This window comes from Cellulophaga sp. 20_2_10 (assembly GCF_023476645.1).
In the GTDB taxonomy this organism is placed as follows: domain Bacteria; phylum Bacteroidota; class Bacteroidia; order Flavobacteriales; family Flavobacteriaceae; genus Cellulophaga.
Genome location: NZ_JAMCOJ010000002.1, coordinates 264,247 through 379,589 on the forward strand (window position 1 = coordinate 264,247; position 115,343 = coordinate 379,589).

Annotated in this window: 112 protein-coding genes, 2 tRNA genes and 1 other RNA gene (2 of these 115 only partly in view); 67 read left to right on the plus strand and 48 right to left on the minus strand. The window is 32.0% G+C overall.

What is annotated here, in order from left to right; all coding sequences use genetic code 11:
- The 38 genes from M4I21_RS05105 to M4I21_RS05290 form a co-directional block, all read left to right on the plus strand.
- A protein-coding gene (locus M4I21_RS05105) for an ankyrin repeat domain-containing protein (RefSeq protein WP_249558042.1) crosses the window boundary here: on the plus strand, window positions 1-1,080 show its 3' portion. It extends 396 nt beyond the left edge of the window; 1,080 of the gene's 1,476 nt are visible here — the last part of the coding sequence; the start codon falls outside the window, past its left edge; its stop codon occupies window positions 1,078-1,080.
- Between the two features lie 11 nt (window positions 1,081-1,091).
- Window positions 1,092-1,583 carry a DUF2271 domain-containing protein gene (locus tag M4I21_RS05110; protein WP_249558043.1) on the plus strand — a complete coding sequence of 164 codons (492 nt, stop codon included), beginning with the start codon at window positions 1,092-1,094 and terminating at the stop codon, window positions 1,581-1,583.
- A 7-nt stretch (window positions 1,584-1,590) separates the two neighbouring features.
- Window positions 1,591-3,792: a PepSY domain-containing protein gene (locus M4I21_RS05115; protein ID WP_249558044.1), complete on the plus strand. Its 2,202-nt coding sequence runs from the start codon at window positions 1,591-1,593 to the stop codon at window positions 3,790-3,792.
- A 209-nt stretch (window positions 3,793-4,001) separates the two neighbouring features.
- Entirely contained in the window at window positions 4,002-4,643 is a 642-nt protein-coding gene (locus M4I21_RS05120) for a hypothetical protein (protein ID WP_249558045.1), read from the plus strand.
- A 383-nt stretch (window positions 4,644-5,026) separates the two neighbouring features.
- Window positions 5,027-6,703, plus strand: coding sequence for a hypothetical protein (locus M4I21_RS05125; protein ID WP_249558046.1), 1,677 nt, complete (start codon window positions 5,027-5,029; stop codon window positions 6,701-6,703).
- Between the two features lie 13 nt (window positions 6,704-6,716).
- Window positions 6,717-7,190, plus strand: coding sequence for a hypothetical protein (locus M4I21_RS05130; RefSeq protein WP_249558047.1), 474 nt, complete (start codon window positions 6,717-6,719; stop codon window positions 7,188-7,190).
- Between the two features lie 197 nt (window positions 7,191-7,387).
- The gene (locus M4I21_RS05135) at window positions 7,388-7,855 is read left to right on the plus strand and encodes a DUF4274 domain-containing protein (RefSeq protein ID WP_249558048.1); all 468 of its coding nucleotides are present in this window, start codon (window positions 7,388-7,390) and stop codon (window positions 7,853-7,855) included.
- A gap of 310 nt (window positions 7,856-8,165) precedes the next feature.
- Entirely contained in the window at window positions 8,166-8,978 is an 813-nt protein-coding gene (locus tag M4I21_RS05140; protein ID WP_249558049.1) for a metallophosphoesterase, read from the plus strand.
- 215 nt (window positions 8,979-9,193) lie between these two features.
- Entirely contained in the window at window positions 9,194-10,270 is a 1,077-nt protein-coding gene (locus M4I21_RS05145) for a hypothetical protein (RefSeq protein ID WP_249558050.1), read from the plus strand.
- Window positions 10,271-10,479: 209 nt separating this feature from the next.
- A complete protein-coding gene (locus tag M4I21_RS05150) occupies window positions 10,480-11,352 on the plus strand; it encodes an SH3 domain-containing protein (RefSeq protein WP_249558051.1) in 873 nt (290 codons plus the stop codon).
- Between the two features lie 244 nt (window positions 11,353-11,596).
- Window positions 11,597-12,187 carry a hypothetical protein gene (locus tag M4I21_RS05155; protein ID WP_249558052.1) on the plus strand — a complete coding sequence of 197 codons (591 nt, stop codon included), beginning with the start codon at window positions 11,597-11,599 and terminating at the stop codon, window positions 12,185-12,187.
- A gap of 79 nt (window positions 12,188-12,266) precedes the next feature.
- The gene (locus M4I21_RS05160; protein ID WP_249558053.1) at window positions 12,267-13,100 is read left to right on the plus strand and encodes a VOC family protein; all 834 of its coding nucleotides are present in this window, start codon (window positions 12,267-12,269) and stop codon (window positions 13,098-13,100) included.
- Window positions 13,101-13,151: 51 nt separating this feature from the next.
- Window positions 13,152-13,988 carry a LytR/AlgR family response regulator transcription factor gene (locus M4I21_RS05165; protein WP_249558054.1) on the plus strand — a complete coding sequence of 279 codons (837 nt, stop codon included), beginning with the start codon at window positions 13,152-13,154 and terminating at the stop codon, window positions 13,986-13,988.
- A gap of 115 nt (window positions 13,989-14,103) precedes the next feature.
- Window positions 14,104-14,766: a CPBP family intramembrane glutamic endopeptidase gene (locus M4I21_RS05170; RefSeq protein ID WP_249558055.1), complete on the plus strand. Its 663-nt coding sequence runs from the start codon at window positions 14,104-14,106 to the stop codon at window positions 14,764-14,766.
- 469 nt (window positions 14,767-15,235) lie between these two features.
- Entirely contained in the window at window positions 15,236-15,835 is a 600-nt protein-coding gene (locus M4I21_RS05175) for a hypothetical protein (RefSeq protein ID WP_249558056.1), read from the plus strand.
- A gap of 199 nt (window positions 15,836-16,034) precedes the next feature.
- Entirely contained in the window at window positions 16,035-16,907 is an 873-nt protein-coding gene (locus tag M4I21_RS05180) for a glycerophosphodiester phosphodiesterase family protein (protein WP_249558057.1), read from the plus strand.
- 5 nt (window positions 16,908-16,912) lie between these two features.
- Entirely contained in the window at window positions 16,913-17,641 is a 729-nt protein-coding gene (locus M4I21_RS05185; RefSeq protein ID WP_283771754.1) for a tRNA-uridine aminocarboxypropyltransferase, read from the plus strand.
- A gap of 123 nt (window positions 17,642-17,764) precedes the next feature.
- Window positions 17,765-18,253: a DUF3592 domain-containing protein gene (locus M4I21_RS05190; RefSeq protein ID WP_249558059.1), complete on the plus strand. Its 489-nt coding sequence runs from the start codon at window positions 17,765-17,767 to the stop codon at window positions 18,251-18,253.
- A 163-nt stretch (window positions 18,254-18,416) separates the two neighbouring features.
- The gene (locus tag M4I21_RS05195; protein WP_249558060.1) at window positions 18,417-18,935 is read left to right on the plus strand and encodes a hypothetical protein; all 519 of its coding nucleotides are present in this window, start codon (window positions 18,417-18,419) and stop codon (window positions 18,933-18,935) included.
- 182 nt (window positions 18,936-19,117) lie between these two features.
- On the plus strand, window positions 19,118-19,981 hold the full coding sequence (locus M4I21_RS05200; RefSeq protein WP_249558061.1) for a hypothetical protein: 864 nt from the start codon (window positions 19,118-19,120) through the stop codon (window positions 19,979-19,981).
- A gap of 32 nt (window positions 19,982-20,013) precedes the next feature.
- Window positions 20,014-20,628, plus strand: a complete 615-nt coding sequence (locus M4I21_RS05205; protein ID WP_249558062.1) for a hypothetical protein — start codon at window positions 20,014-20,016, stop codon at window positions 20,626-20,628.
- Window positions 20,629-20,635: 7 nt separating this feature from the next.
- A complete protein-coding gene (locus M4I21_RS05210; protein ID WP_249558063.1) occupies window positions 20,636-21,658 on the plus strand; it encodes a hypothetical protein in 1,023 nt (340 codons plus the stop codon).
- Between the two features lie 40 nt (window positions 21,659-21,698).
- On the plus strand, window positions 21,699-22,460 hold the full coding sequence (locus tag M4I21_RS05215) for a hypothetical protein (RefSeq protein ID WP_249558064.1): 762 nt from the start codon (window positions 21,699-21,701) through the stop codon (window positions 22,458-22,460).
- Window positions 22,461-22,814: 354 nt separating this feature from the next.
- Window positions 22,815-23,219, plus strand: a complete 405-nt coding sequence (locus tag M4I21_RS05220) for a hypothetical protein (protein ID WP_249558065.1) — start codon at window positions 22,815-22,817, stop codon at window positions 23,217-23,219.
- Window positions 23,220-23,260: 41 nt separating this feature from the next.
- On the plus strand, window positions 23,261-23,953 hold the full coding sequence (locus M4I21_RS05225) for a hypothetical protein (RefSeq protein ID WP_249558066.1): 693 nt from the start codon (window positions 23,261-23,263) through the stop codon (window positions 23,951-23,953).
- 152 nt (window positions 23,954-24,105) lie between these two features.
- Window positions 24,106-24,675, plus strand: coding sequence for a hypothetical protein (locus tag M4I21_RS05230; RefSeq protein WP_249558067.1), 570 nt, complete (start codon window positions 24,106-24,108; stop codon window positions 24,673-24,675).
- Between the two features lie 190 nt (window positions 24,676-24,865).
- Entirely contained in the window at window positions 24,866-25,501 is a 636-nt protein-coding gene (locus tag M4I21_RS05235) for a hypothetical protein (RefSeq protein WP_249558068.1), read from the plus strand.
- 90 nt (window positions 25,502-25,591) lie between these two features.
- Entirely contained in the window at window positions 25,592-26,410 is an 819-nt protein-coding gene (locus M4I21_RS05240; protein WP_249558069.1) for a hypothetical protein, read from the plus strand.
- A 37-nt stretch (window positions 26,411-26,447) separates the two neighbouring features.
- A complete protein-coding gene (locus M4I21_RS05245) occupies window positions 26,448-28,373 on the plus strand; it encodes a hypothetical protein (protein WP_249558070.1) in 1,926 nt (641 codons plus the stop codon).
- 34 nt (window positions 28,374-28,407) lie between these two features.
- On the plus strand, window positions 28,408-28,779 hold the full coding sequence (locus tag M4I21_RS05250; RefSeq protein WP_249558071.1) for a hypothetical protein: 372 nt from the start codon (window positions 28,408-28,410) through the stop codon (window positions 28,777-28,779).
- A gap of 83 nt (window positions 28,780-28,862) precedes the next feature.
- Window positions 28,863-29,702 (plus strand): hypothetical protein, encoded by an 840-nt coding sequence (locus tag M4I21_RS05255; RefSeq protein WP_249558072.1) that lies wholly within the window; start codon window positions 28,863-28,865, stop codon window positions 29,700-29,702.
- Window positions 29,703-29,737: 35 nt separating this feature from the next.
- Complete coding sequence (locus M4I21_RS05260) at window positions 29,738-30,586, plus strand: hypothetical protein (protein WP_249558073.1); 849 nt, start codon at window positions 29,738-29,740, stop codon at window positions 30,584-30,586.
- A gap of 483 nt (window positions 30,587-31,069) precedes the next feature.
- Complete coding sequence (locus M4I21_RS05265) at window positions 31,070-32,062, plus strand: hypothetical protein (RefSeq protein WP_249558074.1); 993 nt, start codon at window positions 31,070-31,072, stop codon at window positions 32,060-32,062.
- Between the two features lie 264 nt (window positions 32,063-32,326).
- Window positions 32,327-32,866: a hypothetical protein gene (locus tag M4I21_RS05270; RefSeq protein WP_249558075.1), complete on the plus strand. Its 540-nt coding sequence runs from the start codon at window positions 32,327-32,329 to the stop codon at window positions 32,864-32,866.
- Window positions 32,867-32,905: 39 nt separating this feature from the next.
- The gene (locus M4I21_RS05275) at window positions 32,906-33,403 is read left to right on the plus strand and encodes a hypothetical protein (RefSeq protein WP_249558076.1); all 498 of its coding nucleotides are present in this window, start codon (window positions 32,906-32,908) and stop codon (window positions 33,401-33,403) included.
- A gap of 41 nt (window positions 33,404-33,444) precedes the next feature.
- Entirely contained in the window at window positions 33,445-33,942 is a 498-nt protein-coding gene (locus tag M4I21_RS05280) for a hypothetical protein (RefSeq protein WP_249558077.1), read from the plus strand.
- Between the two features lie 18 nt (window positions 33,943-33,960).
- Window positions 33,961-34,896: a toxin-antitoxin system YwqK family antitoxin gene (locus tag M4I21_RS05285; RefSeq protein ID WP_249558078.1), complete on the plus strand. Its 936-nt coding sequence runs from the start codon at window positions 33,961-33,963 to the stop codon at window positions 34,894-34,896.
- A 54-nt stretch (window positions 34,897-34,950) separates the two neighbouring features.
- Window positions 34,951-35,580, plus strand: a complete 630-nt coding sequence (locus M4I21_RS05290; protein ID WP_249558079.1) for a M23 family metallopeptidase — start codon at window positions 34,951-34,953, stop codon at window positions 35,578-35,580.
- Window positions 35,581-35,636: 56 nt separating this feature from the next.
- Here the strand turns inward: M4I21_RS05290 and ssrA are convergent.
- Window positions 35,637-36,032, minus strand: a transfer-messenger RNA (tmRNA) gene (gene ssrA, locus M4I21_RS05295).
- A gap of 212 nt (window positions 36,033-36,244) precedes the next feature.
- Between ssrA and M4I21_RS05300 the strand changes: the two genes are divergently transcribed.
- Window positions 36,245-37,447 carry an NAD(P)-dependent oxidoreductase gene (locus tag M4I21_RS05300; RefSeq protein ID WP_249558080.1) on the plus strand — a complete coding sequence of 401 codons (1,203 nt, stop codon included), beginning with the start codon at window positions 36,245-36,247 and terminating at the stop codon, window positions 37,445-37,447.
- A gap of 14 nt (window positions 37,448-37,461) precedes the next feature.
- Here the strand turns inward: M4I21_RS05300 and M4I21_RS05305 are convergent, their stop codons facing one another.
- The 4 genes from M4I21_RS05305 to M4I21_RS05320 are packed head-to-tail and all read right to left on the minus strand — an operon-like array spanning window position 37,462 to window position 39,538.
- Complete coding sequence (locus tag M4I21_RS05305) at window positions 37,462-38,106, minus strand: DUF1361 domain-containing protein (RefSeq protein WP_249558081.1); 645 nt, start codon at window positions 38,104-38,106, stop codon at window positions 37,462-37,464.
- Window positions 38,107-38,111: 5 nt separating this feature from the next.
- Window positions 38,112-38,567, minus strand: coding sequence for a ubiquinone biosynthesis protein COQ4 (locus M4I21_RS05310; protein ID WP_249558082.1), 456 nt, complete (start codon window positions 38,565-38,567; stop codon window positions 38,112-38,114).
- Window positions 38,568-38,621: 54 nt separating this feature from the next.
- A complete protein-coding gene (locus M4I21_RS05315; RefSeq protein WP_249558083.1) occupies window positions 38,622-38,912 on the minus strand; it encodes a winged helix-turn-helix domain-containing protein in 291 nt (96 codons plus the stop codon).
- A gap of 2 nt (window positions 38,913-38,914) precedes the next feature.
- Window positions 38,915-39,538 carry a hypothetical protein gene (locus M4I21_RS05320; RefSeq protein WP_249558084.1) on the minus strand — a complete coding sequence of 208 codons (624 nt, stop codon included), beginning with the start codon at window positions 39,536-39,538 and terminating at the stop codon, window positions 38,915-38,917.
- A gap of 81 nt (window positions 39,539-39,619) precedes the next feature.
- Between M4I21_RS05320 and M4I21_RS05325 the strand changes: the two genes are divergently transcribed.
- Window positions 39,620-39,973, plus strand: a complete 354-nt coding sequence (locus tag M4I21_RS05325) for a DUF1801 domain-containing protein (RefSeq protein ID WP_249558085.1) — start codon at window positions 39,620-39,622, stop codon at window positions 39,971-39,973.
- Between the two features lie 75 nt (window positions 39,974-40,048).
- Here the strand turns inward: M4I21_RS05325 and M4I21_RS05330 are convergent, their stop codons facing one another.
- Together M4I21_RS05330 and kdsA are read right to left on the minus strand one after the other, a co-directional pair.
- Complete coding sequence (locus tag M4I21_RS05330; RefSeq protein WP_249558086.1) at window positions 40,049-41,965, minus strand: TlpA family protein disulfide reductase; 1,917 nt, start codon at window positions 41,963-41,965, stop codon at window positions 40,049-40,051.
- Window positions 41,966-42,186: 221 nt separating this feature from the next.
- Window positions 42,187-43,008, minus strand: a complete 822-nt coding sequence (kdsA, locus tag M4I21_RS05335; RefSeq protein ID WP_249558087.1) for a 3-deoxy-8-phosphooctulonate synthase — start codon at window positions 43,006-43,008, stop codon at window positions 42,187-42,189.
- A gap of 171 nt (window positions 43,009-43,179) precedes the next feature.
- Here kdsA and typA point away from each other — a divergent pair, with 171 nt between their 5' ends.
- Together typA and M4I21_RS05345 are read left to right on the plus strand one after the other, a co-directional pair.
- Window positions 43,180-44,979, plus strand: a complete 1,800-nt coding sequence (gene typA / locus M4I21_RS05340) for a translational GTPase TypA (RefSeq protein ID WP_249558088.1) — start codon at window positions 43,180-43,182, stop codon at window positions 44,977-44,979.
- 121 nt (window positions 44,980-45,100) lie between these two features.
- Window positions 45,101-46,003, plus strand: coding sequence for a hypothetical protein (locus M4I21_RS05345; protein WP_249558089.1), 903 nt, complete (start codon window positions 45,101-45,103; stop codon window positions 46,001-46,003).
- An 85-nt stretch (window positions 46,004-46,088) separates the two neighbouring features.
- Here the strand turns inward: M4I21_RS05345 and ppgK are convergent, their stop codons facing one another.
- The 11 genes from ppgK to M4I21_RS05400 form a co-directional block, all read right to left on the minus strand.
- Entirely contained in the window at window positions 46,089-46,826 is a 738-nt protein-coding gene (ppgK, locus tag M4I21_RS05350; RefSeq protein WP_249558090.1) for a polyphosphate--glucose phosphotransferase, read from the minus strand.
- A 93-nt stretch (window positions 46,827-46,919) separates the two neighbouring features.
- Window positions 46,920-47,411 (minus strand): hypothetical protein, encoded by a 492-nt coding sequence (locus tag M4I21_RS05355; RefSeq protein ID WP_249558091.1) that lies wholly within the window; start codon window positions 47,409-47,411, stop codon window positions 46,920-46,922.
- 108 nt (window positions 47,412-47,519) lie between these two features.
- Window positions 47,520-47,894 (minus strand): hypothetical protein, encoded by a 375-nt coding sequence (locus tag M4I21_RS05360; protein ID WP_249558092.1) that lies wholly within the window; start codon window positions 47,892-47,894, stop codon window positions 47,520-47,522.
- 53 nt (window positions 47,895-47,947) lie between these two features.
- Entirely contained in the window at window positions 47,948-49,408 is a 1,461-nt protein-coding gene (locus M4I21_RS05365) for a potassium/proton antiporter (protein WP_249558093.1), read from the minus strand.
- Window positions 49,409-49,516: 108 nt separating this feature from the next.
- Window positions 49,517-50,809 (minus strand): APC family permease, encoded by a 1,293-nt coding sequence (locus M4I21_RS05370; protein WP_249558094.1) that lies wholly within the window; start codon window positions 50,807-50,809, stop codon window positions 49,517-49,519.
- 57 nt (window positions 50,810-50,866) lie between these two features.
- On the minus strand, window positions 50,867-51,334 hold the full coding sequence (locus M4I21_RS05375) for a hypothetical protein (protein WP_249558095.1): 468 nt from the start codon (window positions 51,332-51,334) through the stop codon (window positions 50,867-50,869).
- Between the two features lie 119 nt (window positions 51,335-51,453).
- Complete coding sequence (locus M4I21_RS05380; RefSeq protein WP_249558096.1) at window positions 51,454-51,930, minus strand: hypothetical protein; 477 nt, start codon at window positions 51,928-51,930, stop codon at window positions 51,454-51,456.
- Window positions 51,931-52,086: 156 nt separating this feature from the next.
- A complete protein-coding gene (locus M4I21_RS05385) occupies window positions 52,087-52,413 on the minus strand; it encodes a DMT family transporter (RefSeq protein ID WP_249558097.1) in 327 nt (108 codons plus the stop codon).
- Window positions 52,414-52,480: 67 nt separating this feature from the next.
- Window positions 52,481-53,044, minus strand: a complete 564-nt coding sequence (locus M4I21_RS05390; RefSeq protein WP_249558098.1) for a Crp/Fnr family transcriptional regulator — start codon at window positions 53,042-53,044, stop codon at window positions 52,481-52,483.
- Window positions 53,045-53,085: 41 nt separating this feature from the next.
- Entirely contained in the window at window positions 53,086-53,472 is a 387-nt protein-coding gene (locus M4I21_RS05395) for an acyl-CoA thioesterase (protein WP_249558099.1), read from the minus strand.
- Window positions 53,473-53,552: 80 nt separating this feature from the next.
- Window positions 53,553-53,912, minus strand: coding sequence for a hypothetical protein (locus M4I21_RS05400; protein ID WP_249558100.1), 360 nt, complete (start codon window positions 53,910-53,912; stop codon window positions 53,553-53,555).
- 613 nt (window positions 53,913-54,525) lie between these two features.
- On the opposite strand from M4I21_RS05400, the gene M4I21_RS05405 reads away from it, so the two are divergent.
- Entirely contained in the window at window positions 54,526-54,954 is a 429-nt protein-coding gene (locus M4I21_RS05405) for an FKBP-type peptidyl-prolyl cis-trans isomerase (RefSeq protein WP_249558101.1), read from the plus strand.
- Between the two features lie 97 nt (window positions 54,955-55,051).
- Here M4I21_RS05405 and M4I21_RS05410 read toward each other — a convergent pair whose 3' ends face one another.
- From M4I21_RS05410 to M4I21_RS05425, 4 genes are all read right to left on the minus strand, one after another.
- Window positions 55,052-55,771 carry a hypothetical protein gene (locus M4I21_RS05410; protein ID WP_249558102.1) on the minus strand — a complete coding sequence of 240 codons (720 nt, stop codon included), beginning with the start codon at window positions 55,769-55,771 and terminating at the stop codon, window positions 55,052-55,054.
- Entirely contained in the window at window positions 55,764-55,943 is a 180-nt protein-coding gene (locus tag M4I21_RS05415) for a hypothetical protein (RefSeq protein ID WP_249558103.1), read from the minus strand. Before M4I21_RS05415 ends, M4I21_RS05410 begins: the two co-directional genes overlap by 8 nt.
- A 16-nt stretch (window positions 55,944-55,959) precedes the next feature.
- Window positions 55,960-56,835, minus strand: coding sequence for a cation diffusion facilitator family transporter (locus M4I21_RS05420; RefSeq protein WP_249558104.1), 876 nt, complete (start codon window positions 56,833-56,835; stop codon window positions 55,960-55,962).
- 185 nt (window positions 56,836-57,020) lie between these two features.
- The gene (locus M4I21_RS05425; RefSeq protein ID WP_249558105.1) at window positions 57,021-57,704 is read right to left on the minus strand and encodes a cell division ATP-binding protein FtsE; all 684 of its coding nucleotides are present in this window, start codon (window positions 57,702-57,704) and stop codon (window positions 57,021-57,023) included.
- A gap of 176 nt (window positions 57,705-57,880) precedes the next feature.
- On the opposite strand from M4I21_RS05425, the gene M4I21_RS05430 reads away from it, so the two are divergent.
- The 3 genes from M4I21_RS05430 to M4I21_RS05440 all read left to right on the plus strand — a co-directional run bounded on the left by M4I21_RS05430 (window position 57,881) and on the right by M4I21_RS05440 (window position 64,417).
- Window positions 57,881-60,904 carry a tetratricopeptide repeat protein gene (locus M4I21_RS05430; protein ID WP_249558106.1) on the plus strand — a complete coding sequence of 1,008 codons (3,024 nt, stop codon included), beginning with the start codon at window positions 57,881-57,883 and terminating at the stop codon, window positions 60,902-60,904.
- A gap of 15 nt (window positions 60,905-60,919) precedes the next feature.
- On the plus strand, window positions 60,920-62,689 hold the full coding sequence (locus tag M4I21_RS05435) for a porin family protein (RefSeq protein WP_249558107.1): 1,770 nt from the start codon (window positions 60,920-60,922) through the stop codon (window positions 62,687-62,689).
- Between the two features lie 108 nt (window positions 62,690-62,797).
- Complete coding sequence (locus tag M4I21_RS05440; protein ID WP_249558108.1) at window positions 62,798-64,417, plus strand: amidohydrolase; 1,620 nt, start codon at window positions 62,798-62,800, stop codon at window positions 64,415-64,417.
- 91 nt (window positions 64,418-64,508) lie between these two features.
- Here the strand turns inward: M4I21_RS05440 and M4I21_RS05445 are convergent, their stop codons facing one another.
- Window positions 64,509-65,036 (minus strand): DUF2911 domain-containing protein, encoded by a 528-nt coding sequence (locus M4I21_RS05445; RefSeq protein WP_249558109.1) that lies wholly within the window; start codon window positions 65,034-65,036, stop codon window positions 64,509-64,511.
- 243 nt (window positions 65,037-65,279) lie between these two features.
- On the opposite strand from M4I21_RS05445, the gene asnB reads away from it, so the two are divergent.
- From asnB to M4I21_RS05460, 3 genes are all read left to right on the plus strand, one after another.
- The gene (asnB, locus tag M4I21_RS05450; protein WP_249558110.1) at window positions 65,280-66,953 is read left to right on the plus strand and encodes an asparagine synthase B; all 1,674 of its coding nucleotides are present in this window, start codon (window positions 65,280-65,282) and stop codon (window positions 66,951-66,953) included.
- A 321-nt stretch (window positions 66,954-67,274) separates the two neighbouring features.
- Window positions 67,275-69,221: a DNA topoisomerase (ATP-hydrolyzing) subunit B gene (gyrB, locus tag M4I21_RS05455; RefSeq protein WP_249558111.1), complete on the plus strand. Its 1,947-nt coding sequence runs from the start codon at window positions 67,275-67,277 to the stop codon at window positions 69,219-69,221.
- Window positions 69,222-69,293: 72 nt separating this feature from the next.
- Window positions 69,294-70,295: a DUF6588 family protein gene (locus M4I21_RS05460; protein ID WP_249558112.1), complete on the plus strand. Its 1,002-nt coding sequence runs from the start codon at window positions 69,294-69,296 to the stop codon at window positions 70,293-70,295.
- A gap of 77 nt (window positions 70,296-70,372) precedes the next feature.
- Here the strand turns inward: M4I21_RS05460 and M4I21_RS05465 are convergent, their stop codons facing one another.
- Entirely contained in the window at window positions 70,373-70,774 is a 402-nt protein-coding gene (locus M4I21_RS05465; RefSeq protein ID WP_249558113.1) for a hypothetical protein, read from the minus strand.
- 256 nt (window positions 70,775-71,030) lie between these two features.
- On the opposite strand from M4I21_RS05465, the gene M4I21_RS05470 reads away from it, so the two are divergent.
- On the plus strand, window positions 71,031-71,957 hold the full coding sequence (locus M4I21_RS05470) for a malate dehydrogenase (RefSeq protein ID WP_249558114.1): 927 nt from the start codon (window positions 71,031-71,033) through the stop codon (window positions 71,955-71,957).
- 144 nt (window positions 71,958-72,101) lie between these two features.
- Window positions 72,102-75,095, plus strand: a complete 2,994-nt coding sequence (gene secDF, locus M4I21_RS05475; RefSeq protein ID WP_249558115.1) for a protein translocase subunit SecDF — start codon at window positions 72,102-72,104, stop codon at window positions 75,093-75,095.
- A 57-nt stretch (window positions 75,096-75,152) separates the two neighbouring features.
- Here the strand turns inward: secDF and M4I21_RS05480 are convergent, their stop codons facing one another.
- The 7 genes from M4I21_RS05480 to folE form a co-directional block, all read right to left on the minus strand.
- Entirely contained in the window at window positions 75,153-76,394 is a 1,242-nt protein-coding gene (locus M4I21_RS05480; RefSeq protein ID WP_249558116.1) for an ATP-binding cassette domain-containing protein, read from the minus strand.
- Window positions 76,395-76,402: 8 nt separating this feature from the next.
- Window positions 76,403-76,921: a GNAT family N-acetyltransferase gene (locus tag M4I21_RS05485; protein ID WP_249558117.1), complete on the minus strand. Its 519-nt coding sequence runs from the start codon at window positions 76,919-76,921 to the stop codon at window positions 76,403-76,405.
- A gap of 7 nt (window positions 76,922-76,928) precedes the next feature.
- On the minus strand, window positions 76,929-77,420 hold the full coding sequence (locus M4I21_RS05490; RefSeq protein WP_249558118.1) for a DUF192 domain-containing protein: 492 nt from the start codon (window positions 77,418-77,420) through the stop codon (window positions 76,929-76,931).
- 1 nt (window position 77,421) lies between these two features.
- Window positions 77,422-78,378, minus strand: a complete 957-nt coding sequence (lgt, locus tag M4I21_RS05495; RefSeq protein WP_249558119.1) for a prolipoprotein diacylglyceryl transferase — start codon at window positions 78,376-78,378, stop codon at window positions 77,422-77,424.
- A gap of 102 nt (window positions 78,379-78,480) precedes the next feature.
- A complete protein-coding gene (gene yidD, locus M4I21_RS05500) occupies window positions 78,481-78,705 on the minus strand; it encodes a membrane protein insertion efficiency factor YidD (RefSeq protein WP_249558120.1) in 225 nt (74 codons plus the stop codon).
- A gap of 11 nt (window positions 78,706-78,716) precedes the next feature.
- Window positions 78,717-80,201 (minus strand): cysteine--tRNA ligase, encoded by a 1,485-nt coding sequence (cysS, locus tag M4I21_RS05505; protein ID WP_249558121.1) that lies wholly within the window; start codon window positions 80,199-80,201, stop codon window positions 78,717-78,719.
- Between the two features lie 15 nt (window positions 80,202-80,216).
- Entirely contained in the window at window positions 80,217-80,897 is a 681-nt protein-coding gene (gene folE, locus M4I21_RS05510; protein WP_249558122.1) for a GTP cyclohydrolase I FolE, read from the minus strand.
- A gap of 135 nt (window positions 80,898-81,032) precedes the next feature.
- On the opposite strand from folE, the gene M4I21_RS05515 reads away from it, so the two are divergent.
- Complete coding sequence (locus M4I21_RS05515) at window positions 81,033-82,832, plus strand: T9SS type B sorting domain-containing protein (protein ID WP_249558123.1); 1,800 nt, start codon at window positions 81,033-81,035, stop codon at window positions 82,830-82,832.
- Window positions 82,833-82,959: 127 nt separating this feature from the next.
- Complete coding sequence (locus M4I21_RS05520; RefSeq protein WP_249558124.1) at window positions 82,960-84,342, plus strand: T9SS type B sorting domain-containing protein; 1,383 nt, start codon at window positions 82,960-82,962, stop codon at window positions 84,340-84,342.
- Between the two features lie 92 nt (window positions 84,343-84,434).
- On the opposite strand, the gene M4I21_RS05525 is transcribed toward M4I21_RS05520, so the two are convergent.
- Window positions 84,435-85,934: an OmpP1/FadL family transporter gene (locus M4I21_RS05525; protein WP_249558125.1), complete on the minus strand. Its 1,500-nt coding sequence runs from the start codon at window positions 85,932-85,934 to the stop codon at window positions 84,435-84,437.
- 41 nt (window positions 85,935-85,975) lie between these two features.
- Window positions 85,976-87,199 carry a hypothetical protein gene (locus tag M4I21_RS05530; RefSeq protein WP_249558126.1) on the minus strand — a complete coding sequence of 408 codons (1,224 nt, stop codon included), beginning with the start codon at window positions 87,197-87,199 and terminating at the stop codon, window positions 85,976-85,978.
- 98 nt (window positions 87,200-87,297) lie between these two features.
- Here M4I21_RS05530 and proS point away from each other — a divergent pair, with 98 nt between their 5' ends.
- The 4 genes from proS (at window position 87,298) to rpsT (ending at window position 89,378) form a co-directional block, all read left to right on the plus strand.
- Window positions 87,298-88,776, plus strand: a complete 1,479-nt coding sequence (gene proS / locus M4I21_RS05535; protein WP_249558127.1) for a proline--tRNA ligase — start codon at window positions 87,298-87,300, stop codon at window positions 88,774-88,776.
- An 80-nt stretch (window positions 88,777-88,856) separates the two neighbouring features.
- Window positions 88,857-88,928: transfer RNA gene (locus M4I21_RS05540), tRNA-Glu, on the plus strand.
- An 80-nt stretch (window positions 88,929-89,008) separates the two neighbouring features.
- Window positions 89,009-89,080: transfer RNA gene (locus M4I21_RS05545), tRNA-Glu, on the plus strand.
- Between the two features lie 46 nt (window positions 89,081-89,126).
- On the plus strand, window positions 89,127-89,378 hold the full coding sequence (gene rpsT, locus M4I21_RS05550) for a 30S ribosomal protein S20 (RefSeq protein WP_072303029.1): 252 nt from the start codon (window positions 89,127-89,129) through the stop codon (window positions 89,376-89,378).
- Window positions 89,379-90,860: 1,482 nt separating this feature from the next.
- Here rpsT and M4I21_RS05555 read toward each other — a convergent pair.
- Entirely contained in the window at window positions 90,861-91,502 is a 642-nt protein-coding gene (locus tag M4I21_RS05555; protein WP_249558128.1) for a hypothetical protein, read from the minus strand.
- Window positions 91,503-91,626: 124 nt separating this feature from the next.
- Window positions 91,627-93,303: a transcription termination factor Rho gene (rho, locus tag M4I21_RS05560; RefSeq protein ID WP_249558129.1), complete on the minus strand. Its 1,677-nt coding sequence runs from the start codon at window positions 93,301-93,303 to the stop codon at window positions 91,627-91,629.
- 195 nt (window positions 93,304-93,498) lie between these two features.
- On the opposite strand from rho, the gene M4I21_RS05565 reads away from it, so the two are divergent.
- On the plus strand, window positions 93,499-93,909 hold the full coding sequence (locus M4I21_RS05565; RefSeq protein ID WP_249558283.1) for a DUF4293 domain-containing protein: 411 nt from the start codon (window positions 93,499-93,501) through the stop codon (window positions 93,907-93,909).
- 60 nt (window positions 93,910-93,969) lie between these two features.
- On the opposite strand, the gene M4I21_RS05570 is transcribed toward M4I21_RS05565, so the two are convergent.
- The 3 genes from M4I21_RS05570 to M4I21_RS05580 form a co-directional block, all read right to left on the minus strand.
- Entirely contained in the window at window positions 93,970-94,179 is a 210-nt protein-coding gene (locus M4I21_RS05570) for a hypothetical protein (protein ID WP_249558130.1), read from the minus strand.
- 85 nt (window positions 94,180-94,264) lie between these two features.
- Window positions 94,265-95,098: a helix-turn-helix domain-containing protein gene (locus M4I21_RS05575; protein ID WP_249558131.1), complete on the minus strand. Its 834-nt coding sequence runs from the start codon at window positions 95,096-95,098 to the stop codon at window positions 94,265-94,267.
- A gap of 171 nt (window positions 95,099-95,269) precedes the next feature.
- Window positions 95,270-95,764: a metallophosphoesterase family protein gene (locus M4I21_RS05580; RefSeq protein ID WP_249558132.1), complete on the minus strand. Its 495-nt coding sequence runs from the start codon at window positions 95,762-95,764 to the stop codon at window positions 95,270-95,272.
- A gap of 127 nt (window positions 95,765-95,891) precedes the next feature.
- On the opposite strand from M4I21_RS05580, the gene truA reads away from it, so the two are divergent.
- On the plus strand, window positions 95,892-96,647 hold the full coding sequence (truA, locus tag M4I21_RS05585) for a tRNA pseudouridine(38-40) synthase TruA (RefSeq protein ID WP_249558133.1): 756 nt from the start codon (window positions 95,892-95,894) through the stop codon (window positions 96,645-96,647).
- A complete protein-coding gene (locus M4I21_RS05590; protein WP_249558134.1) occupies window positions 96,640-98,418 on the plus strand; it encodes an ABC transporter ATP-binding protein in 1,779 nt (592 codons plus the stop codon). Before truA ends, M4I21_RS05590 begins: the two co-directional genes overlap by 8 nt.
- Before the next feature lies 1 nt (window position 98,419).
- Here M4I21_RS05590 and M4I21_RS05595 read toward each other — a convergent pair whose 3' ends face one another.
- From M4I21_RS05595 to folP, 3 genes are read right to left on the minus strand one after another with little or no spacing between them, the layout of a single operon-like run.
- Window positions 98,420-99,199 carry a DUF3667 domain-containing protein gene (locus tag M4I21_RS05595; protein ID WP_249558135.1) on the minus strand — a complete coding sequence of 260 codons (780 nt, stop codon included), beginning with the start codon at window positions 99,197-99,199 and terminating at the stop codon, window positions 98,420-98,422.
- A 1-nt stretch (window position 99,200) separates the two neighbouring features.
- On the minus strand, window positions 99,201-99,989 hold the full coding sequence (locus M4I21_RS05600; RefSeq protein WP_249558136.1) for a diadenylate cyclase: 789 nt from the start codon (window positions 99,987-99,989) through the stop codon (window positions 99,201-99,203).
- A 51-nt stretch (window positions 99,990-100,040) separates the two neighbouring features.
- Complete coding sequence (gene folP / locus M4I21_RS05605; protein ID WP_249558137.1) at window positions 100,041-100,871, minus strand: dihydropteroate synthase; 831 nt, start codon at window positions 100,869-100,871, stop codon at window positions 100,041-100,043.
- A gap of 116 nt (window positions 100,872-100,987) precedes the next feature.
- Here folP and M4I21_RS05610 point away from each other — a divergent pair, with 116 nt between their 5' ends.
- From M4I21_RS05610 to M4I21_RS05640, 7 genes are all read left to right on the plus strand, one after another.
- On the plus strand, window positions 100,988-101,524 hold the full coding sequence (locus M4I21_RS05610; protein ID WP_249558138.1) for a DUF1599 domain-containing protein: 537 nt from the start codon (window positions 100,988-100,990) through the stop codon (window positions 101,522-101,524).
- A gap of 72 nt (window positions 101,525-101,596) precedes the next feature.
- Window positions 101,597-102,691 (plus strand): BT_3928 family protein, encoded by a 1,095-nt coding sequence (locus M4I21_RS05615; RefSeq protein WP_249558139.1) that lies wholly within the window; start codon window positions 101,597-101,599, stop codon window positions 102,689-102,691.
- A 1-nt stretch (window position 102,692) separates the two neighbouring features.
- Entirely contained in the window at window positions 102,693-103,124 is a 432-nt protein-coding gene (locus M4I21_RS05620) for a PH domain-containing protein (protein WP_249558140.1), read from the plus strand.
- A gap of 2 nt (window positions 103,125-103,126) precedes the next feature.
- Window positions 103,127-103,636: a GyrI-like domain-containing protein gene (locus M4I21_RS05625; RefSeq protein WP_249558141.1), complete on the plus strand. Its 510-nt coding sequence runs from the start codon at window positions 103,127-103,129 to the stop codon at window positions 103,634-103,636.
- Window positions 103,637-103,772: 136 nt separating this feature from the next.
- Window positions 103,773-104,522: a triose-phosphate isomerase gene (gene tpiA, locus M4I21_RS05630; RefSeq protein WP_249558142.1), complete on the plus strand. Its 750-nt coding sequence runs from the start codon at window positions 103,773-103,775 to the stop codon at window positions 104,520-104,522.
- Window positions 104,523-104,571: 49 nt separating this feature from the next.
- On the plus strand, window positions 104,572-105,408 hold the full coding sequence (gene prmA, locus M4I21_RS05635; RefSeq protein WP_249558143.1) for a 50S ribosomal protein L11 methyltransferase: 837 nt from the start codon (window positions 104,572-104,574) through the stop codon (window positions 105,406-105,408).
- Between the two features lie 22 nt (window positions 105,409-105,430).
- On the plus strand, window positions 105,431-105,706 hold the full coding sequence (locus tag M4I21_RS05640; RefSeq protein WP_249558144.1) for an ATP-dependent Clp protease adaptor ClpS: 276 nt from the start codon (window positions 105,431-105,433) through the stop codon (window positions 105,704-105,706).
- On the opposite strand, the gene M4I21_RS05645 is transcribed toward M4I21_RS05640, so the two are convergent.
- The 7 genes from M4I21_RS05645 to M4I21_RS05675 all read right to left on the minus strand — a co-directional run.
- The gene (locus M4I21_RS05645; RefSeq protein ID WP_249558145.1) at window positions 105,703-107,763 is read right to left on the minus strand and encodes an FN3 associated domain-containing protein; all 2,061 of its coding nucleotides are present in this window, start codon (window positions 107,761-107,763) and stop codon (window positions 105,703-105,705) included. The genes M4I21_RS05640 and M4I21_RS05645 overlap by 4 nt on opposite strands.
- Window positions 107,763-108,569: an FN3 associated domain-containing protein gene (locus M4I21_RS05650; protein WP_249558146.1), complete on the minus strand. Its 807-nt coding sequence runs from the start codon at window positions 108,567-108,569 to the stop codon at window positions 107,763-107,765. The genes M4I21_RS05645 and M4I21_RS05650 overlap by 1 nt, the downstream gene beginning before the upstream one ends.
- Before the next feature lie 18 nt (window positions 108,570-108,587).
- On the minus strand, window positions 108,588-109,625 hold the full coding sequence (locus M4I21_RS05655; protein ID WP_249558147.1) for an NHL repeat-containing protein: 1,038 nt from the start codon (window positions 109,623-109,625) through the stop codon (window positions 108,588-108,590).
- 30 nt (window positions 109,626-109,655) lie between these two features.
- Window positions 109,656-111,149: a DUF1501 domain-containing protein gene (locus tag M4I21_RS05660; RefSeq protein WP_249558148.1), complete on the minus strand. Its 1,494-nt coding sequence runs from the start codon at window positions 111,147-111,149 to the stop codon at window positions 109,656-109,658.
- A 2-nt stretch (window positions 111,150-111,151) separates the two neighbouring features.
- Window positions 111,152-113,515, minus strand: a complete 2,364-nt coding sequence (locus tag M4I21_RS05665; RefSeq protein WP_249558149.1) for a PSD1 and planctomycete cytochrome C domain-containing protein — start codon at window positions 113,513-113,515, stop codon at window positions 111,152-111,154.
- A 155-nt stretch (window positions 113,516-113,670) separates the two neighbouring features.
- Window positions 113,671-114,384 carry a LytR/AlgR family response regulator transcription factor gene (locus tag M4I21_RS05670; RefSeq protein ID WP_249558284.1) on the minus strand — a complete coding sequence of 238 codons (714 nt, stop codon included), beginning with the start codon at window positions 114,382-114,384 and terminating at the stop codon, window positions 113,671-113,673.
- On the minus strand, window positions 114,384-115,343 hold the 3' portion of the coding sequence (locus M4I21_RS05675; RefSeq protein ID WP_249558150.1) for a sensor histidine kinase. Its footprint extends 126 nt past the window's final position; 960 of the gene's 1,086 nt are visible here — the last part of the coding sequence; the start codon falls outside the window, past its right edge; its stop codon occupies window positions 114,384-114,386. The genes M4I21_RS05670 and M4I21_RS05675 overlap by 1 nt, the downstream gene beginning before the upstream one ends.

The following is a 115,343-nucleotide window of genomic DNA, read 5'->3' on the forward strand; positions in this document are numbered from 1 at the left end:
GGTGGCGGACAAACAAATCCTGAACTGTACAACTTACTTATAGAAAATGGCGCTTCTATTAACGAGACGAGTCCTAAAGGGACTAACGCTTTACACCAATTAATTGGGAAGGCAAAAAGTTTAAAAGAACTAGATTACTTTATTAAAAAAGGACTAGATCTTAAAAGTACAGACAAAGCTGGTCTTAACGTAGTAGACTATGCTGCTCGTGTAGGTAACAAGACTATTATAGAAGAATTGGTTAAAAAAGGAGTTTCGTATAAGGACACTAATTTAGATGGTAGCAATGCTATTTTAGTTGCATCGCAAGGTGGTAGAGGTGGAGGTAATAGCCTAGAATTCTTCAAGTATTTAGAAGGTTTAGGTATTGCAGCTAATACTACAAATAACGATGGTGTTAACCCAATTCATAATTTAGCATACAGTGGCAAAGACAAAGCGTTGTTTCAGTATTTTATAGATAAAGGAGTTTCTATCTCTAAGGCAGATAATAAAGGGAATACGCCTTTAATGAATGCTGCTGGCCGTAACAGTTTAGAAATTGTTGAGTTTTTAGAAGCTGCAAATGTATCTGCTAAAAACAAAGAAGGTAAAACTGCTTTAATGAATGCAGTACGTGGTAACAGTAAAGATGTGGTTGTATTTTTAATAGACAAAGGAGCAGCTATTAATACAGTAGATGCTAGTGGTAATAGCCTTGCATACTATTTATTAGAATCTTACTCTAAAAGAAGTGAAAAACCATTTACAGAAAAATGGGAACTACTTACAGAAAAAGGCTTAGATATTGCTCGTGTACAGAGCGAGGGGAATACACTTTTACATTTGGCGGTAACTAAAAACAATACAGATTTATTAGCTAAAATTGCTGCTTATAAAATAGATGTTAATGCTAAAAACGCAAACGGACTTACTGCTTTGCACCTTGCTGCTATGACGTCTAACAATGTAGATAACATAAAGCAATTAATTGCATTAGGAGCAAAAACAGCTATTGGAACAGATTTTGAAGAAACTGTTTACGACTTAGCTTTAGAAAATGAGCTTTTAGATAAAAACGAAATTGAATTTTTAAAATAATAAATAGCGTTATGAAACTTAAATTGGTAACAATTACAATTGCATTAGTTGGCTTATTTACATTGGCAGCCTTTACAACGGCCCCAAAAACGAGTCAGTACAAATGTATGATTCAGTTAAAAAATTACGAAGGCGAAGGTGCTTACGTAGTGGTTTCTTTATTAGATGCAAAAGGGACGTATGTAGAGACTTTAAATGTGTTGGGTGATGATCCAGAGTGGTACCACGATTTAACAAAATGGTGGGGTTATTTTGAAAAGAAAAATAGTAAGATTGATGCTATTACTGGCGCAACAATAAGCGGTGGAGAACGTGCTATAAAAGTTATTAAAATTGATGACGATAAGCTTAATAAAGGCTATAAAATACGTTTTGAAACTGCTGTAGAAGATCAAAAATATGTTGCAGACGATGTAACCTTTGAGCTAACATCAGAAAGTGTAAATAGTAAAGTAGACGGTACAGGATATATCCGTTACATACGTATGTTGCCTCAGAAATAATTAATCTATGACATTATCAGTTTGGAGATACAGTCACCTTGTGTTGGCTGTATCTTCTTCTATTTTTATTTTATTAGCTGCTTTAACAGGTACTGTTTTAGCACTAGAACCAATTAGTAATCGGGTACAGCCCTACACTACGGGCGACTTAAACCAGGTTACTGTTGCAGAATTTACAAGTACGCTACAGCAAAAATATGCTGAGGTAATTTCTGTAGAAATAGATAAGAACAGCTGGGTTACGGCATCTGTAATAGACAAAGATGGTGTAGATAAAATAATATACGTAGATCCAAAAACAGGAGATAGTTTAGGCACTCCAAAAGAGTCTAACCCCATTTTTAAGTTTGCAACCACATTACACCGTTCCTTATTTTTAAAAGGTATAGGTAGGTTTTTTGTAGGTTTATCTTCATTTTTATTGTGCTTAATAAGCATTAGCGGAATTTTTCTAATTCTAAAAAAAAAAGGTGGTGTTAAAGGCTTTTTTAAACCTATAGTTAAAGAAAACTTTAATCCATATTACCATACCCTTTTTGGTAGATGGTTGCTTATTCCTATTTTAATACTAACGCTAACAGGTGTGTATTTGTCTTTAGAGCAGTTTTCTGTACTACCATCGGCAAAAATTGTACACCAAGAAGATACCTTGTTTGCAGAGGAACCCATAATAAGCCTATCAGAATTTAGAGTTTTTAAAGATACCAAGTTATCAGAGGTTCGTAAAATAGAATTCCCATTTGCACCTTTTCCAGAAAGTTACTTTTTACTGCAATTAACAGACAAAGAGTATCTAGTAAACCAATTTAATGGTGATATTGTTAGCCAGGTAAATTATCCTTTTTACGTTGTACTAAGCTACTATAGTATGTTGTTTCATACAGGGCAGGGCAGTATAATATGGAGTATAGTTTTGTTGTTGGCCTCTATTGGTATTTTGTTTTTTATGTATTCCGGCTTTAGCATTACACTGCAACGCAGAAAATCTAGAATTAAGAACAAGTATAAAAAGGACGACTGCGATTATGTTATTCTTATAGGGTCTGAAAACGGAAACACTTTTCATTTTGCCAATGCCTTATACTCGGAATTACTACGTTTGGGAAAAAAAGCATATTTGGCAGAGTTAAACAGCTACAAGAGTTACAAAAATATGCAGCATTTGGTGATCATGACATCTACCTATGGTACAGGAGAAGCGCCAACAAATGCTAAAAAGTTTAAAGCACTATTAAACACAAACCAGCAAGGTGCAAAGTTTAACTACTCTGTAGTTGGTTTTGGCTCTTTAGCATACCCAGACTATTGTAAGTTTGCTTATGATGTAGATACTATGTTGCAAGCGCACCCAAATAACAACCGTTTGGCAGATGTATTTACCATAAACAACCAAAGTTTAGAATCTTTTAACCAGTGGTTGTTGGCGTGGAGCAAACAAGAGAATTTAAACATAAGTTTACCAAAAGCCATTGGCAGCAAAAAGAAACGTAAGACCTATGATTTTACCGTAACCAAGCATACCAAGGCAGAAAATAACCCAGATGATACTTTTTGTATATACCTAAAACCCGTAAACAAAGTAAAGTTTACCTCCGGAGATTTACTCTCTATTTTAGGCGAAAAAGACGAAAGAGAACGTTTATATTCTATTGGTAAATGGACAAAAAACGAGCTTGTTATAAGCGTTAAATGTCACCAAAAAGGGAATGTGTCTAACAGGTTGCAAAACCTAGCTGTGGGCGACAAAATAGGCTGTGGTATAGTAAAAAACAAAGCATTTCATTTGCCTAAAAAAGCAAAAGAGGCCGTATTAATAGCTACTGGTACAGGTATTGGTCCTTATCTAGGGATGATACGCCAAAACACAGCACACAAAAAATTACACTTGTATTGGGGTGGGCGTACAGGAGCATCTTTTGAGCTGTACAAAAACCAATTAGAAGAACAGCAACAGGCAGGCAACTTAACGTCTTTACATTTGGCACTGTCTAGAGAACAAGCAGAAAAAGTATACGTGCAAAACCTGTTAGCGGCAAACGGTAAAGAAGTTGCCCAACTTATAAAAGACAAAGGTTATATTTTAATTTGTGGCTCTATAGGTATGCAAAAAGAAGTTACTACGGTGTTAGACACTATTTGTAAAAACCACCTAAAAAAGCCGCTGAGTTACTACCAAAACAAAGGCCGTATTTTAATGGACTGCTACTAAAAACAAACTAAAACCCGCAACTCTATGTTACGGGTTTTTTTATGCTATTTATACTCTTTTTTTACCTAATTACACATTTCCGTAATTGCACTACAGAAAATATTTTTATATTGTAGGAAAATGTAATTATTGCGTTTATATCTCCAATATGGCTGAATAAACGCAATTGATTGCGGTTACTAACTAGTTAGAGCAAATATGACAAAACAATGCAAAATAACAGCTATCATATAATTTTTGAAAGAAGTTATTATTTACCGACTAATGATTTCGGACAAAGAAATAATAAGCATCCTACTTGGGGTTTTGAGCCACTAGAAAATTCCAATCTGAAATTTGGCGGAGTATTGAAAAATGGAATAAACCATCTGATTTCTTTTGATAAAAATTTCCTTGTTAACGGAATAGAACTTAAAGGTCGAATATTCGGACTCAACTTTGAAGATTTTTTCAATGCACAAATAAATGGTCCTTATCTATTTTATAAACATTCAGAAAATGGAGAAATTGAAAGGTTAAATGAAAACATTCCTATAGAATTCGAATATTGTAATCAACCTCTTAAGGAAACGAATATAAAACTTGCTCTGACTCCTCTTTCTTTTAAAAATCAAGAATGGGAAGGGAATTGTAATAAAATTGGAGGAAAACCTATCTGGATTCAAGAACCTGAAAATATATGCTGTCCAAAATGTAATAATAAAATGACTTTTATATTTCAACTAGATAGTGGACTCCCGGATTTGAATCCAATTAATGGCAATGAAATAATGTTTGGTAATGACGGAATTTGTTTCGCTTTTTGGTGTAATCAACATAAAATTAGCGGATATTTATGGCAATGCACTTAAATAAATATTGACTCTAACAAAGAACTGTGGTGAAAAATAAGTAAAAACCGCCTAAAAAAGCCGCTGAGTTACTACCAAAACAAAGGCCGTATTTTAATGAACTGCTACTAAAAACAAACTAAAACCCGTAACTGTATGTTACGGTTTTTTTTTTTATGCTATTTATACTCTTTTCTAACCCAATTTCACATTTTCGTAATTTCACTACAGAAAATATCTCTATATTGTAGGAAATTAAACACTAACAATGGCCAAACGCAATTATTTATCTATGTTGAGTTATTTAAATGTAATGATTTGGGTTTACTAACTGGTTATTAAAAATGTAAAACGATGATTAATCATTTAAATCAAAAATTATGAGAAAACAAAGCTTTCGGTTTTTGACACTGACCCTGATAGGGGTATTATTGTATGCTTGTCAAAAAGATTATGAGATTTTACCTTTAAATGAGGTAAACACAACCCAAATCCAATCACAGGGAATGATGAAATTAGGGAAACAACTAGAAAATCCCTATTCTATTGAAAATATGAGTAAAGCATTAGACAATTTAAGAAAATCTAATGTTAGTTTTAAAAGTAGAACTAATGAATTTGAAATTACCACTACACATCTGTACATAAAATTTAAACCTAAAAATGAAGCAGAATTATCTATTTTAAAAAAGGACTCAACGCTTGTTCTTTATGATTATCCTTTGGATTATGAAATAGAACAAACAGGAGACTTTTATCATGACTCAGAAGTAACCACCAACCAACCAACATACCAATATTGTTCAGTTGAGTTGGGTAAAAAGCTTCCAAGTGATATCGAAAATGAAATACTAGCTGAACTTTTTATTCCAGATGAAGATAGTGATGAACTAGATGATACTAATGCAAAGACAATTAAGTTTCAAATTATAGATGACCTTGTTACGGAGGCTTTACATATTACAAATAACTTAAAAGATTTTAAATCCCAAAGTGAAAATTTTCTTTCAGCAAGAAGAAGTAAATGGAGGCCCGCTGGTACTATTAATGTTTATGATAATGTTCTGAGAAGATATTCTCCTGTTGTTGGTATTGAAGTGAGAGCTAGAAGATGGTTTACAACTCACAAAGGAACTACAAACACACAGGGTCGATATTCATGTAATGGTCGTTTTAGGAGAGATGCAAATTATAGCATTAAATGGGAAAGATATCATTATAGCATAAGATCTGGAACTTTTGGACAAGCAAAATTTGATGGACCAAAAAGAAGAGGTGACTGGGATGTGAATATAGGAGGAGCAAATACGTCTAATACAGTATTGGACAGGCAACAATATTATGCGCTAATTCATCAAGCAGCATATGACTATTATTATAGAAATATATTTGGTTTAAGTAGCCCTCCAAGAAATAGTTTGTTAAAACCTCAAGCAAAAATTTCAGCTAGTCAAACTCAAAGACAACATGATAAAACTAGTCATGCGGCATCTTATGCCCGAACATTTGGTATTTTCCCTACTATTTATATCCGTGATTGGAATGAACCTTCTGATAATGTGTATGGCACAACAATTCATGAATTAGCTCATACAGCACATTGGGATATGGATAGAAGTGCTTTTAGGCAACTGGTAAAAGATGCTTATAAAATACCAGTACTATACCCTTCCATAAATAATTCCACTGAAGCTGTTATCGAAAGTTGGCCAACTGGTGTAGAATGGGTATTCACTACTCACAGGTATAGAACTTACCTAAGCAATCCTAGCTTTAATTATCCTACATATCCTTCTAATCTTTTTAATTATCAAGACAGAAAAATTGAGGGATTTACAAGTAAAGCAAATGATTTAATCTATACTTCGATTATTATTGATTTAATGGATAATGACAACCAAAGAATTACAAGAGGAAATGGTCGACCAACCGATAGAGTTTCTGGCTATACAATTGGGCAAATAGAAAGAGCTTTACGTGGATCTAGGTCTTGGAATCAATTTAGAGATAGAGTAAAAAATATAAACTCATCCAATACAGATAATAATCAGATAGATGAACTTTTTGCTAATTGGTATTAAAAATTTATTAAAAATGAATACAAGAAATTACTTTAAACTAAGCTTAATAATTAGCATGCTAATTTTAATAGTTAGTTGTGATAGAAATAATGATAATAAATTTACTAGAAACTATATTTTAGAAAATGGAACAGAACACAAAATAGAATTAAGGTTTTATAAATTAGGTGTTCAAATTTTTGATTTTGAAAATCAAAATGTATTGAATGATACAGGAGCTGTTTTTTCCCAAAGTGTAATCGAAGATTCTTTTGCTCCAGCAGAAGCATCAGGCGCTTTTCAGGGTGCAGACTCGTTAATTATTGTTTTTAATAATACGCGAAAAAGCAAAATTATTTGGGATGGAGACAATACAACATTAGAAGGAATAAGTAAAAATCTTTTCTCAGATGAAGTATATATTATTGAAAATAATGAAAATTATAGATATGTATTTATTGAACAAGATTATAATAACGCAATTGATTGTAATGGTAATTGTGACTAAAGACTTTTGTAAATATGATGTGTAAAACATAGCTAATAAGAGTTAAATCGAAAGATTTGAGCGTATTTGTAACGTCTGATTTTCCTTTGGGAAATCCTCGCATACAAACCAGCAACTATTCTTATACATAAACGTTGTATTTAATTCTGAAAATAAAATAATCCAATAAATAAGTGATAGTTCGTCCACATAAAATAATGTTGATTAAGAAAAACTTTTTTGAGTTTTCCTTTAATGACGATGTTGATAATGATAAAGAAACCATTCCGGATTTTGAGAAGTTCAAGTCTTTAAATGCGGCTGAGCAGTATTATTTGGCGGACATCTACAACTGGGACGATGGACCAATTGTTATGCAATGGATTATAGACAGTCCAAAATGTGACAAAGGAACTGCTTGTAAGATTTTCTGGAGTACTGAGCCGGATTATTATTATGATTTTACGGCTGAAACTATCGATGAATATGAAAAAGGGGTGTGGAGTTTACTTCAAAGCATATTAAAAAGATTCAAGGAAAATGATTTCGCTAAAAGTCGATTTAAGTTTATCCCGGCCGAAGAAGGTTATAAAACGGACTGGCCAACTAAATTTGATATTTGGGAGATTCCGGCCGAATTGAAAAGTTGTGTACATGGGAAAAAACCGTTTGGATTTGGTTTGTGAAGAGACAAACTTTACGGAAAGCACTAAGAAGAACAAAGTACTGTGGTAAAAAAGCCGCTGAGTTACTACCAAAACAAAGGCCGTATTTTAATGGACTGCTACTAAAAATATACTAAAACCCGTAACTGTATGTTACGGGTTTTTCTATGCTATTTATACTCTTTTTTTACTCAATTACACATTTCTGTAATTGCACTACAGAAAATATTTTTATATTGTAGGAAAATGTGATTATTGCGCTTATATCTCCAATATGGTTAAATAAACGCAATTAATTGCGGTTACTAACTAGTTGCCAGTAATTTAAAAAATGACAAAACTAAACAGAAGAAAATTTATTAAAAGAGGAATTTTAGCATCAATTGGATTAATTCTTTTAGATTCACTTTGGTTTGAGAAATATGTCATTGACTGGAATTACTTTGATATCTCAAAATCGAAAAAAGACAAAATAAAAATAATTCAAATTTCGGATTTACATTTTGACAAACTAAGATATTTTCATAAGTCCATTGCTAATAAAATAAATTCAATTAAACCTGACTTAATATTTATAACTGGAGATTCGGTTGACAAAACTGAAAAAATAGATTCGCTGAATGAATTTTTACAATTGATAGATAATTCTATAAAAAAATATGCGATTACAGGAAATTGGGAATATTGGGGGAAAGTAGATTTAACAAAACTTAAAAACACTTATTCTAAAAATAATTGTGAATTATTAATAAACGAAAATAGAACTATTTCAATTAAAAATCGTGAAATATCAATAATTGGAATTGACGATTTAGTTGGTGGAAATGCTAATTTTGGAAAAGCAGTTGAGAACCTAAAACATACTGAAACGAATATTGTTTTATCGCATTGTCCAGAATATAGAGATACAATTACGAGAGAAAAAGAAAGTGTAAATATTAATTTAGTTCTTTCTGGTCATACTCACGGAGGGCAAATTACATTTTTAGGAATAGTTCCTTTTAAACCTCAAGGAAGTGGAAAATATTTAAAAGGTTGGTATAGAGAATCTGAACCGAAAATGTATATATCAAAAGGAATTGGAACAAGTATTTTACCCATCCGATTTGGAGCAAGAGCAGAAATGGTAGAAATGGAAATATAAAAAAACTACTGGCAACAATGTATATAAAAAATAGGGCTTTTGTGCTAACTCCAAAGTTTTGTGTTTATTTACAAAGTCCGCTAAATATAAAATTTGGCCTTTAAGAGAAAAAATAAAAGCAAAATATTTATATTTAGCTAAGTAATAAACCGAAACGAAAGTACTTTTTAACTGCCCTATGTTTCTTATGCTAACCGTTAGCAACAAGCTAAAAAATGAAACTCATCTATAAAATCATATTAGGAATCTTTGTCTGCTTTATCATCACTCTATATTGGCTTAGTAATATCACAGAAGGAGAATATTACAGGCATCATAGTCCTGATGGTCAATACAGCATCTATGCATCTAAAGCTAAATATTTTAATTTCCCCTTCTCAAGTTTTGGAGATGTAAGGGGTAAAGTACATTTGTATGATGAACTAGAAAACAAATTAATTAGTTCTTCTTCTATTGATATGATTTCATATGTGGATGGTGATTTTTTTTGGAATGAAGATGAGTTATATATGAAAGCTAAAACTTATATTAAATTACCTAGAAAAATAAATACTAAAATTATTGATGCATATGAAAAATCAGTTCCTGTAAAATATAATTGGAATCTTTATATGTGCGGAAATGAATACGTAGTAAATAAAGAACGGAATAGACTGACTGTTAGTGATAAAAACGGAGAGATACTATTACAAAACATTCAATATATTTCCCAAATAGGAAATAGCTTTCAAGTTCTAAATAATAGAACTGAAATTGAATATTATGATGCAGGATTAAACAAACTAAAAAATGCACCAGACATTAAAATTAAATGTTATGAAGTTTGTGGAAACGTTACAACTTATGGTCTTAAAATCGAAGAAAAAAACAATTATTTTGTAATTAAAAAGGCTGTTGGCTTTACAAACTATAATTTTAATAATTATACAGCAATTGATTCAATAAGTAAAACAAAAGTAAAAGACATCTACTTTTTAAATAAAAAACGTGAATTCACTTACGATGAAAACATTATAAAACAAGATATTGTTATTATAAATTTTAAAACCTATTTTGGTATTTGGAGTGAAAAATATGGAATAGAATATTTTGACACTATTGATTTAAAAAATAATCCAATAAAGGTTATGAGAAATGAACTATATGGATATTATAATATGACATCAACCTCTTATTTAAAATTAGAATCATTTAAGTACAATCTAGCAAGATTTGAAAAAAAAGACACTAGCGGTAAAAAAAGAAATGGTTATGTTACTAGAGAAGGAAATTATTTCTATGATTACAGATAGCCAGTTGCCAACAGTTTATAAAAAAACATAGGCCGTTTGTGCTAAACCGAAAGGTCTGTGAGTATTAATGAAGTCCGCTAAATATAAAATTTGGCGTTTATAGAAGAAAAAATTAAAAGCAAAATATTTATATTTAGCTAAGTAATAAACCGAAACGATAGTGCTTATTTATTGCCCTACTTTTCATATACTAAACGTTGGCAGTAATTATGAAACAACTACTAATTATAATAGTATTTTTAAATTTCAACTTTCTTCTTGGTCAAGAGACTTTATACGTGTCTGCTAAAAATGGTCTAATCGTAAGAAGTGGGCCAAATAAAACATATAAACAGGTCGGAAAACTTTCCTATGCTGAAAAAATAATTTATTATCAAAACACACATCGTTCTGACGAAATTATTGACAATGGAACTATTATAAAAGGAGAATGGTATCATATAAGTGGGAATGATGTGCATTCAAATAAAAAAATAGATGGTTATGTCTTTAACGGATTTCTGACTTCTAAAACCTTAAAAAAAAGAAAAAAATATTATGAATTTAAACCTGATACAATATCAGATATAACCTTAAAACATTTTGATGCAGAAAATGTATACAAGTTAGATTCTCAGAAAATAGTTACTGGGAATTATAAGCCTAAAAATGGAAAAATAATTGAACCTGATTCAGAAAAAGATTGGGGAGATAGACTTATACTTCTAAATAATAAAAATGAAATCTTATTCAAATCTTTTGGAGCTGGAGATGTATATTTATTTGAACCTCATTTTTATAAAAATAACCGAACAAATAAAATTGTAATAGTTTGCCAATTAGCCTATGAATATTGTTTTGGAGGAGAAGCTTTTATTTATGAAAATGGTGAAATATCATATATAGGGTTGTTAGATGTCGATAGTGATAATGACGAAAAATGTTTAATTGATATAATAGAAATTCAAGAAGTTGATGATGAAATAATATTTTCATTTAACTCAGGAAACATTCTATTAGAGCCAGGCTCCGAAGATATTTTAATTAAAAGCAAAGGAGTCAACTATATTTACTCTAATAAAGAATTAATTCTAAAAAGATAAACTACTGCCAACAATGTATAAAAAAAAATAGGGCTTTTGTGTTAACTCCAAAGTTTATTACTTTTTACCAAGTCCGCCAAATCTTTTGAGTTGGCTTTAGAACAAAAAAAGATAAAACAAAATAAATCCCGAAGCCTCGGGATGGCTAAGTGCTTAATTGAAAGTTTACTACTTTTAATTTCCGCACTAACCATAGCCTAAACGTTGGCAACACAAAAAACATTACAAAACCTATCAACTAGAAATGAAAAATGAAAAAATGCCAGCAGTAGTATACAGAATACTTTTTTTGATAGGAGTAGCTTTATTTCTTACGGGGCAAATTATTTTATCCAAAGGAAATGATTATGTGTATGCTCAAGAACCTATTGATTTTGCACATTGGTTTTTGTTAGTAGGTGTTGTTTTGTTAATTCCTCAAGTCGTTTTTTTTCCTAAAAAGATCTATAGCCTAATTGGAATTCCTTTAACCTTAATTGGGATTACTTGTATTATAGGAATGTGTGTATTAGACTTTATTTGGTGGAGCTTTCCAAACCAAGAAACTCGTAATGAATTTACTAAACATATTTCGCAAGTTCCATCAATTTGGAAAACCTTTATGACTATAGGGCCTAGCTCTAAAATATTTAATCTTGGATTATTAATTTTAAGTCTTAATTATCTTAAAAAAGGTAAAGTAGGTATCGTTATTATTTTAGTGGCTAACCTTATTTTATGGCATATAATTCCATTACCTTTTCGACTAATTTTTGGATATGCTTTAACTCTAATTGGTTTTAGTATAATTTTTATACAAAGTACTAAAAAAGATGTGCTAGATCGCGGTGTATAAAACATAGCAATTAAACGCAAGTAGCAAAGTTTATGCTTTTCTTCTATTTTTACGTATTAACCGGTACCACACATTTAAAATGAACAGATTCAACTACATTTTAATTTTAGTTTTGATATTTAGTGTATTGTCTTGTAAAGATGAAAAAACTGATAAAAACTCAACTAAAATAATAGAAAATATTTCTACAGATTTACAGCTAGACCATTTTAATTTTTGGGTAGAGAATCCAACGAAAGCAAAAGAACGATTAATCCAAATTGGATTTACTTCTGTTCCCGATTCACTTTCGCAAATTCATAAAGGACAGGGAACAGCAGGGAGATATTTCAATTTTTTAAATGTTTACCTCGAGTTAATTTTTGTGTATGACCAGAAAGAATTAGAAGAAAATAATGAAAAGAATAAAGATTTAGATTTTACAAAAAGAGCAAACTTTAAAAAAAATGGAGCTTCACCTTTTAGTATAGCCCTTAAAGTCAAGGACTATAATATCGAAAAAATCCCTTTCGAAAAGGTTAGATACCATCAAGAATGGATGGATGAAAATTCTAGTATATACTCAGCTAAAAACTCTAAGAAGCACATAGAAGAACCTTCAATATTCGTTATTTATCCCGAAATAGAATCGGACACATTCCAAACTTTAGCTGACTTAATAAATATTCCTGATGAGTACGCCTTTGCGAGGGAATTTTATAAGCATCCAAACGGCGCCCAAAAGGTTAGCAAAATTATAATTACGTCTAGCAATCTAAATTTAAATACAGAAACAATTAAAGCCGTAAACGGAATTGAAAATTTGACTGTTAAAAGTGGAAAAGAACATGTAATGGAAGTTCATTTTGATAATGATATTCAAAAAAAGTCGTTCGATTTAAGACCAGAATTACCATTGATTATATATTTGTGATCTAAAAGTATGCTATTGCAAACATTGCCTTACAAAAAGAGTTTCTAATTTATGAGTATCACACAACAAAAAAAGAATACCATAAAAAAAGTATGGCATACATTTATTAATAGCGCTGCCTGGCGTTGGCTTCAGAAAATAATGATATTAATTATTTTTTCTTTGGTCATAAACCATTTAGCGGCTCGCGATAGTTTTCCTGATAGTGATTCTTATAGATTCCCCATTGAAGGCTTTTTAGCATCTATTGTTTTATGTATACTTATTGGCGTTATAACCGAAGTTAATTTTCTGCATTACAAGAAGAAGCATTTCTCTAAAAAAGTTGAAATGGCAACTATTTTGTGGTTTTTGGCTTCAACTCTAGGATATATTACTATCATGTATATCCCTGTAAATTTTATTTTGAGCATTGTTGCAGGTGAAAATATTGAGTTCTATTATCTGTTAATTGGTTTGCTAATCACCTTGCTGTTAAGCTTTATTCTTATAGGGTTGTCATATGCCCAAGACGTATATAGTTTATATACGTTATCTATAAAAGATGCTGTTGTAACTGTAGAAAGTGGCGCAAAAACCACAAAGCTAGCTTATGAGAATATTGCTTGCTTTTATAGTGAAAACAAAATTGTATTTGCTGTTAAAAATGACGGTACAACTATGAGTACCGATTTTGTATTGAATGAACTTGAAGAAAAAATAAACAGTCAATTGTTCTATAGGGCAAACAGGCAAATTATTGTTCACAAAGATGCAGTAGAGGAATTAGAAAAAATTGAAAATGGTAAATTACGTATTCGATTAAAATCTTCAATCGATAATGATGCTATTACAGAAATTAATATCAGTAGGTACAAGCGAAAGGAGTTTATGAATTGGTTTCAATAAAAAACCACCGACTATTCAGTTACTAATTTACGACCATTCAGTAATAACATACCTAATTAAAAGGAGTTTCAGCGTTTTTGTTCAGTAATTCGTTTAGAATTTAAAATCAAAAATAATGAACAAGATTACCTTAAGACAAGCCTTAATTCCATTAATTACCGTTGCAGTTATCTGCTTTTTATGGTTTGGACCAATTAATTTAAGTTATATAGAAAACATCATTGTTTCTATAGTAATTATCTTATCAACTTATATAGAATACAAAGAAAAACCATTTTTAGCTCTAGGATTTAGAAGTGAAAAATTCACATTCAAAAATATCTTAGTACTAGCGCCTTTAGTAGCACTTGGCCTTTTTATTTTTTATGTCTTTTTATTGGTGCCTGGAATAACAAAACTCACCGGAGTTCCTATAGATTATTCAAGTTTTAAAGAATTAGAAGGAAATTTTTCTGCTTGCTTAATTGCCTTATTAGTGGTGTGGGCTACTGCTGGGTTTGGAGAAGAAATTATATTTCGTGGTTATTTTATGAGACAATTTGTAAAATTCTTTGGAGAAAGCAAAGTCAGTATTATTTTTAATATTGTCTTGTTAGCTTGTTTTTTCGGTTTTATGCATGGTTACCAAGGAATTACTGGGCAAATTGTTGCTGGTGCCGTCGGAGGGCTTATAGCTCTTATATTCTACTTACGTAAGTACGATTTATGGTTTGTAATTGCTGTACATGGTTTTTTTGATACCATTTCTTTAATTTGTATTTACTTTGGCTTGGCGTAACTATAGCAAGTACTAACGCTTAGCCCCTTAAATTTACTCAATAAAATATACAACACTTTTTTAATGACCAGGGCTATCTATTAATTGTAATTCTATACGTATGCAGAAACAAATAATAGAAACTTTAAACACACTCTGGAATAACAAAAGAGGAAGAACAAAATAGGAAAGCGAATAAGGTATTACCAAAGCAAGACCTTTGTAGTAATGGATTATTACTAGTAAAAAACATAAACCCGCAACTGTATGTTGCGGGTATTTTTATGCTATTTGTGCTTTGTAATGTTGCAATTACACATTTATATATTTGTACTACAGAAAATATTTATATATTGTAAGAAAATTTAACACTAATAGTTGTTATTTGCATGTACTAGACATTGAAGAAACATACTGATATGATCTTGTGCAAAGTAGAAATTTAAAAAGCTAATTATTAACAAATATAGATTTAAAAACAATTAAAAGAATGAGGAAAATAGTATCAATTTTAGTCTTATTTATTACATTGAGTAGTGTTGCTCAAATTAAAGCGAAGGTGCAGAAAGTAAATGGATTTGAAGTTTATTTATTAGCTGAGCCAGTAAGAGAATATGAAGCTGTAAAAGGAGGCGGAAAAGGAATACAATGGAGTTCTGCTATTACTGGTGGTCTAATAAACGAAAGTATCGCTACAAAGGTGAGTAAGTATATTAAGAAGTTGGCGAAACAATATAAAGATGAAAATATAAAATTTGATGCAGTTGTTTATACCAACGGAAAACAAATGACAGCGATAAAGTTTACGGACGAGAAAACACCTGAAAATAGTGGAATTGCAGTAGTTCAAAAAATCAATGGAATTCCCTTCTTTGTAATGAGCGAACCTGTAAAAGAATATGAATTTGTAAAAACACTTGGTGCAGGAATTAAATGGAAATCTGCTATAACTGGAGGTTTAATTAACAATAGTATTGAGGAAGATTTAATGAAGTTTGCCAAAAAGGCGGAAAATAAATTTAAGAAAAAAAAGATTTCTGCAATAATTTATGATCGTGGAAAAAAAGCAAATACGATAAAATTTAATTAAAAGAATTACAAACTTAAGACGTTTGTAATTTATTGCTAGTTTTAACCTAGATACAAATCCCGAAGCGTAGTGAATTTCACTCCATCGCTTCGGGATTTTATTCATTTTTTCACTAAATTGTGACCTTAAAATATGCAACAAATAGTAAACAAGCATTCTGTTACAGACAGAGAATTTAATACTATTCAAAAAATTATATATGAAGAAACTAGTAATTCCTATTCTATTAATTTTATTTCTTTTAATTGGGTGTAAAGAAAAGAATAAACAGGAGATAACGTTAGAACCTTACCTAAGTTATTCTGAGAATCAAGAATTATTAGTTAGTGCCCATCGTGGAGGAAAAGGTTATGTTGGCTATCCAGAAAATAGTTTAGAAACTATGCAGTACATTAAAAAGTACATACCTAATGCGTTGTTTGAAATTGATGTAGCTAAAAGCAAAGATGGAGTTTTATTATTAATGCATGATGATGCGCTCGAGAGAACATCTACAGGCTTTGGTAGGGTAGACCAAAACAATTGGGAAATGTTATCTCAACTTAAACTAAAAGATAATTTTGACTCTATTGTTGATTTTAAAATCCCATTGTTTAAGGATGTATTGGATTGGGCAAAAAAAGATAATGCTATTCTTACAGTAGACATTAAACGAAGTGTTGATCCTGAAGAGGTGTTGCATTTTATAGAAGAAAACGATGCGCTAAAACAATCGGTTATTATTACCTATTCAATGGAAACAGCTCAAAAACTATATAAATTAAATCCTAAGGTAGTACTATCTGTTAGTATTAGAAATATGGAAGAGTTTAACAGAGCTGCTAATTCTGGTATCCCGTGGAAAAATATGGTTGCCTTTACAGGAACAAAATTGTCAGATCCTTCATTATATAACAAATTACATAAAAAAGGAGTTATGTGTATGTTGGGTACTCTAGGCAACTTAGACAAAAAAGCCGCTGCAAAAAATGATCTTCTTTATACAGAATGGGCTAAACTTGGAATAGATATTTTTGCCACTGATAGACCGTTGGAGGTACAAAAAGCTGTAACAGATAAAAAAAATAGATAAGCAATTTGCAAGCAGAAATAAAAGAACCAAGAATACAGTGTTATAAATGCATGAACCCTACAAGCACTTGTATTTGTAAACACCTTACCCCTCTACAAACCAATACTCGTTTTGTTATTCTTATGCACCCTAAGGAGTATAAAAAAGAAAAAAACGGAACGGGATTAATGACTAAGCTTCAACTTAAAAATTCTGAAATTATAGTTGGTGTAGATTTTACCAATAATACGCGTGTAAATGAAATACTGGCGGCAGAAAATAGCGCTTCTTTTTTACTGTATCCTGGTAAAGATAGTTTTAACTTATCTACAAGAAAAAGTGTTGAGATGAATTCGGTTTTGGGGAGTAATTCACATATTTTTATTTTGGATGGTACGTGGCCTTGTGCCCGTAAAATGCTAAAACTAAGTAAAAACTTGCAAGAGCTAAAACGAGTGAGTTTTGATAACAAAATTAAATCAAAATTTATTATTAAACAGCAGCCAGAATCTCTTTGTCTTAGTACAATAGAATCTGTTTACACCGTTTTAAATTTACTTAAACAAGGCGGTTTAGAAGAATGTAATACTGATGGTTTTCTTGTGCCTTTTGAAAAAATGATAGCATATCAACTAGATTATATGCTAAATCCAAGTAATAAAAACTATGACTTAACTGGTAATAGTGAAATTAGTATTAAAAATATGTATAAGAAAAGTACTGAGCGCAATATTATTTTTGAAGGAGAGGCTTAGTTGTGTTTTTGTACATGTTAGTTAGTGCAAATACTAAGCTGCAAATGTAGTTTTTATTTACATTATGTTTTTTACCTTCTAGGTAACAGTAATAAAATACAAATTTTAAGGGGTATATAAAAAATGGAACTATTACGTAAAAAAAAATATACAAGACCTTTACTTATTACTTTTATCTTTTTTCTATACTACAAGCCCGTTGTTTGTTTTATTATTGTTGGCGCTTTAATTTTAATAGTAACTTTTTACTATTGGAATTTTCTTTCGGGTATACGTAGAAATGGTATTCGTGGTGTTGGGAAAATAATGTACGAATCTAGCTCTCGTGGACCTAAGGCACCAACTATTGAATTTACGTCTAAAAACGGAATTAAGGTTTGTAAAAAACCATACTATTACCTACCTGCCGACCTAAATAAAATAAGTACATATAAACAGAATATAGGCAAGGAGGTTGATATATTTTATGACCGACAAAACCCTGAAAAGTTTGTGCTTGAAAAAGAAGGAAGTTTTAATATTTTAGGTTTATTGCTTATAGTATTAGTTGGACTAACATTTTTAATAGTTGGTATTTGTAGTGTTTTAGGGATAGTTATAAGTAACTTTTAAAAGTAAAAGGCGTCAGTAAATACTGGTTTTTTGGGTTCTACATTACGGTTACCTAAAAGTAGTATCATTATTTGGTTTTTTAGATGAATTAAGTTTATCTTGTAGGAAAAATAAACATCTAATTTATGCTATACTTGTCTTATCTAATACTGGTTCTACGCATTTGAGAAAATCGATCTACATAATAGTTATAATTCTACTGTCTAATTGTAGTACTCTTAAGCAAAGCAATATACTGAGTAAAATAAATAAACAGGTTGATAAAACAAATTCTGCGAAATTAAAAACTCAATTTCAGGATTTAAAAGTACTTTACCCAAACAAAAAGGGTTCTGTTGTAATTGGAACGATTAATAAAAAAACTAAAAAAGTTAGTATTAAGACTGATGAATATGCTGAATCTGATAAGACAGTGATTTACCTAAATAATAGGAAACCAATTTTAATAAGGAAAGAGAAAAGAACCACGCACACAACCTACCTTACCAATGGAGATATAGAAAATGATAATTTGTATTCTAAGGCTGATTTTTATGTTGTAGACTGGCAAAATAGTGTGTTTAAAAAAGTAGTTGTAGCCGGATTTAAAGAAGTAAATGAAACTATTAATAAAGCCGAAATTGAAGAGTTTTTACTTTTATTGCAAGAAAGGATAGAAACGCTTGATAAGTATTCTTTTTAATAACGATTTTAAAGCATTGGAAAAAATTACTTGTTTTCCCTTATTATTAATGGGTATAGTTGTAATGGTCATTTTTAGATTTACTATTGGTGTCTTTTATCTAAAAATTTCAACTAACTAAAAGCACTACAAAAATTGTTTTATATTGTAAGAAAATTATTGGGTATTTAATGTTAAAATATATGCAGGTAATAGAATACAATAAAAAAAGATTAGTTGAAGATGTAAAAATAAATTTTAAAGAAGTAATTAAAAAGTACCACTTTTCGGTTAATCAAAGTCTAGCAAAAAAAATAGACCATTCTGGTAAAACGTGTGTGTATTTAGAAAACAGTTCATTAATTATCTGCTTAAATTTTAATGATTCTTATTCATTTATAAACATTACTCCTATATTTTATTTTAAGGAAAAGCCAGACTTTATAGAAATTAAAGAAAAGCAAGCTCAGTCTTTTTTAAAAATTAATGATAATAGCTTAACAAAATGGATTTCTGATTATAATGATGCTAATAATAGTGCATATAAGGAAGGTATTTATGAAATGAAATTAACCAATGATATGTTAATACATCATTACGATGAATTGCTGAATGGTACTATGAATAAAAATGAATATTTGAGATTTAGTCATAAACCAAAAAAATGGCTTATTCTTTATTTTACGACTAGGTTATTAACAGCGGCTTCTTTTATTGTAGCAATATCTGCAGGTAAAGAAAAGCTTTTTAGCGCATACGAAGATTTATTAATTAAGTTAATTGTTATTTTATTGTTTTTAAGTGGAATATCATATTACGTTTATATAGTGATGTTAAAAAAAGTTGTTGAGGATAAATTTTACGATAAAAAAACAATAGAGTATCTAGAGCCTGTTGGCTATATAAATGCCATTGTATTTGCTTCATTTTTTGCATACATTTTTAATGATTCTAATAGTTTAAATAGTACTGCAATTTTAATTATTTTAGGAGTGTTTTCTCTTTATGTTTTTTGCATTTTTAAATTGTCACAAATTAGAAAGTATTATTCTACATCTGTAAAATAAGTTTTGGGTTTTACTAAATTAACCAATCAACTATGAACTATAAGGACTATAAAAGTATTGCTAAAAAGGTATCTAAAGAAGTACTTTTTGACGGCATATTAAATAGAGAACTATGTAAAGATGAGCATAGAGCTTTTATGGAGGAGATAAACAAAAGAGGTGTACAAGATGAGTTGTCTACAACTATAAGCGATAACAATGCAAGAAAGGGTAGTGTAATGGACTCAGCAAAAGATTTGTCACAACAAGATTTGTTTAATATAATTCTCTACAACATAGATAACTTTACAGAAGAAGAGTTAATTGTTTTTAAAAATGAAGCCAACCAAAGAGGTTTACAAGAAGAACTGTCTGTGCTTTTAAAAGAAAAAGCAAAAAGTGATAAAGAGTTTCAGGATAAAGCTGCAAATAGTTCTGATAACATTGTAGATTTATTAAATACTTTTCAGGAACATATGTTTGAAGTTTCACCTGGTTTAAAAGAGAAAGTAGAAAAAGCCGAGAAGAAATCTTCGGCAAACAGAATTATTGGTGCAGTTTTGTTACTTATAGGTGTTTTACTGATATACAAAACAGGAGGTAATACAATTTCTTTTGGTGTTACTGTTTTAGGCGTGTTTTTTATTGTTATAGGAATTTTAAAGTAGTTCATACATGAAAAAATGCATTCTCCTTGTTTTTGTTCTTGTGTTTTGTTTATCAAACAATAGCATACCAAAGGAAAATAGATACGAGTCCGAATTTACTTTTATAATAGGGCCAGATGCTAATAATCAGCAAATAAAAAAACGATTAGAGTTTTATTCATCTTATTCAAGAATAATAACTCATGTCCATATATCTGAGGATAGATTAATAATTAAATTTGAGAATTTTGTTTCGCCTAAAAAGGTAAATTTTTTATTAGAGACAGCTGGTTTAGCTCAAATAAGAGCAGCTAATTCGTCTCCTATACCTATAAAAGAGAGTTGTAATATCCGTGTAACGGGGAATGTGTATGTAGATGTAAATTCTCTTGCATATTCTGATAGATCTAAATTAACAATGTTCTTTAAAGACCCACAAGTTTTAGAAGATTTTAGTGCTCTAAATATTGGAGAAAACTTAGCTCTTGCAATAGGAGATGTAGAAATATCTAAGGCTAAAATACGAGAACCAATAAAACAGGGTAGTTTAAGTTATTCTTTTATTCAAGAAAAAGATTTTAATGCCTGTATAATTGGAGCAATAATAAATAGCCCCTATACTACTAAACCGAGTATGGAGTTAGTAGAGCATAAATTAAATTTTAATAATGAAAGTATTTCTAAAGAATTAATTCAAAAATATAATAAGATAAAGGGGAACGAGGAGCTTATTAAACATATAGAATTTTTAGTAAAAAAGTCTGCTAGTACACGACCAGATTTATCGTCTAAAAATGTAGCAGAATATTTTCCAGATATTGAAGCCTTATCAGATATACGATCTCTTTTTAGAATAATTTATACCAATGATATAGGCTATTTCTTAACAAAATCTAAGTGTACAACTTATTCAGATTTTGAAGCTCTAATAGATAAGATAAGTCTAGAAATAAAGACTTATGGTAATTTTTATGATAAGGGAGCTGATTTGAGAAAAAAACGCTTTATCGCAAATGTTTATAAAATATCTAAAGAATATTTTAAAGAGTAATTTTTATTAAACCTGTTACAATTTTAAAAGCTACGAGAAAATGGATTTAAATGAAATTAAAAAGAACTATGAAAGGTTTACTGATGATCATCTTATTTTAATAGCAACAAAGGAAATTGAATCATTAAGAGAAGATGTTGTACCAATATTAGAAACAGAGCTTAAAAAGAGAAATATATGTATAGAAGAAGGAAAAGCTAAAATCACAAAAAAAAGGAGTACGCCTAAAGCAGAACCGCCTTTAGAGGAAGATTTACCAATGGAAGACATAGTTTCCTTAAAGAACTCTTTTGAAATTCCTAATATACAGGTATCAGGAAAGAAATACTATTTAAGTACATCTTTGTTATTTATAATTTCAATTGTATGTTCTATAGCATTAACTTTTTCTTTTAAATCATTTTTTGGTGGTGGTACAAAGTTAATTTTGCTAACTATAATCGTATCGGTTTTATTAAAAATAATATTTGGAAAAATAGGATTAGGTAAACTAGCAGATATCTACCCTAATAAGTTTATTTTGTTAAAATACCCCAATTCTAATTTTGGAATATTGAGAGTTTTAGTTTTGTTTGGAGTGCTACTAGGGCTTTTGCCTAAAATTGAGGTAAATAATAAAAGCTTAAAGAAGTTTTATAAAAAAGACGAATTAACTAATAAAGGTTTTTATATAGAATTTAGTAATAGTTTTAATGGAAAAGTAAACACACAAAGAGTTTTTTTAGAGTTACTCTCTGAAAACGATAAAATGCAAATTATTAAGATTTTAAACATAATAACAGCAAAAAATACAAGTGCTTAATTATTTACCTTATCATTAAAAAGAAAGAAATACTACTTATATCCCTTAGAATGTTTTCATTCTATTGCGTAGGTAAAAAAAACAAAAACAGAAGATATTAAAGCTACAGAAGTTACTTTCAATAAAGAAGAATAGGCTAATAAAAAAGTAGAACCATCTAAATTATCCGCTCTAGAAATTAAATAAAAAGCAAATGTATTTTCTATAAAAAGAGTAGGTGCAGTTGTCGCAGATAGTTTATTTGCATACGAACTAAATTATAAAAACGATACGCTAGCAATTTTAAAAGGAAAAGTTGAAGATTCTGGCATAAAAGGAGTGTGGGTAAACGCAGAAAACAAAAAAGAGTATCCTTTGCTTATAACAAAAGCAGCTAAAAAAGTAACTCCGTTACCAGCAGATTTACTGGGGGAGTATTATAATGATATGTGTAATTTAACTATTACGTTTACAAAGTCTAAAGGAGAGTATTACTATAACTACAAGTCTAAAGAACGAAACTTAAAAGGGAAACTTAATTTTTATAGAGAGGATGGTTTATACATAAATTTATCAGAGATTGAATATGCTGAGGATTATTTTGATGTTGGTTTGGCAGAGGAAGATCCTGAAACCGAAAAGAAATATGCAGAATTAAAAAAAATAGGCAAGCGCAAACTTGGTGTAGAGTGCTATTATAGTCCAGGGGAATTAACAATTCAGAATTACGGTAATTCAATGAATTATTATGTGAAGTTAAATGATTGCGGAGAAAAGTAAATTCATTTTAAAAAGAAGTAGTATACCATTAAACACAAATAATGAAACAGTTATTAATTACCTTACTTTTAGTTTTACCATTAAGTTGTTCTTTTGTAAAACAGCAAAATCAAGCAGAAGATACAAGAGAATGGAATAGGTTTGAACTTACAGGTCTAGTTAAAACTCTAAAACAAAAAACATATGAGGCTGATTTTACCAGTAGAAAAATTAAAGAGGATCAACTTAGTTTATTAAAGACCGTAATTGTTAGTTTTGATAGTATTGGAAGATATACTAAATCTATTACTTTAAACGCAGAAAATAACAGAACTAGTAGCACAACAACTAAGTATGCAAAAGGTAAAAATTATGAATCTTTTCATTATAACAAAGACAATGTTTTACGCAACAAAAGCAAAGTAAAGTATGTGTCTGATTCATTAATTTTAGAGGAATCTTTTGCTACTAATGGCGAGTTATTATTTTCTATTAGAGTTAAAAAGAGAAATGATAGATTTTCTAAAGTAACTCTTGTAAACGGGGATAAAATAGATTCACATTTTTATTATTATACAGCTGATAAATTTATAAATAAGATAGTAACCGTAAATAAAAATAAGGACACTATATCTAATATAAAATACAAGTATGTAGCGTTTGATAAAAATGGAAATTGGATTAAAAGGTTGTCTAAAAATTCTTTTAATAAAAATGATACAGGTAAACTAGAAGTAAGGGAAATAAGCTATTAAAAATAACTAATAGGATTGTTTTAAATATACAATATACGCTAACGAATATAAACTGCAACTTTGGCAATTAAATTTCTACTACTAGTATTGTTAACCCTAAAAACAATTATTTTAGAAGATTTTTTTATTAAAGATAAATAACAGTAAATAGTATGACAAATTTAACATTAAACTTAAACGCAAAATTACAACCAATGCACCGTCACGACTTGGAAGATGCATTACAAGAAATACTAGAAACATTAGATTTTAAGGCCGAAACTACTGGTGGTGGTACGATGCAAGCACCAAACGGAGAAATAGAATCTTGTGATATTGAATTAAGTATTTCTGATAGTTCTGAAGAGAACATTAATAAAATTATTGAAGCAGCAGAGGCTATGTTATCGCCTATTGGGTCAAAGTTAATTATATACCCAGAAGATGAAAGTAAAGATGTTGTAAGGATCCCTTTTGGCTCTCAAGAAGGATTAGGACTGTATTTAAATAGTAATGATTTAGATGATGAAGTTTATAAAAACTGTGATGTAAATTATATTTATGAAGAAATAGAGCGTTTACTGGGCGATTTTAAAACAGGACATATTGCTAGTTATTGGGAAGGTGAAGAAACTTCTCTTTATTTGTATGGTGAAAGTTTTGATGAAATGCATACGCGCATTAAACCCTTACTAGATAGTTACCCATTGTGCCAAAAGTGCAGAGTGGTTAAAATTGCATAAGAATTAGGCTTAGCACTACCTTTTTTATATTTTTTTAAGATTACCTTTTAAATATATAGTATACCCTAACGAATATAAACTGTTGCTTCAGTTGTTAGTTTACTATTGCTATTATTGGTATTAATATAAAATGCGACTATAAGCTTGCTTATGTTTCTTATACCAAACATTGTCTAATAAAAAACAACAAATGAAGAAGACCATCTTATTTACTTTAGTCATATTATCTAATTGGATGTATGGTCAAAGGCAGCATAAATTTGCTAAAGATATTGACTTTGATGCTATTAAGGACACCATATATTTGGATGTAATTAATTTTAAAATTGTCTGTAAACTATCTAGCATTAATTTTAAGAAAGTAGAAAGTATACCAATAGAGGGAATAAATGTAATGAGTGGTATAAGCGATTCTAAAAATGGTTTTAAGTTTGAAAATCATTGGATGCGTGCCGGATATTCTAATCAATTTAGGTACAATAAAAGAACTAAAAAGATACAACTTATAGGGATGAGTAGGTACGAGTTTGGTGGTTATACCCAAGATGGAAGTGGGGAGTCTAGTGTTAACCTATTAACCGGTGATTATATTGGTAATTGGAATTATTACGATGATTTTACTTATGATGAATGGGGTAAAAAGGAAGAAGAAAAGCTTGTGAAAATTCCAACAATAAAAACTAAACTAAAATTTAAGACTATTAACTTAGAGGATTTTAGTGAGGATACATATTTTGATTATGCAGATAAATGTTCAGTACTTTACCATAAAAACAGAAATAGAATAATTAACTCTAGCAATTATAATAAAGAAGATAGCCCATAATTAAATTCAGAAGGGAGCATTTTAACAAAAATAGATATAGTTCTATTTGTTTAACTACATGAAAATGATAAAACTAAAACTTAACATTTAATGCAAAAAATAACATATATACTTTTACTATTCTTATTTGGTTTTAGCGTAACAGCTCAGAATATTAAATTCCCAGATGATGCACATATTAGAACAGGAGTAATTAACGATGCTGATGGGTACGTTAATATTAGACAAGGCAAAAGTTCATCTAGTAAAATAATTTCGAAAATAAAAAAAGACGAAGAATTTAAATTTGCTTTACCTAAAGCAGAAAACGAGAAATGGACTTTAGTTAAAACGACTTTAAACGAAGTTGGCTATGTCTATTTTAATAGAATATATGAATTAAGAAAAGACAACTGTGCAGATCAAGTTGAGTTAATAGACCAAACGTGGGAACATACCAGAGGAGGTCTTGGTACTAGAACAATAGATTCTATACCTCCAAACCTAGAAGAAATTAACTTAAATATAAGCTCTAAAAATAGAGGTAAAATTAACAAACTATTGTCTTGTGCTTTAGAAAAGATAGATTTATTTGAAGAGAATAACTCAGAAAAAACATTAAAATTCACTCAGAAGACATATAAAACTTCGCAAAATACAAACGTAGTAGTTACCAAATATCATGACGCTTATTCTGAAAATCTAGGAACTGTAGTTTCTATACTAGAGAATGGAGAAATGGAGAGTTATGCATACTATGGGTATTTGTCATCAATAACTATTTATGCCTTAAAAAAAGTAGATGGTAATTATAGACTATATGGTAACCTAGAAGGTAGTCCAGGTGATTGCTATGGTGGTAATTTTACGCTAGAGCTTATTAATAAGTCTTGGGTATATAAATTTGAGTATTACGAGTTTAATGGATAAAATAGAACTTTTAAATACGAATCTAACTAAAAACAAAATGATTAAAAAAAGCATTCTCTTATTGTGTATTATTTTTTGTGTTCACTGCAAAAGCGCACAACATAAATTTCCTTCTTTTGATGCTGTAGTAACTACGTTCTTTACAAGTTATGATCTACGGAAGGAGCAGGGAACAGATGATATTAGATTTGTTAAAAAACAAGATGGTTACTATATTCAAGAGTATAATTATGACACTAATGACTATAAAAAAACAGTTTTGTTCTGGAGTGCTTCTAACAATACATACCAGAAGTTAAATTTTCCTAAAGGTAAAGAGTTAAATGCCGCCTATGCTAATTACCACTTAACATACCATAATAAAGAAAGGTTTAATGTGCTGCCTTACTATGGTTATGTGGGTTGGACAAAAGATGTTATTGCATTTTTAGAACAAAAATCTGATCTTAAAGATATAGAGTACTATGCATTGGGTAGGGCTTATGGTGCTAGTGCAGGTCATTTGCTAAATGCTAGTTATCCATTTTCAGACCCTAAAGAACAATTTAATTTTTTAGAATCAGGTAAAAATCAATTTACAAAAGAGCAGCTTAAAACCTATATTAATTATGAGGAAAAGGCATTAGAAAATTATACCATACTTTGTCAAAAAAATCCAGATTATCCAACTGTTGTAGGCACCATTTGTAATAAACTAGATAACGAGTATGTTAGTACTTATTTAAACCTTAGTATTTATCAAAACGAGGCAGAAGCTTTAGCTTTTTTACCAGAAGGTCTGTATACAGATTTTGTTACGTATTATGCTAAAAATTACTTAAACTCTGTAGAGCCAAATGGTATTTTGTTTACAACAGGAGATAATGATACATATCCGTTGTTGTATGTTCAAGCCAGTTTAAAATACCGCCAAGATGTTGCTATTGTAAATACTAGTTTATTAAACCAAAATAGTTATGTAAACCATTTAAGAGATGATAAGGTTTTAGCTTCAACACCAATTAAGTTTACACTAAAACCAGATGCATATGCAAAAGAAAATTTAGCCTATATAGTTTTAGATGCTAACAAAAATGATAATACGTATTTAGATTTAAAAAGTACACTAAAGCTAATAAATACAAAAGACTCATCTGTGGTTTATAAAAAAGCAAAAGAGAATGCTATATTGTCTACAAATAAAATAGCTATAGCTATAAACCAAGACAGATTAAAGCTTACATACAAAACAAATTATATAGTTAAGGGAGAATTACTTGCGCTAGATCTTATAGCGTCCAATATAAAAACTAGACCTGTATACTGTACATTTAATGAGTTGCCTGTAGTTTCTAATTATTTAGAAAAATCTGGTTTTGCATATAAAATAGTAACTAGTCCTAAAAACAAAATAGAAAATGATAGGTATTTAGCAGGTATAGATGCAGATAAAACCTATGCTATTTTAGTAGATGAGTTTCAGTATCATAAAAACACTAAAAATAGCTCAAAAACTGAGCTCTCTGTTTTAATAAGTTATACATCTTCTTATGAAACCCTTATTAATCATTACAAAGAGGAAGGAAACATTAAAAAATGTAAAGAAGTATTAGATGCATTCACAAATTTTTATCCAAAAAACCTTTACGCAGATATTAGTTTTATGATTTCATCTATGGCAAAAAATGCGTATGCCATAAAAGATTTTAAAAATGGAGATCTTATGGTTGAAAATCTTATTGAAAATTTAGAGCATATAAAAAGAAATAACAAAGAGAGCACAACCACTACCAAAGCAGCAGCTTTAAGAAAATTAATTTTTGGAGATGAGGTTAATAGTAAATTAGATAAAAATAAACTAGAGCGTCATTTATATGTTATTACAGATGTATTAGAAACGGAAGAGGTAAATAGTAATTTAACTTCTCGTTTGTATACGTTAAAAAAGTATTTTATGGAGCAGCTTCGTAATATTGAAGAATAAAATTAGTGTAAAGTAAGTAGTTAATTTTAAAACTATGCTTAGAAAAAAGATAAAAATACAAAGTTACTCAGGCCTTTTTTTTACGGCACTCTACGGAGTTCTTCTAAGAGTTTTAAGGGAGAATTTTGATATTTCCAATGAGAACTTTATACTCATTTTTATTGTACCCGCTATTATAAGTTTAATACCTGTTTATTATGCAACTACGGGTGTGTATACATCTAGATTAAAGCTTTTCTTTTACCCTTTTTTTTCAACGCTATTATTTTTAATAATATGCTATGTAAGTAGTTGGGAAGATTTTCTTTTGTTTCTACTTTTAGGTTTGCCATTCTATATAATTACAGGCGTGCTTGGTATACTGGTAGGCGGAGTTGTAAAAGAACGAGCAGAGAGTAAAAAGTAGTATTTTAGATTTTTTTATCAAGAGATTAATACTTTAGTGGAGTAAAATATATAGTCTTACTAATAGAAAGTCAATAATAGAAGATGAAGTTACCTAAGAGAATAAAAGAAGTTTCTATAGATACAGAAATACAAGTTGGAGTATATCCGCCAAATGGTTTTTTGCAATTTTCTGAGGCAGGTTTGGGTAACGGAGATTACTTTGGTTTGTACTGGGAATTTGGTAAAGAAAACGAAGAGCCTATAGTTTGTGAAATGATGCATGATGAAGGAATTATAAAACCTAGTTTTTCTTCTCTTGATAAATTTTTAGAATGGTACACAGTAAACGATTTTGATTATGGCGATGAAGAAATTGGCGATGAAGAAATTGACGATGAAAAATTGGTGTATAATTACCTAGAGAAAGGGAACTTATGTTTACAACAAAACAACATCGAAAAGGCAATTGAGTTTTATAGAGCAAGTACAGAAAGTTTTGGGGAATTAAGCGAGAATTGGTTTAAATTAGCTTCACAATATAAGAGAATTGGTAACGAATTAGATTTTCAAAAGAGTTTAATTAACGCAATAATTTCTAATTGGGCAATAGATTTCCCTTCTCAGAATGCAGTAAGAATGCTTAAGAATTTAACCCCTGTAGCAGCGTTAAAAAATCACCCTTTACTTAGAAATAGAGAACAACTCGACTTTAATTTTGGAGGACAAAAAGAGAATAAGAATTACCAAGTAATTAAGACTGTCTTTACAGAACTTTACGAGCTTGGAGATTATAATAAGGCATTGTTGTTAGAGCAGAATTATGCACTAATGATGTATTGGGAAACATCTTCTTTTCAAGAAAGAAATAATTTTGATATCAAGGAATGGAGAAATCAATTTAGCCAAAAAACAAAATCAAGAATAGAACTAAATAATATATAATTATAACTTTAGTTTATATTAATCCACGATCAAAAATGAAAAAAATACTACTTATAGCTTTTTTAATAGCCCTTAATTCTTGTGCGGAGAAAAAAACTAAAACAGAAGATTCTAAGAATACAGAGCTTAGTACCAAGGATACTGTAGAAACTAAGAAAGAAGAAGATAAGCCTAAGGAATTAAATAAAGATATAGTTTTAGGAAGTTATAAGGGTAAAATAGGAAGTAATTTAGAGACTGCTTTTCATTTAGATAATAATGACGGCCATATTAGTGGATTTTATTATTACAAAAAAATAGGAATAGATATAAAAGTTGTAGGTACTGTGGTAGCAGATAGTCTACTTGCATACGAGCTAAATTATAAAAACGATACCCTAGCAATTATAAAAGGAAAAATTGAGGATTCTGCTATAAATGGAGTGTGGGTAAATGCAAAAAATAAAAAAGAGTATCCATTACTTATAACCAAAACAACTAAAAATATAACACCATTACCAGAAGGAATAGAAGGAGCGTATTATAATGATATGTGTAATTTAACTCTTACGTTTACAAAGTCTAAAGGCGAATATTACTATACCTACCAATCTAATGAACGAAGCTTAAAAGGTAAAATCAATTTTTATAGAGAAGAAGACTTATACATGACCCTAACAGAAATTGAATATGCAGAAGATTATTTTGATGTTGCCTTGTTTGAAGAAGATCCAGAAAAAGAAAAGGAATATGCAAAGCTCAAAGAAATAGGCAAACGTAGAGTAGGCGTAGAGTGTTATTATAGTCCGGACGAGTTAACAATTCAGAATTACGGTAATGCAATGAATTACTACGTAAAATTAAACGATTGTAGCGAAAAATACATTCATTTTAAAAAGCAGTAAAGCCTTTATTAATTTATCATATTCTAAATATGACATATACCCTAACGAATATAAACTGCTGTTAGTTTTTTTGGGTATATGTGTTTATTATTGCTACATAAAAAATTATAGTTTTAAAGATTGTTTTTTATAAGCAAATCACTAAGATGTGAGAATGAATCAATTAAAAATAATTACTTTTTTAGAATCATTATTTAAAGTGCTACTAGTAATCTCATTACTAATTATTGCTACAGGTGTTGTTGTTCATTTTTTAGATGTGTACAACATTCTTAGAAATAGTTTTTTTATAGGAATCCCTTTGTTTCTACTTAGTTTAATTTGCTATTTAGTAATGCGAACTTTAAGGCGCTTTAAAACCAAACAGCCCGTTGTTAAATTGCTATTTCTAATACTATTAGGTAGTGCAATTACTTTTGGTTTGTATGTAATTTTCGGCAAAATTATGGAAGCTGTTTCTCATTAAAAAATATCAATTACGCTATGATGACCACAAAGAAATTAGTACTTCAATTTTTAAAGTATTTTATATTAAGTTGTTTTTTTTATTATTTGTTTTCAGTAGTGCAGGTCATCATACATTTTATGGCTGAAGCTGGTGTTTTAATCAATATAATTAATACGTGCTTATTTAGTTTAAGCCTAGTTGATACTATTATGCTTTTTGGTTTATTTATTTCTGCTTTGTTGTTTACAGCCTACTGGTTACGTAATAAACGTAGTGTAATAAAATTATTAAAATTAGGTTTAGTAATGTCAGTTTTGTTTTCAGCACTTATTTTTATAACTAAAAATACGTTGGTTCCTGAGCTTAAAATTATGTCTTACTTAAGCAGGTATGAGTATGCCCTTAGAGTAAAACTAAACACAGAAGAGAGAAGAGAAATGAGTGACGATTTAAGAAAAAATAGATTGTCAATGATGAATGTTTTAGCCATAAATAAATACAAAGATTCATTACAAACCGAAATATCTGCTAAAGAAACTACTATAAAAGAGCTAGCATTAAGTACACCAGATAGTATATTAGAAAGTGTTTTGCCTAACTCTTATCTAAATAAGTATATTCAAAATAAACCTAAAAATACATCAGAATTTGGTTTGTTTACCCTAAATAAATTAAAGTATGAGGTAAGTTTACACAAACAATTAATTAAACAAATTAAGCTATCAAATTGGGAAGAAGCAAAGTATTATCTTACTATTTTCTTGACATTCTTTTTTGTTGCTTATGGTATTGTACTAGGTTTTAACCTTAAAAATAAGCACCCAATTGTTGCAGTTATAGCAGGTATTGCTATTTATTTGTATAGCTATAAAGTAATTGAAATGATTGGTAACAATATAAATGGATCTTATAACTCTACAGAGATAATTACTAATATCTGCGTTATTGTTATTTTGTTTTTAGGGCTAACCTATAGAATGGTTTTACTTGAGAAAAAGCAAAAAAACAATAGAACACTAGAACACTAGAACAAGTTAGTCAAGAGTAAAAATGTTAGATATAGTTAATTGTATTTTATCATATAAAGTTAGTATCTAAATTTACTTATAAATATACAATACACGCTTACGAATATTAATTGCTGTCTTGGTTGTGGCATAAGTGTACGTATTATTGCTAATGAAACTAAAGGTGCAAATCTTAAATTAATAAGCGGTACACAAATGAAAAAAAGCCTGTTTTATAGTATGCTTTTCTTGTTATTCTCTTGCGGGAATAACCAAAAAAAAGAAATGAAACATACCGAGAAAAAGGAAACTAACTATAGTTTACAACTAAAGGACACATTGTTAATTAATAAAGACTTTACAATACCTTATTTAAAAATTGAATCGTTAACCTATTCAGATTTTCAAAAGCAGAATAAAGTTATTTTTGAAGAAACCAAACACGGTAGTTTAAGTTGCGGAAATTCTAGTCCAATGTGGGACTCTAGCACCAATGTTAAAAATGACACTTTAGGGATAGAATTAAATTTTAGTAAGAACTGGGTAGAGAATACACCAAAACCTAAGGACGAAGTATTAAACAGAATTGTGTTAAACAAAGCAAAAGCAAAGTTTTATAACGGAATTATACTAGGTAAGTCTACTATAGCAGAAGTAAAAGAAAAGTTTGGGAAGCCTATACAGGAGAGTAATTATGTATTGGAATATAGTTTTAAAGAAACGCGTATAGTATTTATTTATAATGAACAAGATGTGGTGTATTACCTTCAACTATCTAAAGCTTATCAAGAGTCTAAACCACAAGATAGTTTAGCATTTAATTAAAAAACGAATCATTTAATCTGGGATATCAACGCATACCAAATGAGGATAGAAAAAAAACACACAAAAACTATTTTTCAATTTCAGAGTCATTATCAACAAGAACAAGTTTGGGAGTATCTAACACATCCAAAATATTCGGTTGGTTTTAGTTTAGAACCTTGCTATTATAATGAAATTAGTGAGTCTTTTAAATTAGAAAAAAACAATAAATGGACCGAAATACATACGGGAGAGGACTGCACGGGAGATGTTGTTGTATGTAAAATTACAGACGCTGATACGTATAATTTGTTTACGACAGTAAGGCATCAAGCAGGAATTAAAAACACTACAATTTTTAAGCTACAGAAAAATGAAAAAGGAACAATTATTACCGAGATACAAAAATTCTCTTTAAGTATAAAAAAAATGAAACCAATTAGCATTTTTGCTTGGTTAATGTTGATGACAGGACTGTTAACCAAATTCTCTTTTAAACCTGAAGAAGATGAATATTGGTTTAAAAAAATGGAAGAACATATAAAAGAAATTCACTAGTACTAGTACGAGACGTCTATATAATATTTATATAATAAAATATGAAACAACTATTAATTCTATGTTTATTTTTATTTTCTTTCGTGGGTTTTTCTCAAGTAGGTAAATCAAAACAAAATTTAATACCCGTTGCCGTAGATAGTATTCAGTTTTCAATTTGGGATATACACTCTAAAGAAACGTCTACTCCAGGTACAAAAGTTGAAGAGTATAAAAAAGAACTAGGTTATACTGTATTAGACAAAAAAGACCAAGATATATTTATAAGAAAGCTGCAAATGCCAAAATCATACAATCAATCCAGAGCGTTGTTGCATCATTATAATATAGTGTTTCTAATGTATCATAAAGGTAAAATAGCTGCTCAAGTGCGTATTTCTTCAATTACAGGAAATATAGATATAGATACTGTTCAAAATCAAAATAACTATAAAAGTAGCTGTTCTAAACAAATGGGAGAATATATAATTTTCTTACTAAAAAATTATAAGCTTATAAAATTAATAGATGAGGTATATTTAGATGGACTATCAACTTAATTTTAAAATAGAATTATAATGAGCAAAATAAAAATAGGAGGTCTAATAAATAGTATACTAATATTGGTATGCTTTTTCCTTTTTCAGAATACCTACAGTCAATCAAAAATTTATTTTGATAAGGACTGGAAAAAAACAACCAAAGAAGAAGCACGCTTTTATAGAGTTGTAACTAAAAAGAACGATTCTCTTTTTCATATTAGAGACTATTTTATAAGTGGGGTGCTACAGATGAATGGTCATTTTTCTAACCTAGAAGAGGAAGTAATGGAGGGTAAAATTACCTTTTATGATGAAAAAGGAAAAAGAACAAATAGCGAAAATTATGCAAATGGTGTTCTAAACGGACCAAGTATTGTTTACTTAGAAAACGGCAAAATAGAGTATACTAGTGAATACAAAAATGGAGATATATATAATGGTATATATAAGGCTGCAACAGTTAAATACTTGTATAAGAACGGTGTAACTGCTAAGAGGATTGAGTTTTTGTCACCAAACGATTTTTACCCTTTAGCTACAACAGTATACGGTAAAGAAAGGGATACTGTTTATTGGTATACAAGTAAAGGTGAAAAAATAGGATTTGGCACCTACAAAGGCATTAAAACTATAGACGGATTAGATATTAAAAAGAGTTGGTTAGAGGTTACACATACGTTTTATAAGAACGGAAAAAAAGAGGGAGGGCAAAGCATATTTTATGAGGGTAAATTAATTGCAGAAAATACCTTTGCTGATGATGTACTTACCCTAAACAAAAGTTTAAATCCATTAACAGATAAATTTGTTACGTGCAAATACAAAGATAATATGCCGTTTCAAGGGCATTATTTTGTGTACCATGTTACGTCAGATTATTATGATGAATATGTTTATGATACCGGAAAAATTACCTCATACAATAAATACAAGAGCATAAATGGGGTAATAAAATCTAAGGCTACAAAATAATATTTTAAACTATAAGCACCATTTACTTCATTTAATATGATAAATTCTAAACCTTTGAAATATATACTTTTGTCGATATTATGTTCTGCTTGTACCTTTTCTAAAGGTCAAGAAAAACAAGAACAGAACAAACAAAAACAAGAGCAAGTAAAAGAGCAAGTTGTGCCTGTAGCAAGCAAAGAGCAAGAGGTTAAAAATATATTTAAGAGTAAAACCGATTATATAGCAACTAATTTTAATTTTCCTGTAGGTAAGCCAAATGCAAAAGGATATTACAATGCACAGGTATTTGGCAAAAACAACCATTTAGGAGATGACTGGAACGCGGTTACAGGCGGAAACTCGGATCTAGGACAACCTATATATTCTATAGCAAATGGTTATGTTAACTTTGCAGAAGATATAGGTGGAGGTTGGGGAAAAGTAATAAGAGTATGGCATCTTAAAGCAGACGGTGAAATAGTAGAATCTTTATACGCACATTGCAATGCTATTTTAAATACTAAAGGAGAATTTGTTAAAATAGGACAAAAAATAGCTACAATAGGTAATGCAGATGGCCAGTATTTAGCGCATTTACATTTAGAAATTAGAGAAGATATTAAGTTGCCAGTAGGACCAGGATATTCAGAAAATACAAAAGGCTATTTAGACCCTACCAAATTTATAAAAGGAAATAGATAACCAAATTGGTTGCTAAAAAAAATAAACCCCGTAAACATTGCTGTTACGGGGTTTATTAGTGGAGCCGGAGAGAATCGAACTCTCGTCCAAACAAGTAATCAAAGAGCCTTCTACACGCTTATTCTTTTCTTGGGTTTTCGTTTATAAGCTGGTTAAAGACAACCCACTTATAACTTATCTTCTTTAGTTTCAAAAAGGCAACAAAGCACTACCTAATCTATATCGACTTTTACGATATCTCAAAATGGAACGCCGTCAATCAAGGCTTTCCGGAGACATAAAGCTTGTACACCTTGTGTACCTAGGCCAATCCTACTATAATTCGGATTATGCAGCTAAAGCGTAGTTATTCTCGCCGTTTAAAAAGTTGGTCTAGCCTTTAACGTGTTTCAATGCCATTACACGACGTGCTTACTGTCCAATTAGTCTCGCTGTCAAAACCAGTCGGCCCCAGAATTTTAATAATCTTAATGGCGTTTTAACGGGCTATTCGCTGTATTTTTTTAAGTTTTTAAAAAAAGAACTTAAAAAAGATGCCGCTACTATCCCTAACGCAGTCTGCAAAGATAAAGCAAAAAGTATTCCAAAAAAAGTTTTGCTTGTCATCTTGTCATATGTTACATTTACAACTAAGCATAAGCCTAAAGTTATAAAAGTATTTTCTATGAAATTCGGAATCATTAAAGAACGTAAAAGCCCACCAGATCGTCGTGTGGTAGTATCACCAGAAGCTTGTAAAAAAGTAGAAGCTACTTTTAGTACTGCAAAAATAGTGGTAGAACCGTCAGACATTAGGGTTTACAAAGATTCAGAATACACAGAAAAAGAGATAACCGTAGCAGCAGAAATGCAAAATTGTGATGTACTTATTGGTGTAAAAGAAGTGCCAATAGATGCATTACTGCCAAACAAGAAATACTTTTTCTTTTCTCATACTATAAAAAAACAGCCTTATAACAGAAACCTATTAAAGGCGTTTTTAGAAAAAAATATAGAATTTTACGACCATGAAGTTATTGTAAACCCAAAGGGAGCACGCCTAGTAGCCTTTGGGCGTTATGCGGGTATAGTTGGGGCATATAACGGTTTTAGAGCATACGGACTAAAGTACAACTCGTACGCGTTGCCAAAGGCAGAAACAGTAAAAGACCAAGCGGCATTAATAGCCGAATTAAAAAAAATACAATTACCAAATATAAAAATACTGTTAACGGGTAAAGGCCGCGTAGGTAATGGAGCTAAAGAAATGCTAGATGGCATGGGCTTGCAAAAAGTAACCCTAACAGACTATTTAAAAAAAGAGTTTAGTGAACCAGTATACTGCCAAATAGATGCTTTAGAATACAATAAGCGTAAAGATGGTGAGCACAGTAATAAGCAAGAGTTTTTTGGGAATCCAAGTGAGTATAAGTCAAACTTTTTTAGGTTTGCCAAAGTAACCGATTTTTATATTGCAGGTCATTTTTATGGCGATGGTGCACCATATCTTTTTACAAAAGAAGATGCCAAACATCCAGATTTTAAAATTAGAGTTGTTGCAGATGTTAGTTGTGATATAGATGGACCAGTTGCATCTACCATAAAAGCATCTACTATAGCAGATCCTGTTTATGGTTACGACCCAGAAACAGGAAAAGAAGTAGATTATAAAAACCCAAATGCTATAGCAGTTATGGCTGTAGATAATTTACCGTGCGAGCTACCAAGAGATGCAAGCGTTGGTTTTGGAGAATCTTTTATAAAACACGTAATCCCCGCCTTTTTTAATAATGATAAAGACGGCGTATTAGAACGTGCCAGAATGACAAAAGATGGTAAATTAACACCGCGATTTTCTTACCTGCAAGATTACGTAGACGGCAAATAGGTTAGTATAACTAGTTATTGTTTGTAAAGCTTAGACTGTAACGTCCAGAATAAAATCCATAGTAAACTACCAAAGGCAAATGTCATTGCCCAGACATTGTAATTGGTTAGACTATGTGCAATGTTATAGACTAATATGTGCGGTTTTGTAAACAAATCCCAAGAATTAAAACGTAAAAACCTACCTAGATATACACCATAACCACATAATAGACATAAGTAAATCATAAAAAAGTTAGCATTTTTAGCGTCGTATTTACTTTTAAGTATGTGGTAAATATCTATCATAGAAAATAAGCCAAGTAGTAAACCATTTATAGCGTAAACAAATACTATAAGTAAGTCTAGCCAGACCATAGTAGCGCTTTCATTTTGTAAATGTATAAGGTCTGTAATAATATATGGGCTGTTTGGTAAAAATAGCAACCATAAACCAAAGACTCCAAACTGTATTAATTTATTGGCGTTAGTTGCGTGCAACTGTTTTAAAATCTGAGAAAACAAGTAGGGCAAACCGGCCAAGAAAAGATTCCATACCAAAAAAGTAAAGAATAAAGACCCTGTGATTTTTATACGGATAGCTAAAATTAAAAAAGCAAAGCTTATAGACGCTATTAAACTAAGGTTAGATTTTGCAAGTAAGATTAATTTTTGTTTCATTATTTTTAAGAGATTAAAAAGGTTGTTTTAATTTTTTGAATTGGTAAATGCAGCATTTTTAAAAAATCTAATTGATGAAATTGCAATGCTTTTTTACCTCTATTGTAGGTGTTTTTAAAAGTTGTAAAATAATCGGGATAGAGTAGTAGACCTAAGAATACAACCGAGAATAAATAAAGACTGCGCTTGCCGTTACCTAATAAATAGAACTGCATACTTACCTCTTCTGGCACTGTAATCCCCGTATTTGTTAACACGTGGAAGACATCATGACTTTCTAATTTTTCTTGTAACTCAAAGTTGTGTTTGGTAATAAAAAGCCCCAGACCATTACCTAAAGTATCTTTAGGGTAACTTAATAAGGTGCTTATTTTTATGTTCCAAGCATTGTTCCTTTTCAAAAATTTTTGATAAGGAATTTTACTCCAGTCGTATAGTTTTTCTAATAGTAATGCTCTCATATTTATTATTTTAAAGTACTTTGTGTTTCAAAGTAGAAAGATAAAAAAATAGTTTTATCTCCTTATTAATTTTTCAAGTGCATCTATATGCTTCTTAAATTCTAGTTTACCTAGTTGTGTTGCAGCATACCTTGTATTGGGTTTTCTACCTATAAATTGTTTTTCAACCTTAATGTACTCTACTTTTTCTAGCGCTTTTGTATGGCTAGCAATATTGCCATCGGTTGCACCTAGTAATTCTTTTACCATATTAAAATCGGCATAATCGTTCACCATTAAAATAGACATAATGCCTAGTCTAATACGGTGATCAAATGCTTTGTTAATATTGTTTATAATACTCATACTTAGTTGCGGTCGTGTTTAAAGTACATTAAAGAACCATAAATTATATGACAAACACCAAAACCTAATGCCCAGAAATACAAACCATAACCAACAAATTGTGTAGATATTAAACCAATTGCAATTATAGTAATCCCTAAATAACGTACGCCTCCTAAGGTATATTTACTGGCATTAACACAGGCAAGACCGTAAAAGATTAGTGTGGCAGGTGCAACAATTTTTATGTATTCATATTGTATTAGCGTCAAGCAGAAAAATCCACCTACTATTAGTGGTAACAAAAAGTTTAGCAGCAAACGCTTGCTAGATACATCCCACATTTTTTCACCGCTTTTTTTGGCTTTAAAATAGGTTAATACGGTGCCTGTAATTAATGCAAGGACCATAACACTTAATGCAATTATTAGTAAACTATCCAGTGCTCCAAAGGTCATAAAAAATCTACGTAATCCACTCTGTTCAGTTTTAATGGTATGTATAATATGGTGAGCTAAATAAGCTCCAATTAATGCATACACACCAGCTAATATTCCAGATAGTCCGCTTAAGGACATAAAACGAGACGACTTGCTCATCATATTTTTAATCTCAGAAATGTCGTCTAAGTATTTTTTAGAATCCATATTTAAAGTACTTTGAAAAACAAAGTAAAGTAAAAATATTGTGTTATGCAATAGCGATTATAAAATTTATATATTTAAAATATGAAACCAGCCGAAGAATACATATACAACGCACAAGAACCTTATAGCGCTATTTTAATGCATTTGCAGGCTGCTATTATGCGAAACTTGCCAAGTGTAGATTTAAAATTTAAATACAGTTTGCCTTATTTTTATATAGAGGAGAAGCCTTTTTGTCATTTAAATTGTAGTAAAAACTATGTAGATTTAGTTTTTAAAAACGGACGTCACTTAACAAAATGTACAGAATTGTTGGTTGTAGATGGACGTAAGAAAATGAAATCGTTACGTTATACTTCTTTAGAAGAAATAGATGATATGGTTTTAAAAATAGTTCTAAACGATGCTTACGCTGTTAGAAACGAAAAGTTTTAATTCAATTTTAAAAAATTGAGCAAAAGGAAAGGCAACCGGTTAGAGTTGCCTTTATTGATAACTAAGTGTAAATGGTTACGAGTTTAGTAAATCGATCTTTAATGATAATTCTTTAACTAATTTGTCAGAATTACCGCTGTAGCCAACAGAAACAAATTTTATATTTCCGTCTGGGCCAATAATTATTTTAGTTGGGATGCCTGTAACCTCAAAATTAGAAGCTACTTGGTAAGCTCGACTACCTTCTTCTACGGGGTTATCTACTATAACCTCAAAACTGTAGTTGTTGCTTTTTACAAAGTCGCCAGCTAGTTTGCTTCTTGTGTCATAATCACCACTCTCCATAGTGTCTACAAATAAGAAAACTACATTTTCATTGTCTTTGTATTTGTTCACTGCTACTTGCATTCCAGGAAAAGAAGCTTTGCAAGGACCACACCATGTAGCCCAAAAATCTAGAATTACAGTTTTACCTTTTAATGCAGCTAATTCTACAACTTCGCCGTTTGTATTTTTAAGTGTAAAGTTTTTTGGTTTTTTGTTAATCATTTCTTCCTTAGTCTTTGCAACTAATTTGTCATAACCAACTTTTTGTAAAGCTTCTAACTTTTCTGCGAAGCCTTCGTCGGTGCTATTTTTTTGTACAAATGCATCTTTGTAATAGGCGTTAATTTTAGGATTGGTATTTCCGTTTTTAATAAATTTTGAAGCCTCATTTAAAATAGCATCATGTTTTTTTCCTTCAGCTAAAAACTGAATATATCTCTCATTAAGCTCAACATCTAAACCATTACCAATAGCTTCTTTTTGGTATGTTATAGCTTGGTCTATATCTCCTTGTTTAAATTTAATTAAAGCATATGTATCTGCATACATGTTATATGTGCTCGTCATATTTTCTTTATACTGAGATACGGTGTTGTTTACAGGCTTGTCTTTAGTATCATTTATAGCTGCTTTAACTAAGTCTAAAGATTTTTTAGATATCTCTGCAGCAAATTCTAGGTTCTCACCTTTCTCTGCGTAGTTCCAAGCAACACTGTTGTACGCATTTGGCAGCATAGTTTTATCTGTCACTTGCTCCATGATAGAGGTATATTCTTCTTTATTACCATTTTCTATAGCGGCAGTTGCAAGTCTTGTTGCCATAATATTTCTAATACGATTCTCATCACCAAATTTTTGATTAAAATCGTTAAACAATTCTTTCTTTTTAGTATAATCTTGTTCTTTGTAAAATACAGACCATGCCTGTTGCTGAGCAATAAGGCCTTTAGGAAACTTCTCTGCCATTACAACTTGTAAAGAGTCTATTTTTTCTTTGTTCCCATTAATCTGATAAAGAGAATTTAAGTTTCTGTATTCTTGCTCTGTTAGTGAAGGTTTACTTGTGTAAGCGGCTATTCTGCGAGTAATGTATTTTTCAGCTTCAGCTTTTTCTTCAGACATAAATGTGCGAGGAAAAATACCATCCCATTTTTCTTGAAGATCCTCGTGAGCAAACAAATCTGCTTTTATAAGATGAAAAGCTTCCTTTTTATCTACTTCTACACCGTAGCTAGCAGCAAGCCTTAATTTATAAGCGCCAATGCTTGCTAGAGCGCCTGCAATAGTATCGCCAGATGTTGTAGTTAAGGGAATGATATACCCATTTTTATTATTGGAATCAAAGTCTTTTTTTAGCTTAAAATTAAAAGCTAATGCTGTAGCAGAGTCTGGTATAATAATAGAAGCTTTGTATAAGCTATCTGTTTTTGTTATAGCTAAATCTACAGGATAAGCACTACTACCTACAGTATAGTAGTAAAAAGCACTAATATCTTCTTTGTTACTGTCTGTACTATATGTTAGGTTTAGCGTTTCTCCAGGGCTTGGTGTAGCATCGGAAATATATAAAGAACCTATTGTGGCTCCTATATCTTTAGGAGTTTCTTTACAAGAAAAACAAAGCGCTGTTAGTGCAAGAGCAAATAAACAATTTGTAGTTTTCATTTTAGATCTAAATTTTTAATTGAAAGATAAAAGTATTAGATATGTAAGAAAACAACTAACTATAACTAAGTTATTTGTGATAATTTTTATTGAGTATGAATTACGGTACCTTTTTTAATACTATTAATGAGTTGTTTTGAATGTTCGTAACCTGTTTAAAAAAAGAAAACCAATTCTTAAATTTAAGAATTGGTTTTCTTTTTAGGATAAAGTAGTAAGTTCTACTTTAAGCTATTGACAGTTTTTCTAATAGCAACTAGGTTTGTTAGTAATTTCTCTAAATGATCCAGGTGTAACATATTTGCACCATCACTTTTAGCATTTGCTGGGTCAAAATGAGTTTCCATAAAAATACCATCTGCTCCAGTTACAATACCTGCTCTTGCAATAGTTTCTATCATATCTGGTCTTCCACCGGTTACACCAGAAGATTGGTTTGGTTGTTGTAAAGAGTGTGTTACATCTAATACAACAGGAGCAAATTCCTTCATCGTTGGTATACCTCTGAAATCTACAATCATATCTTGGTAACCAAACATAGTACCACGATCTGTAACCATAACTTGTTGGTTGTTGCTATCTATAACCTTGGTAACTGCATGTTTCATACTTTCAGGACTCATAAACTGCCCTTTTTTAAGGTTTACAACCTTACCTGTATTAGCAGCCGCCACAACTAAATCTGTTTGTCTAACTAAAAATGCTGGTATTTGTAATATATCTACATATTCTGCTGCCATTGCTGCATCAGATACTTCATGAATATCTGTAACTGTAGGGACATGAAATGTTTCAGAAACTTTTCTTAGTATTTTAAGTGCTTTTTCATCACCAATTCCTGTAAAAGAATCTACTCTACTACGATTAGCTTTTTTAAAACTTCCTTTAAAAACATAAGGAATTTCTAACTTGTCTGTAATCGTCATTATTTTTTCAGCAATACGTAAAGCCATTTCTTCACCTTCTATAGCGCAAGGGCCAGATAGCAAGAAAAAATTGTCGCTTTTTGTGTGTTTTATTTGAGGTATAAGATCTAAGTTCATCTGTAGTATAATTTATGTTTGCAAAGATAGTAGTTTTTACTAGGAATTTAGCATTTGTAAACAAGCTCAAAATCAGTATAATAAGAAATTTTAATCTTTTGCTTTTTGCTAAAAAAAATAGAGTATCTTTGCGCGCGCATTTAGTAAGGTAAATGCATTTAAAAATCAGTTATGTCAACAACGAAGAATATTGCAATTATTGCCCACGTAGATCACGGGAAAACGACCTTGGTAGATAAGATTATGTACCACTGTCAGTTATTTAGAGAGAACCAAAATACTGGTGATCTTATATTAGATAGTAACGACTTAGAACGCGAACGCGGAATAACAATCGTTTCTAAAAATGTTTCTGTAGTATATAAAGGTACAAAGATAAACATTATAGATACTCCTGGTCACGCCGATTTTGGTGGAGAAGTAGAAAGAGTATTAAATATGGCAGATGGAGTTTTACTTTTAGTAGATGCTTTTGAAGGACCAATGCCACAAACTCGTTTTGTTTTACAAAAAGCAATTGATTTAGGTTTAAAACCTTGTGTTGTTGTTAATAAGGTTGACAAAGAAAACTGTACTCCAGAAGAAGTGCATGAAAAAGTTTTTGACTTAATGTTTGAGTTAGGAGCAGAAGAATGGCAGTTAGATTTTCCAACAGTTTACGGTTCAGCTAAGAATAACTGGATGAGTGACGACTGGAAAAACGAAACAGATAATATTGAGCCATTATTAGATATGGTTATAGAGCATATTCCAACTTTTGAACCAAAAGAAGGAAATACTCAAATGCTTATTACTTCTTTAGATTATTCTTCTTTTACAGGAAGAATTGCTATTGGTAGATTACAACGTGGTAGCTTAAAAGAAGGTCAGCAAATTTCTCTTGTAAAAAGAGACGGTAGTATTACTAAATCTAAAATAAAAGAACTTTATACTTTTGAAGGTCTTGGAAGATTAAGAGTAGAAGAAGTTGCTACTGGTGATATTTGTGCTATTGTAGGTTTAGAAGGTTTTGAAATTGGAGATACTGTTGCCGATATAGAGAACCCTGAGAAATTACAAAGTATTGCTATTGATGAGCCAACAATGAGTATGTTGTTCACAATTAACGATTCTCCTTTCTTTGGTAGAGATGGTAAATTTGTTACTTCTCGTCATATTAAAGATCGTTTAGCACGTGAGTTAGAAAAAAACTTAGCATTACGTGTTAATGATACTGATAGTGCTGATAAATTTTTAGTATTTGGACGTGGTGTATTACACTTGTCTGTACTTATAGAAACAATGCGTAGAGAAGGTTATGAACTACAAATTGGACAGCCACAAGTTATTATTAAGGAAATTGATGGTGTTAAATGTGAGCCTATAGAAGCATTAACTATAGATTTACCAGAAACTGTATCTGGTAAAGCAGTAGAGATGGTTTCTATGCGTAAAGGTGAAATGACTAGTATGGAAGCAAAAGGAGAGCGTATGATATGCGAATTCTTAATTCCTTCTCGTGGTATAATTGGTCTTAGAAACCAATTATTAACTGCAACTGCTGGTGAAGCTATTATGGCACACCGTTTCTTAGAATACCAACCAATGCGTGGAGATATTCCTCAACGTCAAAATGGTTCTTTAGTTTCTATGGAAATGGGTAAAGCTATTCCTTATTCTATTGATAAATTACAAGATAGAGGTAAGTTTTTTGTTGAGCCAGGTGAAGATATTTACGAAGGACAAGTAATTGGTGAGAATTCTAGAGGCGATGATATGTCTGTGAATATTACTAAAACTAAGAAAATGTCTAACGTACGTTCTTCAGGAGCAGATGATAAAGCTAAAATTGTACCAGCTATAAAATTCTCTTTAGAAGAAGCATTAGAATACATACAAAAAGATGAGTACGTAGAGGTAACTCCAGCGCACTTAAGATTACGTAAAATTTACTTAACTGAAAATGAACGTAAACGTAATAAAATAGCTTAATTAATTAAGTTTATACTATTTAAATCCCAAGGCGTAAGTCTTGGGATTTTTTTTATTTATTTTTGAAATGTTTTGTAGGTTAAAACGACTACTATGTATTAACACATAAATTTAGGATACAATGAGGATAACAGTAAAACTGATAAGCTTATTTGCCGTATTGAGCTTTGTAGCTTGTAAGGAAACAAGTAAAAAAGAAGCTGATAAAACTACAGTAGAGCAAACTGAAGAAGTAGGATATCAAATACCAAGTACTTGGATAGAGAAAAGAGTTACTGCGGCTAATAAAAGATTAAATGCAACAGATGCAGGTAAGGTTTTATGGAGTGCAATGGAAGCTCACGGAGGTTTAAATAAGTGGTATGCTAATGGTTTTTTATCACTTAGATTTAATTATCAGCCGTTAAATGGTAAAGGAATAAGAGACTCTTACCAAACAGTTGATACTTGGAATAACAAAGCAAGACACAATAGTATTGCAGATAAGAACGATTTTTTTGGTTGGGATGGTAATGAATCTTGGGTAAAAGCAAAAGACAGTACTTCTTTTGCATACGACACTAAATTTTGGGCATTAACGCCTATTTATTTCTCAGGTCAGCCTTTTGTTTTTGATGGTGTCGGTGTAAATCTTGAATTGTTGCCACAAATAGAGTTTAAAGGAGCTACGCAGAATGTAATCAAAGTAACGTACGACAAAGGTGTAGGTTCTGCTCCAGATGATTATTATATTATGTATGTAAATGCTAAAACAAATTTAGTAGACGCGTTTAAATACATTGTTTCTTATCCTGAGTATTTCCCTAACGGAGGCCATGCCCCAGAAAAAATTACGGTAACTCAAGGAACAACAACTGTAGATGGTATTGTATTTGCAACTGATTTTAAAACGTATTGGTCTACCGATGATAAAGACGGATTAGGGGAATATATTACTAAAATAGATGTTAGTGATATTAGTTTTTCTGATGAAGTTGAAGAGAATTTCTTTTCTAAACCAGAAGGAGCAGAGGTATTAAAATAAGGACCAAGTTAAAAAGATAAGTTAATACTATAAAAAGAGCCTTGGTCTAAATTTAGACCAAGGCTCTTTTTTATTTTAGATAAAATTAGTTATTTATTGTTGCAGAAGCGGCGCCAATAATACCAGCGTGGTTTTCTAAAACGGCAGGTAAAACTGGGGTAGTAATTTTTATGTGTTTGCTAAATTCATTAAACTCTGAAGAGATTCCGCCGCCAAGAACTATAGTGTCCGGTGCTACTAATAATTCTACGTGTTCTAAAAAAGTGTTTAGTCGTTTGCCCCATTTTTTAAAGGATAAATCTTCTCTTTGTCTAGCAGAATCTGCTGCCCACGATTCAATTTTTGTATGCTTTTTATAAGGTATTTGACCTAGCTCAAAATTAGGAATAAGCTTGCCGTCTAAATAAGCACTACTTCCTAATCCTGTACCTATAGTTATCATTATAACAAAACCTTTTAAGTCTTTACCAATACCGTAATTCATTTCTGCGTAGCAAGCTGCATCTGCATCATTTATAACTGTAAAAGGCAAACCTGTAGTTTCCGAAAAAAGCTTAGCTACATCTGTGCCTACCCATTTGTTATGCAAGTTTCCTGGAGTTTTGCAAATGCCTTTTTTAATTAAAGTGGGGAATCCACAGCCAACAGGACCGTTGTAATTAAAGTGTTTTACTATTTTATGTACCACTTTGGCCATTTCTTTAGGCTTTTTAGTGGGCGGAGTAGGTATTCTAAAACGTTCTGTAAGTTTTTCTCCCGTTTTAATGTTCACAATAGCTCCTTTTATGCCAGAGCCGCCAATGTCTATACCTAGAACTTCCATATAGTTTCTTTATAGTTAAGGCTAACAAAGAAACAAAAAAGATATTAGAGTAAAATAAAAAAGCCCTTTGACTTTGCAAAGGGCTTTTTTTACTTAATTAAATTGTAATAACTTTTTGTTTATTAGTGTTTCCCATTTTTTTGCTAATTGCAACTCTCCAGTAAGTTGCATTTTTAAATCGGAATCATATACAGTAAAAGATACTTCTGGTTCTTGTTTGTGGCGAGGTGTAAACCTTAAGTCTAATCCTTTAATTATAGACTCTTTACGGTTTTTACCGTTAATTGTTTTGCTATGTGTTGCAAGCTTGCATTTTTCTATGGCAGATAAGTTAACCGATCCTTGGTTTATTACGCCTTCTTCATTCTTGTAATAAAAAACTTGATTTTGTTTGTGATCTATCCCTATGATAAAATCAGCATTTATTTCGTAATCATTAATTGTGCAATTTTCTTTGCTTGCAATCTCTTCTAAAGATTTCAACATTTTTTTTTCTCTTTTTTTTCGACCTTTAGCGATTAATATAAAAGGTATAACGCATAAAACTACAACTATAGTTGCTATGATATCTGTTCCTAAATCCATTTTTAATTTCTTTAAAATATTGTGTGTAGTAAATTGGCAATGCGTTTGCAAAGCCTTTTGTTAAATTGTTATTTGCTGTAAAAACAGCCCTTGTGGTAACAATTTATTCTACCAGAAAAAATGGAAAGGATATAATAAACTCGACTTTTTAAGTTGAATTAAAAAGTTTAAAGATGTGTTTATGTGTTTAGAATATAAGACCTCTGTGGTTTGCGCTATAGCAATAGTAGGGGATAGGAAATTCTGAAACGGGTTTTTAAAATCAGACGGTACGTTTGTATTACTGGGAATATCTATTGTATTCTCTGTTTGTAATGTCTGAAAAAAAGAATTATTGGACTTGTTGTAAGAAAGCTGTACTTCGTTACTTGTTCCTGTATTGTCTACAGTATACGTAATAAGCGATTGTGTTACAGCTCCCATTGCTAAACAATAGAGTGCTGTAAGTAAAATGACACTTATAAGTTTTACGTTCTTTTTCACGCAGCAAAGTTACTTTATAAAATAAATAGGTAAATGTTAATTTATATTAAATGTTACTTATTTAGGCATTCTTTTACGTTATCTATGGCTTCTTGCTTATCTGCTAACACAACAAGTACATCTTTATCTAGAATAATTGTAGAACCATTTGGAGTAATGTATTGGTTGTCTCTCCTGATCATTGCAATAATGGCATGTTTAGGAAAGCCTAGATCTACTATTTTTTTATCTGCCGCATAACAGTTAGCAGAAACTGGTATCTCTTTTATTAACGCTTTAGGATTGTCTGCAAATAATAAATCTGTTGCATTTAATTTCTTTTCTTCATTTGGTAATGCTACGTTTAGCCATTTGGCCATTACAGATAGGGTAGTACCTTGTATTATTACGGAAGAAACAGAAATGAAAAAGACAATATTAAAGATCATATCTGCCTTATCTATACCGGCTAATAGCGGGTATGTAGCAAACACAATTGGTACAGCGCCACGTAAACCAACCCAAGAAATGTAGAGACGTCGTCTAAATTTCATTTTAAAAAACATAAGACTTAAAAGTACACTTACAGGACGAGCAACTAAAATTAAGAACACAGAAATAAGCATTCCTATTCCAAATATGGGAACAATTTTAGAAGGGAAAACAAGCAGGCCCAGTGTTAAGAAAAGTACAATTTGCATAAGCCAGGCTAAACCATCGTACATTTTTAAAATTGTCTTTTTGTGTATCAGGTCTTGATTTCCTAAATAAACGGCACAGATATAAATGGCTAAAAACCCATTGCCACCAACAAAATCGGTTGCAGAAAAAGTAATAAACATTAAGGCTATAACCAGTACAGGATAAAGCCCTTCAAAATCTAATTTAATCTTGTTAATTATAAATTTACTTAGCTTGCCAAAGCCAAAACCTGCAATAGCACCAAAAGCCATCTGTTGTAAAAACATAGGAATTATAGATGCTAAATCTTTATCTTGATTAATAACCAAGGTTAAAAAGGCTAATGTTAAAACGTAAGCCATAGGGTCATTACTACCACTTTCCATCTCTAAGGTTGGTCTTAGATTGTTTTTAAGAGCTAAACTTTTAGATCTTAAAATAGAAAATACAGCAGCAGCATCTGTAGAAGAAACTATAGAGCCTAGTAGCATACTCTCATAAATGGTAAAATCTGTTACAAACCACACAAATGTTCCAAGAGTAACTGCAGTTAAAAGTACGCCTATGGTAGACAGCACAAAGCCTTCTCTAAGTATGGGTTTTACAGTGTTCCAGTTGGTGTCTAGTCCTCCGGAGAAAAGAATAAAATTTAATGAAACTATGCCTATAAATTGTGCTAGTTTGGGATCGTCAAAACGAATGCCTCCAATACCATCAGAGCCAGCTAGCATCCCTATAATTAAAAATAAAAGTAATGTTGGTACGCCAAATTTATACGATGTTTTACCTACTATTATACTTATAAAAAGCAAAATAGAGCCAACTAATAGTATGTTTTCTATGGTTAAATTCATACAGTAATAAATATTATAAGCTCACAAAAATAATGGTAAATAATTTATTAAAGTGTGTAATTGTGTTAATGTATTACAATCAAATGTAGAAAAATGAACTAGCTTTTTTTAAGCTTTCTTTTTTTCTGTTTTTTTATAAATCCATTCCGCTAAAAAACAAAAAATAATAATGCTTAAAGATATAATTACTCCTGTAAGATTAGAAGTGTATTGCTGCTGTAATAAAGTTACGGTAGCAATTAAGCATAAAATAAAACCAACTAGCGGTATGCTTTTCTTAGATCCAGTTTCTTTGGCGCGTCTATAGCCAGCTAAATTTACAATCCCAAAAATGAGTAAAAAACCAACACTACCAGCTGTAGATATACTTTCTAAGTCTAAGATGTTAACCAAGACTAATGTTGCAATAGCTGTAATTAATAAGCCTATAGGTTGATTCCATAATTGTGATAAAAAGTTATGTGGAAGCTCATCATCTTGAGCAATTTCAAAATTAACACGACTACCGCCATATAATGATGCATTAATAGCGGAAAAAGTAGAAATTAAAGCAGCTACAGTAATAATTGAAAATCCAATTTTACCAAGCATTGGTTCTGCTGCTTCTGCTAAAACATAGTCTTGAGCAGTTGCTATTTTAGAAAAGGGTAGGGAGCCAACAGTAACAAAAGCAATAATAATATAGAGTAAAATTACAAAGATTACAGAGTAGTAATAAGCCTTAGGTATGTTTTTTTCTGGATTTATAATGTCAGGGGCAGCATTGGCGATGAGCTCAAACCCCTCATAGGCAACAAAAATAACCATACCACCGGCAAATAGCTTAATAGGACTTTCCCATTGCGATACAGCAAGTTGAGATAGATTAGGATTGCCAATTAAACCATAAGCACCAATAAAAATAAAAGAAATAAGAATAACCAGCTTAATAATTACAGCATACGACTCTATTTTGCCTACAACGGTAATACTGTAGTAATTTATGACTGTTGCTAGTATTATGATGCTGCTAGCATAAATATGAAAATCTAAGGTTTTGTATGTTGTAATCTCTAATAAATTTGGAGCATAAGAACCAAAGGCGCTAGCATAGAGAGATAGCATTATTATATAGCTAATCCATAATAAGTTATTTATGGCTCCGCTAAAAATAGAGACCCCAAAGCCTTTATTTATAAACTTTACTGTTCCGCCTCTGTCTGGGTAGGTTTTAGAAAGTTTTACGTAGCTGTAAGATGTTATTAGGGCTAAAATGCCGGCAAATAGAAAAGCTATAGGAGTACCGCCTTTTGCGAGAGAAACTGCCAGGCCTAGTACTGCAAAGATTCCACCACCAACCATACCTCCAATACCAATAGATATGGCATCTAGTAATTTTATTTTAGAATCTTGGTTTGCCATTTATGTGTGTTTGGAATAGCAAACATACAGATAAAAAGGCCATATTAACAAGTTGTTTTACTCACTTTTTAAAAGTTTCCACCACTTTTTTTTCTTTTGAACCAGATCTACTCTTGCATCTAAAAAATCAAAATATTTTTTATCTTCTTGCATAAAAAGAGGTTTTCCTTTTATGGCAAAAGCTCTGTTTAATTCGCATTCTGCACGGTGTTTATTACCTATTTCTAATTGGCATTGCCCTAATCTTAAATGTATAAAAGGATTGCCAATTGCATCTGGGCATTGCATAGCATCAGACAAAGTATCTACTCCCGCTTTATAATCCTTGTTTACAAAGTTTATGTCGCCAATAGACGCTAGTAACCAAGTACTCGTTTCCCAATTTGTTTTAGGTTCTGGCACTAAATCATAAGCAGACCAGTATTTTTGCAAAGCATTTGAATATTCTTCTTTCTCTAAGAGTAAATCTGCAGTCTTAGATAATTGTAAAATCTGCATATAAATTTGCTCGTCCAATTCTTTCATTTGGTTTTTTGAAGCAAAATTTACAGCCTTTTTTAATGATATAAGTGGTTTATTTTTAAAGCATTAATAACTTAATGTTTAGTTAACTTTTTACAGTTTTAAGGTTAACTTTTTGTAACTTATTTTAAGTTATTAATCATTTTTTTAAAGTGTGGATAATAGATACGTCCCCACATTGGGTTTTTATCAAATTGGTGTACTTCTTTAGTATCTGGATTAAAAATTACAGGAATTGTAAATCCAGCCCATTTTTTACCACTCTTTAATTTTTCACAATACTCTTTTGCGTCTTCATCTACATTATTAGAAATTAATATAGATACAACACCAATCGCAGATTGCAATCCTCTTGGCCAACCAGTATACTTCTTTTTTGTAAAATTAAAAGAGGCAGCTAAATGTTGATCTAATACAGCTGGGGTAATTTTTTCATTTTTAAAATCTGTAACAACAACAAATGTATTAAGTTGTGTTGCCATCCAACTTAGTTTAAATTTTTTCTCGTAGCCAATAACACTTCTTTTGTTTAGTATGTTATCGTCTGAGTGGTAAATCCCTTGTGTGTTTAATTTTTGTTTGATAGTGTCCGTATTCATCTTTAGAGCGTTTAGTTGTGTTTTAAATTATACTCCAAAAATAATGGAGTTATAAAATACTATATACCCTGTTTTCCGTGAAATACCTGTACTTCAGTTTTTTAAGTTATAAATTTTAATTTTTCACAAAGGACTATGCTTAGGCGCATTTTTTTATTAGTGCGAAACTGCTTTTAAGCCAACAACAGAGCCAATAAGTGTGATGATAAAAAAAACTCTCCAGAAATTAGTTGGGTCTTTAAATACAAATATGCCTACCAAAACAGTACCTACAGCACCAATACCTGTCCATACAGCATAACCAGTGCCAATAGGGATGGTTTGCATTGCCTTTATAAGTAGAACAAAGCTAATAGTGGAACATATAAAAAAACCACTGTACCATAAATACATATCTGTACCAGTTGCCTCTTTAGCTTTTCCTAGACAAAAGGCAAAAGCAACTTCAAATAGTCCTGCGACCACTAACATAATCCAATTCATTGTAAAATTTTTTACAAAGGTCTAGTATAGAAACTGAACTAAATTTTACAAATGATAAAAAAATAAATTATTTAATGGCTGCTCTAATTCTACTTAAACTTACTTGTGTTATACCTAAGTATGATGCTATGTGGCCAAGTTGAACTCTTCTAATTAGGTCGCCATTATTTTCTAGTAGATCTTGGTAGCGTTCTGTGGCTGTTCTAAACTGTCTAGATATAAGGCGTTCTTCTGTTTTAATAAGCTCTTGTTCTGCAAATTTACGACCCCAATTGGCAATGTGTATATCCGTTAAAAAAAGCTGTTTTAGTGTATTGGTTTTAAGCTTGTATAAAACGCAATCTTCAAGCAATTCAATATGCTCATAGCCTTTTTTGTTTTCAATATAACTGCGCATAGATATTATGGCTTCAGACTCTTTGCCAAACCAAAAAGTGACTTCTGTAGTATCATAGTCAGAATAAGCCCTAACAATTCCGCTTTTAATAAAGTAAATATTAGGCTCTACAGTAGTATCTTTTATTATTATGTGCATTTTAGGATATGATACCTCTACCACATTGTCTTTAATTTTAATTAAAGATGCTAGTGGTAGTGTGTAGACTTTGTTAAGTATGGTATCTATTGTCATTCTCTAAAACTAATATACTAAAAAGATAAATAATGTAAGTTTTATTTTAAAATTGTAACTGGCTTTTTATTTTGGTCAATTGCAACAAAAGTAAATTCGCCAGACACTGCTTTTTCTCTATAGTTAGAGTACATTTCTTCTATATAAATATCTACAGCAACTTTTAAGCTAGTATTACCAACATGCGTAACGTAACCAGATAGTTCTACAATTGTACCAGCCGGAATGGGCATTTTAAAATCTATTTTATCACTGCTAACAGTTACCATTTGTTGTCGGCTAAATCTTGTAGCACAAATAAAAGCAGTCTCATCCATAAGTTGCATAGCTGTACCACCAAAAAGAGTATCGTAATGGTTCGTCGTATTAGGAAAAACAGCTTTAAAAATTGTTGTTACAGATTTTTCAATTCTTTCTTCTAAAGTCATAAGTGTAGATTTATTTAGGTAAAAATATGTGGTAAAAATACTACTTAAAAATGATTGTAAATAGAAAAGTAAATAAGAGTTTATTCCTGGGTAAAAATAGCTGTTATTATAAATAACTCAGAAGGTGTAACTACATCTTTTATTCGGTTGGCAAAGTAAGGGGAGACAATGTTTTCTCTGTGTAAATCCCATAGATCTGTGTGGCTACCACATTTTGGTTCTTTTTCTCTGTTGTCATTGTAGCTTATGCATAACTCAATTAATAATTTAAAAAATAAGTTTATAGATGGAGTTAGTGGTATAAAATTACCCTCTATGTCTGTACTATAAATAGGGGTATGTTCTTGGTTTGTGTCCGCCCATATTTTTCTGCTCGATGTATTAAAAGAATGTCCAATAACAACTTTACCGTTTTTCCAAGGATTGTGTTTGTGAGACATCGCGGTTCCTTTACCATAGATGTTTAGTTTGGGAAATAAACTAGAGTAGGTGTTAATGTGTAGGTGAGGTAAAATTAAAAGTGTATTGTAGTTGGTGTACAGGTAACTTAACTCTGGTGAAAGTACATGTTCTTTAACAGCTGTTATTGGCGCTGTGTTTTCTCGGTTTAGAAAGTCGTTTTTGCTACCAAATTTGGTAGTTCGTAATATATTTTGAAAATCTTTTAAAGTGTTACTAAATTCTTAAATACTATTTTTCATACTTTATTTTCCTAACGAAATACTAATGTAGTTGTTTTTTGAGCCTAATCCTTATTCATTTTATAATCGCTTGTATCTAATTTATAACTGTATTTTAATAGAACCTGACATAGTTGCTGATTTAAGTTGCTCTTTTTTTTACGTATTATAAAATATGCTGTTTTACTACTTACAAAGGGCTGTAGCAGTTTTTTGTTGTTTTTAGTTTGATAATAAACAGGTTTGAGCTCTTTTGTGTCAGGTTTTTAGTCCTTTGGCTTGGTTTTGGCAGAAAAGTAAGTCTAAGTTTAAAATAAAATATAGACTGCGTAAAAATTATGCAAAGGATATTTTAAAAATTGAAAATTACAATATGAGTATAGTTAAGGAAAACAACACGGTTAAAGTAAATTACACAGGAAAGTTATCTGACGGGCAAGTTTTTGATAGTTCTGAAGGAAAAGAACCGTTAGAGTTTACTTTAGGGCAAGGACAATTAATACCTGGATTTGAAAAAGGGTTAATTGATATGAAAGTAAATGAGAAAAAGACAATTACAATTGCCAAAGAAGAAGCTTATGGTGAGGTTAATGAGGCTTTAATACAAGAAGTGAAAAAGGCAGAACTTCCTCAAGATATGGAGCCTAAAGTTGGTATGGGATTAGTTTCTCAGTCTCCTGACGGAAAAGAAATGAATTTACTTGTAGTAGAGGTTAAAGAGGAGAGCATTGTTGTAGATGCAAACCACCCTTTAGCAGGTAAAGACCTTATTTTTGATCTTGAAGTAGTAGAGATTAAATAAGCATCTCTTTTTATAAAATAAAAACCCGATAAACTTTAATAGCGTTTATCGGGTTTTTTGGTTCGTTGTAATTGATGTTTTTAAATGAGTATTCGTTTCATTTTTTTTTCATCAAATTACTTGTCAATTGTTTATTGTGAATAAGGACCAGAACAGTTCTTATAAATATAAAAGATAAAGCTAAGCTTGTGTATGAAAGTGAAGAATCCTTAAATTCTATAAAAACACAAAATGTGAATAAAACACAAAACGCTATACTTAGTATAATAGATAGTAACCCTAGAGGTTTAAGTTTGTTAATATATGTTTTGTGCTTCTCTGTAAATCTGTTATTGTTAATTGATATAAAAATATTATTGTAACCATAAAGTGGAGGCGAGTTAAAAATGGTGACATATTCATACTCAATGTTTACTGTTTCTCCTTTTTTTGGAATTGTAATCATATCTGGAGTAATTAAAGTAATTCTCTTCCCGTCTACCTCAGATGAGTACTCCATATCTCTGGCATTTGTTCCTTTTAAAAGTATTTTCCATTGTCCTTTTTCAGAATTTATGAGATAGGTTGGTTTTACCTTAGAGTCAATGATGGTTATCCAAATAGCTAAAGTATAGAATGCTAATCCGATATCAAAAACTAGAAGTAATACACCCAGAAAAAAGTTCTCACAAAAGGATAGGTATGTAAGATACCAGAAAATTATATTTAATAAAATAGCGAAAATAAAAGATTCTATATGTAAAATACGGATGGTTCTTGCGCATTTTTCAATAATAGATTGTTCAATTTTATTAGGAAATCTAGTGCTTTTATTCATTCTTGGCGGTCTTCATTTTTTTATAGCCAGTGTAAGCAAGTAATGCGCCATTTACAATACATATAATACCAATAATTTTTTGTTGTAGTGTAAGTAAAGCAATACCGCCTATTACACCGCAAATACCAAATGTTGCTAGCTGTTTGCCTTTATGATGCTGTTTGTTATCCATTTTTAATGTGTTTATGCTACTCGTATTTGTCTGGTTCTATATGTATTAAAACATATTCTAGGTTCCGAATTTTCTCCATAAGATAATCTTTTAATTTATGAGATATATCGTGACCTTCTTTTACTGTAATTTTTCCGTCTACAATGGCGTGTAAATCGATATGAAATTTCATACCGGCTTTACGAATAAAACATTTTTCAGTTCCTAAAACACCATCAACCTCTAAAGCTTTATTTCTAATATCCAGTAATAAATCGTCATAGAGCTGTTCGTCCATTACCTCGCTTAAAGCAGGTCTTAAAATTAAGTAACTATTGTATAGTATAAAACCAGAGGCAAGTAGAGCAGCCCAATCATCCGCAGTCTCATATCCTTTACCACAAATTACAGCAATAGAAATACCAATAAATGCCATTACAGATGTTATAGCATCGCTTCTGTGGTGCCAAGCTTCTGCTTTTAAAGATGTGCTTTGTATTTCTTTACTTTTTTTTAGAACAATGCGGTATAGTGCTTCTTTCCAAATAATAATAACACCTAAAACTAGAAGTGTCCAAGCTTTTGGTACTTTGTGTGGTGTTTGTATATTTTGTATGCTCTCGTATGCAATAACTGTTGCCGAGGTAACTAAAAAGGCAACAACTAAAAATGTAATTAGTGGTTCTATTTTTCCATGACCGTATGGGTGATTTTCATCTGCTGGTCGTTTTGCATATTTAAAGCCAAGCAATACCAATAGCGAAGAAAAAATATCGGTGGTAGATTCTATTGCATCGGCAATTAATGCATATGAGTTGCCAAAAAAACCGGCAAGTCCTTTTATTATAGCCAAACAGATGTTGCCAAAGATGCTAAAATAAGTAGTTTTTATGGCTGTGTCCTCAATATTCATAGTATTCTGCAATGCCTAACTAGGTTTGTTTTATACCGTAAAGGTAAATATTTTGGTCTGCTTACCAGTGTTTGCCTACAGCAGAATTACTGTTAAATTATTAGTTACTTTGTACTATAAAGCCATAATAATTGTTATTAATTTTTTAGTAAAAAATAGCTTTTATTTAAAGATTTTAGTATTCGTTAAACTGCGCGTTGTACAACTTCAAAAACCTTATTGTCATCGCATTTTAAAGTTTTAGAAGGGTATTTTAAAATTAAAGCATAGTCATGCGTAGCCATTAAAATTGTACGGCCAGTTTTGTTTATGTCTTGCAACACTTTCATGACCTCTACGCTAGTTTGTGGGTCTAAATTCCCTGTGGGTTCATCTGCTAAAATAAGTTCAGGATCGTTAAGTAGTGCGCGTGCAATTGCTACACGTTGTTGTTCTCCGCCAGAAAGCTCATGCGGAAACTTAAATCCTTTAGTTTTCATACCAACCTTATCTAAAACTTCTTCAATTTTAGAATCCATTTTAGTGCGGTCTTTCCAGCCAGTAGCTTTTAAAACAAATAGTAAATTATTATTTATTGTACGGTCTGGAAGTAGTTTAAAATCTTGAAAAACCACACCTAGTTTACGTCGTAAAAAAGGAATGTCTTTTTCCTGCATTGTTTTTAAATTTACATCAACAATATTGCCTGTACCTTCTCTAAGCGCTAAGTCGCCATAAAGAGTTTTCATAAAACTACTTTTTCCGCTTCCTGTTTTTCCAATTAGGTATACAAACTCGCCCTTTTTTATTTCTAAGGAAATGTTGTTTAGGACAAGGCTTTCTTTTTGGTATACAGCTACGTCTTTAAGTTCTAAAATGATGTCTTGCATAAATTTTGATGTAAATAAATTTACTGGTATTATTGTTGATATAAAAGTAATAAGTTTAAGGGTAAAAGTAACGTGCTTTGGTAAAAAATATTTTTCTTAGTGCTAGATATACTTTTAGCCCTTTTTAACGTTATATAATTTAACTAAAGGTATCTCACTATAATGCCTAAGTCTATATGAAAATGAAAAAAATAGCAATACTCCTATGTTTTATGGGAATGTCTATCTATGGATATGCCCAAAAAACAGAAATTTACACTCACGAGAATAAAGATTATGTAAAGGCACTGTCTTTATACAACGACAAACAATACCAAGCATCGCAGGCTGTTTTTAAAGAAGTAGCCAAAAGTACCAACGATTATGAGACTAAAGCAAATAGCAATTATTACATTGCTACTGCCGCGATACGTCTTAATCAACTTGGTGCAGATAAGCTTATGGAGCAATTTGTTACAGATTATCCAACCTCTACCAAGCGAAATACAGCATATTTAGATGTGGCAGATTATTACTTTGAAACAGGTAAATATCCGCACGCATTAAAGTGGTATTCTAAAGTAGACCAATCATCAATGTCTAGAAAGGATAAAGAACGATTTGAGTTTAATAATGGGTACGCACTTTTTTCATCTAAAAAATACAAAGATGCAGAGCGTTATTTAAGTCGTGTTACAAACTCGGCTACTTATGGGTCTCAGGCAAAGTATTATTTAGGGTACATTTCTTATGAGCAAAACAATTATGAGGAAGCAAATGAACGTTTTGATCAGATTACAGATCAAGATGAGTTAAAAGAAAAATTATCATACTACCAAGCAGATATGAACTTTAAGCTTGGTAATTTTGAAAAGGCAATAGCTCTAGCTAAAGAGCAATTGCCAAAGGCAGACAGGAATGAAGTATCAGAATTAAATAAAATTATTGGCGAGAGTTACTTCAATCTAAAACAATACAACAATGCTATTCCTTATTTAACGGAATATAAAGGTAAGCGCGGTAAGTGGAATAATACAGATTACTATTTACTAGGTTACAGTTACTACAAGCAGGGAGATTATGCTAACGGTATAGATCAGTTTAATAATATTATTGGTGCAGATAATAGTGTAGCGCAAAATGCATACTATCATTTGGCAGAATGTTACCTAAAGTTAGATAAAAAACAAGAAGCTTTAAATGCATTTAAAAATGCAGCTCAGATGGATTATTCTGAGGGAATTAAAAAAGATGCTTATCTAAACTATGCAAGATTAAGCTATGAGATTGGTAATGCATACGAGAGTGTACCATCTGTGCTTACAAATTACTTAGAGATGTATCCAGATACAGAGCATACCAAAGAAATTCAAGAACTTTTGGTAGATTCTTATATAACATCTAAAAATTACAAAGGTGCTTTAGAATTGTTAGAGAAGAATAAGAACTATGCAAGTAAAGCAACGTACCAAAAAGTAGCTTTTTATAGAGGTGTAGAGTTGTTTTTAGAGCAAGATTACGAGAAGGCTTTATCTATTTTTAATTTGTCTTTAGACAATGCTGAAGATCCTAAGTTTAAAGCTAGAGCACATTTTTGGAAAGCGGAGTCTGAATATTTATTAAATAAATTTTCAGAAGCTTTAGTTTCTTTTGTCGCTTTTCAACAGAATCCAATGTCTGTTTCTACAGACGAAAATAAGGAGCTAGATTATAATTTAGCATATACTTACTTTAAGTTGAATGATTACGTAAATGCAACATCATACTATAAAAAATACACGGATAGTAAACCAGAGGACGAGGCTAAGTTAAATGATGCTTACCTGCGTTTAGGAGATTGTTATTTTGTAACTAGTAAGTACTGGCCAGCAATAGAAACATATAACATTGCTTTAAAAAATAGAGGCGGACAAAAAGATTATGCAGCGTACCAAAGGGCATTAAGTTATGGTTTTGTTGGTAAGAGTGATACTAAAATAGAGGAGTTAAAAAGCTTTGTTACCAAATACAACAACTCTACATTAGAAGATGATGCTTTATATGAGCTTGGTAATACGTACATTAAATTAGGAAAAGAAGAGTTGGGCTTACAGGCGTATAACAAACTAATTCAAGAATATAAAGGTAGTAGCTTAGTGCCAAGAGCATTACTACGTGAAGGGTTGGTACATTACAACGCAAGTAGAAATGAGCAGGCTTTGGCTAAGTTTAAAACTGTAGTGCGCGACCATTCTAAAACACAAGAAGCTATACAAGCTGTAGCAACTGCTAAATTGGTATATGTAGATTTAGGTAGGGTAGACGAGTATGCTAATTGGGTTAGGGATTTAGATTTTGTAGAGGTTACAGATTCTGAATTAGACAATGCAACGTACGACTCCGCTGAAAAACAGTTTATAGAAAATAAAACAGATGCAGCAATACGAGGTTATGAAAATTATATAAAAGACTTTCCTAATGGCGCTCATATTTTAGATGCCAATTTTAAATTGGCGCAGTTGTACTTTGGTAAGGGGCAAAAAAATCAAGCTTTACCACATTATAAGTATGTTGCAGATCAAGGAGCAGCAGAATTTACAGAACAAGCAATTGCACGTGTGTGCGAAATTTATATAGGTAAAGACAATTACACTAGCGCATTTCCGTATTTGGAAAAACTAGAGCAAACAGCAAACATTAAACAAAATGTAACTTTTGCACAGTCTAACTTAATGAAAGGCTATTACAACCAAAAGAACTATAGTAAAACTATTGCTTACGCAGAGAAAGTGTTAGCTACAGAGAGTATAGATAACCGTATTAAGAGTGATGCGCATATTATGATAGCACGCTCTGCAATAAAAACAAATAACGAGTCAAGAGCTAAAGAAGCTTACGCTACAGTACAAAAAATAGCAACAGGAGAAAGAGGAGCAGAGGCTTGGTACTATAATGCATACTTTAAGCATAAAGAACAAGATTTTGAAGGATCTTCTGCAGCGGTACAAACGTTAGTGAAAGATTTTTCTGGATATAAAGAATGGGCAGGAAAAGGCTTGTTGTTAATGGCTAAGAATTACGATGCATTGGGAGATGCATACCAAGCAAATTACATTTTAGAAAATATTATTAAAAACTTTGGCAGTTACCCAGATATAGTAGCGGAGGCAAAAGCAGAGCAACGTGTTGTTAAGCAAAAAGAATCTCGTAGCAACTCATCTATAAACCCTGACGGTAATTAAAAATAAGAACACATTATGCAAAAGTATATCTATATAACAGTCACTTTATTTTTAGGCCTATCGCAAGTGGGTTTTGCACAAGATAAAGACAAGGATAAAGAGGAAAAAGATTTAGGAACAGAGACCGTAACTGTGGTAAAGGCATATAAGCCTACTATCGCAGATGCTTTTAAAATAAAATCTACACCAGTTATTAATGGCGCGGTAGAATTAAAGAAAAAGCCAATTAAGTATAGTATTTTTTCTGTGCCAGTGGCATCTACTTTTACCCCAGCAAAAGGCAAGGCTACAGCGGTTAAAAAGAAGAAAATAGAAGAGTTATACAATTCTTATGTATCTGTTGGTTTGGGTAATTACAGTAATGGTTTAGTAGACTTTTATACAAGTAGACCTATTAACAGAAATGAGACTTTAGACATAGGATTAAATCATCATTCTTCTCGTGGAGATATTGATGAGGCTCTTGTAGATAATGTTTTTTACGATACAAAAGTAAAGGGTATTTATACAAGAAGAGAAAGAGATCTAGAGTGGAGTGCTAACCTTGGCTTGCAACATAAGCTATACAGCTGGTATGGTGTTACAGAAGATGCTTTAGGTACAATACCAGAAAGTTTAATAGATGAAAAGCAGCATTATTTTGATGCTGAGGTTGGAGGCGAACTTATAATGAATGATTACCTAATAAAAGGTGGTGATGTATTGTTAAGACGTTTTTGGGATGCTACAGAGTCTGGAGAAAACAGAGCGGTTATTAATGCAGCAGTTGAGGTTCCTATTTCTGATGAGCTTATAAATTTTAATGTAAAGCTAGACTACCTTGGAGGTAAGTTTAAAAACGCTAGTTTAAATAGTACAGATAATACGGGCGAAATTAAATTTGGTCAAGTACAGTTTGGTGTAAATCCAAGTTTGGTAATCTTAAGAGACGATCTAACTTTAAATTTAGGAGCTAATATAGTTTACGGTTTAAATACAGAGGCAAATAACAGTAATTTTTATATCTATCCAGCTGTAACAGCATCTTATAGATTGTTTGGAGAAACAGCTATTGCGTATGGTGGTTTAGAAGGAGATTTACATCAGAATTCTTATCACGACTTTGTAGAAGAGAATCCTTTTGTGTCACCAACCTTGACTATTTTGCCAACGGATAGCCAATACAACGCATATGTAGGTTTAAAAGGTCAGTTGTTAACTAATTTAGGTTACAATGTAAAAGCTTCTTACAAAGCAGAAAATAATACGGCATTGTATAAATTAAATCCTGAAAATGTATTTAGAGCCGATGAAGATAAAGATTACCATTTAGGAAATACGTTTGATATTTTTTATGATGATATCAAAACATTTTCATTCTTTGGAGAATTAAATGTGGATGTAAACAGAAATTTTGCTTTGGGTGTAAATGCGGAGGTTTTTAGCTATACAACAGAAACAGACAATCCTGCTTGGAACTTGCCAAAAGTAAAAGGATCTTTATTTATGGATTATCAAATTAATGAAAAATGGTATATGGGAGCTAATTTGTTCTTTGTTGGCGAAAGAGAAGATCTAGGTTCTATTGCAGCAACTGGTACATTACCACAAGATTTTGCTTCTACTGTAGTAACATTAGATAGTTATTTTGATGCAAATGCGCACGTAGGCTATCGTTTAGATGATAAATTATCACTTTTTATAAAAACAGCAAACATAACAGGTAATAGTTACCAGCGTTGGGCAAACTACCCGGTACAAGGTTTTCAGGTGTTAGCAGGCGCAACTTATAAGTTCGATTGGTAATAGAATAGAAAAGCATTTTTTTAAAAGGATATAAAGAACTCGTTACTAAAATGAGTTGTTTTATATCCTTTTTTTATTTTCATTATTTTTGAAGAAACTTAAAGACTAATGAAAAATTTAACACTTGTATTACTGTTGGCAATTGCAGCGTGTAATCCTAAAAAAGAAAAGGTAGACTATATAGTTACGAATGCAAATGTCTACACTGTAGATTCTACTTTTACAAAAGCACAGGCTTTTGCTGTAAAAGATAATTTATTTGTAGCTGTGGGTACTACAGAGGAAATTACAAATAAGTATGCGTCAGATAAAACAATAGACGCAGGAGGTAAAACTATTACTCCAGGTTTAATAGATGCGCATTGTCACTTTTTTGGCTTAGGGATGAATCAGCAAGTGGTAGATTTAATAGATACCAAAAGTTTTGATGAGGTAGTGGCACGCGTTTCTGCTTTCCAGGAAACAAATACAAAAACATTTATAAGAGGTAGAGGTTGGGATCAAAACGACTGGGAAGTAAAAGAATTTCCGACAAAAGAGACTTTAGATTCGCTTTTCCCTACAATTCCTGTTGTTTTAGAGCGTATAGATGGTCACGCTTATATTGTTAATCAGTATGCATTAGATCTTGCTAATATTACAGCAGAGACTGTTGTAGGTGGTGGCGATATTGTACAGATTAATGGTAAGCTTACGGGTGTTTTAATAGATAATCCTATGGCTTTAATAGATGATGTTTTGCCAAAACCAAGTATTGCTACACAAGTACAGGCGTTAAAAGATGCAGAAAAAATATGTGTAGATTATGGCTTAACAACAGTTGACGATGCAGGTTTAGATAAGCAAACTATAGAAATTATAGATAGTTTACAGCAAAACGGAGAAATGGATATTCGTATTTATGCTATGATAAGTGCTAATAAAGAAAACTTAGATTACTATTTAACTAAGGGAATTGTAAAGACAGATGGTTTAAATGTGCGTTCTGTAAAAGTATATGGAGACGGGGCATTAGGATCTAGGGGTGCAGCTTTAAAAGAAGAATACTCAGATAAACACAATCATTATGGAGCAATGGTAACTCCTGTTGCAGAAATAAACAATCTTGCAAACAGAATTGCAAAAACAGAGTATCAGATGAATACGCATGCTATTGGAGACTCTGCTAATGTAGCGGTTTTACGTGCATATAAATCGGCTTTGAAAAATACAGAAGATAGACGTTGGAGAGTAGAACATGCGCAAATAATAGCGCCACAAGATTTTGACTATTTTAAATTGGGTATTATACCATCTGTACAGCCAACACACGCAACTAGCGATATGTATTGGGCAGAAGACAGGTTGGGAAAAGAACGTGTAAAAGGGGCGTATGCCTTTAAAAAGTTATTAGATATTGCTGGTATTGTTGCTTTAGGAACAGATTTTCCGGTAGAGCGTGTTAGTCCATTTTTAACTTTTTATGCTGCTGTAGCTAGAAAAGATACTAAAAACTATCCTGAAAATGGGTTTCAGAAAGAGAATGCATTGTCTAGGGAAGAAACTTTAAAGGGAATGACAATATGGGCTGCTTACTCTAATTTTGAAGAAGATGAAAAGGGGAGTATTGAGGCAGGTAAAAAAGCAGATTTTGTTATTTTAAGTGATAATATAATGGAGGTTGAAGAAGCTAAAATACCGAGTATTACGGCAGAACAGGTTTTTATAGGTGGTAAACAAGTAAAATAAATTACGTAAAGTAAATATTGCTAGAAATAGCGTAAAAAGAAACCCGAAGCTAAATGTAGCTTCGGGTTTTATTTGTTAAGTGTACTACTAATTAAATAGAAAAAGGAACAGAAACTAAAGTAGTTCCCCAGCCCATTACCATATCAGTATCTGTAAATGTTACAGAAAAAGCTTCTAAAGACTCACTGTTTTTAGTTGCTTTAGCAGTAACTCTAAGTACATCGCCAGCTTTGTCATAAGAATAAGCTCCCCATTGGTTTAAGTTTTTGTTTAATACAACTGTCCATTCTTTATCTCCAGGGATAGTAAATAAAGAGTAAGTACCCGCTTTTACAGCCTTACCACCAAAGTTAGTGTCGTTGTAAAAAGTAATTTCGGCAGCTTCATTAGCACCAGTTCTCCATACTTTTCCTGCAGGAGCTAAATCGTTTATCATTCTCCCTTTTAATTGAGGGCGACTGTAAATAACACGAATGTTCTTTTTTGAAATTTTGTAGCTAGATGGTTGCGTAGCTATGTCGGCTGGACTTTTATCTAGTCCTGGAAATTTTTGAGCAGTTGCGCTAGTAGAAAATACCATAGTTAATACAAGTGCTGATAATGCAAGTAATCTTTTCATAAATGTTTGTTTTTTGTGTTTTTCAAATTTAGCGACATTTTCGCAGTAATGACTTATATGGTCGCTAAAATTATGCCAACTTACAAAATGATCATTTTTTTTATCATAAAACTAGATCATAGTTTCAAATGAGATGTAATGTGGTTTAAAATGTTTCATATTGAAATCAATATATCTATATCTGTTTTTAAATCGAAACAATTAATTCATCTTTGTAATCAAATTGATATAAAGATTAAGATTATGTGTGGAATAGTTTGTGCATTTGATGTAAAGGAAAGCACTGAGGCATTAAGACCTCAGTTGTTAGAAATGTCTAAGAAAATTAGACATAGAGGTCCAGACTGGAGTGGTATATATGCAGACGATAAAGCTATTTTAGCACACGAGCGTTTGGCAATTGTAGATCCGGCTTCTGGAAAACAACCATTATTGAGTCCTAATGGTAAATTAATATTGGCTGCCAATGGTGAAATATATAATCATAGAGAATTACGTAAGCAGTTTGAAGGTACATATGATTTTCAAACAGAATCTGACTGTGAGGTTATTTTGGCTTTGTATCAAGAAAAGGGAGTCGATTTTTTAGATGAATTGAACGGTATTTTTGGTTTTACTATTTATGATGCCGAGAAAGATGAATATTTTGTTGCTCGTGACCATATGGGTATTATTCCATTATATATGGGATGGGATAAAAACGGAACGTTCTACGTAGCATCAGAATTAAAAGCACTAGAAGGTACGTGTACTAAAATAGAATTATTTCCTCCAGGACATTATTTGCATAGTTCTGACGGGGAATTAAAAAAATGGTACTCTAGGGATTGGATGGAGTATGATGCAGTTAAAGAAAATGAAACTAGCATACAAGAAGTTAAAGAGGCTTTAGAAGCAGCAGTGCGCAGACAATTAATGTCTGATGTGCCTTATGGTGTTCTGTTGTCTGGTGGTTTAGACTCTTCAGTAGTATCTGCAATTGCTAAAAAATATGCGCAAAAACGTATTGAGAGCGATGATAAGTCAGAAGCTTGGTATCCGCAAACACACTCTTTTGCAGTGGGATTGGAGGGGTCTCCAGATTTGGCTGCGGCTAAAAAAGTAGCGGATCATATTGGTACCGTACACCACGAGATTAAGTTTACTATACAAGAAGGTTTAGATGCTATTAAAGATGTTATTTATAACATAGAAACGTATGATATTACCACAATTCGTTCGTCTACACCAATGTACTTAATGGCACGTGTTATTAAGTCTATGGGAATTAAAATGGTATTGTCTGGTGAAGGTGCAGATGAATTATTTGGTGGGTATTTATACTTTCATAAAGCACCCAATGCGCAAGAGTTTCATGAAGAGACGGTACGTAAATTAGATAAGTTACATATGTACGATTGTTTAAGAGCTAATAAGAGTTTAGCTGCTTGGGGTATAGAAGGTAGAGTTCCGTTCTTAGATAAAGAGTTTATGGACGTTGCTATGCGCATTAACCCACAAGATAAAATGATTAACGGTGAACGTATGGAGAAATGGGTAGTTCGTAAAGCATTTGAAGATATGATACCTGAAAGTGTAGCATGGAGGCAAAAAGAGCAATTTAGTGATGGCGTTGGTTACAGTTGGATTGATACTTTAAAGGAGTTGGTAGACAAAGAGGTAACTGATGAGCAAATTAAGAACGCCGCTTTCCGTTTTCCTATAAACACACCTTTAAATAAAGAAGAGTATTACTACAGAACTATCTTTGAGGGGCATTTCCCTAGTGATGCAGCAGCTTTAAGCGTGCCGCAAGAAGCAAGTGTAGCATGTAGTACAGCAACAGCTTTAGAATGGGATGAAGCATTTAAGAATATGAACGACCCTTCTGGTAGAGCAATAGCTAACGTGCACAGTGAAGCATACGTTAAACAATAAATTGTAATAAGAATTATCGCCTGTTCTAAGGTTTTAATTATAATTAGTCTTTTAGGAGCACCAATATTTTGGTGCTCCTTTTGGTTTACAGCCTTTTTAAGCCTGTTTTGTATGTGTATAGATTTTTTAAAAACTGAGATTTACACTCGCTTGTGTTTAAAAGTTAATTTAAGAACGTTTAAGCAACGTTCTCTATTAACTAGAAAATGTTAATAACTATTTTAAAACAGTCTTAAAACCGTTTAAAGTTAAGGATGCATTATTTTATATTTGTTAGGTTGTATTTTTTATAAAGAAATTAAGCACAATAATTTATATATAATGAGCGAAGAAGCAAAAAAAAATAATTATTCAGCTGATAGTATTCAGGCCCTAGAGGGTATGGAGCACGTTCGTATGCGTCCGTCCATGTATATTGGTGACGTTGGTGTAAGAGGTTTGCATCATTTGGTATACGAGGTTGTAGATAACTCTATTGATGAGGCAATGGGTGGCCATTGTGATACTATTACAGTAGCTATTAATGAAGATAACTCTATAACTGTTAGAGATAACGGTAGGGGTATACCTGTAGATATTCATAAAAAAGAAGGTGTATCTGCTTTACAGGTTGTAATGACCAAAATTGGAGCAGGTGGTAAGTTTGATAAGGATTCATATAAAGTATCTGGTGGTTTACACGGGGTAGGTGTTTCTTGTGTTAATGCACTATCTAAAGACTTAAAAGCTACAGTTTTTCGTAATGGAACTATTTACGAACAAGAATATCAAAAAGGTAAAGCATTATATCCTGTAAAAAGTATAGGTGAAACAGATATTAGAGGTACAGAGGTTACTTTTTATCCAGATGACACCATTTTTACGCAGACGATAGAGTTTAATTATGAGACTCTAGCAAATAGAATGCGTGAGCTGTCTTACCTTAACAAAGGTGTGTCTATTACATTAACAGATAAAAGACAAAAAGATAAGGATAGCGAAAGCGGCTTTGTTGGAGAACGTTTTTATTCTGATGAAGGACTAAAAGAATTTATCAAGTTTTTAGACGGGAATAGAGAGCAGCTTATTCAGAATGTTATTTCTATGGAAGGTGAAAAAAATGGCATACCTGTAGAGGTTGCTATGGTTTACAACACTTCTTATTCAGAAAACTTACATTCTTATGTAAACAATATTAATACACATGAAGGTGGTACACACCTTTCTGGTTTTAGACGTGGTTTAACAGGTACATTAAAGAAGTATGCAGATGCTTCTGGAATGTTAGATAAATTAAAGTTTGAGATTCAAGGAGATGATTTTCGTGAAGGTTTAACTGCAATTGTATCTGTAAAAGTAGCAGAACCACAATTTGAGGGTCAGACAAAAACAAAATTAGGTAACAGAGAAGTTTCAGCTGCAGTTAGTCAGTCTGTATCAGAAATGTTAACGAACTATTTAGAAGAAAATCCAGATGACGCTAAAGTAATTGTACAAAAAGTTATTTTGGCAGCGCAAGCACGTCACGCAGCAACAAAAGCTCGTGAAATGGTACAGCGTAAAACAGTAATGAGTATTGGTGGTTTACCTGGGAAATTATCAGATTGTTCTGATCAAGATCCTGTTAACTGTGAAGTTTTCCTTGTAGAGGGAGATTCGGCGGGTGGTACTGCTAAACAAGGTCGTGATAGAGCTTTTCAGGCAATTTTACCTTTACGTGGTAAAATTTTGAATGTTGAAAAAGCAATGAGACACCGAGTTTTTGAGAATGAAGAGATCAAAAATATTTATACTGCACTTGGTGTAACTATTGGTACAGAAGAAGATAGTCAGGCTTTAAATCTTGATAAATTAAGATATCATAAAGTAGTTATTATGTGTGATGCCGATGTCGATGGTAGTCATATTGAAACTTTAATTCTTACTTTTTTCTTTAGATATATGAAAGAGTTAATAGAGGCGGGACATATTTATATAGCAACACCTCCATTGTACTTAGTTAAAAAAGGAACTAAGAAAAGATATGCTTGGTCAGATAAAGAGCGAGATGAAATTGCAGAAACTTTTAACGGTAGTGTAGGTATACAACGTTATAAAGGTCTTGGGGAGATGAATGCTGAGCAATTGTGGGATACTACAATGAATCCAGATTTTAGAACATTAAGACAAATTACTATTGACTCTGCAACAGAATCAGATCGTGTATTCTCAATGTTAATGGGAGATGAAGTGCCTCCTAGAAGAGAATTTATAGAGAAGAATGCTGTTTATGCAAACATTGATGTATAAGAAAGTAGGTTTATACAACAAAAACTCGCACCATTGGTGCGAGTTTTTTAGTTTTAAGAAAAAATTATTTCTATGAAAAAATTTAGTTTAGTTATTTTCTTAGCATTAAGTGCGTATGCATCTGCTCAATCTAGTGCAAATGAGGTTTTTGCTGCAGGTATAGAAGATGCAAATAAGTTTATTAATGGCTATTTATCTCCTGTCTCAGAAGGAATGCTTTATGGTCTTGGTGGCGGATGGTATAATACTGCAGATGCAAAGCCATTAGGAGGTTTTGAAATATCTATTATTGGTAATATGACACAATCTCCGGGAGATAAAAAATCATTTGTACTAAATACAGAAGATTATGAAAATTTAAAGTTTGTAGATGGTAGTGTTTCAAAAGAAGTTTCTTCTGCGCTAGGTGATCTGGATGGTATAAATGTTTTTGTTGAGGATGAAAACGGACTTTTTAGAGAAGAGTTTGAGCTTCCATCAGGATTGGCATCAGAAAATATAAACTTTGTTCCAACTGCCTTTTTACAAGTAAGTGTGGGTTTAATTAAGGGAACTGAAATAAAAGCCCGCTTTTTGCCAAAAGTAGATACAGATGATGTAGAATTAGGTTTGTACGGTATTGGTATACAGCATGACTTTACAAAATTACTGCCTGCAGATAAAATTTTACCAGTTGCAATATCTGGAGTTATTGGATATACGCACTTAACAGGGTCCTACGATTTTACAGATCAAGGCGTAGTAGCAGGAGAAGACCAGCGGTTAGATGTTAAAATGAATACCTGGGTTTTTCAAGCGGTAGTGTCTACAAAGTTGCCTATAATTAATTTTTATGGAGGACTAGGTTATTTATCTGGTAATTCTACTGTAGACGTTTTAGGTACGTACAGAGTGCAATCTGGACCATTTGTGGGAGATACATATACAGATCCTTTTTCTGTAAAAACAGATGCTAGTGGTGTAACAGGGAATATTGGTGCTAAACTTAAGTTAGGCTTTTTTAGATTGCATGCAGATTATTCTATAGCTAAATACAACAACTTATCTGTTGGTGTTAATTTTGGCTTTAGATAATAGCATTGTAATTACTTTATATAGAAAAAGCCCTAGAAATTAATTTCTAGGGCTTTTTTAAGTGTTTAAAAAAGTATTTACTTTTTAAACGCTAATGTTTCGCCATTAGTTTCTTCTAGTATAATAGTACTAGAAACTTCTTCAGCGTTTTTTTCAGTACTATTACTTAGTCCTGTTGTTTTAATAATAACGTTGTCACTTTGCATATCGGTACCTGGGTATGTAATGGTGTAGGTGTCTCCATCGTTTGTCCATCTAAAGTCCGTTAAAAAAGCAACATTATTATTGGTGTAACTGTGAAAACGACCTTTGTGAGCATCGTTAAAAATCCATTCTTCTTTAGAATCTTTTCCTGATTCTGAAGTTGTGGTTTTTGCCCAAATGCCAAGAATGGGATCATTGCTTTCTGGAATTTCAGAGCAACCAAAAATTGTACTGAATACAAATGTTGCCATGAAAAAATGTAGGGGTTTTTTCATAAGTAGGTATTTTAATTAATTTGGATATTGTTCTAACGTCGACTTTTGTTGTGTATTTCATTTTTTTCGATGTATAACGCCTTTTTTTGTAGTTTTTCGTTTAAATACCTTTTTCTTTAACATTAGGTCGGGTTTCAATCTGTTTAATACTTATAAAAGAATATTAAAGTTGTGGTATACCTTATTTATAATGTTAAAATTCTTTATTTTTACAGTCATTAAAAAAAATATTAAAAATTTAAATAAATATATACTTATGAAAGTAACGGTAGTAGGTGCAGGTGCAGTAGGCGCTAGTTGTGCAGAATACATTGCAATTAAAAATTTCGCATCAGAAGTTGTTGTATTAGATATTAAAGAAGGATATGCAGAAGGTAAGGCAATGGACTTAATGCAGACGGCGTCTTTAAACGGTTTTGATACTAAAATTGTTGGTTCTACTAATGATTACTCTAAAACTGCAAATTCTAATATTGCTGTTATCACTTCAGGTATTCCTCGTAAGCCAGGAATGACAAGAGAAGAATTAATTGGTATTAATGCAGGGATTGTAAAAACGGTATCAGAAAACTTAATTAAGCATTCTCCAGAAGTAATTATAATTGTTGTTAGTAATCCTATGGATACTATGACTTATTTAGTGCATAAAACTACAGGTTTACCAAGAAACAGAATTATAGGTATGGGTGGGGCTTTAGATAGTGCTCGTTTTAAATACAGATTGGCAGAAGCTTTAGAAGCTCCAATTTCTGATGTTGACGGTATGGTAATCGGTGGTCATAGTGATACTGGTATGGTGCCTTTAACTGCGCACGCAACAAGAAACAGTGTAAAAGTTTCTGAGTTTTTATCAGAAGAAAGATTAGAGCAAGTTGCGGCAGATACTAAAGTAGGTGGTGCTACATTAACTAAATTATTAGGAACTAGTGCTTGGTATGCTCCAGGTGCAGCTGTTTCTGGTTTGGTACAAGCAATTGCTTGTGATCAGAAAAAAATGTTTCCATGTTCTACACTTTTAGAAGGAGAATATGGCTTAAATGATCTTTGTATTGGTGTACCAGTAATTTTAGGTAAAAACGGAATAGAGAAAATTGTAGAGATTAAACTTAGTGATGCTGAAAATGCAAAAATGCAAGAAAGTGCTGCAGGAGTTTCTAAGACTAACGGACTTTTAGAATTATAATATTTCAATAAAACGATAAGAATAAGGGTGACAAATTTATTTGTACACCCTTATTTTATATAATATTGTAAATATATTGGCAATTCTTATCTTAAATGATATATTTGCACGCTATATAAAATTACCAATAATAAACAAAAACTAATGTATAATAAAGGACTTATAAAGCTGTTTGCTTTTTTATTTGGGATCGTAAGTATCTATCAGTTATCCTATACTTTTATAAGTAGTAAGGTCGAAAATGAAGCTGCAACTTTTGCAGCAAGTAAAATTCCTGAATCAGATTCAGATTTTGCGAACAAGAGAGAGGCATTGGAAACTAAATACTTAGACTCTATAGGAGGTGAATCTGTATTTGGATACACAAACTATAACGAGGCTAAGAAAAAAGAATTAAACAAAGGTCTTGACCTTAAAGGTGGGATTAACGTTACGCTTCAAATTAAGATAAAAGATATCTTATCTGGCTTAGCAAATAACACTAAAAACCCTATTTTTCTTAAGTCATTAGAAGATGCTGATGAGGCGTCTAAAAGTAGTGATAAGACATACGTTGAGTTGTTCTTTGAAGCTTTTGATGCTAATAAAGGCGATACAAGGTTAGCTTCTCCAGATATTTTCTTCACTAAAACATTAAGTGAAGAGATTAAAAGTATGGATGCATCTGACCAAGAGGTTAAGCCTATCATCCGTAGAAAAATTGATGAGTCAGTAGAATCTGCTTTTGAAGTATTAAGAGAGCGTATAGATGGTTTTGGTGTTACACAACCTAATATACAAAGAGAAGGAAATTCTGGACGTATCTTGGTAGAATTACCGGGTGCTAAAGATAAGGCAAGGGCACAAGAGCTACTTTCTAGTACTGCACAGTTAGAATTTTGGGAAACATATCCTAAAAACGATCCTAACGTAATGCAGTTTATTAACCTTGCAAACGAAAAATTAAGATCTTTAGTAGATACTAAGACTGCACTTGCAGATACAGAAACTAAACCAGAATCAGAAATTGATTCTTTATTATCAGATGTTACACAAGATTCTTTAGATGTTGCTAGTCAAGTAAATCCTTTAGGAGATTTAATAGCAGGTATTCCTAGTAGTTATGCTGTTGCAGAATTTGCAATAAAAGATACTGCTAAGGTTAATGAATACCTTAGGATGCCAGAAATTAAAAGATTAATTCCAAATGCTATACAGCACGTTAAGTTTGTATGGGAACGTCCTTCAAAAGGTTCTGAGGTAATTGGTTTATTTGCTTTAAAAGGCAATAGAGAAAATGCTCCAGAAATGAGTGGAGATGTTGTTAGTGGTGCTCGTGCTCAGTTCGATCAGTTTAACAGGCCAGCTGTTGGTATGGATATGAACGTTAAAGGAGCTAAGCAATGGCAGAAATTTACAAGTGAGGTTAACTTAAACCAAACTGGTATTGCTGTAGTTTTAGATAATAGAGTTTACACTGCTCCAGGTTGTTCTGTAGTTGGTGGTATATCTGGTGGTAGTACAGAAATCTCAGGAGATTTTACACTATCAGAGACAAAAGATATTGCAAACGTTCTTAGAGCGGGTAAATTACCGGCTAGAGCAGATATCATTCAGTCAGAAGTTGTTGGGCCATCTTTGGGTCACGAATCTATCAATAGTGGTTTAATGTCTTTCTTAATTGCAATGGCATTAGTATTGCTTTGGATGATTTTCTATTACGGTAAAGCTGGTGTAGCTGCAGATATTGCATTGTTATTAAACATCTTATTAATATTTGGTGTGTTGGTAAGCTTAGGTGCTGTGTTAACATTGCCTGGTATTGCTGGTATAGTGTTAACTATAGGTATGTCTGTAGATGCTAACGTACTTATTTTTGAGCGTATAAAAGAAGAATTAGCAAAAGGTAAAGGTCAAGCTTTAGCTATTTCAGATGGTTTTGGAAATGCTTTGTCTTCTATATTAGATGCTAACATTACAACAGGTCTTACTGCTGTTATCTTATTTATATTTGGTTCAGGACCAATTAAAGGTTTTGCTACTACTTTATTAATTGGTATTGCAACATCTTTATTTACTGCAATTTTTGTTACAAGATTATTTGTTGAAGGATACAGTGGAGGTAAAGGAAAAGCATTAGAATTTTGTACAGGTTTAACAAGAAACCTTTTCAAGAATTTAAGTATCGACTTTTTAAAGAAAAGAAAAATAGCGTATGTTATTTCTGGAACTTTAATCGTTGTTGCATTAGTTTCTTTATTTACTACAGGATTACAGCAAGGTGTAGATTTTGTTGGAGGTAGAACGTATCAAGTTCGTTTTGAAAATAGTGTTAATACTAGTGAAATTTCATCTAAGTTAACTACTGTTTTTGATAAAGGGACAAATGTTAAGACTTTTGGAGATGATAATCAGATTATGATTACAACTTCTTACAAGGTAGATGAAGACGGTATTGCTGTTGATGAAGAGATTCAAGAAAAATTATTTAACTCATTACAAGACTTGTTGCCAAGTGGTTTAACGTTGGCTGAGTTTAATAATGGCGGTACTGATGATGTTTCAATAGGTATTGTGAAGTCTAAAAAAGTAGGTCCAACAATTGCAGATGATATTAAGAAAAATGCAGTTTGGGCTATTTTAGGATCATTATTAGTAGTGTTCTTATATATCTTATTCCGTTTCCGTAAATGGCAATTCTCATTAGGAGCTGTAGTTGCAGTTTTTCATGATGTTTTAGTTGTATTGGGTGTGTTCTCTATATTTGGTAAAATAATGCCTTTTAATATGGAAATAGATCAAGCATTTATTGCGGCAATATTAACTGTAATTGGGTACTCGTTAAATGATACCGTGGTTGTTTTTGACCGTATTAGAGAGATTGTAAAAGAAAGAGGATGGAGTTCTGGAGATAATGTTGGTTTAGCATTAAACAGTACATTAAGTAGAACCTTAAATACTTCTTTAACAACTTTGGTAGTGCTATTGGCAATCTTTGTTTTTGGAGGTGAATCTTTAAGAGGATTTATGTTTGCTATGATTATTGGTGTGCTTGTAGGTACATACTCATCTTTATTTATTGCAACACCAGTTATGTTTGATACTTTAAAGAAAAGAATACAAGCAGGTAAAGAAGATGTAGTTGAAGACAACGAATAATCTTACTACCTAAATTATAATAAAAAAGCTGCTTACATATTGTAAGCAGCTTTTTTATTATATAATGTTTGCTATAGAGCCGTTGGGTGTTGTTCGGAGCTCTATAATAGCTAGAGGCTTTAGGTTTGGTTCCTTTCTGTGAGACACAAAAATTAATGCTGTTTGTTTGCTGCTTGCTATTTTGTTTACCAAGGCAACAAATAGGGCGGAGTTGCTGTCGTCTAAACCTGCTGTAGGTTCGTCTAGTATTAATAGTAGCGGTTGTTTTACTATTGCTCTTAAGAGCATTACCAAGCGTTGCTCTCCTCTGGTTATCTCATTGAATAATTTATTTTTTATTTCTGATAATTCAGCTATTTTCAACCATTGACTGGTTAAGCTTAACTGTGTTTCTGTGGGTTTTGTATATAGGCCAACGGCATCTGTAAAGCCAGCTAAAACCATATGTTCTATAGTGTGGTTGCCTTTAAAGTTGTCAGTTAACGAGGGAGTAAAGTAGCCAATCTTTTTTTTGATATCCCAAATACTTTCTCCGCTACCTTTTTTTTGTCCAAACAAATATAATTCTTGCCCGTAGCCTTTATTGTTTTCCCCTGTTATCATAGATAAAAGAGTGGTTTTTCCGCTTCCGTTTGTACCTAAAAGTTGCCAGAATTCACCTTTGTTTATCTGCCAATTAATTTGGTGTAATACTTTTTTGGTTTCAAAGGAAACAGAAACATCTTTAAAGCGAATAAGTTCTGTATTAAGATGGTTAATAGCAGTAGTGTTTTTGGGTATTTCTAGGTGTTTTAATGATGTTTTGTTATTAATTAAGGAATTGTATTCTGTTAATGAAGAATAGTGCTTTAGGCTGTCTACTTCTAGTTTGTATATTTTTGAGCTTATTGGTAAGCTGTCTTCCTGTCTGCTGCAAATAAGTATAATTCCTATAGATTCTGAAATCTCTAATAAAAGCTTTTTTAATGTGGTTTGATAAGCTGTGTCTAGATTGTCAAATGGATTGTCTAAAATGATGTACTTCGGTTTTTGATCTAAAAGATGTTTAAATAAAACTCTTTTTTGTTCACCACTAGACATTGACTTAAGACTTTGTGTTGTGTTTGCTGTAAGTGTCTTTATATCGTGAATCTCCTCTTCTTTGATAAACCTTAAGACTTCAGATTTAGAAAAAAGCACGGTGCTTAAACCTTTTAAAAAATTAAACTCTTCTGGTTTTTCATCTTTAAGTAATGACGAAATAAATGAATTGGTGTTGGACTGGTTTGTTGTAACTATTGTAATGTGCTTTATCATCATAAAAAACATTAATTAAAAACTCTGTAGATCTGCACTGGGTTGTTGTGGTATTTTGTGGTTTTGCTTGGCTGCATACCATTTGCTAGTGCAACTTTTATAGAAGGAAGGTTGTCTGTATGAATAATTGAGATTAATGAATCTCTAAAATTAGTATTGAAGGCAAATTCTTTGCATTTTTTAGCGGCTTCTGTCGCGTATCCTTTTTTCCAATACTCCGGTAGTATAGAATAGCCTATTTCTAACTCTTCTATGTTGTCTACTGTTTGTATTAGTAATCCGCATAAACCAACTAAGAGATTGGTTTTTTTGCATATAAGGGCGTTCATGCCTCCTAAGTCTTGCTCGTAACGCTCAAAAACACGATTAAATTGTTGTTTGCAGGCTGTCTTTGGGTCGTTTGGTAGGCCGTCCCAGAATTCTGAAGATCTAGAATCTTCATGGAAAGGGAGCCAAGAATCAAAGTCAGACTCTTTTAAATTTCTAAATTTTAATCTCTCTGTAGATTCGCCATTTAGAAGGTATTTCATAATTGAATTATAATTTAGTAAAATCTATTTTATCGCCTACTTCTAAAAGATATTTTTCAGATAAACCGGCATTAATTTCTAAAACATATTTTACAGGAACTTCAGAAGATAATCCTGTTTCGTCTAATGGTTTTGCATTTTCTTGGAAACTTGCAATATGAAGATTTTCATCAATATAAATAATATCTAAAGCAATTTTAGTGTTCTTCATATAAAAAGAGTGCATTCTAGAATCGGGAAAAATAAACAACATTCCTTGTTTTTCTTTCATGCTAGTTCTTTCCATTAAGCCAGTTTGCGTTTCGTAATCTGTTTCAGCAATTTCTATATCTAAAGTTAACGCTTTTGTATTATCTGTACTTTTTGTAATTGTTAAAGTGCCTTCCTTTGTAAAAGCAGGTTCAGGAGTTTGTATAACTTCTGTTTTGTTTTCTTTACAGCTTGATGCTAAAGAAATAATAGCAATTAATAAAAAAGAATAATGCTTTAGTGTTTTCATTTTAAGCTTTTTTAGGTCTAAATACAAAATATGCACCTATTAGTATAAAGGGAATACTTAGCCATTGTCCTGTAGATAAGGCTCCAAGAGACTCTTCAAATCCGCCTTGACTTTTCTTTACAAATTCAACAAAGAAACGAATTGTCCAAAGTAGAATTAAAAACAGACCAAATAAGAAACCTCCTTTATCTTTTTTATCTGTTTTCCAGTAGAAGTAAGATAAGATTAGAAATACAAAAATATAGCAGAAACCTTCATACAGTTGTGCTGGATGTCTAAGCGGGATGCTTTCTAAAATGGAAGCAAATTTAGGATTGTTTTCTATTGCCTTATATGCTGCACTTGCAGTTCTTTCCTTTGTTAATGCCATAGCTCTAGATGCGGGCATGTCATCAGAATCTCGTATAAACTTAGTAGCGAAAATAAATGTTTTTTCTGTGATTTTACCGTTAATTTCAGAGTTAAAAAAGTTACCTAATCTCACAAAAAATGCGCCTATAGAAACAGGAATAACCAATCTGTCTAGAAGCCATAGAATTTTATAGTCAGGGTATTTTCTGTTGTATAAATACATTCCTACAATAACACCTAATGCTGCGCCGTGACTAGCAAGACCTGCAAAACCAGTAAATTCATACCCTGTAATAATACCAAAAAGTCTTCCGCTCGGGTTTTCTCTAATTGGTAATAATATTTCTATTAAATGATTTTGGTAGTAGGCCCAATCGTAAAAGAAAACGTGTCCTAAACGTGCGCCTAGCATTGTAGCAATAACGGTGTATAAAAATAAAGAATCTAGTTGCTCTATTGGTTTTTTCTCGTTAGTAAAAATCTTTTTTATAATTACCCAGCCTAAAGCAAAAGAGGTAATCCATAGTAGATTGTAGTATTTTATCTGTACTGGTCCAAGACTGAATAAAGTTTCATTTGGATTCCATAATATACTTAAAAAATGCATTTATTTTCCGTTTAATGAATGGCTAATATACGTATTTTGAGTAAGGGGTTAAAAAAGAAAGTGCTATTAAAAGTTAATTTTATCCTATTCTTTTATAGGATTCTATGGAACAGGATCATAACCGCTGCCACCCCAAGGGTGACAACTAAAAATACGCTTTGTGGCTAACCAGCCACCTTTAAATAAACCGTGCTTTTTTAAAGCTTCAACGGTATATTGTGAGCACGTTGGTGAATACCTACAACTTGCGGGAGTTAAAGGTGATATTATTGTTTGATATATTTTTACCAATAGAAGAAAAGGCGCTATTAGTATTTTTTTAATCATTTTAATTTATTTTAAGATACGCTAAACGTAGTACCGTCTTTACCGTCTTTTAATTGGATACCCATAGCTAATAATTGGTCACGTATTTGGTCTGATAAAGCAAAATCTTTATTGCTACGCGCATCATTACGTAATTGTATTAATAGGTTTACAACTTCTTCTAGTTTTTCTGAGTTACCATTAGCATCTTCATTAACTGCGGTAAGTCCTAAAATGTCAAAAACAAAGGCATTTAGAGTGTTTTCTAATAAATCCTTATCTTCTTTAGTGATAGTTTCTTTACCGTCTTTAATTAGGTTAATGTGCTTCACGGCTTCAAATAAATGAGCAATTAGAATAGGCGAGTTAAAATCGTCATTCATTGCATCATAACATTTTTGTTGCCAAGCAGCTACGTCAAATTCAGTTTTGCTACCAGTCTCTATTGTTTTTAAAGATGAAATTGCTTCCATTAGTTTTAAGTATCCTTTTTCTGATGCTAACAACGCATCATTACTAAGGTCTAAAATACTAGTGTAGTGCGCTTGCATCATAAAAAACCGAACAGCAGAAGCAGAAAATGCTTTGCTTAATATTTTATTATCTCCGTTAAATATCTCATTTGGGTAAATGTTATTGTCTGTAGATTTAGACATTTTTTTACCGTTTAGAGTAAGCATATTCGCGTGCAACCAATAGTTTACTGGTGCTGCACCGTTACTGGCTTGTGCTTGTGCAATTTCGCATTCATGGTGTGGAAATTTTAAATCCATTCCGCCTCCGTGAATGTCAAAAGTTTCTCCTAAATATTTTGTGCTCATTGCAGTACACTCTAAGTGCCAACCAGGGAAGCCATCTCCCCAAGGAGAAGGCCAGCGCATAATATGCTCTGGTTCTGCTTTTTTCCAAAGTGCAAAATCTTGTGGATTTCTCTTATCACTTTGTGCTGCCAACTCACGAGTATTAGCAATCATATCCTCTAGCTTTCTACCGCTTAATATACCATAGTCGTTTGTTTTGTTAAACTCAACTACATCAAAATATACGGAACCGTTAACCTCATAAGCAAATCCTTTTTCAATAATGTCCTTAATAATCTCTATTTGCTCTATAATGTGTCCTGTAGCTGTAGGCTCTATGCTAGGGGGTAAAAAATTGAATTTTTGTAGTGTATTATGAAAATCTACGGTGTAGCGTTGTACTACTTCCATAGGTTCTATTTGTTCTAAACGTGCTTTTTTAGCAATTTTATCTTCACCTTCATCTGCATCATCAACTAAATGTCCGGCATCTGTAATGTTACGTACATAGCGTACTTTGTAGCCTAAATGCTTAAAGTATCTAAAAATCATATCAAAAGACATAAACGTACGGCAGTTGCCTAAGTGTACATTGCTGTAGACGGTAGGTCCACATACATACATACCAATATGCCCGTCGTTTATAGGTTTAAACTCTTCTTTTTTTCCAGAAAGGGAATTGTAAACTTTTATTGTTTGATTTTTGTAAAGTTGCATTTTAGATAAAAGTAATTAAAAGTTGGTGTCTAGCTTTATGTAGTCTAAGAATTCTTTACGAGTATTGTATTCTTTAAATTTACCACCATACTCTGCGGTAACCGTGCTACTTTGTATATCTCTAATACCTCTAGAGTTTACGCAAAGGTGTTTTGCGTCTATAACACAAGCTACATCTTCTGTTCCTAATACCTCTTGTAGTTCTCTAACAATTTGTATGTTAAGTCTTTCTTGTACTTGCGGCCTTTTTGCGTAGTAATCCACAATACGGTTCATTTTTGATAAACCAACAACAGTTCCTTTAGATATGTAAGCAACGTGTGCAATACCAACTATAGGTAATAAATGGTGTTCGCAAGTAGAGTAAAGAGTAATGTTTTTCTCTACCAACATCTCTCCATATTTGTACTTGTTATCAAATGAAGAAGACTTTGGTTTTCTTTCCGGGTTTAAGCCTCCAAAGATATCTTTAACAAACATTTTAGCAACACGCTTAGGAGTATCATTTAAGCTGTCATCTGTTAAATCCATTCCTAAGGTCGTTAATATATCTCTAACGCTGGCCTGTATTTTTTCTATCTTTTGGTCATCATTAAGATCAAAAGCGTCTTCTCTTAAAGGGGTGTTTTCAGCTGCAGATAAATGGTCGTTATCCATATCTTCATCAAACCCTTCTATAGTGCTTCCTATTTTCATCAGCCTAAATTTTTTAGAAAAGCAAAGATATACATAATATGGCATTTAATATCATTGTTTAGGTGTTTGACAACATTAATTAGTGCTAAAGTTTGTTAAGGTTTAGTTTTACATACTTCAAACTTTTGTCTATTTATGAAAAGGTTTTACGCAATAGCGTTTTTTTTATTTACGTTAGGGTTGCTATCTGTTCATGCGCAAGTATCTGCAGATTGTAGCACTGCTATACCTATTTGTAATAATACCCCAACTAATGGCGGTACAGATGGTTATGGGGTAGATGATTTTGGAGGAGCAGATAAAACGGGTTGTCTAGAGAAAACACTGTCTGGAGCAATAGAGTCTAACTCCGCTTGGTATAGATTTAAAACGGGTGAGGCAGGTGAATTAGGTTTTAATATAAGTTTTGATGTTGCAGAGGATTGGGATTTTGCTTTATATAAGGCAAGTGATTGTAGTAGTTTAGGTGATCCTGTGCGATGTAATTTTTTTGATAACGATGATGGTAATTCATTTACGGGATTAGGAGAAGACCCAACTGGAGCAACTAATGTACAGTATGAAGATTGGTTAGATGTAGAAGCAGGTGAAGAGTATTACTTGTTACTAAATAATTTTAGTAATGTAAACTCTGGTTTTTCAATTCAGTTTTCGGGACAAATATTTATAGACTTTCCAAAGACAGCTTTAGACTGTTCTATTATTAGTAATTTATTAGGACCGCCAATTGCTGCTTGCGATGGCGATATTGTTAGATTAGATGCTACAACGCCAAATACAGCATCATATACTTGGTATAGGGATATTGGTTTTGGATTTACAGAGATTTTAGGAGAAACTAATGCAACTATAGATGTTGCCACAGATGCTATGTATAGGGCAGAGGTTATTTCTATTGCGGCAGATGTTTTAATTAGTGATGTGCAAGTCGCTTTTTCAATTTCGCCAACAACTAGTATAGTTACAGCGGTTACTTTGTGTCAAGAAACACTTCCTTTTAATTTAGAATCTAAAAATAATGAAGCTTTAGGTGTGCAGTCTGCAGACGATTTTATTATTAGCTACCATGCAACCCCAGTAGATGCGGTTAATAATACAGCTAGTTTGCCAATACAATACAGTCCTGATCCAGGAGTGCGGACTATTTATGTTAGAACAACATCAGTAAAAAATCCAAAATGTTTTGATGTTTCTGAAGAGTTTGACTTTACTGTAATTGAAACACCAACTTCTACTGCAGCGACAGAAGTGTTTTTGTGTGAAGGAGCTACGTCTGAAACAATAGGAGAAACGAGTCCAAATGTAAATTATAGTTATAGTTGGAGTAGTGGAGAAGTTACCCCAACAATAGAAGTGTTTTCTGCGGGTACGTATGTCTTAGATGTGATGTTTACTACTGCAGGTTTAACTTGCATAAATACAGTGGAAATTTCTGTTGTAGTGGGGCAGACACCAACAATAGCTAATATTATTATAGAAGATTTTAATGCAAATAATAAGGTAACGGTAGAGACTGATATTATTGGTGATTTTGAATATCAAATAGATGCTATGGCTGTGCAAGACAGCAATGTTTTTAGAGATGTTTCTGCTGGTGCGCATACGGTTTCTATTATTGATAAAAATGGTTGCGGTTTTGTGACCGAAGATATTGTTGTGGTTGGTTTTGATAATTATTTTACTCCAAACGGAGACGGTATAAATGATACTTGGCAGATAAAAGGAATGTCTTCTTTGCAGGAGCCCGTTGTGTATATTTTTGACAGGTATGGTAAGTTGTTACAGCAGCTAAGCGGTAATCAAGGTTGGAACGGTACTTACGGAGGTAAATTACTGCCAGAATCTGACTATTGGTTTAAATTAAGCTACACAAATACCACAGGAGATAAGGTATATGCAAAACATATAAGCAGTCATTTTACCTTAAAACGATAAATTTTTAACTTGAAGTCAAAAGGGTATTTCGTCGATTATGTAAAAAAATATTCGATGTAATGCAATAAATTTTATTACTTGACGCTTATAATATGGTTATCTAACATTCCATATAGTAATAAATTTTATGCGATTACAATATAAAATAGTAGTAGGATTTCTTTTTTTTACTCTAATTAGCAACGCGCAGTTTACTCCAGATTGTAGATCGGCAATACCTGTTTGTGGTGATGCTCCTATTTTTGGTGTAGCAGATGGACGTGGAGATATAGACGATTTTGATCCTGATGATATACGCCAAATTGGTTGTTTAGAAAAGGGAAGTAATAGTTCTGCTAATATAGAAAATAACACTGCTTGGTATGCGTTTAGAGCATTAGAAGATGGTAGTATTGGTTTTGATATTGAAGCCACAACGGATACGGCCGAGTGGGATTTTGCTATATTCGGACCAGATACAGACTGTGCAAGTATAAGTAGTGGTGATGCGGAACCTTTGCGATGTAATTACGAGGCTAATAATACATCTTTTACTGGTTTAGGCACAAATCCTGAATCCGGACAAGATGGCTTTGATTTTGTTAAAGGAAGTAAAAATACGTACGACGAGTTATTAGACATTGCGGCAGGTGAAATTTACTATATTCTAATAAATAATTACAATACTAATTTTGATGGAGATCCAGAGACTTTTACTTTAACCTTTACTGGTGATGTAGATGCTTTAGATTGTACGTTTAGAGATGAATTTTTAGGTTTAGATATTGTGGGCTGCGAAGGTGATCCAGATATTGTTTTAAATGCTTTTCGTTCTCCAGTTGGTCCAGACGTTGCTAGTGTAGTTTGGTCTGTAGATTATGAAGACGATGGAGTAATTGATAATACCAATTTAGCAACAGGGACAGAATATACAGTTGCTAGTCCAAATTCAGGAAGATACTTTGTAGAGATTACAACAATTTCCGGGACTCCTACTACTGTTGTAGATGATGTTTTAATTTATTTTCATGCAGCACCAAATCTAGCTGATATAGAAATTACGGTTGTAGATTACTTGGTAGATAGAAACAAGATAGAAGTTCTTGTTAACGGTAATAGTGATTATGAGTACGCAATAAACGGAGGAGAATTTCAAGATGAAACACTTTTTCATGATGTGCCACCAGGACAAAACACATTAATTGTAAGTGATAAAAATGGTTGCGGTATTACGGAGGAAATTCCTTTTTTAGTAATAGGATACCCAAAGTTTTTTACACCTAATGGAGATGGTTTTCATGACGGTTGGAATGTCCTAGGAATTGAAGAATTGGTAGATGCAAGAGTTTATATTTATGATAGGTATGGGAAGTTATTAAAGCAGATAGCTGCTGGCGCAACTTGGAATGGTACTTTTAATGGTAAAAATATGCCAGAATCTGATTATTGGTTTCGTATGGAATATGCAGAACCAGAAGATGGTGTTATTGTAGCTAAGACATTGCAAAATCATTTTACTTTAAAAAGATAGGTGAGTTAGGAAAAGCAATTAGAAAAAAATAAAATAACTAAAAAAGGCTATCCAATTGGATAGCCTTTTTTAGTTATTGTTGAAATTATTACTTAAAAGTTTACGGTGTAGCCTACAGTAATATTTGTGTTTATATTGTTTATAAATGCAGGTGTATTTAAGCCAGCGTTAAATAATTGCTTGTTAACATCTTGTTCTGCTCTGTTGTATGCCAAATCTATTCTGCTTGGGCCAAAAGAATATCCAAATCCTAAAGAGAAGCCATTTAAATCTCCAATAGTTTCTTCGTCTAGGTAGGGACTTTGTTCGTATCTGTAACCTGCTCTAAGGCTTATGTCTTCGATTCTGTACTCGCCGCCTAATCTTAATGTAGATACAGCTCCTAATTCGTTAGAGATATCTTCATTAGCACTTGCAAAACCAGAGTCACTTGTTGGTCTTATTTCTGCATTACTCATATCTTGATAACCGTAGTCTAAGCTTAATAATCCAGATTTCCCAAAAATTACAGCCAAACTACCAGTAGCTTTACTTGGGGTTTTAATTTTGTATTCTTCATATAAGTTTACAATATTAAAATTGATAAAACTGATGTCGGAGTTAGCTAAGTCTGAAGAAATACGTTGTGCTGTATCATCAGTTAACCTGTACCAAGTAGGAGATTCATAACTTGCTCCAATTCTTACAAATTCGTTTACTTTAGCAATTGCTCCTAAGGCAAAAGAAAATCCGTTACCCTCTGTGTGTAAATAATTATCAAAAGTAGTTCTAGAAATAGGAGATCCAGTAGTGTAGCCTGTTTCTGTAAACTCAGTGTACTTATCGTAATTTACACTATGAAAATTTATAGATGCCCCCAGATATAAATTATCTTGGTATTGTGTTGCAAAATCTAAGATAAATTTACTGTTGTAGCCAGTTGTATTTTCTACATAATTTTGGTCTACTGTTGTGTAATTAGCATTTCTAACATAAGAATTATTATTGTCATTGTTGCTTACAGGGTTTATGATACCTCCTTCAATTCCTAAAAATGCTTGTTGATCTCTAAACCCCAAAGAATTTCCAATATCTAAATAAGCTTCTTCTAGGTATTCGCCACTTCTTAGTTTTAAAGGTCCATAAGGGGTTCCGTCTGCATAACTTAAAAAATATTGGTCTATACCTTGATTGCTGTTTCCTGAAATAGCAAAATTATTATCAAAATTCTGTACCAAATCATAGTTGGCAGCAATAGCAATTTTTTTCCAGTTAGAGTTGTTAGCTTTAAAAACCATAACACCACCAACTTGATTGATCTCTAAATAATTTTCCTTAGATTCTCTATTGGTCCCAAAATAATTAGAACTGTTATTTTTGTTGTAGTTAGATAGGGTCGCAGAAAACAAGTGATTGTTAAAAACTGCAGCACCAGCAGGGTTAGTGTTAAGAGCAGATAAATCTCCGCCCAAAGCTCCAAAAGCACCACTCATTCCTTGGTAACGCGCTGTTCCTTGTGTATTTTGCTGACTATATAACAATGCGTCATTTATATTTTGAGCAGTAGCCATAGAGCATACCAAGCCAAACGCTAAGACGATGTAATTTTTCATCCTTTTGAGTTTTTAGTTATTTTTTATTGAAAATTTATAGTTTATCCTCTACCTCCAGATGATCTGCCAGAAGACCTACTACTAGAAGATGATCTTCCGCTCGATGATGATCTACTACTAGATGAAGAAGACCTGCTGCCTGCAGATGATGATCTAGAAGAAGAATTACTACTCCTTGTAGTCGTTGTTCCAGAGCTTCTTGTGCTAGTTCCAGTGCTTCTAGATGATGATGGTCTAGTGTATGTAGAGTTGGATCTAGATGTGTTAGATGTTCTGTATGTTGGTCTAGTGCTGCTAGAGTTGCTGCGACTGTATGTAGCGCCTCTGTTAGCAGTAGTAGATGTGCCTCTATTATATGTGTTGCTTCTAGATGTACTGTATCTAGGTTGTGTTCTTGTACTGCGGCTAGTTCTGTAAGTTCTGTTGCGGTCTATACCATCTGCGCTAACATTAGATCGGTTACTGTATGTTCCTGAATTTCTGTAGCTTGTATTACTTCTAGAAGATATTGCAGACTTCCCTGATCTGTAACCAACATTAGATCTAGATGTACTTGTATTTAAATTAGATCTGGTAGAGCGTGCATATGTATTTCTATTGTTTGCATAAATAACATTATCATAGCGACCTCTTCTGCTATTGTTGTAAGCGTAAGAGTTTCTGCCGTAGTTATTATAGTATCTATTACCGTAGTAAGGGTTGTAGTGTCTTCTATTGTAATAATTATTTCCCCATCCGTAGCTGTAACCAAATCCACCCCAACCAAAGTTGTTGTATCCTCTGTATCCCCAGTTGTTCCATCCCCAAGGACTTCTCCATGAGTTGTAATACCCGTAGTTTCCATACCCGTAACCCCATGAATCATAAAAACCACCGTAATTATTCCATCCGTTGTCGTGTATGTTAATGCTTATTTGTGTTGGGTTATCTCCCCATCCAGGATTTCCGTTGTAATTATTTGCAACATTATCATCTTGTACATCTGTATCACTATAATATTCGTCTACATCTGTAAAAACCTCACCGTCTAGAATGGCACCATACTCAGTAGCCTGTTGGCCAAAGTAATCTTGGTACTCATTAGCTTCGTTGTTTGGTGCAACTGCAGCTTCTGTAACTTGTTGTCTAGTGCCGGTAGAATAAATACCGTCATTATCGTAATAAGAAGCTTCTTGGTAAGAACCACAAGAAACGATTAATGAGCCTACTAATAGACTAAAAGCAACTTTTTTAATTTTCTGAATGGATTGGGAATGTATCATCATATTAAATTTAATTGTTGTACAATGTAAAAATAGTTAGTTTTGTCGAACTAATACTTTTTAATTGATAAAAACACAATATTTGTGCCAAACTACTAATAATGAGCAAGAAGTTAACTAAAAGAGACGAAGATTATTCCAAATGGTATAATGAATTGGTTGTAAAAGCAGATCTTGCAGAAAATTCAGCAGTGCGTGGTTGTATGGTTATTAAACCTTATGGTTATGCAATATGGGAGAAGATGCAAGCCGAGTTGGATAGGATGTTTAAGGAAACAGGACATGAGAATGCCTATTTTCCTCTATTTGTACCTAAAAGCTTGTTTGAAGCTGAAGAGAAAAATGCAGAAGGCTTCGCAAAAGAGTGCGCGGTAGTTACGCACTATAGACTTCAAAACGATCCGGATAAACCAGGTAAATTAAGAGTAGACCCTAATGCTAAATTAGAGGAAGAGCTAGTGGTGCGCCCTACTAGTGAAGCTATTATCTGGAATACATACAAAGGATGGATACAATCTTACAGAGATTTACCATTATTAATTAACCAATGGGCTAACGTAGTGCGTTGGGAAATGCGTACGCGCTTATTTTTGCGTACAGCAGAATTTTTATGGCAAGAAGGGCATACGGCACATGCAACAGAGCAAGAAGCAATAACGGAGGCAGAGCTAATGATGAATGTTTATGCTGAATTTACAGAAACGTTTATGGCTATGCCGGTTATAAAAGGTATTAAAACAGCTAGTGAGCGTTTTGCAGGAGCAGTAGAGACATATTGTATAGAAGCATTAATGCAAGATGGTAAAGCTTTACAAGCGGGTACATCTCACTTTTTAGGTCAAAATTTTGCAAAAGCTTTTGATGTAAAGTTTGCAACTAAAGAAGGGAAACAAGAGCATGTATGGGCAACTTCTTGGGGAGTGTCTACTCGTTTAATGGGGGCTTTGGTAATGACGCATAGTGATGATAATGGTTTGGTGTTACCTCCAAAATTAGCGCCAATACAAGTTGTTATTGTACCTATTTATAAAGGAGATGAGCAATTAGATGCTATTTCTGAAAGAGTAAATCCATTAGTAAAAGAATTAAAAGCTAAAGGGATTTCTGTTAAGTATGATAATAGAGATACACACAAACCAGGATTTAAGTTTAATGAGTACGAGCTTAAAGGTGTTCCTGTACGTATTGCAATAGGAAAAAGAGATCTAGAGAACGGAACTTATGAAGTTGCTCGTAGAGACACTTTAGAGAAGCAAATTGTTGCTGCGGATGATGTTGTTGCTAAAATTGAATTTTTGTTAGAAGATATTCAGCAAAATATTTATAAAAAAGCAATAGATCATAGAGCATCTCATATGACAGAAGTAAACTCTTATGAAGAGTTTAAAGATGTTTTAGAAAACAAAGGTGGATTTATATCTGCGCATTGGGATGGTACAGAAGAGACTGAGGAAAAGATTAAAAACGATACAAAAGCTACTATTAGATGTATTCCTATAGATGCAAAAGAGGAAAATGGAAGCTGTATGGTAACGGGTAAGCCCTCTAAACACAGGGTGTTGTTCGCTAAAGCATATTAATTTTTAAAAAAAATTGACTTAGGTATTGCAATAATTAAAAATAGTTGTATTTTTGCATCCGCAATACGCAAAAAGTTAATGGTCCGTTCGTCTAGGGGTTAGGACGCCAGGTTTTCATCCTGGTAACAGGGGTTCGATTCCCCTACGGACTACAAGTATTTTAAGTAAATATAGTTTTGTAGTTACATAAAGTTTTCTTTATTTTGCAAACCACTATACAAATAGTAATAATGGTCCGTTCGTCTAGGGGTTAGGACGCCAGGTTTTCATCCTGGTAACAGGGGTTCGATTCCCCTACGGACTACAATTTTTGGGTGAAAGCTCGTTAAAAACATAATAACAAAAATAAAATGGCAAATCACAAGTCAGCATTAAAAAGAATAAGAAGAAACGAAGCAGCACGTGTACGTAACAAGTACCAGCACAAAACAATGCGTAATGCATTGAGAAAATTACGTGCTGAGGAAGATAAAAAATCTGCCGAAACTATGTTGCCTACAGTTATTAGTATGTTAGATAGGTTAGCTAAACGTAATATTATACACGCTAATAAGGCTTCTAACCTAAAAAGTAAATTAACTAAACAAATAGCAGCTTTATAGGTTGTAGTTTTTTAGTAATCATATTAAAAAGCGCTCTTTTTTAGAGCGCTTTTTGTGTTTTATTCTTTTTTAGTTCCTCTTTATTTTAATAATGCCATAATTTATACACCTATATATTATTGGTATTAGACTGAAGTGTAAACTTCCACTTCGTTCAAAACTATCTTTCCTTTTATTAAGCTCATAAGGTAGGTTAGTCTTATGCGTAAATAGCCTGCGCTAAAAAATATGTAATCCATAGCTTTGTCAAAACAACATGTTTTTAATTGATTCTTTTCTATTTTGATGTTAACTTATTTGGTTTAAGTAACTAGGTATGGTAGTTAAAAGTATGGCGCTAACAGTTATACATGTTATTGTTTGACTTGTGCTCGTAACATTTTGAGGAAAAATGTTTAAAATACTTATTAAGTAAAATATGACCGTAGCTGTTTTCTGTAAATTTTGTTTTTAATGTAGTGTTTTTATAAGTTTAAGAATTTTATAAAAAACACAATAGTATATATGTTATAAATAAAGATATTGTAGATAGATGGCGGTAATGGGTAGGCTTAAAAAGTCAGGATAGTATTTACAAGTCCTCCTGGAGCTTCTTTAGATTAGGTGTAAACAATTAAAATGAGGTATTGCTTTAATTGTATATTGTAGTACTTGTTGTGCCTGTATAGTGCAATTACAAATGTTGAGCTGTAAAAAAATGAATGTGCTAATTGATCAATATTACATTTATAAATTTATCCCTTAACTAATTTTCGTCTCATTTTTAGAAAGCCGATAATAAAGCAGAGATACATTATTGGAGCCAAGGATAAGTGTAATGCTCTAATTAATAAATAACTCTCTTGGTTTTGTATTATTCTGTAGTGATAAGCTAATTTTATGGGCATATATCCGGAGTAAAAAATAAGTAACCCCCAGCTTAGCCAAAACAGGAAATTTTTAGTGGGCTCTTTTTTGTTTTGATGCCAGTCTATTTGATTTAGGTAATTTAAGATTATGATAACTAGAATTGTACCTCCCGTTATATAGGTTAAAATTTGGCCCTCTTTAAGTATGTTTTGTGTAAAAATATTTATAATGCTCAGAGAAATAAAAAGTACTATTCCAACTGTTATAAGTTTTTTGTGAATTTTGTTTACTGTAAATTGTTTGTATAAATTAAAAAAGTACAAGAAAAACACAATATTGTAAATGTTGTAGATAACGATGTTGTAGTTATTGTAAAAATTGGATATAGGTAGGGTAAAAGCATCTGGATACTTCATGAAAAATGCACCTAAAATCTCTGTAAATAGGGTATATGCAATTAGTGCAGGGTAATACTTTAACTCCGTGTCATAATATTTAGGGTATCGCCAAAGTGCTAGAATCAGGGTGATGCTATATGAGGAAAATATAATAAATGAAATCCATGTTGGCATAAATTTGGTTTAAAAATAAAACAACCTCAAAAAGAATAATTTTGAGGCTGTTTTAGTGTTTTTATTCTTGATAAGGAGGAGGAACCATATGAGTTTCGTTCAGAATTAAACTCTGTTCATCATCGTCATTAAAAAATGAAATTTTAGGAAAAAACGAAGCCTCTTTTGTAGTGGTTTGTTTAAACGGTTTTATGATAAAATTATCTTTTAAAAGCTTTGGTTTATAGGTCTTGCCATCTCTAACTACAGAAAAAGCATAATCTTTACCGTCTACAATAGTTGTAGGTGCTATAAAAAATGTGTTCTGTTTAGGGTATTTGTATTCTTCATTGTTTGGATAATTAGCTAGGTAAAAGCGTACATTGCTAATTTTTACATTTGCCTTTTTCGCTTCTTGTTCTATAAAAGAAATATAGTTTTTCAGGGTTTCAAGGTCATAGTAACCATATCTAGCAACATCAAAAGTTGTACTTGGGTCTAATTTGTCTTCGTATTCTTGTATTAGTGGTGCTCTTCTTTCGGAATACGCATCAAAAAGTACCTGTGCTTTTTTTGTGCTAATTAGTTGAGCGGGTGGTTTAACTTCTTTTTTAGGTTCTGGTAGTTCTTCGTGTACTTTTTTTTGTTCATTACAGCTACTGGTAATTATAAGTAGTGATACTGATAAAATAAAGTAAAATGCATTTTTTTTGGTGGTTATCATAACTAAAGAATTTTACGGTCGCATAAATATAGTCACTTTTTTGTACTAAGCTAAAAATCAGTAAATAAAAAAATCCTGCTAAAATTAATTAGCAGGATTTTTTTATAAGTATTGGAAGTATTTATTACTGATTCATTGTTAGTAAAAACTCTTCGTTGTTTTTAGTTTGTTTAATACGTTGTTCTATAAACTCCATAGCTTCTACTGGGTTCATATCTGCAAGGTATTTACGTAAGATCCACATACGTTGTATAGTTGCTTCATCTAGTAGCAAGTCATCTCTACGTGTACTAGAAGATGTAAGGTCAATTGCTGGGAATATTCTACGGTTAGCAATCTTACGATCTAATTGTAGTTCCATGTTACCTGTACCTTTAAACTCTTCAAAGATTACTTCATCCATTTTAGAACCAGTCTCTGTTAAAGCAGTTGCAATAATAGATAAAGAACCACCGCCTTCTATGTTACGTGCAGCTCCAAAGAAACGTTTTGGTTTGTGTAACGCATTAGCATCTACACCACCACTTAATACTTTTCCAGATGGAGGTTGTACAGTGTTGTATGCACGTGCTAAACGTGTAATAGAATCTAATAAGATTACTACATCATGGCCACATTCTACCAATCTTTTTGCTTTTTCTAAAACAATATTTGCAACTCGTACGTGTTCTGTTGGTTCTTTGTCAAAAGTAGAAGCAACAACTTCTCCACGAACATTACGTTGCATATCTGTAACCTCTTCTGGTCGTTCATCAATTAATAATATAATTTGATAAACTTCAGGATGATTTGCTGCTATGCCGTTTGCAATGTCTTTAAGTAGCATTGTTTTACCTGACTTAGGCTGAGAAACAATCATACCACGCTGACCTTTTCCAATAGGAGAGAATAAATCGATTATTCTTGTTGATATTGTACCTTGTCTACCTGATAAATTGAATTTTTCTTGAGGAAATAATGGTGTTAAATGTTCAAAAGAAACACGATCACGTACTACTTGTGGGTCTATGCCATTAATTTTGTTTACTTTAATAAGAGGAAAATATTTTTCACCTTCTTTAGGCGGACGGATATTTCCTAATACTGTATCACCAGTTTTTAATCCAAATAATCTAATTTGAGATTGTGATACATATATGTCATCAGGAGAAGAAAGGTAATTGTAATCAGACGATCTTAAGAAACCGTAACCGTCTTGCATAATGTCTAAAACACCTTCACTAGCAATAATACTGTCAAACTCAAACTCTGGTTCTCTGTATCTGTTTTTTAAATCCTTGTCAAAATTGCTTTTGTCTCTAGGAGTTTTTTGGTGCTGTGGTTTTTTAGGCGGATTTTTATGCTGATTACTAGTTTTTTGCCCTTGTTGCGGATTGTTATTCTTGTGTATTGGTTTTTTCTCCGGAGCAGCAGCTACTTTATCTGGTTTAGCTTCTGGTGCTTTATTTACAATTGGAGCTTTTTTAGCAACAGCTTGTTTTTTTTGTACTTCTTCAGGAGCAGTGGTAGGTTCCTCTTTAACTCTTGGTTTTGGTTTTTCTCTTAAAACGCGTTCTCTTTTTACAGGACGTGGTTTAGGTTTGTCTGAAGGTTTAACTGTAGCCGCAGGTGCTTGTTCTTTTAGTTTAGGTTCTTTTATAACAACTTCTTCTACCGCTTTAGGGTTTGCTGCTTGAACGTCTAGAATTTGGTATACCAAGTCTAGTTTTTTTAATGTTTTAAACTTAGGAACATTTAAACCTTTTGCAATATCCTGTAACTCAGGAAGCTTTTTTGCTTTTAAATCGGAAATCTCAAACATGTAATGTTGAATAAGTTATACTTTTTTGAAAAAATATGTAATAATGAAGTGTGTAATTTGGGTACTTATTTGGACTTGAAAGTCCCTGTCGGTAAGCGATATTACTAATATTATATGACAATATTACAAATTATTTTTAATATTTCATTGATAAATCTTAAAAAGACGCTATTTTTGTCAGAAGAAAAAAGAAATATGATTCAGAGAGTACAAACTGTGTTTTTATTAATAGTTGCTATACTAGCAGCTATGCTTCCTTTTTTTGCAAGTTTATGGACATTAGAGGACGGTACAGTTGTTTTTGCCAAAAATGAGATGTATATTTCCATCGCATTTTATGTTTCGGCAGCATTGGCCTTTATTGCCATTTTACTGTTTAAAAATAGAAAAAATCAATTTGTTGTAAACAGGTTGAATATGATATGTAATCTTTTTATACTAGGATTTTTCGTTTCCAGATCGCTAAACTTATCCGGAGGAACTATTGTTTCTGAGAAGGGTATTGGGATGTTGATTCCACTATTTTCTATCGTATTTTTAGTGCTAGCCAATAGGTTCATTAAAAAGGATGAAGATCTTGTAAAATCTGTTGATCGTTTGCGTTAAACCTAACATCTTAGTTATATTAGTGCGTTAAACCCGGGGTTGTTCCCGGGTTTTTTAATTTTAAGATGCTACGTCTTCGCTTTCAGTTAAAACAACTTCTCCATTTTCAGGGTCAAAATAAATAACAACCGTAGATTCTATATTTTCATTTGCTAGTTTAGATGAAAATTTATAAGTCCATATATCAGTAATACCTCCTTTTGTTGGTGTACCAAAAAGTTTAAGTATTTCGCTTTTACTTTTTCCTTCTAGGTTAATTTGGTCAATCATAAATAGGTTTACTTTGGTTTGTGAAGTAAATTTATTTAATCCTATCCTTAAAAAGGTATCTAAATCAAACTATAATATATTCATATCAAAGGGTTACAGTTCTAAATTCTAAAGGAGACTTACCTGTGTTTGTTTTAAAAAACTTGCTAAAATTATTAGGGTACTTAAACCCTAGACAAAATGCAATTTCAGAAATGTTTAAATCTGTATTGTAGAGCATATTTTCTGCTTCAACAATAATTTTTTCTTTTATGTGTGTGGATGTGGACTTCCCTGTTGTACTTTTTACAGAGTCGTTTAAATGGTTTATATGTACAGATAAAAATGTGGAGAAATCATTAGGTGTTTTTAAGGTAATTGTCTTGTTTGCATCTCTTATAGGAAACTGTCTGTTTAATTGCTCTATAAATAAAGAGGTGATTCTACTGGCTGCACATTTTGGAGAATTAGTATTAAAATCAGGGTCTATTTTAAGTGCTTCATGTAATATAAGGCTAATGTAGTTACTTACTACCGCTTCTTTATTTTTGTAACTGCTGTTTAATTCTTCTTCAATTTTTAGGTATAAACTAGTTATATGTTTTTCTTGATCAGAATTTAAATAAAAAATATTATTTGCACCAACCTTAAGCAATGGGTTGTTTTTCTCTAAATCAGTAGTGTTAGTTGCTAAAAAAGTAGGGTTAAATAAGCAAGAATAACCAATTTGTTTTTTAGAAATAGGTTCCCAGTTATATACCAATAAAGGATTTGTAAATACAAGTGCTGTTTTATCTATTGTTATAGATTTATTAGGATAATGTAATATGCTTTTTGGGTGTATAATGCAGACTTTATAAAAATGTTTGTTAGTATATAAGTCGGGATTAGATCTGTATGTCTCTAAATCTACGACAGTAACATTGGGGCTATTACTCATAAATTAGGGCAAATTAATGGTTTAGTTTTTTTAAAAATTATTTTTTAATAACTTTTTCCATTGTAAATATAATAAAACCAAAATAAAGCAAAGAGGCCTTTTTTTTAATATAATTAGCACTATTTTAACATATTCATCTTTTTATTTATTGGTAAATAGCTTTTTTGTTAATTATTTTTTACCAATTTCTATTACTTCTAAGTCTTTTATATCACCACCGTCTATTGTAAAGCGCAACATTGTACGTACTTGATGAAAACCATGCTTGCCACAAGCACCAGGGTTCATATGTAATAGGTTCAGCTTTTTATCATACATTACCTTTAGTATGTGAGAATGTCCGCTTATAAATATTTTAGGAGAATTTTTCTTTATTTCTTCGCGTATGCGTACGTTATACTTATCTGGATAGCCACCAATATGGGTAATCCAAACAGGGACTTTTTCGCAAGTAAATTTATTATCTAACGGAAACTCTAATCTAGCTTTATCATCGTCAATATTACCATATACAGCTCTTAATGGTTTTAGCTCCTTTATTTTATCAGTAACGTCTAAACTACCAATATCTCCTGCATGCCAGACTTCATCAGCTTGCTTAACATATTTTAAAATTGTATCGTCTATATGGCTGTGCGTATCAGACAGTAATAAAATTTTTGTCATTCTAAATAATCGGTTTTAAAAAAGTAGTGTTGTAATGTAATCTAAAATTAAAGTAATACCCACAACGGCCTGCTAAAATCTTACTTATATTAAGTATCTTTGTGGTTTACAAAAATAGGTATTCAATTTGAGATATTTTGTAACATTTTCATACTTTGGAGCAGCATACCACGGATGGCAGATACAGCCAAACGCAATAACTGTACAAGAAGAACTAGAAAAAGCATTTAGCACGCTTTTAAGAGAGAAAATTTCTTTAATGGGAGCAGGTAGAACAGATGCAGGTGTACACGCCAAGCAAATGTATGCACACTTTGACGTTGCAACTATAGCTAATGAAGAAGATTTAGTGCGTAGATTAAATTCTTTTTTGCCAGATGATATTGCTGTTCAAGATATAATTAGTGTGCCTGAAGATGCACATGCAAGATTTAATGCTACAGAGCGTACCTACGAATATTGGGTTACACAACACAAAAACCCTTTTACAATACCAACAACTTACTATGTAAAGCAAGAACTAAGCATAGATAAGATGAATCGGGCAGCAGCTTTACTTTTAGGACGCCAAGATTTTGAGTGTTTTTCTAAATCTAAAACAGATGTTAAAACCTATTACTGTAATGTTAAAAAAGCAGTATGGGAGCAAAAAGAAGATAAATTTGTATTTACTATAACTGCAGATCGGTTTTTACGTAATATGGTAAGAGCCATTGTAGGTACATTATTAGATGTAGGTACTGGTAAAATAACAGTAGATCATATGCTCACTGTTATTTCTAGTAAAAGTAGGGCAGAGGCAGGTACGTCTGTACCAGCCAAAGCATTATATTTAACTCAGGTTTTGTACCCAGAAAATATTATTAAAAAAACGAATGGCTAAAAAAGCAGAAAAAGATACAGGAAAAGCGTTTGACTATACATTGTTAAAACGGTTATTACAGTTTATTAAACCTTATAAAATTACCTTTTACGGAGTTGTTTTAGCGGCAATATTATTATCTGTATTTGCCATTTTAAGTCCGGTGTTATTACGCCAAGTTGTGAATACGGCTTTAGAAAATAAAGATCAATCATTATTATTAAACCTTATCGTTTTAATGATGGTTGTGTTGGTTTTTGAAGTTGTTAGTCAGCTTGCTTTTGTATACTATGCCAACTGGTTGGGAGAATCTGTTATTAAAGATATAAGAATAAAACTATTTAAGCATATGCTTAGTTTTAAGATGAAATATTACGATAATTCATCTGTAGGTTTATTGGTAACACGTGCTGTTACAGACATACAACGTATAGGAGAAATCTTTAGTCAAGGTTTTTTTATGATTGTATCTGATCTTCTTAAAATGGTTGTTGTTGCTGGTGTTATGCTTTTTTATAGTTGGAAGTTGGCTTTAATTGTGTTTGCTATTATGCCAATTATATTATATGCTACAAAAGTTTTTCAGAAAGCAATGAAAGGTGCTTTTATAGATGTAAGAGGGCAAGTGTCTAACCTAAATACATTTGTGCAAGAGCGTATCACGGGGATGAAAATTGTTCAGTTATTTAACAGAGAAAAAATAGAGCAAGAAAAGTTTAGAATAATTAACGAGAAACACCAAAATGCGTGGTTAAAAACGGTTTGGTATAACTCTATCTTTTTTCCGATAGCAGAAATTGTTTCTTCTGTTGCCATAGGTTTAATTGTTTGGTATGGTGGTTTACGCGTTGTACTAAATAATAATGTAGATGAGTTAGGTACTATTTTTATGTTTATACAATTATCACAAATGTTGTTTAGGCCATTACGCCAAATAGCAGATAAGTTTAATGTATTGCAAATGGGAATGGTTGCAGCAAATAGAGTGTTTGCTATTTTAGACAGAGAAGATACAATTACTAATGAAGGATCTTTTGAGAAACCTTCTATAAAAGGAGATATTTCTTTTAAAAATGTACATTTTGGATATGTAGAAGGAGAAGAGGTATTACACGGAATTTCTTTTGATGTTAAAGCCGGTGAAACAGTTGCTATTGTTGGTGCAACTGGTGCAGGTAAGTCCACTATTATTAATTTATTAAATCGTTTTTACGAAATAAATTCAGGTCAAATTTTGGTAGATGGCGTGGATATTAAAGATTATAAACTAGCATCTTTAAGAGAGAAAATAGCCATTGTTTTGCAAGATGTATTTTTATTTGCGGATACTATAGAGAACAATATTTCTTTAAAAAATGAAGATATTACCTTAGAAACCATAACCCAAGCAGCACAAGAAATATCTGTGCATGATTTTATTACTAGTCTGCCTAATAGTTACCAATACAATGTAAAAGAACGTGGCTCTATGTTATCTAGCGGACAAAGACAGCTACTAGCTTTTTTACGAGCTTATGTGAGTAAGCCTAGTATTTTAATTTTAGACGAGGCAACATCTTCTGTAGATACATATTCTGAGCAATTAATACAGAAAGCAACAGAAAAAATAACGCAAGGCAGAACATCTATAGTTATAGCGCACCGTTTAGCAACTATTAAAAAAGCAGACAAGATTATTGTTATGGATGCTGGTGCTATAATAGAAAGCGGTACACATAAAGAACTTCTTAAAAAAGGTGGTTACTACAAGAGCTTATACCAAGCACAATTTTTAGCAGAAGACGTAGCTTAGATTATTTTGGAGGGACAAAATCCGCAGGGTTTAAACTTCCAGTTGCAAAACCCGCTATCATTAAAAAAATTATAAGTCCCACAAATATTGTAAAAAATACACCTGTAAATAAAACAGATTTATAAACTATTTGCCAAGCAGAATACTTATTTAATCGCTGTTGTACATATATAAAATACAATATTAAAAATAGGGTTAATGTTAGGCTATAGTTTGAGTATGATTCTGGGAAGTAGGCAATTATAAGCATACTTGTAAAAAAAGATAGAATACTCCATTGTGCTAGACTGTAAATTACACTAACTGTGTATTCTGCTAATAGGTGTTTTCTTTTATTCAAAGTAATAAGGCCTGCAATTAAAAAAATTGGTATGTAACTTATAAAAAGCAGGGAAGAGTAATCATATATTACATTTGTCATTTTTTTAGTAAACTCAGGATTCATTCCTTGGTCAAAAGCGTCAAGCTCCATTTCAAAATTAAAAACCTTACGCATAAAAAACATTAAGAAACCAGCTAACATTAAAGCAATACCAAAATAGCTAATAGGGTTTAAATACTTTCTTCTTGTACCGTTTACATAACCATTTATAACAACATCTGGTTTTGTAAATAAATGTAAAAAAGTGCGTAAAAAAGTATTGTCTAAGTTAAAGTAACGTTCTGTAATATCGCTGAGTAAGTTTTTAATAGTAAGCCTATTTCTAATCACTTTTGCACCACAATCTGGACAAAAAGAATAATCTGTTTGTAGATTATTTGCACAATTTTTACAATTCATTTTAGGATATTAAGTCTTCTTTTATAAGGCTGACAAGTTCGGCTAAATCTTTGTAAAGTACAAACTCGCCGTTTTTTATATAAGAAATAGCGCCAGTTTCTTCACTAACAACAAGAGCCAAACTATCTGTTTTTTCTGTAATACCAACGGCTGCTCTATGTCTTAATCCAAAACGCAAAGGTATTGTACGCTCTTGTGAGACAGGTAAAATAACTCTAGTGGCAACAATAGTATTGTTTACTAGTACAGCAGCACCATCATGTAAAGGACTGTTTTTATAAAAAATACTTTCTAAAATAGGTTGTGTAACCTCAATATTCATTTTATCCCCAGAACTTTTTACAAAGTCTAAGGAGTTGGTGCGTTCTAAAACTAATAAAGCTCCAGTTTTAGTTTTGCCCATCTTATCGCAAGCAGTTACAATAGCTTCTACATTGGTGTCAGAAGTCATAGCCTCTTGCTTTAAAAACTTAAAGTGTTTTATAAAGTTTCGCTTATTCGCAAAATTGGTAGATCCTATCATTAATAAAAACTTACGCAGTTCTTGCTGAAAAACAATGATAAGGGCAATTAAACCAATGTTCATAAAGCCACCAACCATACTGCTTATCATTTTCATATCTAGCAATTCGGTAAGTTTCCAAAGTGCCCATACAATAACAATACCTATAAAAATATTTATGGCAACGGAACCACGTACTAGTTTATAAATGTAATACAGTAGTACAGCCACTAAAATAATGTCTATAACATCTGTTATTTTAAAATCAAGAAAATTTAGAAAATCCAAGTATGACGGGTTTTTGTAAAATTATAAAAAAAATGAAGAATCAAATTATATCTATTCATTAAACTTTAAAGCATTGGTTAACGTAACACATTCAACAGCTTCTTTAACATCGTGTACGCGTAAAATACCTGCTCCGTTTATTAAAGCAATAGTGTTTAATGACGTTGTACCATTTAAAGCATTTGTAGCAGTAGTGTCCAATGTTTTATAAATCATAGATTTTCTGCTTAACCCTACTAATATAGGTACATCTATACTTTTAAATAGATTTAAATTTTGTAAAAGGGTAAAATTTTGTGCTGTTGTTTTAGCAAAGCCAAAACCAGGATCAATCACTATATCTACAATGCCTAAAGCTCTTGCCTTAGCAATTTTTTCAGCAAAATACTGCATCACCTCTAGAGTTACATCTGTATATTCAGTTTGTTGTTGCATTGTTGCAGGTGTGCCGCGCATATGCATCATTATATAAGGAACTTTATATGCTGCAATAACTCTCATCATCTCATCATCTAAACCACCAGCCGAAATATCATTAATTAGTGCAGCGCCATTTTCTAAACAGGCTTTTGCAACGGCACTTCTAAAGGTATCAATAGAAAGTAGAATGGTAGGGAACTCTTTAATTAACAGTTTTACAATTGGTACAATACGACTAATTTCTTCTTCAACAGATATATTTGTTGCATTTGGTCTAGAGCTATATGCACCAACGTCTATAAAAGTTGCGCCGTCTTTAAGCATTTTGTCAACTTGTAATAATATAGATTTTTCATCTTTATAGCTTCCACCATCATAAAAAGAATCTGGTGTAAGATTTAAAATGCCCATTACTTTAGGCGTAGATAAGTCTATTAAATTTCCGTTGCAATTAATTGTCATACTGTTTGTTAAATTGATTTTCTATAACTCATAAAAAATAAATGATTTAAGATAAAACCCTTACTTTTGAATAGTTCAAAATTTTAAGCGAAATTTACACAAATTAGACAAGATAAATGCAGAATACATCAGAACAATATGATGCGGTTATAAAAGAATGCCGTGAGCTGTTTCAGAAAAAAATGAAAGATTACGGTAGTGCTTGGCGCATTTTACGTTTACCATCTTTAACAGACCAGATTTACATTAAAGCACAACGTATACGCGGATTGCAAGAAAATGATGTTAGAAAGGTAGATGAGGGAGAAAAATCTGAATTTATAGGTATTATAAACTATGCCATTATGGCCTTGGTGCAAATTGAAAAAGGTATTGTGGAACAACCAGATTTAGATGTTACTGCAGCTGTAGAATTGTACAATAAACATATTACTATTACTAAAACACTAATGGAAAACAAGAACCACGATTATGGTGAGGCTTGGAGAGAAATGCGTGTTAGCTCTTTAACAGATCTTATTTTGCAAAAGTTACTACGTGTTAAGCAAATAGAGGATAATAAAGGTAAAACTTTAGTGAGTGAAGGTATAGATGCTAACTACCAGGATATTATTAATTATTCGGTTTTTGCATTAATTCACTTAAACGAGTAAAAATTATAAGTAAAAGTTAAAAGCTACGGTAACGTTCTTTTAAGTAGTATTTTTTCAATTTTATATTATTTTATGAAATATATAGTAGGTATAAGTAGGGTTTTTGTCGGTATATTATTTATCATAAGTGGTCTTATAAAACTTAACGATCCGGTTGGTTTTTCGTTTAAACTAGAAGAATATTTTAGTGTTGGGGTATTAAATATGCCAGTTTTTGAGCCTCACGCTTTATCAATTTCTATAGTAGTTGTAATAGTAGAGGTATTACTTGGAATTATGCTCTTAGTTGGGTACAGACCAAAATTTACGGTTTATAGTTTACTAGGAATGATTGTCTTTTTTACTTTTTTAACTTTCTATTCTTTCTATTTTAATAAAGTAACAGATTGTGGTTGTTTTGGAGATGCTATAAAACTTACTCCTTTTCAGTCTTTTATTAAAGATGTAATACTACTATTTTATATTCTACTTCTATTTTTTGGGCTTAAGCATATAAAACCTCTTTTTAACTTTACTATTAGAAGAGGTATTGTTTTATTGACATTGCTTGGTTGCGTTCTTTTTGCAAACTACGTACTAAACCATTTACCTGTTAAAGATTTTAGACCTTATAAAATTGGTGCTAATATAGCAGAAGGTATGTCTGTACCAGAAGGTGCGCCAGAGCCTATTTTTGATTATGAATGGAAATTTAATGTAAACGGAGAAGAAAAAATATACGTTACTCAAGGAGATTACCCAACTGTAGATGGCGAGTATGTAAGTGTAGAAACTACAGAAGTACAAAAAGGGTACGAACCACCTATTCACGATTTTACAATAGAACAACAAGGAGAGAATTTTGCAGAATCTTTATTGCAAGAAGATAAGTTGGTTATGGTAATTGCGTATGACTTGGCAAAGAGTGATTATGATGCTTTTACGGCAATTAAGACAGTTACAGATAAAGCAATAGCTAAAGGATATAAAGTAATTGGTATGTCTGCTTCTAATGATGAATTGTCTGGTCAAGTTATAGAAAAATACAATCTAGATTTTAGTTTTTACTTTACAGATGAAACAGCTTTAAAAACAATTGTACGTTCTAACCCTGCTGTTTTAGTATTAGAAAAAGGTACAATTAAACAAAAAGCACACTACAATGATGTAGATGATTTAAAATTTTAAAATGCTTTTTAAAAGCCGAAAAGACACTTTGTTTAGAAGTATAGTGTTTACTATTGCAGTATTGCTCTGTTTTATACTTTATATATCCATATTAGGAAATACAGCAATTACAGAAAGTATTGTAAGTGTTGTTGTAACCAGCTTGGTTTTATGTTTTTTATTGTGGGTATTTTACGGAACAAGCTACAAACTAACTTCTACTACATTAAGGTATAAAAGCGGTCCAATAAAGGGCAATATTCCTATAGCAGAAATACATCAAATTATAAAAGGAAAAACACTTTGGGTTGGTCTTAAACCTGCCACTGCTAGCAAAGGTTTAATTGTAAAATACAATAAGTTTAGTGAGCTTTATATTAGCCCAGAAACCAATGATAGTTTTATTGCAGAAATTTTAAAACACAACAGCTCCATAGAAATTATTACAGTATAAAAATGAAGAATTTAGTAAGTACAACGCCAGAAATAAAAGAGTTACAACCTAAAGTTTTGGTAGGTGTAAAAAAAGAAGTTTCTGTACTTACTATGGATAATGTTGCCCACTGGAAAAGCTTTATGGCTAGGAGAGAAGAGGTAGTTAACCATATAAGAGGCGAGTATTATTCGGTTCAAGAATACGGAGATTTATATTCTTTTTCAAATTTTAATCCTGCTGCAAAATTCAAGAAATGGGCAGCTGTAGCTGTGTTAGAGCTACAAGATACTCCGGATGGTATGGATGTGTTAGAGCTTCAAAGTGGACTGTACGCTGTGTTTATACACAAGGGAATGGCTAAAGACTTCTCGAGCACTTTTCAGTATATTTTTTCTGAATGGATGCCTAATTCTATTTATGAACTAGATAATAGACCACATTTTGAGTTTTTAGATGAAAGATACTTAGGACCTACAAATTCAAAATCTGAAGAAGAAGTTTGGATTCCAATAAAAAGTAAAAATCTTTAAATATTTATCATCTTAAGGCTCTTTTTTTAAGGATTAGGTAGTTATTTGTTACTAATACTAAATGATTAAGTGATACAAATATTATGTGTTATCTTTGATATCTTAGATTGATATTTAACGCATAAAAACACATAAAATGAGATCAAAAATAGTTGCAGGTAACTGGAAAATGAACAAGACTTTAACGGAAACTAATGCCTTATTAGCAGAGCTAGCAGGTAAATTGCCAGATACAGATGCAGAAGTAATGGTGGCACCTACGTTTGTTAATTTAGCAGCAGCAGTACAAGATGTAAATTCTTCTACAATACAAGTAATTGCGCAAAATATGCACTTTGCAGAAAATGGTGCTTATACAGGAGAAATATCTGCAGATATGTTATTAGACATAGGTGTAGATACTGTAATTATTGGTCACTCTGAGCGTAGAGCTTATTTTGGTGAAACAGATGAGATTTTAGCTAAAAAAGTAATTACAGCTTTAGAAAAGAATTTACGCGTTGTTTTCTGTTTTGGTGAAGAGTTAGAGGATCGTAAATCTGACAATCATTTTAACTTAGTAGCATCTCAATTAAAAAACGGACTTTTTAAACTAAAGCCAGAAGCTTGGTCTAAAATAGTTTTAGCTTACGAGCCTGTTTGGGCTATTGGTACAGGTGAAACTGCATCTCCAGAACAAGCGCAAGAAATGCACGCTTTTATTAGAAAAACTATTGCTAACGAGTATACAACAGTAATAGCTGAAGCTGTATCTATTTTATACGGTGGTAGTGTAAAACCTGCAAACGCTAAAGAAATTTTCTCTAAAGTAGATGTAGATGGTGGCCTTATTGGTGGTGCAGCATTAAAAGCAGACGATTTTATTGCTATAATAGAAGCAATATAATAGTACCTTTGTATTTCTAAAAAAACAAGTTTACAGATACAAGTACACAATGGCAGATCTAATCTATATAGAATACAATTTTACAGTTGCACCATTGCAACCAGCATCGGACATTTTAATTGCGCAATTGGGCGAAATTGGGTTTGATAGTTTTGTAGAAAATGAAGAAGGCGTACAAGCATATATTTTAAAAGATCTTTGGAAAGAAGATAGTGTAAAAGATGTGCAAATATTAACGAATGAAAACTTTAATATTAGTTATAACTTTAAGGAAATTGAGCAACAAAACTGGAACTCTGAGTGGGAAAAAAACTTTGAGAAAATTGTAGTAGAAGATATCTGTACTGTACGTGCACCTTTTCATGAAAAACCAAATACAGAGTTTGATATTGTTATAGAACCAAAAATGAGTTTTGGTACTGGACATCATGAAACTACGCATATGATGTTGCAGCATATTTTAGAACATGATTTTAAAGGAAAATCTGTTTTAGATATGGGTAGCGGAACAGGTGTTTTAGCAATTTTGGCAGCAATGAAAAATGCAAGCTCTATTGATGCAATAGATATAGATAACTGGTGTTATTTAAATGCTGTAGAAAATAAGGAACGTAACAATTGCAATCAAATCAATGTTTTTGAGGGCGATGTTAGCTTGTTAAAAGACCAGAAATACAATATTATTATCGCGAATATAAATCGTAATATATTACTAGCAGACATACCAGCGTATGCTAAACGTTTAACTGAAGATGGTATTTTATTTTTAAGCGGATTTTATAAAGAAGACATCCCTGTAATTACTGAAAAATGTAGTGAAGCAGGATTGAAGTTTGAAAAAAACTTAGAAAAAAATAATTGGGTTGCTGTAAAATATGTATTTTAGATAGAATAAATGTTAGAGGGTTATGAGTAATCAGGAAAAATATTTAGAAGAACTATTAGTAGAAGAAGAGGTAGCAAACAACAATGAGATAGTATTATTTAATGATGATGTAAATACATTTGATCATGTTATAGATACTTTAGTTGCTGCTTGCGACCACACACCTTTACAGGCAGAGCAATGTGCTTTTTTAGTGCATTACAAAGGTAAATGCACTGTAAAAACAGGTGATTATAAAGATTTAGAACCAAGATGTAGCAAACTATTACAAGCAGGCTTAAGTGCAGAGATAGTTTAATTAATAAGAATTTCATCTACAAAAACCCAGCTTTGACCTCCAGGATTTGGATGCCAAACTGGGTTTTTTGTTATGTTTTCAACTTCAATTTTCACATATTTAACTTCAGTTTCTTCAAAAGTAATATCGTAAAAGGCAATAGCATCGTCTACATACTTTTTTGGAATAGGTAATTTTATAGATTTAAGTAACTTAAAGTCTTTGTTGTTGTTAGAGACCCAAACTTTATAGCCTATTGGATGAAAAATCCAGCTGGTAGGTTTTGTTAATGAGCCAATAGAAACAGTGCTTATTTTTTTAGGTTCATTAAAAGCAATAGTTGTATTTAGGTTTTCTCCTTGATAAGCAAGCCAAGCTCCATCTTGAAAATTTACAGTCCCCCTTTTTAAATCTTTTAGGGTGTTTGCACCATCACCTCTATAATTTTCATGCGGTTTTTTTTGTAACCAAATAGAATCTAAAAGCAATCCGCTTTTTTTAATATTAGCGGTTACTACATCACTTTGAACCCAATCTTTTTTGTATGCAAAAAACTTAACTGTTTTGGATTCTTTAATACGAATAGGTGAGGTATATTTTATTGCGGTGGTATCTGGCTCTGTGCCATCGGTTGTGTAAAATATAGTAGCACTCTTAAAAACGTGTTCTAATTGTAAATCTAGTTTGTCATTGAAAAAATCTGATGCATCTACTATGTATGGGTTGTTTAGTACAGCATTATTAAAAAGTGTATCTGCTAAATGCTTTGTAATAAGGTTTGGTTTTTCCTTTTTTAAACGAGCTAATTCGGTATTTGTTATAGCTGTTTGGTACAAGTATAGTTTTTTTAGATTCTTTAGTTTTTTAATGTATTTAAAAGCATCACTTTTAACAGCAGTACCATATAAATTTAAAGATTCTAGTAAGTTTAACTTATCAATATCTTTTAAAGCAGCAGAAGTAATTTTAGTTTTTTGTAATTGTAGTTTTAAAAGGTTTTTAAATTTAGGTAAAGCACTAGCTAAATCATCGTTAAAATTAGTGTATGCTAAATTTAACTCAATAATGTTTTCTGCGTGTTCGTTTAAATATTTAAAATCTTTAGATGTTATATTTTTCTTGCTGGCTAATGTTACAATTAGTAACGGGCTCTTTTCGGCTAAAGGTGTAACGCTATAACCATTTGCATTCATTTTAGAAATCCACTCTAGGGGTACAATTTCTGCTGTTGCAGTTAATTTCCCTAATGCTGTGGTGTCTTTTTCTAGTGTTTTTAAAATAGATTTTGTTTGTGGACTTACATCAGTTTCTTCAACTGTACAATCAAAACAATTGTTATTTTTTATCCACCATTTTAATAAACTAATTTCTTCTGAGGTAAGTTGTACTTTTCCTTTAGGTGGCATATGTAATTTATCGTCTAAAGGCAAATGTAATCTTGTTATAAGTGAGGCAGCTTCTCCATTAACGGAGTCCAAAATGCTGCCGTTTTCTCCACCAGCTATAATAGATATCTTAGAAGTAAGTAGTAATTCTCCTTTGGCTTTATTTGGATTGTGGCAGCTTACACATTTAGAGTCGAGAATAGGTTGCACAATGTCTTTATATGCATTAGCTTTATTTATATCTACTATTGCAAGTTCAGTTACGGCGTGTTGCTTAAAAAGAAAATCATCTCCATGAGTCATATTTCCTCCTAGGTGACCTGTAAGGCCCAGCAAACCAAGTGTAATAATAAACAACGGAACATATATTTTTTTGCACCAATTATGTGGCAATGTTCTTAGAATAAAAAGTAAAATACTACAAACGGTTAACCCCACAGCCATCCATTTATGTCTAGATAAAGCAACCTCATCATAACCACCATTGTCTCCTAAAAGCCAACCTGTACCTAAAGAAAGTAAGGCGGTAAAAGCGGTTAAACCTAAGGCTAGTTTGGCAATATCTGTTTGTTCAGATTTTTTAATTTTTAGATAAATCTCTAAAATAAAAGCAAAGGTTAGTATCCCAATTGGTAGGTGTACAAACAATGGGTGTAAATTTCCTATCTGGATTGTTAAAAGGTGTATCTGCATTATTCTACAATAATTTCGTCAATAAAAAACCAAGGCGTACTATTAGCTCCGGGATGCCAAGCGGGAATTTTGTCTAAACTTTTAATTGTAATAGTAAAAGAAGAATAAGTGTTGGCTGTCACAGGAACGTTTATAAAATCTATGGTTGGACTTTCTTTTGTTTGTGAGCTAGCATTTTTGTTATTATAATTACCAATTACCTTAGAGTTACTATATATAAAGATTTCTTCTGGTGCAAATATCCAATCTCCTTGTGCAGTAAGTGTATGTAGTGTAATAGTAGAAAGTGAAAGTTCTTTTTCTAAATCTATTTTAATAGTTACTTCATTAGTATTAAAACCTAGCCACGTATTATTTTTTTTAAATTGAATTGTTCCACTTTTAAGATCGGTAAGACTACTAGGGCCATTGGCAGGGTAACTAGCACTAGGCATAGGATTAATTGTTACCGTGGCATTAGAAATAGAATGTTTTACTTTTTTTAATTGAATTTTTATAGCTTCACTTTCTTTAAAATCTGGATGGTAAGCCTTTGCTTTTAAGAGTGAGGATTTATCCACCTTTAAGGGAGATGTAATTAATTTAGAGTTGCTAGTAACGCTACTAGTATCTGTAGTATACCTTAGCTCTGTATTGGCTATTGCGGTTCTAAAGTTAATAGTAGCATAGTTTTTAAAAAATATAGAATCTACGGTGAAATTTGGGGAAACTACCTTGATATCTTTTGTTTGGGTAAAGCTTGTTCTTTTACTTTCAATACAAGAAAAAAACAATACAATAACCATTACGTATACTATGTTTTTCATAGATTAATTGATTGCAATTTATACTCTAGTTAATTTTATAGGATACGTTTTTCCAGAGCTCCATTGCGCTACATAAAGATTTTCATCGGTATCTATACAAACGTCATGCGGATTCTTAAAAACTTTTAAAGCCTGTTGCATAGGTTGTAAAATGCCGTCTTTGCTGTAAATAGGCTCTGTACCTCCTGGAGCAGACACTAATTTATTTTCTTTATTTAAGATGGATACAAAACCTGTATTCATAGCTCCTTCTCCAGACCAAATAGTAGCGGTATAAATATTTTCTTTATGTATTACAGGTCTGCATACAAAAGCCCCCGGTAAATGTATGGTACTTATATATTCGCCCTGCATACTAAAGCGTTTAAACTTGTTTTCCATACGGTCTGTAATAAGTAGTGTAGGCGCTGCATTTGCACGTGTGTCTATAGTAATACCGTGTGCGTTACCAAACAAATGATCTTCTTTGCCTTTACCTCCAAAAACGTTTAGTAAGTGGCCTTTTTCATTGTAATGAAGAATGTGCTGTGCTCCGTAGCCGTCTGTAATATAAACATCTCCGTTAGCAGCAACAGCAGTTTCTGTAGGTATATATTCTTCTTTATTCTTATATTTTCCAGCAGTTTCAGGGAATTTAAATATTTGAACCACCTTACCATCTATAGTTGTTTTAATTACTTCATGTCTATTGTTATCTGCTATGTATAAAAAATCTTCTCCGTTTTCTACATTTAACGTTAGTCCGTGTGCACCTGGAAATTCTGTGCCCCAAACCTCAATTAAATTGCCAGATTTGTCATAAACAATAACATTATTTTTAATGTGATCTGTTAGTAGAATAATTCTGCCTTTAGAATCTTGTACCATTTCGTGACAATTTTCTACAGGGTAAAAATTAGCATTTAGTGCACCCCAATTTAGATCAATTTTGTATTTAAAATCGCCGTGACCAATTATTGCATCTTTGTAAGGATGCATAGCATGTAATGCGGGAGTACAGAAAAGTAGTCCAGCGCTAGCTAAACTAGTATTTTGTATAAAGTTTCTTCTGTTCATAAGTGGTTTAGAATGGCTGATTGGTTTTGGTTAGGATAATATGTCTTTTATAACATTACCTTCTACATCTGTTAATCTAAATCTACGTCCTTGGTATTTGTAGGTTAGTTTTTTATGGTCTATACCAAGAAGATGCATCATTGTTGCTTGAAAATCGTGTACATGTACTGGGTTTTTTACAATGTTGTACCCAAAGTCATCTGTTTCTCCGTAGCTAATTCCTGGCTTAATACCGCCACCGGCCATCCACATCGTAAAACTTCTCGGGTGGTGATCCCTTCCGTAGTTATCCTCAGTTAGTATACCTTGGGAGTAGTTGGTTCTTCCAAACTCGCCACCCCAAACAATAAGTGTATCTTCTAATAAACCACGTTGCTTTAAATCAGCAACAAGAGCAGCAGATGCCTGATCTACGTCTTTAGCTTGTTTTTTAATTGCTCCAGGTAAATTGTCATGCTGATCCCAGCCCATATGGTAGAGTTGTATAAAACGAACATCTTTTTCTGCTAACTTTCTAGCTAGTAAACAGTTTGCAGCAAAGGTGCCCGGTATTTTAGCATCGGAACCATACATTTTATAAATATAATCTGGCTCATTATCTATATTCATAACATCTGGGACAGAAGTTTGCATTCTGTATGCCATCTCATATTGTGCAATTCTGCTTTGTATTTCTGGATCTCCAAATTCTGTGTATTGCTTATCATTTAAAGAGGCTAATTTATCTAAAACTGCACGTTTAGTCTCTTTTGTAGTTCCTTTAGGATCGTTTAAATATAAAACAGGATCTTTTGCAGCTCTAAATTGAACACCTTGGTGCAATGAATTTAAAAACCCATTACCCCATAATCTTGTATATAGTGGCTGACCTTGTGGTCTACCGGTACCTCTTGATAACAGGACAGTAAAAGCAGGCAAATTATCGTTTTCACTACCAATACCATAACTTAACCAAGAACCTATACTAGGCCTGCCAGGTTGTTGCGATCCTGTTTGAAAAAAAGTAACAGCAGGATCGTGGTTTATAGCTTCTGTATGCATAGATTTTACAATACATAAGTCATCTACCATTTTTGCCGTGTAGGGTAATAAGTCACTTATCCAAGTGCCATTTTTTCCGTATTGTTTAAAATCGAATTGAGAACCTACCAAAGGAAATTTATCTTGCCCAGAAGTCATTCCTGTTAAACGTTGACCGTTTCTTATAGACTCTGGTAAATCTTCACCCCTGCGTAAATTTAAAAGAGGTTTATAATCAAACAACTCTAACTGAGAAGGGCCACCACTCTGAAACAAATAAATAACTCTTTTAACTTTTGCAGGATGATGCAAGGTATTTAATGCTCCTTTAGAGCCTGCTATTGTGTTAGAAGGCGAAAGTACCCCGTTTGGACTCTTATTAAAATAACTATAGCCCATTAAGGATGCTAAAGCAGTACCACCAAGACCTAAAGCTGTTTTTCCTAAGAAAGCCCTACGATTTAAAATTAGCGATCGCTCTTCTAAAATTTTCTTCTCACTCATAACTATCCTTTTGTTATAGTTTCATCTAGATTTAAAATGGTATGCGCTGTTAAAGACAATGCGGCTAACTTTTCTGATGAAATTGCAGTATCTACTTTGTAAGAACCAATAGATAAGTATTCGTCTACCTTAATTTCATTGCTACTTATTCTGTTAAGCATATCGTTGTAATGGTTGCTAAGCTCTGTAATTTCGGTTTCGTCTGGTAACCTAGATGTTGCCGATTCAAAAATGTAAACTATTTGTTTTGTTAGGTCTTGGTTCGTTGTTATTGCATTACTTGCTAATACCCTAGCAGCTTCTATAAGTTGCGGATCGTTTAAAAGAACCAATGCTTGTAGCGGAGTATTTGTTTCTTGTCTTTTTACAGAACATAAATCTCTAGATGCAGCATCAAAAGTTATCATACTAGGTGGTGGTACCGTTCTTTTCCAGAAGGTGTATAAACTTTTTCTGTACAAATCTTTGCCTTCACTTAAAATATAAGAAGATGTACTACCGCCACCGCCACCAGTCGTTTCTTCCCAAATACCATCTGGTTGGTAAGGTTTTACACTTGGACCACCAACTTCTGTATTTAATAACCCACTAACAAAAAGTGCTTGGTCTCTTATCATTTCGGCAGATAATCGTAATCTTGGTGCGCGAGAAAGCCATTTGTTGGGCGGGTCTTTTTCTAAATTTTCTTTTGATATAACTGTACTCTGTTGGTAGGTTTGGGACATAGCTATAGATTTAAGAATGTCTTTAGTGTCCCAGCCACTGTTTCTAAACTTAAGGGCTAAATAATCTAATAATTCTGGGTGAGAAGGCAGCGCTCCTTGATTGCCAAAATCATAAGAACTAGCAACTATGCCTGTGCCAAACATACGTTGCCAAAAACGATTTACAGCAACTCTAGCAGTTAATGGGTTGTCTTTATGAAACAACCACTTAGCTAGTCCTAATCGGTTTTTTTCAAATTCTTCAGGAAATTTTAATATAGTTTCTGGAGTATCTGGATATACTTTTTCTCCGTGTTGGTCGTAAGCCCCTCTATTAAGTATATATGCTTGCCTTGGCGTCTCCATTTCTTGCATTACCATTACAGGAATTTCTTTAGCTTCAGATTTTTCTAACCGGACAAAATTTAGAACGTCACTTTTTTCTTTTTCTGTAATAGTTATGTACGGTTTAGGAATTACACCAGCACCACCATTAACTAGTCCGTCTTCATCTATATTATTAAAAAAGCTAAAAAAAGAGAAGTGTGCTTTTTGACTTATTGGATCGTATTTGTGGTCGTGGCAACGTGCACACTCTAAGGTTAATCCTAAAAAAGCCGTACCAAAAGTTGTAATACGATCTTCTACATATTCTACTCTGTATTCTTCAGGAATTACACCACCTTCATAAGTAATCTTATGGTTGCGATTAAAACCTGTAGCTAAAATTTGTTCTAAAGATGCGTTTGGTACTAAATCTCCTGCTAGTTGATCTGTTACAAACTCGTTGTACGCCATGTTATTTTTAAAAGCGTGAATAACCCAATCTCTCCAAGGCCACATTGTACGTTCAAAATCGTCTTGGTAACCGTGAGTATCTGCATAGCGAGCAATATCCATCCATTCGGCTGCCATATTCTCTGCATAATCTTGAGAAGAAAGTAAATTGTCTATTACTTTTTCATAGGCATTAGAAGATGAGTCTTTTAAAAATTGATGTATTGCTTTTGGCGATGGAGGTAAGCCAGTTAAATCGAAATAGACTCTTCTGATTAATTTTTCTTTAGATGCTTTTTTAGAAGGTTTTAGATTATTTTCTTCTAGTTTTTGATAAATAAAATTATCTATTTCATTGTTGCCCCAATCTTCTTTTTTCTCAGGAACAGTTTGTTCTACAGGGGGTATAAAAGCCCAGTGATCTTTATATTCGGCACCTTGCTCTACCCATTTTTTTAGTATCGCTTTTTCGTAATTGGTAAGAATTAAGTTCGATTCTAGAGGAGGCATAATAACACCTGGATCTTCAGAGTAAATGCGGTTTATCATTCCGCTTTTTTCAATATTGCCAGGAACTATGGCAAAATGATCCATTTTTTCACCTAAAGCTTTATAGGCTTCTTCTGGCGATACCATAGAAAAGTTACCTTCTACAGCATTTTTATCTGGTCCGTGACATATAAAACACCTATCTGATATTATTGGTTTTACGTGGAAGGTAAAGTCAATTTTATCAGGAATAGCAATTTCACCATTTTCAGCAATTGCTACTTCAGAATATTTGTTATCTGTTTTACAGCTTACCATACTAATGGTAAATAAAATAGCAAGCGCTATTTTTAGCAGAGACTTTTTAGCTAATAGAAACCAGTTCTTTTTTATCATACCTTAATAAAATAAGCATTTATACAGGTACTAAATATTAGTATTATAAAATGGATTTACAATAAATATCGACGAATAACAAATGATAATAGCTTAATATGATTAAAAAACTAAGCTTCTGTTCTTTTTTTAAGTACTAAAATGCTGTTTTAATATTAAGCATTTCCTAATAGGGTTTCTTTTACATCATTAATATAACTACGACCAATAGTATAGCGTATACCTCCAATTTCTAAACTGTTACCTTCTATTGTATCTACTTTACAGATAGATATTGTATACGACCTGTGTATTCTTATAAATTTATCGCTAGGTAACTCCTCTGTAAAACTGCTTAAAGTTCTGTGAATTATGTATTTGTCTGATTTTGTTTTTATGCGGATGTAATCTTTTAAACTTTCAATTACCAAAATGTCTTCTAAAAATATCTTTTGTAATTTCTTTTTATCAATCTTTATAAAAATACTAGGATTTTCTGCAGTATTACTTGTGCTAACAGGAGTTGTGCTGCTTTGTTTAAGCTTAATAATACGTTGTACCGACTGTAAAAATCTAGGGAAAGGAATTGGTTTTACTAAGTAGTCTATAGCTTGTAACTCGTAACTGGTTAATGCATATTCTTCATGTGCAGTAGTCATTACAACCATAGGGACAGATTGTAGATTTTTTAAAAAATCTAAACCATCTAAAATGGGCATATTAATATCTAAAAAAATGATGTCTACAGTGTTCTTCTGAACAAAAGTGGTTGCAGCAACAGCGTTAGAAAAGGTTTCTATTAATTCTAATTCTTGTACTTGAGAAACATAATTTTTTAAAACATTAATAGCAAGCGGCTCATCATCTATAATTATGGTTCGTAATTTAATCATACTTTAAGTTTTAGAATTACATTAAACATTTTCTCTTTTTCATAAATAGATAAGTGGTAGTCTTCTTTTTTGTAACCCAATTCCAGTCGTTTTTTTAAATTGCTTAGTCCAATACCACCACTTCTAATAGGTATTAAACTTTCTGGACTATGTACGGGGATAGTATTAGATACTTTAAAATGTAAAAAGTCTTCACTTACTTGTACATCTATATCTATAATCATATCTCCAATGTTCTTGCTAGCACCGTGTTTAAAGCAATTTTCTATAACAGGTATTAATAACATCGGCGAAATACGTTTTCCTTCTAGGTCTCCTGAAATACTAAAATTTATGTTTAAAGATTCATCAAAACGTAAACGCTCTAAGTCTAAGTAGTTTTGTATACAGTCTAATTCACTTTTAAGATCTTGTTTATTTTTTTTGGTTGCGTACAATAAGTAACGCATTAATTCAGATAGCTTTAAAATTACTTCGGGAGCTCTATCAGACTTTTCTAAGGTTAAAGAATACACATTATTAAGTGTGTTAAAAAAGAAATGAGGCGATACTTGCGAACGTAAAAAACGCAATTCTGTACTTAATTGTCTTTTTTCTAATTCGTGTAGTTTACTATGTTCTTTTAGCCAATCTATAGTAAGTTTTATAGCGGCAACAAAAGAAGAAACATAAAGCTCGCCAACCATCATAGTTGTAGCGTAGTTTATACTTAATCCCTCTAATTCTTCAGGGCCTTCTGGCCAAACATTGGGACCAATAAAATAATATGTTGCATAGTATTTTACGAATAGCATTACAAGTAGTGTGGCAATTACAGAAATGGTATAACTAAAGTACTTTTTTTTGAAAACGAACTTTGGCATTAAGTAATAGACATTAAAGTATGCAATTGCCATATGTATTGGAAAACCAATAAGATTCATATGAAAAGAAAGCATAAAATCTTGGTGAATATT

Coding starts and splice junctions, on each gene's coding strand:
- M4I21_RS05110 (WP_249558043.1), top strand. CDS start 1,092: ATGAAACTTAAATTGGTAACAATTACAATTGCATTAGTTGGCTTATTT.
- M4I21_RS05115 (WP_249558044.1), top strand. CDS start 1,591: ATGACATTATCAGTTTGGAGATACAGTCACCTTGTGTTGGCTGTATCT.
- M4I21_RS05120 (WP_249558045.1), top strand. CDS start 4,002: ATGCAAAATAACAGCTATCATATAATTTTTGAAAGAAGTTATTATTTA.
- M4I21_RS05130 (WP_249558047.1), top strand. CDS start 6,717: ATGAATACAAGAAATTACTTTAAACTAAGCTTAATAATTAGCATGCTA.
- M4I21_RS05135 (WP_249558048.1), top strand. CDS start 7,388: ATGTTGATTAAGAAAAACTTTTTTGAGTTTTCCTTTAATGACGATGTT.
- M4I21_RS05140 (WP_249558049.1), top strand. CDS start 8,166: ATGACAAAACTAAACAGAAGAAAATTTATTAAAAGAGGAATTTTAGCA.
- M4I21_RS05145 (WP_249558050.1), top strand. CDS start 9,194: ATGAAACTCATCTATAAAATCATATTAGGAATCTTTGTCTGCTTTATC.
- M4I21_RS05150 (WP_249558051.1), top strand. CDS start 10,480: ATGAAACAACTACTAATTATAATAGTATTTTTAAATTTCAACTTTCTT.
- M4I21_RS05155 (WP_249558052.1), top strand. CDS start 11,597: ATGAAAAATGAAAAAATGCCAGCAGTAGTATACAGAATACTTTTTTTG.
- M4I21_RS05160 (WP_249558053.1), top strand. CDS start 12,267: ATGAACAGATTCAACTACATTTTAATTTTAGTTTTGATATTTAGTGTA.
- M4I21_RS05165 (WP_249558054.1), top strand. CDS start 13,152: ATGAGTATCACACAACAAAAAAAGAATACCATAAAAAAAGTATGGCAT.
- M4I21_RS05170 (WP_249558055.1), top strand. CDS start 14,104: ATGAACAAGATTACCTTAAGACAAGCCTTAATTCCATTAATTACCGTT.
- M4I21_RS05175 (WP_249558056.1), top strand. CDS start 15,236: ATGAGGAAAATAGTATCAATTTTAGTCTTATTTATTACATTGAGTAGT.
- M4I21_RS05180 (WP_249558057.1), top strand. CDS start 16,035: ATGAAGAAACTAGTAATTCCTATTCTATTAATTTTATTTCTTTTAATT.
- M4I21_RS05190 (WP_249558059.1), top strand. CDS start 17,765: ATGGAACTATTACGTAAAAAAAAATATACAAGACCTTTACTTATTACT.
- M4I21_RS05200 (WP_249558061.1), top strand. CDS start 19,118: ATGCAGGTAATAGAATACAATAAAAAAAGATTAGTTGAAGATGTAAAA.
- M4I21_RS05205 (WP_249558062.1), top strand. CDS start 20,014: ATGAACTATAAGGACTATAAAAGTATTGCTAAAAAGGTATCTAAAGAA.
- M4I21_RS05210 (WP_249558063.1), top strand. CDS start 20,636: ATGAAAAAATGCATTCTCCTTGTTTTTGTTCTTGTGTTTTGTTTATCA.
- M4I21_RS05215 (WP_249558064.1), top strand. CDS start 21,699: ATGGATTTAAATGAAATTAAAAAGAACTATGAAAGGTTTACTGATGAT.
- M4I21_RS05225 (WP_249558066.1), top strand. CDS start 23,261: ATGAAACAGTTATTAATTACCTTACTTTTAGTTTTACCATTAAGTTGT.
- M4I21_RS05230 (WP_249558067.1), top strand. CDS start 24,106: ATGACAAATTTAACATTAAACTTAAACGCAAAATTACAACCAATGCAC.
- M4I21_RS05235 (WP_249558068.1), top strand. CDS start 24,866: ATGAAGAAGACCATCTTATTTACTTTAGTCATATTATCTAATTGGATG.
- M4I21_RS05240 (WP_249558069.1), top strand. CDS start 25,592: ATGCAAAAAATAACATATATACTTTTACTATTCTTATTTGGTTTTAGC.
- M4I21_RS05245 (WP_249558070.1), top strand. CDS start 26,448: ATGATTAAAAAAAGCATTCTCTTATTGTGTATTATTTTTTGTGTTCAC.
- M4I21_RS05250 (WP_249558071.1), top strand. CDS start 28,408: ATGCTTAGAAAAAAGATAAAAATACAAAGTTACTCAGGCCTTTTTTTT.
- M4I21_RS05255 (WP_249558072.1), top strand. CDS start 28,863: ATGAAGTTACCTAAGAGAATAAAAGAAGTTTCTATAGATACAGAAATA.
- M4I21_RS05260 (WP_249558073.1), top strand. CDS start 29,738: ATGAAAAAAATACTACTTATAGCTTTTTTAATAGCCCTTAATTCTTGT.
- M4I21_RS05265 (WP_249558074.1), top strand. CDS start 31,070: ATGATGACCACAAAGAAATTAGTACTTCAATTTTTAAAGTATTTTATA.
- M4I21_RS05270 (WP_249558075.1), top strand. CDS start 32,327: ATGAAACATACCGAGAAAAAGGAAACTAACTATAGTTTACAACTAAAG.
- M4I21_RS05275 (WP_249558076.1), top strand. CDS start 32,906: ATGAGGATAGAAAAAAAACACACAAAAACTATTTTTCAATTTCAGAGT.
- M4I21_RS05280 (WP_249558077.1), top strand. CDS start 33,445: ATGAAACAACTATTAATTCTATGTTTATTTTTATTTTCTTTCGTGGGT.
- M4I21_RS05285 (WP_249558078.1), top strand. CDS start 33,961: ATGAGCAAAATAAAAATAGGAGGTCTAATAAATAGTATACTAATATTG.
- M4I21_RS05300 (WP_249558080.1), top strand. CDS start 36,245: ATGAAATTCGGAATCATTAAAGAACGTAAAAGCCCACCAGATCGTCGT.
- M4I21_RS05305 (WP_249558081.1), bottom strand. CDS start 38,106: ATGAAACAAAAATTAATCTTACTTGCAAAATCTAACCTTAGTTTAATA.
- M4I21_RS05310 (WP_249558082.1), bottom strand. CDS start 38,567: ATGAGAGCATTACTATTAGAAAAACTATACGACTGGAGTAAAATTCCT.
- M4I21_RS05315 (WP_249558083.1), bottom strand. CDS start 38,912: ATGAGTATTATAAACAATATTAACAAAGCATTTGATCACCGTATTAGA.
- M4I21_RS05320 (WP_249558084.1), bottom strand. CDS start 39,538: ATGGATTCTAAAAAATACTTAGACGACATTTCTGAGATTAAAAATATG.
- M4I21_RS05325 (WP_249558085.1), top strand. CDS start 39,620: ATGAAACCAGCCGAAGAATACATATACAACGCACAAGAACCTTATAGC.
- M4I21_RS05330 (WP_249558086.1), bottom strand. CDS start 41,965: ATGAAAACTACAAATTGTTTATTTGCTCTTGCACTAACAGCGCTTTGT.
- kdsA (WP_249558087.1), bottom strand. CDS start 43,008: ATGAACTTAGATCTTATACCTCAAATAAAACACACAAAAAGCGACAAT.
- typA (WP_249558088.1), top strand. CDS start 43,180: ATGTCAACAACGAAGAATATTGCAATTATTGCCCACGTAGATCACGGG.
- M4I21_RS05345 (WP_249558089.1), top strand. CDS start 45,101: ATGAGGATAACAGTAAAACTGATAAGCTTATTTGCCGTATTGAGCTTT.
- ppgK (WP_249558090.1), bottom strand. CDS start 46,826: ATGGAAGTTCTAGGTATAGACATTGGCGGCTCTGGCATAAAAGGAGCT.
- M4I21_RS05355 (WP_249558091.1), bottom strand. CDS start 47,411: ATGGATTTAGGAACAGATATCATAGCAACTATAGTTGTAGTTTTATGC.
- M4I21_RS05365 (WP_249558093.1), bottom strand. CDS start 49,408: ATGAATTTAACCATAGAAAACATACTATTAGTTGGCTCTATTTTGCTT.
- M4I21_RS05370 (WP_249558094.1), bottom strand. CDS start 50,809: ATGGCAAACCAAGATTCTAAAATAAAATTACTAGATGCCATATCTATT.
- M4I21_RS05375 (WP_249558095.1), bottom strand. CDS start 51,334: ATGAAAGAATTGGACGAGCAAATTTATATGCAGATTTTACAATTATCT.
- M4I21_RS05380 (WP_249558096.1), bottom strand. CDS start 51,930: ATGAATACGGACACTATCAAACAAAAATTAAACACACAAGGGATTTAC.
- M4I21_RS05385 (WP_249558097.1), bottom strand. CDS start 52,413: ATGAATTGGATTATGTTAGTGGTCGCAGGACTATTTGAAGTTGCTTTT.
- M4I21_RS05390 (WP_249558098.1), bottom strand. CDS start 53,044: ATGACAATAGATACCATACTTAACAAAGTCTACACACTACCACTAGCA.
- M4I21_RS05395 (WP_249558099.1), bottom strand. CDS start 53,472: ATGACTTTAGAAGAAAGAATTGAAAAATCTGTAACAACAATTTTTAAA.
- M4I21_RS05400 (WP_249558100.1), bottom strand. CDS start 53,912: ATGTCTCACAAACACAATCCTTGGAAAAACGGTAAAGTTGTTATTGGA.
- M4I21_RS05405 (WP_249558101.1), top strand. CDS start 54,526: ATGAGTATAGTTAAGGAAAACAACACGGTTAAAGTAAATTACACAGGA.
- M4I21_RS05410 (WP_249558102.1), bottom strand. CDS start 55,771: ATGAATAAAAGCACTAGATTTCCTAATAAAATTGAACAATCTATTATT.
- M4I21_RS05415 (WP_249558103.1), bottom strand. CDS start 55,943: ATGGATAACAAACAGCATCATAAAGGCAAACAGCTAGCAACATTTGGT.
- M4I21_RS05420 (WP_249558104.1), bottom strand. CDS start 56,835: ATGAATATTGAGGACACAGCCATAAAAACTACTTATTTTAGCATCTTT.
- M4I21_RS05425 (WP_249558105.1), bottom strand. CDS start 57,704: ATGCAAGACATCATTTTAGAACTTAAAGACGTAGCTGTATACCAAAAA.
- M4I21_RS05430 (WP_249558106.1), top strand. CDS start 57,881: ATGAAAATGAAAAAAATAGCAATACTCCTATGTTTTATGGGAATGTCT.
- M4I21_RS05435 (WP_249558107.1), top strand. CDS start 60,920: ATGCAAAAGTATATCTATATAACAGTCACTTTATTTTTAGGCCTATCG.
- M4I21_RS05440 (WP_249558108.1), top strand. CDS start 62,798: ATGAAAAATTTAACACTTGTATTACTGTTGGCAATTGCAGCGTGTAAT.
- M4I21_RS05445 (WP_249558109.1), bottom strand. CDS start 65,036: ATGAAAAGATTACTTGCATTATCAGCACTTGTATTAACTATGGTATTT.
- asnB (WP_249558110.1), top strand. CDS start 65,280: ATGTGTGGAATAGTTTGTGCATTTGATGTAAAGGAAAGCACTGAGGCA.
- gyrB (WP_249558111.1), top strand. CDS start 67,275: ATGAGCGAAGAAGCAAAAAAAAATAATTATTCAGCTGATAGTATTCAG.
- M4I21_RS05460 (WP_249558112.1), top strand. CDS start 69,294: ATGAAAAAATTTAGTTTAGTTATTTTCTTAGCATTAAGTGCGTATGCA.
- M4I21_RS05465 (WP_249558113.1), bottom strand. CDS start 70,774: ATGAAAAAACCCCTACATTTTTTCATGGCAACATTTGTATTCAGTACA.
- M4I21_RS05470 (WP_249558114.1), top strand. CDS start 71,031: ATGAAAGTAACGGTAGTAGGTGCAGGTGCAGTAGGCGCTAGTTGTGCA.
- secDF (WP_249558115.1), top strand. CDS start 72,102: ATGTATAATAAAGGACTTATAAAGCTGTTTGCTTTTTTATTTGGGATC.
- M4I21_RS05480 (WP_249558116.1), bottom strand. CDS start 76,394: ATGATGATAAAGCACATTACAATAGTTACAACAAACCAGTCCAACACC.
- M4I21_RS05485 (WP_249558117.1), bottom strand. CDS start 76,921: ATGAAATACCTTCTAAATGGCGAATCTACAGAGAGATTAAAATTTAGA.
- M4I21_RS05490 (WP_249558118.1), bottom strand. CDS start 77,420: ATGAAAACACTAAAGCATTATTCTTTTTTATTAATTGCTATTATTTCT.
- lgt (WP_249558119.1), bottom strand. CDS start 78,378: ATGCATTTTTTAAGTATATTATGGAATCCAAATGAAACTTTATTCAGT.
- yidD (WP_249558120.1), bottom strand. CDS start 78,705: ATGATTAAAAAAATACTAATAGCGCCTTTTCTTCTATTGGTAAAAATA.
- cysS (WP_249558121.1), bottom strand. CDS start 80,201: ATGCAACTTTACAAAAATCAAACAATAAAAGTTTACAATTCCCTTTCT.
- folE (WP_249558122.1), bottom strand. CDS start 80,897: ATGAAAATAGGAAGCACTATAGAAGGGTTTGATGAAGATATGGATAAC.
- M4I21_RS05515 (WP_249558123.1), top strand. CDS start 81,033: ATGAAAAGGTTTTACGCAATAGCGTTTTTTTTATTTACGTTAGGGTTG.
- M4I21_RS05520 (WP_249558124.1), top strand. CDS start 82,960: ATGCGATTACAATATAAAATAGTAGTAGGATTTCTTTTTTTTACTCTA.
- M4I21_RS05525 (WP_249558125.1), bottom strand. CDS start 85,934: ATGAAAAATTACATCGTCTTAGCGTTTGGCTTGGTATGCTCTATGGCT.
- M4I21_RS05530 (WP_249558126.1), bottom strand. CDS start 87,199: ATGATGATACATTCCCAATCCATTCAGAAAATTAAAAAAGTTGCTTTT.
- proS (WP_249558127.1), top strand. CDS start 87,298: ATGAGCAAGAAGTTAACTAAAAGAGACGAAGATTATTCCAAATGGTAT.
- rpsT (WP_072303029.1), top strand. CDS start 89,127: ATGGCAAATCACAAGTCAGCATTAAAAAGAATAAGAAGAAACGAAGCA.
- M4I21_RS05555 (WP_249558128.1), bottom strand. CDS start 91,502: ATGATAACCACCAAAAAAAATGCATTTTACTTTATTTTATCAGTATCA.
- rho (WP_249558129.1), bottom strand. CDS start 93,303: ATGTTTGAGATTTCCGATTTAAAAGCAAAAAAGCTTCCTGAGTTACAG.
- M4I21_RS05565 (WP_249558283.1), top strand. CDS start 93,499: ATGATTCAGAGAGTACAAACTGTGTTTTTATTAATAGTTGCTATACTA.
- M4I21_RS05570 (WP_249558130.1), bottom strand. CDS start 94,179: ATGATTGACCAAATTAACCTAGAAGGAAAAAGTAAAAGCGAAATACTT.
- M4I21_RS05575 (WP_249558131.1), bottom strand. CDS start 95,098: ATGAGTAATAGCCCCAATGTTACTGTCGTAGATTTAGAGACATACAGA.
- M4I21_RS05580 (WP_249558132.1), bottom strand. CDS start 95,764: ATGACAAAAATTTTATTACTGTCTGATACGCACAGCCATATAGACGAT.
- M4I21_RS05590 (WP_249558134.1), top strand. CDS start 96,640: ATGGCTAAAAAAGCAGAAAAAGATACAGGAAAAGCGTTTGACTATACA.
- M4I21_RS05595 (WP_249558135.1), bottom strand. CDS start 99,199: ATGAATTGTAAAAATTGTGCAAATAATCTACAAACAGATTATTCTTTT.
- folP (WP_249558137.1), bottom strand. CDS start 100,871: ATGACAATTAATTGCAACGGAAATTTAATAGACTTATCTACGCCTAAA.
- M4I21_RS05610 (WP_249558138.1), top strand. CDS start 100,988: ATGCAGAATACATCAGAACAATATGATGCGGTTATAAAAGAATGCCGT.
- M4I21_RS05615 (WP_249558139.1), top strand. CDS start 101,597: ATGAAATATATAGTAGGTATAAGTAGGGTTTTTGTCGGTATATTATTT.
- M4I21_RS05620 (WP_249558140.1), top strand. CDS start 102,693: ATGCTTTTTAAAAGCCGAAAAGACACTTTGTTTAGAAGTATAGTGTTT.
- M4I21_RS05625 (WP_249558141.1), top strand. CDS start 103,127: ATGAAGAATTTAGTAAGTACAACGCCAGAAATAAAAGAGTTACAACCT.
- tpiA (WP_249558142.1), top strand. CDS start 103,773: ATGAGATCAAAAATAGTTGCAGGTAACTGGAAAATGAACAAGACTTTA.
- prmA (WP_249558143.1), top strand. CDS start 104,572: ATGGCAGATCTAATCTATATAGAATACAATTTTACAGTTGCACCATTG.
- M4I21_RS05640 (WP_249558144.1), top strand. CDS start 105,431: ATGAGTAATCAGGAAAAATATTTAGAAGAACTATTAGTAGAAGAAGAG.
- M4I21_RS05645 (WP_249558145.1), bottom strand. CDS start 107,763: ATGCAGATACACCTTTTAACAATCCAGATAGGAAATTTACACCCATTG.
- M4I21_RS05650 (WP_249558146.1), bottom strand. CDS start 108,569: ATGAAAAACATAGTATACGTAATGGTTATTGTATTGTTTTTTTCTTGT.
- M4I21_RS05655 (WP_249558147.1), bottom strand. CDS start 109,625: ATGAACAGAAGAAACTTTATACAAAATACTAGTTTAGCTAGCGCTGGA.
- M4I21_RS05660 (WP_249558148.1), bottom strand. CDS start 111,149: ATGAGTGAGAAGAAAATTTTAGAAGAGCGATCGCTAATTTTAAATCGT.
- M4I21_RS05665 (WP_249558149.1), bottom strand. CDS start 113,515: ATGATAAAAAAGAACTGGTTTCTATTAGCTAAAAAGTCTCTGCTAAAA.